Here is a 97,681-nt window from a genome sequence, read left to right on the forward strand (position 1 = left end):
GGCTTCGAGGTGGTGACCGCGGTCGACGGTGCCGAGTGCCTGGACATGGTGCACCGGGTGCGGCCGGACGTCGTGACGCTGGACGTGGTCATGCCGCGGCTCGACGGGGTGCGGACCGCGGCGCGGCTGCGGGCCGACGAGCGGACGCGGGACGTGCCGATCGTGATGGTCAGCGGGTGCGACGGGGGCGGGGTCGCCGAGGGGGCGGCCGATGCCGGGGTGGACGCGTTCCTGGCCAAGCCGTTCGACCCCCAGGAGCTGGTGCGGGTCGTCGGGCAGCTGCGGGAGCGGCGCAGGGCGCCGGAGGCCCAGGACCCCGGTGACCGGGGTGACGAGGACGAAGGGGAGTTCCCCGAAGGTGCGGGACGCGCCCAGGGCTGAGACCAGCCCGGAGCCGAGCCCACCCCCGGCCCACCATCCGGAACCAATTCGCCTCAGCGCCCCCGACCTCCCTACCCTTGTGCTGTGACCCCCGCCGACCTCTCCCTTGCCGTGCTCAGCGCGGTGCGTTCCGCTGTGGACGGGGGAGAGCTGGCGGTCGCCGTACCCGAGCGGGTGGTGGTGGAGCGCCCGGGGCCCGGTGGGGCGGGGGAGTGGGCGAGCAATGTGGCGCTGCGGCTGGCCCGGGAGGCCGGGAGGCCGCCGCGCGAGGTCGCCGACGTGCTGCGGGGCCGGCTGGTCGACGCTCCCGGTATCGCCGGGGTCGAGGTGACCGGGCCCGGGTTTCTGAACGTGACGCTGGCGGGGGATTCCGTCGGTGCTCTGGTCGCGCGGATCGGCGATGAGGGCGAGGCGTACGGCTGGGGGGACGCGCTGCGCGGGGCCGGGCCCGTCGCCGTACCGGAGGGGACCGAGCTGCGGGCGCGGGTTGTCGCCGAGGCGGCCGGGCGGCTGGTGCGGGCGCAGGGCGGGAGTGTGCGGGGCGGGGGAGCCGCGCCGGTGCCCGCCAGGCCGGGGCTGGACAGTGAGGCTGTGCTGGGGGACGACGGGTTGCGGTGGGCGCTGTTGCATCCCGCGCCGCACGATCTGCCGCACGGGGCCGAGGTGCTGGAGCAGCGGGCGCGTAATCCGCTCTTCCGGGTGCGGTACGCGTATGCCCGCAGCCGGGGGCTGGTGGCGGGCGGGGCCGCGCTCGGGATCGTGCCCGGGTCCGGGCCCGTGACCGGGGAGGCCGCGCGGGTGCTCACGGGGCTGCTCGGGGAGCAGCCGGCCGTGCTGGTGGCGGCGGCGCGCAAGGGGGCGCCCGACCGGCTCGCGCGGCAGCTGGTCACGCTCGCCGACGCCTTCTTCGACTTCCACGACAGCTGCGACGTGCTGCCCCGTGGCGGGGAGAAACCCGGGGCCGCCCACCGCGCCCGGCTCGCGCTCGCCGAAGCCGCCGGGACGGTGCTGGCCGGCGGCCTGTCCCTGCTCGGCATCAGCGCACCCGACCACCTGTGAACGTGAGAGAGACCGCATCATGAGCCGTTCCGCCCACCCCGCCGGGCCCCGCCACGCCGACGTCCTGCCCGAGGGCCACTACAGCGCCCCGGCCGAGGACCTCAACGCCCTCGACCCCAAGGTCTGGGCGCGTACCGTCCGCCGCGACGAGGACGGCGCGCTGACCGTCGGCGGCCTGCCGGTCACCCGCCTCGCCGAGGAGTTCGGCACCCCCGCCTTCTTCCTGGACGAGACCGACTTCCGGGCCCGCTGCCGCGCCTGGCGTGACGCCTTCGGGGCCGACGCCGACGTCTTCTACGCGGGCAAGGCGTTCCTCTCCCGCGCCGTCGTCCGCTGGCTGCACGAGGAGGGGCTCAACCTCGACGTCTGCTCCGGCGGCGAGCTGGCCACCGCGCTGGACGCCGGGATGCCGGCCGCCCGGATCGCCTTCCACGGCAACAACAAGACCACCGCCGAGATCCGCCGGGCCGTCGAGGCGGGCGTCGGGCGGATCGTGCTCGACTCCTTCGAGGAGATCGTCCGCGTCGCGCACGTCGCCGACGAGCTGGGCGTCCGCCAGCCGGTGCAGATCCGGGTGACGGTCGGCGTCGAGGCGCACACCCACGAGTTCATCGCCACCGCCCACGAGGACCAGAAGTTCGGCCTCGCGCTCGCCGGCGGCCAGGCCGCCGAGGCGGTCCGCCGCGCGCTGAAGCTGGACGGGCTGGAGCTGATCGGCATCCACTCGCACATCGGCTCGCAGATCTTCGACATGGCCGGCTTCGAGGTCTCCGCCCGCCGCGTCGTGCAGCTGCTCGCCGAGGTCCGCGACGAGCACGGCGTCGAGCTGCCCGAGATCGACCTCGGCGGCGGCCTCGGCATCGCGTACACCTCGGACGACGACCCGCGCGAGCCGCACGAGATCGCCAAGGCGCTCGGGGAGATCGTGACCCGCGAGTGCGAGTCCGCCGGGCTCGCCACCCCGCGCATCTCGGTCGAGCCGGGCCGTGCGATCGTCGGGCCGACGGCCTTCACGCTGTACGAGGTGGGGACCGTCAAGCCGCTGGAGGGGCTGCGGACGTACGTCTCGGTCGACGGCGGGATGTCGGACAACATCCGCACCGCGCTCTACGACGCCGAGTACACCGTCACGCTGGCCTCGCGCACCTCCGACGCCGAGCCGATGCTGGTCCGGGTGGTCGGCAAGCACTGTGAGAGTGGCGACATCGTGGTGCGCGACGCGTTCCTCCCGGCGGACCTCGCCCCGGGCGACCTGCTCGCCGTACCGGCCACCGGGGCGTACTGCCGCTCCATGGCCAGCAACTACAACCACGCGCTGCGGCCGCCGGTGGTGGCCGTGGACGAGGGTGCGGCGCGGGTTGTCGTGCGCCGGGAGACGGAGGAGGATCTCCTGCGTCTCGATGTCGGGTGATGAAATACTCGTCTCATCATCCGGACTTTCTGCGGAAAGTCCGGAGGGGTGGGCGAGACTGGACCAACTGATGGATTTCCGTGAGCTGAGGCTCTGATGAAAGGCGTAGGTCGGATGATGCGTACGCGTCCGCTGAAGGTGGCGCTCCTTGGCTGTGGGGTAGTCGGCTCAGAGGTGGCGCGCATCATGACGACGCACGCCGCCGACCTCGCCGCACGGATCGGCGCCCCGGTCGAACTGGCCGGGGTCGCCGTCCGCCGCCCGGACCGCGTCCGGGAGGGCATCGACCCCTCCCTGGTCACCACCGACGCGACCGCGCTGGTCAAACGCGGCGACATCGACGTGGTGGTCGAGGTGATCGGCGGCATCGAGCCCGCCCGCACCCTCATCACCACCGCCTTCGAGCACGGCGCCTCGGTCGTCTCCGCCAACAAGGCGCTCCTCGCCCAGGACGGCGCCGCCCTGCACGCCGCCGCCGAGGCCAACGGCCGGGACCTGTACTACGAGGCCGCCGTCGCCGGCGCCATCCCGCTGATCCGCCCGCTGCGCGAGTCCCTCGCCGGCGACAAGGTCAACCGCGTGCTCGGCATCGTCAACGGCACCACCAACTTCATCCTCGACAAGATGGACTCCACCGGCGCCGGGTACCAGGAGGCGCTGGACGAGGCCACCGCGCTGGGGTACGCCGAGGCCGACCCCACGGCCGACGTCGAGGGCTTCGACGCCGCCGCCAAGGCCGCCATCCTCGCCGGGATCGCCTTCCACACCCGGGTCCGCCTCGACGACGTCTACCGCGAGGGCATGACCGAGGTCACCGCCGCCGACATCGCCTCGGCCCGGCGGATGGGCTGCACCATCAAGCTCCTCGCCATCTGCGAGCGGGCCGCCGACGGCGAGTCGGTCACCGCCCGGGTGCACCCCGCGATGATCCCGCTCACCCATCCGCTGGCCTCCGTCCGCGAGGCGTACAACGCCGTCTTCGTCGAGTCCGAGGCCGCCGGCCAGCTCATGTTCTACGGCCCCGGGGCGGGCGGCTCGCCGACCGCCTCCGCCGTCCTCGGCGACCTGGTCGCCGTCTGCCGCAACCGCCTCGCCGCCTCGCGCGGCCCGGGCGAGTCCGCGTACACCCGGCTGCCCGTCAGCCCCATGGGCAAGGTCGTCACGCGGTACCACATCAGCCTCGACGTGGCCGACAAGCCGGGTGTCCTCGCCCAGGTCGCGACGGTCTTCGCCGAGCACGGCGTGTCCATCGACACGGTGCGCCAGACGGGCAAGGACGGCGAGGCCAGCCTCGTCGTCGTCACTCACCGCGCTCACGACGCCGCCCTCAGCGGAACCGTCGAGGCGCTGCGGAACCTCGACACCGTGCGTGGTGTCGCGAGCATCATGCGGGTTGAAGGAGAGTAACCAGCAATGACCCACCAGTGGCGCGGAATCATCGAGGAATACCGGGACCGGCTGCCCGTCTCCGACACGACGCCGGTGGTCACGCTCCGTGAGGGCGGGACGCCGCTCGTCCCCGCGCAGGTGCTCTCCGAGCGCACCGGGTGCGAGGTCCACCTGAAGGTCGAGGGGGCCAACCCCACCGGCTCCTTCAAGGACCGGGGCATGACCATGGCCATCAGCAAGGCCAAGGAGGAGGGCGCGCAGGCGGTCATCTGCGCCTCCACCGGCAACACCTCCGCCTCGGCCGCCGCCTACGCGGTCCGGGCCGGCATGGTCAGCGCCGTCCTCGTGCCGCAGGGCAAGATCGCGCTCGGCAAGATGGGCCAGGCCCTCGTGCACGGCGCCAAGATCCTCCAGGTCGACGGCAACTTCGACGACTGCCTCACGCTGGCCCGCGCGCTCTCCGAGCAGTACCCGGTGGCGCTGGTCAACTCCGTCAACCCGGTGCGCATCGAGGGCCAGAAGACCGCCGCCTTCGAGATCGTCGACTTCCTCGGCGACGCCCCCGACATCCACGTCCTGCCGGTCGGCAACGCGGGCAACATCACCGCCTACTGGCGCGGGTACCGCGAGTACGCCGCCGACGCCGTCTCGACCCGTACGCCGCGCATGTGGGGCTTCCAGGCGGCCGGCTCGGCGCCGCTGGTCCGCGGTGAGGTCGTCAAGGACCCGGCGACCATCGCCACCGCCATCCGGATCGGCAACCCCGCCTCCTGGGACTACGCGATCCAGGCGCGGGACGAGTCGGGCGGCTTCATCGACGAGGTGACCGACCGTCAGATCCTGTCGGCCTACCGCCTGTTGGCCTCCCAGGAGGGCGTCTTCGTGGAGCCCGCCTCGGCCGCCTCGGTGGCCGGGCTGCTCAAGGCGGCCGAGCAGGGCAAGGTCGACCCGGGACAGCGCATCGTCTGCACCGTCACCGGTAACGGCCTGAAGGACCCCGACTGGGCCGTCGCGGGCGCCCCGCAGCCGCTCACCGTCCCGGTCGACGCCACCGCCGCCGCCGAACGGCTCGGCCTGGCGTAACGCGCACACCGCGCCGTCCGCGGCCGGTCCCGCCCCCGGGCGCGGCCGGCCGCGGGACTGCCGGGGCCAGGCGTACGGCGTGAAACCGTGCGGAACAGGTGCACAACGGGTTCTACGACACGCATCGTGCGCCTCCCGTGCGCCCTATGTCGCCAGGCATCCTTCCTTCGATAGGCTGTACCAACCCGCGTCGCCGCCCGAGTCGGAGTGCTGCCGCCGTGTTGGCCACGGGTGATTCCGCAGCCGGGTGCGCATCCGCCCCCGCCGACGGGAAGACACCGCCGAAATCCCGCCAGAGCCCGCCAGCCACCACCACCGCCACGCCGCGCCCCCGCCCGCCGAAACCCCCGTACGTCCCGCACGTATCGCTGTCACAAGGAGAGTCATCAAAGCGATGGCCGGTCCCGCCTTCCGAGCCGCCGCCGTCCGGGTGCGCGTCCCCGCCACCAGCGCCAACCTCGGACCGGGCTACGACGCCTTCGGCCTGTCGCTGGGGCTCTACGACGACGTGGTCGTCCGCGTGGCCGACTCCGGACTGCACATCGACATCGCGGGCGAAGGCAGCGAGACCCTGCCCCGCGACGAGGACCACCTGCTCGTACGGGCGATGCGCACCGCCTTCGACCTCCTCGGCGGACAGCCGCGCGGCCTCGAGATCGTCTGCGCCAACCGCATCCCGCACGGCCGGGGCCTGGGCTCCTCCTCCGCCGCCATCTGCGCCGGCATCGTCGCCGCCCGCGCCGTGACCATAGGCGCCGAGGCCAAGCTCGACGACGCGGCCCTGCTGGAACTGGCCACTGAGATCGAGGGCCACCCCGACAACGTCGCCGCCTGTCTGCTCGGCGGATTCACCCTCGCCTGGACGGAGTCGGGGGCCGCCCGCGCCATCCGGATGGAGCCCGACTCCTCCGTCGTGCCGGTCGTCTTCGTGCCCGGCAAGCCCGTGCTCACCGAGACCGCCCGCGGCCTGCTGCCCCGGACCGTCCCGCACGTCGACGCCGCCGCCAACGCGGGCCGCGCCGCGCTGCTCGTCGAGGCCCTGACCAGGCGCCCCGAGCTGCTGCTGGCCGCCACCGAGGACCGGCTGCACCAGGAGTACCGGGCCCCCGCCATGCCCGACAGCACCGCTCTGGTGGAGCGGCTGCGGGCGGACGGCGTCCCGGCGGTCATCTCCGGCGCCGGACCGACCGTCCTGGCCTTCGCCACCGACGGCGCTGCCGAGAAGGTCGCCCGTCTGGCCGGGGACGGCTGGGCCGCGAACCGGCTGGCACTCGACCTGTCGGGTGCCGGTGTGCTGCCGCTGGCGCCGTGAGTTGCGGCGCCGCACCGTAGAGAGGGGGAATATGTGTGGAGTCCGGTAGTGTTAACCTCAAGTACGCACCCGACCTCAGCACGGCGAGGTGCTTCTTGTCCCCGTTCGGGACAGACATTCTTCCGGGAGCCTCCCAAACTGCCCTGTGCCTCGCACTGAGCAGGGCCGAGCATGCTCCGGAGCTGGCGTGAGAGAGCCGCCGCGTGCCACAGCACATCGGCGCCACGGCTCAGGCACAGCCGATCGCCAGCGAACCCAGTGAATCCCTCCGCCGCCTCAGGCGGACCATCGCCCCGGCACATCCGCACACCGAGGACCTGCCGGACAGCACAACCGGTCGCCGAGCCAGACAGGCCGACGTCCGCTCCAGGGAAGGACCCTTCGTGAGCGACACCACCGATCTGATGGGCGTGACTGCCGACAGCACGGTTGATTCCGCTGCCGCGCCCGCCACGGACGCCTCAGCGGCGCCTGCGGCCGGTTCCCGGCGGCGCCGCGGCACCGGCCTAGAGGGCATGGTGCTGGCCGAGCTTCAGCAGGTCGCCTCGGGCCTCGGGATCAGGGGCACCGCGCGGATGCGCAAGAGCCAGCTGATCGAGGTCATCAAGGAAGCGCAGGCGGGTGGCGGCGCGGCCGCCCCGGCCAAGAGCGAGCCGGAGGCCGCCAAGCCGAAGCGCCGGGCCACCTCCAAGGCCCGTACCGGCGAGGCCGAGGCCGCCGCCGAACCGGCGCAGAAGCCCGCCAAGGCCGCCGAGAAGAAGCAGGCCAAGGCCGCCGAGCCGGCGGAGTCCGAGGCGCAGCAGGGCTCCCAGCAGCAGATCGACATCCCGGGCCAGGGCGCCGGGGACGAGCAGCCGGCCGGTGAGCGCCGCCGTCGCCGCGCCACCGCCGAGGCGGGCAGCCCCGAGCAGGCCGAGGCCAAGCAGGAGCGCGCCGCCAAGCAGCAGGACCAGAAGGGCGAGGGCCGCGGCGACGACGGCTCCGGCCAGCAGCAGGACGGCGGCGAGGGCCGCCGGGACCGCCAGAACCGCCGGGACCGCGACCGCGGTGACCGTGAGCGCGGCGACCGTTCCGAGCGCGGGGAGCGCGGCGGCCGGGACCGCGACCGCCGCAAGGGCGACGACGGCGGCCAGGGCGGCCAGGGCGGCGGCAACCGCCAGCAGCAGCAGGGCGGCGGCCAGAACCGTGACCGCCACGACGACTTCGACGACGACGGCGGCGGCCGTCGCGGGCGCCGCGGCCGCTACCGCGACCGCCGGGGCCGTCGCGGCCGCGACGAGGTCGGCGAGCCGCAGGTCAACGAGGACGACGTGCTGATCCCCGTCGCGGGCATCCTCGACATCCTCGACAACTACGCGTTCATCCGGACCTCCGGCTACCTGCCCGGCCCCAACGACGTGTACGTCTCGCTCGCCCAGGTCCGCAAGAACGGCCTGCGCAAGGGCGACCACGTCACCGGCGCGGTCCGCCAGCCCAAGGACGGCGAGCGCCGCGAGAAGTTCAACGCGCTGGTCCGCCTCGACTCCGTCAACGGCATGGCCCCCGAATCGGGCCGTGGGCGGCCGGAGTTCAACAAGCTGACGCCGCTGTACCCGCAGGACCGGCTCCGCCTGGAGACCGACCCGGGCGTGCTGACCACGCGGATCATCGACCTCGTGTCGCCGATCGGCAAGGGCCAGCGCGGTCTGATCGTGGCCCCGCCGAAGACCGGCAAGACCATGATCATGCAGGCCGTGGCCAACGCGATCACGCACAACAACCCCGAGTGCCACCTCATGGTCGTCCTCGTCGACGAGCGGCCCGAAGAGGTCACCGACATGCAGCGGTCGGTCAAGGGCGAGGTCATCTCCTCGACCTTCGACCGCCCCGCCGAGGACCACACCACCGTCGCCGAACTGGCCATCGAGCGCGCCAAGCGCCTCGTGGAGCTGGGCCACGACGTGGTCGTCCTGCTGGACTCCATCACCCGCCTGGGCCGCGCCTACAACCTGGCCGCGCCCGCCTCCGGCCGCATCCTCTCCGGTGGTGTCGACTCGACCGCGCTCTACCCGCCGAAGCGCTTCTTCGGTGCGGCGCGCAACATCGAGGACGGCGGCTCGCTGACCATCCTCGCCACCGCGCTGGTCGACACCGGCTCGCGGATGGACGAGGTGATCTTCGAGGAGTTCAAGGGCACCGGCAACATGGAGCTCAAGCTCGACCGGAAGCTCGCCGACAAGCGCATCTTCCCGGCCGTCGACGTCGACGCCTCCGGCACGCGCAAGGAGGAGATCCTCCTCAGCGGTGAGGAGTTGGGCATCGTCTGGAAGCTGCGCCGGGTGCTGCACGCGCTCGACCAGCAGCAGGCGATCGAGCTGCTGCTCGACAAGATGCGCAAGACGCAGTCGAACGCGGAGTTCCTGCTCCAGATCCAGAAGACGACGCCGACCGCCGGCGGCAACGACTGACGGACCAGCTCCACGAAGCGCCCCCTCCACTCCGGTGGAGGGGGCGCTTCGCTGTGCGCCCGCGAACTCGGGGGCGCACAGCCGCCCCGCGAGACCTTGACCACACGCCCCCCGGCCGCAAAGACCCGCAAAGGTGATCTTCAGGGCCGGAGAAACCCCAGGTCGTGGCGGTCCGCGCGGGCGCCCCCGGGCCGTTTCGCGGGCCCCTCTCCTCACACGGCGCTCACAGGCCCCTGTGCAACCCTTCTTCAGGTTTCGCCGTCGGACAAGCGAACACACGTGGTACGAGGCCCCCGTGCATCCCGGTGCCTCCACGGACGGCCGGGAAGCCCCGGCCCGCTCCGTACCCCGTACTTCGCCCGCCCACCAGGGACAGACCGACGGACCCCCACCCCCCGACCCGCAGGGGAGCAGCCCGCCGACGACCTACACGAGGGACTGAGGAGCATGGCCGAGCAGACGAGTCAGGACGGCGATACGCCCGAGAACGGCGAGGAGGCCCGGCGCGCACGGCGCATACGCCCCACCGGGCAGCGCCGCCGCCCGCGCAGCCGCCGCCGCAAGATACTTCTGGCCGCCGCCTGGACCGCCGCCGGCGGCATCCTGGTCGGTGGCGCCGGACTCGGCTTCGCGTACGTGAAGCTCAACGGGAACCTCGAAGGCGTCGACATCAACGCGGCGCTCGGCAGCGACCGGCCCGAGGAGGTCGACGACGGCTCCCTCGACCTGCTGGTGCTCGGCTCCGACTCGCGCTCCGGCGACAACGGCAAGTACGGCCGCGACGAGGGCGCCGCCCGCTCCGACACCGCGATGGTCGTCCACCTCCACGAGGGCCGGAAGAAGGCCACCGTCGTCTCCATACCGCGCGACACCCTCGTCACCCGCCCCGACTGCGCCGCCGAGGACGGCAGCACGGTCTCCGGCGGGCAGCGGCAGATGTTCAACACGGCCTACGAGGCGGGCGGGCCGGCCTGCGCGGTCAAGACCGTCGAGCAGATGTCGGGCATCCGCATGGACCACTACCTGGAGGTCGACTTCAGCGGCTTCCAGGAGATCATCGACCGGCTCGGCGGGGTCGAGGTCACCACCGGCAAGGCGATAGACGACGACAAGAGCGGGCTCCACCTCGACAAGGGCACCCACACCCTCGACGGGGAGCAGTCCCTCGGGCTCGTCCGTACCCGGCACGGGGTCGGGGACGGCAGCGACCTCGGGCGCATCCAGCTCCAGCAGACCTTCCTCACCGCCCTGATGCACCGGGTGCAGGACATGGGGCTGCTGAGCAGCCCCAAGAAGCTGTACGGGGTGGCCGACGCGGCGACCAAGTCGCTGACCACCGACGCGGAGCTGGACTCCGTGCCGGCGCTGCTCGACTTCGCCCAGGGGCTCAAGGGGCTGAAGCCCGAGGGGATGGAGATGCTGACGTTGCCGGTCGAGTACGACCCGGCCGACGCCAACCGGGTGCTGCCGCAGGAGAAGGCCGGGGCTCAGGTGTGGAAGGCGTTGCGGGCCGACAAGGCCGTGCCCGCCTCCGCGACCGAGGGGTCGGCCGGGGACAAGGGGGATGTCGACGACGTGGTCAGCGCCGGCTAGCCGGCGCGGGGGGTTGGGTCGGGCGTGACTTGGGGCGGGGGCGGTGACCCCCCGAGGTCACCGATGGCCTCAAGCGCCGGCCGGGCTGAGTTGTGGCCTCAAGCGCCGGCCGGGCTGAGTTGTGGCCTCAGGCGCCGGCCGGGCTGAGTTTGGCCTCAAACGCCGGCCGGGCTGAGTTGTGGGGTTGGGGCTGGGTTTGTCGGTCGGGGGGCGGTGGGGAATACCCAGGGGTGTACCCCGGTTATACCCAGGGGTGTACCCCGGTTTTGGGAGATGCGGCGGTCCCTGGCAGACTGGACTGTCGGCCCCGGTTCACGTGTGCGCAAACCGCGTGTGCGACCCGGCGCCCTCCCGAAACTAGGAGACACCTTGAAGCGCGACATCCACCCCGAGTACGTCGAGACCCAGGTGAGCTGCACCTGTGGCGCGGCGTTCACCACGCGTAGCACCATCGCCAGCGGCACCGTCCGCGCCGATGTCTGCTCCGAGTGCCACCCGTTCTACACGGGCAAGCAGAAGATCCTCGACACCGGTGGCCGCGTGGCCCGCTTCGAGGCCCGCTTCGGCAAGGCTGCCGGCACCAAGAAGTAGCGAGCCACTGCGCCGGTCCTCAGGCCGCCCTCCACGGGCGGCCGGGACCGGCGCTTTGTCCGTTCTGAGCGGCCCGGCCCCCGGCCGCCACCCCAGCACCGCAGCCCCCGCAGTCACCAGCAGGAACCAGGAGCCCGAAGATGTTCGAGGCGGTCGAGGAACTGATCGGCGAGCACGCCGACATCGAGAAGCGGCTCGCCGACCCCGCGGTCCACGCCGACCAGGCCGGCGCCCGCAAGCTCAACAAGCGTTACGCCGAGCTGACCCCGATCGTCGGCACGTACCGCTCCTGGAAGCAGACCGGGGAAGACATCGAGACCGCCCGCGAGCTGGCCGCCGACGACCCGGACTTCGCCGCCGAGGTCAAGGAGCTGGAGGCCGCCCGCGAGGAGCTGACCGAGAAGCTGCGGCTGCTGCTGGTGCCCCGCGACCCCAGCGACGACAAGGACGTCATCCTGGAGATCAAGGCGGGAGCGGGCGGCGACGAGTCGGCCCTCTTCGCCGGCGACCTCCTGCGGATGTACCTGCGGTACGCCGAGCGCGTCGGCTGGAAGACCGAGCTGATCGACTCCACCGAGTCGGAGCTGGGCGGCTACAAGGACGTCCAGGTCGCCGTGAAGACCAAGGGCGGCCAGGGCGCCACCGAGCCCGGCCAGGGCGTCTGGGCCCGGCTGAAGTACGAGGGCGGCGTCCACCGCGTCCAGCGGGTCCCCGCGACCGAGTCGCAGGGCCGCATCCACACCTCCGCCGCCGGTGTCCTGGTGACGCCCGAGGCCGAGGAGATCGACGTCGAGATCAATCAGAACGACCTGCGGATCGACGTCTACCGCTCCTCCGGGCCCGGCGGTCAGTCCGTCAACACCACCGACTCCGCGGTGCGCATCACGCACCTGCCGACCGGGGTCGTCGCCTCCTGCCAGAACGAGAAGAGCCAGCTCCAGAACAAGGAGCAGGCCCTGCGCATCCTGCGCTCGCGGCTGCTGGCCGCCGCCCAGGAGGAGGCCGAGCGCGAGGCCGCCGACGCCCGCCGCAGCCAGGTCCGCACCGTCGACCGCTCCGAGAAGATCCGGACGTACAACTACCCGGAGAACCGCATTTCGGACCACCGCGTCGGCTTCAAGGCGTACAACCTCGACCAGGTCCTCGACGGCGAACTCGACGCCGTCATCCAGGCCTGCGTCGACGCGGACTCCGCGGCCAAGCTCGCCGCCGCCTGACCTTCCCTCTTCACCCCGTACGGACCGGCTGGAGGACCCCGTGAACCTGCTGCTCGCCGAGGTGGCCCAGGCCACCCAGCGGCTGGCCGACGCCGGCGTGCCGTCCCCGCGCAACGACGCCGAGGAACTGGCCGCCTATGTCCACCAGGTCAAGCGGGGTGCCCTGCACACCGTCAAGGACTCCGACTTCGACGCCCGCTACTGGGAGGCGATCGCCCGCCGCGAGGCCCGCGAACCGCTCCAGCACATCACCGGGCTCGCCTACTTCCGGTACCTGGAACTCCAGGTCGGCCCGGGCGTGTTCGTGCCGCGGCCGGAGACGGAGTCGGTGGTCGGCTGGGCGATAGACGCGGTCCGCGCGATGGATGTCGTCGAACCGCTCGTGGTCGACCTGTGCAGCGGCTCGGGCGCCATCGCGCTCGCCCTGGCCCAGGAGGTCCCGCGCTCCACCGTGCACGCCGTGGAGCTCTCCGAGGACGCCCTGGTCTGGACCCGGAAGAACGTCGAGGGCTCCCGCGTCCACCTCCACCAGGGCGACGCCTTCGGCGCCCTGCCCGAGCTGGACGGCCAGGTCGACCTGGTGATCTCCAACCCGCCGTACATCCCGCTCACCGAGTGGGAGTACGTCGCCCCCGAGGCCCGCGACCACGACCCGCAGATGGCGCTGTTCTCCGGCGAGGACGGCCTCGACACCATCCGCGGCATCGAGCGCACCGCCCACCGGCTGCTGCGCCCCGGCGGCATCGTCGTCGTCGAGCACGCCGACACCCAGGGCGGCCAGGTCCCGTGGATCTTCACCGAGGAGAAGGGCTGGGCCGACGCCGCCGACCACCCCGACCTCAACAACCGCCCCCGCTTCGCCACGGCCCGCAAGGCGCTGCCGTGACCAGCGGCGACATCACAGCATGGTCGCCTCCTGCTGACGCCCGGACCGTACGACCGGCGCCCACCGCGACCACCCGGGGCGAAGCCCCAGGAGAGAGTGAGCCGAAGGGGCGTCTCGACAACGACTCAGGCGCCCCGGAGGCGAACGAACGACCATCAAGAGGGAGCGCTGAGCCATGGCACGCCGATATGACACCAACGACGCCACCGACCGGGTCACCGGGCTGCGGGAGGCCGCTTCGGCGGTGCGTCGCGGGGAGCTCGTCGTCCTGCCGACGGACACGGTGTACGGCGTCGGGGCCGACGCGTTCAGCCCGGAGGCGGTCGGGGACCTGCTGACGGCGAAGGGGCGCGGGCGGAACATGCCCTCGCCGGTGCTGATCGGTTCGCCGAACACCCTGCACGGCCTGGTGACCGACTTCTCGGAGACCGCCTGGGACCTGGTCGACGCCTTCTGGCCGGGCGCCCTGACGCTGGTGGCGCGCCACCAGCCCTCGCTCCAGTGGAACCTGGGCGACACCCGGGGCACGGTGGCGGTGCGGATGCCGCTGCACCCGGTCGCCATCGAGCTGCTGACCGAGACCGGCCCGATGGCCGTCTCCAGCGCCAACCTGACCGGCCACCCGTCGCCGGAGACCTGTGAGGCGGCCCGCAACATGCTGGGCGACGCCATCTCGGTCTACCTGGACGGCGGCCCGACGCCGGGCATCGTCCCCTCGTCGATCGTGGACGTGACCGGCTCCGTGCCGGTGCTGCTGCGGGCCGGCGCGATCGACGCGGACGAGCTGCGCAAGGTGGTCCCCGATCTCGAGGTGGCCTCTTGATCGTCCCTGAGGGGCGTGGCATAGCGGCGCAGCCGCCCGGCGGGACCTTCCGCATCCTCCACGTCAGCACCGGCAACGTGTGCCGCTCGCCGATCACCGAGCGGCTGACGCGGCATGCCCTGGCGGACCGGCTGGGGCTGACGGGGCTCGCCGGGGGCACCGAGAGCGGTGTCGGCGGGGTCATCGTGGAGAGCGCGGGCACCTGGGGCCACGAGGGTGCCCCGATGGAGGCCAACGCCGAGGCGGTGCTCGCCTCGCTCGGCGCGGACGCGGCCGGTTTCCGGGGCCGGGAGCTGCTGGACGAGCACGTCATCCGGGCGGATCTGGTGCTCACCGCGACCCGGGACCACCGGGCGCAGGTCATCTCGATGGGCCACTCGGCGGGGCTGCGCACCTTCACCCTGAAGGAGTTCACGCGGCTGGTGCGGGCGATAGACCCGGCCACCCTGCCCGATCCGCTGGAGGGCGGTGTGGTGGGCCGTGCGCGGGCCCTGGTCCAGGCGGCCGCGGCGCTCCGCGGCTGGCTGCTGGCGCCCTCGGTGGAGGCCGACGAGGTGCTCGATCCGTACGGGGCGCCCATGCCGTTCTTCCAGGCGGTGGGCGAGGAGATCCAGGTGGCCCTGGAGCCGGTGCTGACGGCGCTGACCGGGGTGGGCCGGCCGACGGGCTGAGGGGCCGCGAGAGCGGCCGGGACGGGGCCTGAGGGCGCCGCCAGGGCCGGACGGGCCCCTCGTACGGGTCGCCTTCCCCGAGAACGGGGGTAGGCGGCCAGGTGGAGCCGGGCGCAGGGCGTCAACGGGCGTACCGGGGACGAGGCGCGCGGAGGCGTGGAACGGAACGACCGGGAACCGGCAGCGGGCAAACTTCGTCGCTACCCGAAAGTCTCGGCGGGCATGCACCCGAAGCTAGGGTGTGGGCCTGGATGGCCAGCGATACTTGTGGGGAAGCCCGTGCGTGAATACCTGCTGACGCTCTGCATCACGGCTGCGGTGACGTATCTGTTGACAGGGCCGGTACGGAAATTCGCGATCGTGGCCGGTGCCATGCCGGAGATCAGGGCCCGTGACGTCCACCGGGAGCCCACTCCGCGGCTCGGTGGGATCGCGATGTTCTTCGGACTGTGCGCCGGGCTGCTGGTCGCGGATCATCTGACCAACCTGGGCGAGGTGTTCGACTCCAACGAGCCGCGCGCACTGCTCTCGGGCGCCGCCCTGATCTGGCTGATCGGTGTCCTCGACGACAAGTTCGAGATCGACGCCCTGGTCAAGCTGGGCGGCCAGCTCATCGCCGCCGGGGTGATGGTGATGCAGGGCCTCACCATGCTGTGGCTGCCGGTGCCCGGAGTCGGGCAGGTGCTGCTGACCAGCTGGCAGGGGAATCTGCTGACCATCGCCCTGGTCCTCATCACCATCAACGCGGTCAACTTCGTCGACGGCCTCGACGGCCTCGCCGCCGGCATGGTCTGCATCGCCGCCACCGCGTTCTTCATGCACGCCTACCGCATCTGGTACGGCTACGGGCTGGAGGCCGCCGCCCCCGCCGCGCTCTTCGCGGCGCTGCTGATGGGTATGTGCCTGGGCTTCCTGCCGCACAACATGCACCCCGCGCGGATCTTCATGGGCGACTCGGGCTCGATGCTGATCGGCCTGGTGCTCGCGGCCGGCGCCATCTCCATCACCGGCCAGGTCGACCCGGACGCCATGGGGCTGTTCGCCGGTTCGGAGAAGGCCGCGGTGCACCAGACGGTGCCCGTCTACATGCCGCTGCTGCTGCCGCTGACCATCATCGCGGTGCCCGCGGCCGACCTGGTGCTGGCCGTGGTGCGGCGCACCTGGCGGGGCCAGTCGCCGTTCGCCGCCGACCGGGGGCACCTGCACCACCGGCTGCTGGAGATCGGCCACTCGCACAGCCGGGCCGTGCTGATCATGTACTTTTGGTCGGCGCTGATCGCCTTCGGGGCGCTCGCCTACTCGGTCAACGAGGCGTCGATGTGGGTGGCGCTGGGCGTGGCCGCGCTGAGCGCGGTGGGCCTGGTCCTGCTGCTCCTGCCGCGGTTCACGCCGCGTGCGCCGCGCTGGGCGGAGGCGTTCGTGCCGCCGCGCTACCGGCGCCGGGTCTCGGCGGGGCCGCGTCAGGAGGGCGTCGTCACCGAGGGCGAGGCCGGTGCGGAGGGCACCGAACCGCCGGCGAGGGTCACCGTGGGTGTCTCGGGGGCCAACGGAGCGACCGCCGTCGGGGAGCGCTCACGCTTCGGCGGACGGGGCGGCGGCGAGCGCGAGAAGGCCACCAGCACCCGCTCGTGACCTCCGGGGAGCCATCCCCGCCACGGGTCCCCGCGCGACCGCGTTCCGGGTACCCGGCGGCGCAAAATGCGCATTACCAGGCAATGTGCCACGCGTCGCGCACATACGCGCGGGTTACCCCTCACGTGTGACAGGTGGCACACCTGCCGAGTAAAGGACTCATCAAAAAGCTTGTGATACCGTTCACGAGAGCTCGACCTTGAGGGTGAGCGGCCCGCAAGCGACGGGTCGGGTCCGGGGTGCTCAGCGCTCCGTCTACGCTCGGTACGCCCTCAGGTCCGTCTCTCTCTGTCACCTGCTGGAGATCCACTCATGCTGTCGAACGACGCCCGAATTCTGCGCGGCGCCGCGATCCCGTCACTCGGTGCCGGCCTCATCGGTACCCTGATCGGCGGCATCACGGTGGGGTCGCAGGGTGCCATCGGAGGCGCCGTCGGAACCGCCCTCACCCTCGCCTTCTTCGGCGCGGGGCTGAAGGCCATGAGCGTGATCGGACGGCGGTGGTCGGAGCTCTTCATGGCTGCCGGGCTGCTGGTCTACACGACCCAGATCCTGGTCATGGCGATCCTGCTCGCGGTCTTCCGCGACGCGACGTTCATGGACGGACGGGTGTTCGGCCTCACGATGCTCGCCTGCGTGCTCGTGTGGATCGCCGGACAGGCGTGGATGCACACCCGCGTCAAGACCCTGTACGTCGAACCCGAATCAGAGGACGAACCGGTCGGTCCGGAGCGTCGCTGATGGGGACGTCGGAGCCGGCCCCGATAAGTAGGGGCCGGATAAAGTCCGCACCCGAAGGCTGCTATCGTCCGTCGCCGAGAGCGATTCGTGCGGAGCAGCGGGTGTTGTGCGGGACGACACCTGATTCAGCCCACGTCTTTTCGGGGCCCAGTGCCGTCACGCCGGACGCTCCGTCCTCCCGCGACACCCAGTCCAGTGCCGCCATGTGGTCCTGTCCCACGCCGACACATCGAGGAAGCCGTACCTATGCGTCATATCGAAGGAGCTCGCGGTGAGTAGTGACCAGTTGCTCGCCTTCGAGACCGACTGCCACCTCTTCAAGGATTGCGGTTTCCCGGCTCCGAGCGTGTGGTCGTTCTTGTTCGACCCGATCTTCAGCGTCGGCCCGGTCGACTTCAACAAGCCGATGCTGCTGGCCCTGATCGGCACGGTGGTCATCCTCGCCTTCTTCTGGGCCGCGTTCTCGAAGCCGAAGCTGGTGCCGGGCAAGTTCCAGATGGTCGCGGAGATCCTCTACGACTTCGTCCGGAACGGCATCGCCCGGGAGACGATCGGCAAGAAGGGCGAGCCCTTCGTCCCCTTCCTGGTCTCTCTTTTCTTCTTCGTCTGGATTCTGAACCTGTGGGCGCTGATCCCGCTGGCGCAGTTCCCGGTCAACTCCGTCATCGCCTTCCCGGTCGGCCTCGCCCTCATGGTGTGGATCGTCTACATGACGGTGACCTTCAAGACGAACGGCTTCGTCGGCGGCATCCGCAACCTGTGCGTGCCGAGCGGCCTGCCGAAGCCGATCTACGTCATCCTGACGCCGATCGAGTTCGTGTCGAACATCTTCGTGCGTCCCTTCACCCTGGCGGTCCGGCTCTTCGCGAACATGTTCGCGGGTCACATCCTGATCCTGATCTTCACGATCGCCACGTGGTACATGCTCGGTACCCTGCTCGGCACGGTCTACGCCACCGCGTCGTTCGCGCTGACCCTGGTCCTGACCGTCTTCGAGATGTTCATCCAGGCGCTTCAGGCCTACGTGTTCACCGTGCTGACCGCGACCTACCTGTCCCAGGCGCTCGAAGAAGCGCACTGAGCGACCGAAGCCACCTCCACCACCCCTAAGACGCCCGGTGGAAAAGACCTCCCACCGGCCCATTAAGAGAAGGAACCACGGACATGTCTGCTGCTTTTGAGACCCTCGCGGCCGTCACCGGCAACATCGGCACCATCGGCTACGGCCTCGCCGCGATCGGCCCGGGCGTCGGCGTCGGCATCATCTTCGGCAACGGCGTGCAGGCCATGGCCCGCCAGCCCGAGGCCGCCGGCCTGATCCGTCAGAACATGCTGCTCGGCTTCGCGGTCGTCGAGGCCCTCGCCCTCATCGGCTTCGTCGTTCCGTTCATCCTCAGCTAAGTGGCGGTTCGGTCCTAAGCCCGATCAAGACAGAAAGGTCCACACATGATGTACCTGGCTGCCGAGGAACCGCAGAACCCTCTGCTCCCGGTCTGGCCCGAGGTCGTCATCGGCCTGCTCTGCTTCGCCATCATCTTCTTCGTCTTCGCCAAGAAGCTCCTCCCGAGCATCAACAAGGTCCTGGACGAGCGTCACGACAAGATCGTCGGTGGCATCGAGGAGGCCGAGGCGGCTCAGGTCGAGGCCCAGAGTGTGCTGGAGCAGTACAAGGCCCAGCTCGCCGAGGCCCGTCACGAGGCGGCACGGCTGCGCTCCGAGGCGCAGGAGCAGGGCGCCACGCTCATCGCCGAGATGCGCGCGGAAGGCCAGCGCCAGCGCGAGGAGATCATCGCCGCCGGCCACGCCCAGATCGAGGCCGACCGCAAGGCTGCCGCGCAGTCGCTGCGGCAGGACGTGGGTCAGCTCGCCACCGAGCTCGCCAGCAAGATCGTCGGTGAGTCGCTGGAGGAGCACGCCCGCCAGAGCCGCACCATCGACCGGTTCCTCGACGGACTGGACGACGCCGCGACGAAGGCCGAGGCCACGCGATGAACGGAGCGAGCCGAGAGGCACTGGCTGCCGCACGTGAGCGTCTCGACGCGCTGACGGACCACACGTCCGTCGACGCCGGCTCGCTCGCGGCCGAGCTGGCCGACGTCACCGCGCTGCTCCACCGTGAGGTCTCGCTGCGCCGGGTTCTCACCGACCCGGCGCAGGAGGGCGAGGCCAAGGCCCAGCTCGTCGAGCGCCTCCTCGGTGGCCAGGTCAGCGGCACCACCGCCGACCTGGTGGCCGGCATGGTGCGTACCCGCTGGTCGCGTTCGCGCGACCTGGTGGACGCCCTGGAGGAGCTGGCCGCCGACGCGGACCTCACCGAGGCCCAGCGCCGGGGCGCGCTCGACAGCGTCGAGGACGAGGTGTTCCGGTTCTCCCGGATCGTCTCCTCCGACAGCGCGCTGCGCGCCGCCCTCACCGACACCGCCGCCTCGGAGGCCGCCAAGGCCGGGCTGCTGGACTCCCTTCTCGGCACCCGTGCCGACAAGGTCACCCTCCGGCTGATCACCCGGCTCGTCACCCGGCCGCGTGGCCGTAGCCTGGAAGAGGGACTGGAGTCCCTGTCCAAGCTGGCTGCCGCGCGTCGCGGGCGGATGGTCGCCACGGTGGTCTCCGCGGTGCCGCTGAGCGAGCCGCAGAAGCAGCGCCTGGGCGCGTCCCTGGCGAAGCTCTACGGCCGCCCGATGCACCTCAACCTGGAGGTGGACCCGGCCGTCATCGGCGGCATCAAGGTCCACGTCGGCGACGAGGTCATCAACGGCTCCGTCGCGGACCGCATCGACGAGGCGAGCCGGCGGATGGCCGGCTGACGCCGGACGTACCCGGTCAAGAACAGAAGCAAGATCAACGGCCCGAGTTGGGCCGTGCAGAGATGCAGAGTTTCTGGGGGAGCCCCCAGATCCCCCTAAGAACTTCGGGCCCAACAAGGAGAGCAGGGAACCCAGATGGCGGAGCTCACGATCCGGCCGGAGGAGATCCGGGACGCGCTGGAGAACTTTGTCCAGGCGTACAAGCCGGACGCGGCCTCGCGCGAGGAGGTCGGTACGGTCACCGTCGCCGGCGACGGTATCGCCAAGGTGGAGGGTCTTCCCTCGGCCATGGCCAACGAGCTGCTCAAGTTCGAGGACGGCACCCTCGGTCTCGCCCTCAACCTCGAGGAGCGCGAGATCGGTGCCATCGTCCTCGGCGAGTTCAGCGGTGTCGAGGAGGGGCAGCCGGTCACCCGTACCGGTGAGGTCCTCTCCGTGCCCGTGGGCGAGGGTTACCTCGGCCGCGTGGTCGACCCGCTCGGGCAGCCGATCGACGGCCTCGGCGAGATCGAGTCCACCGGTCGCCGCGCCCTCGAGCTGCAGGCCCCCACGGTCATGCAGCGCAAGTCGGTGCACGAGCCGATGGAGACCGGCTACAAGGCCGTCGACGCCATGACGCCGATCGGCCGTGGTCAGCGTCAGCTGATCATCGGTGACCGGCAGACCGGCAAGACCGCGCTGGCCGTCGACACGATCATCAACCAGCGCGAGAACTGGCGCTCGGGCGACGTGAACAAGCAGGTCCGCTGCATCTACGTCGCCATCGGTCAGAAGGGCTCGACCATCGCCTCCGTGCGTGGCGCCCTCGAAGAGGCCGGCGCGCTGGAGTACACGACCATCGTCGCCGCCCCGGCGTCCGACCCGGCCGGCTTCAAGTACCTCGCGCCGTACACCGGTTCGGCCATCGGCCAGCAGTGGATGTACGAGGGCAAGCACGTCCTCATCATCTTCGACGACCTCTCGAAGCAGGCCGACGCCTACCGCGCCGTCTCCCTGCTGCTGCGCCGCCCGCCGGGCCGCGAGGCGTACCCCGGTGACGTCTTCTACGTCCACTCCCGTCTGCTGGAGCGCTGCGCCAAGCTCTCCGACGACATGGGCGCGGGCTCGATGACCGGTCTGCCGATCGTCGAGACCAAGGCGAACGACGTGTCGGCGTTCATCCCGACCAACGTCATCTCCATCACCGACGGCCAGTGCTTCCTGGAGTCCGACCTGTTCAACGCCGGCCAGCGTCCGGCCCTGAACGTCGGTATCTCCGTCTCCCGTGTGGGTGGTTCCGCCCAGCACAAGGCGATGAAGCAGGTCTCCGGCCGTCTGCGTCTGGACCTCGCCCAGTTCCGCGAGATGGAGGCCTTCGCGACCTTCGGCTCGGACCTGGACGCCGCGTCCAAGCAGCAGCTCGCCCGTGGTCAGCGTCTGGTGGAACTGCTCAAGCAGGACCAGTACCAGCCGATGCCCACCGAGGACCAGGTCGTCTCCGTCTGGGCCGGTACCACCGGCAAGATGGACGAGGTGCCGGTCGGCGACGTGCGTCGCTTCGAGCGCGAGCTCCTCGACTACCTGCACCGCCAGGAGCAGGGCCTCATGACCTCCATCAAGGAGGGCGGCAAGATGTCGGACGACACCCTCGTGGCGGTCGGTGACGCCATCGCCGCGTTCAAGAAGCAGTTCGAGACCTCGGACGGCACGCTTCTTGGCGAGGACGCTCCGACGACCGCGGCCAAGTGACGACGGAAGGGACCTGACTCATGGGAGCGCAGCTCCGGGTCTACAAGCGTCGCATCCGGTCCGTCACCGCGACGAAGAAGATCACCAGGGCGATGGAGATGATCGCCGCCTCGCGCATCATCAAGGCACAGCGCAAGGTGACCGCCTCCATGCCGTACGCGACGGAACTCACCCGCGCGGTGACCGCCGTGTCGGCCGGGGCGAGCGCCGAGCACCCGCTGACCAGTGAGGTGGCGAAGCCGACCCGTGCCGCGGTGCTGCTGCTCACCAGCGACCGCGGTCTGGCCGGCGCGTTCAACTCCAGCGCCATCAAGGCGGCGGAGCTGCTCACGGACCGGCTGGAGAAGGAGGGCAAGGAGGTCGACACGTACATCGTCGGCCGCCGGGGCATGGCCCACTACGCCTTCCGCGAGCGGACCGTGGCGGACTCGTGGACGGGCTTCACGGACGAGCCCACCTACGCGGACGCGAAGGCCGTCGCCGCGCCTCTGATCGCCGCCATCGAGAAGGAGACGGCCGAGGGTGGTGTGGACGAGCTCCACATCGTCTTCACCGAGTTCGTCTCGATGATGACGCAGACGCCGATCGACGACCGCCTGCTCCCGCTCGCCCTCGAAGAGGTCGCGGAGGAGTCGGGTACGAAGGGCGACGCCAAGCCGCTCTTCGAGTTCGAGCCGTCGGCGGAGGACGTCCTCGACGCCCTGCTGCCCCGCTACGTCGAGAGCCGTATCTACAACGCGCTGCTCCAGTCGGCTGCCTCCAAGCACGCCGCCACGCGCCGCGCGATGAAGTCGGCGACCGACAACGCCGGAGAGCTGATCAACACGCTCTCCCGCCTTGCCAACGCGGCCCGCCAGGCCGAAATCACCCAGGAAATCAGCGAGATCGTCGGTGGCTCCAGTGCGCTGGCCGACGCGAACGCGGGGAGTGACAAGTAATGACCACCACTGTTGAGACGGCCGTTGCCACGGGCCGCGTCGCCCGGGTCATCGGCCCGGTCGTCGACGTGGAGTTCCCCGTCGACGCGATGCCGGAGATCTACAACGCGCTGACCGTCGAGGTCGCCGACCCGGCTCAGGAGGGCGCGCTCAAGACGCTGACCCTCGAGGTCGCCCAGCACCTGGGTGACGGCCTGGTCCGCGCCATCTCGATGCAGCCCACCGACGGCCTGGTCCGCCAGGCCCCGGTGACCGACACGGGCGAGGGCATCACCGTCCCGGTCGGCGACTTCACCAAGGGCAAGGTGTTCAACACCCTCGGCGAGGTGCTGAACAAGCCCGAGGAGAACGCCAACATCGGCGAGCGCTGGGCGATCCACCGCAAGGCGCCGGGCTTCGACCAGCTCGAGTCGAAGACCGAGATGTTCGAGACCGGCATCAAGGTCATCGACCTGCTGACCCCGTACGTCAAGGGCGGCAAGATCGGTCTGTTCGGTGGTGCCGGTGTCGGCAAGACCGTGCTGATCCAGGAAATGATCTACCGCGTCGCCAACAACCACGACGGTGTGTCGGTGTTCGCGGGCGTCGGTGAGCGTACCCGTGAGGGCAACGACCTCATCGAGGAGATGGCGGAGTCCGGCGTCATCGACAAGACCGCGCTGGTCTTCGGCCAGATGGACGAGCCCCCGGGCACCCGTCTGCGCGTCGCGCTGGCCGGCCTCACCATGGCCGAGTACTTCCGCGACGTCCAGAAGCAGGACGTGCTGTTCTTCATCGACAACATCTTCCGCTTCACGCAGGCCGGTTCCGAGGTCTCCACGCTGCTCGGCCGCATGCCTTCCGCGGTGGGTTACCAGCCGAACCTGGCCGACGAGATGGGCCTCCTCCAGGAGCGCATCACCTCGACGCGTGGTCACTCGATCACCTCGATGCAGGCGATCTACGTCCCCGCGGACGACCTGACCGACCCGGCCCCGGCCACCACCTTCGCCCACCTGGACGCGACCACCGTGCTGTCGCGCCCGATCTCGGAGAAGGGCATCTACCCGGCGGTGGACCCGCTGGACTCGACGTCCCGCATCCTGGACCCGCGGTACATCGCGAAGGACCACTACGAGGCCGCGATGCGCGTCAAGGGGATCCTCCAGAAGTACAAGGACCTCCAGGACATCATCGCCATCCTCGGTATGGACGAGCTCGGCGAGGAGGACAAGCTGGTCGTCACGCGTGCCCGTCGTGTCGAGCGCTTCCTCTCGCAGAACACCCACGTCGCCAAGCAGTTCACCGGCGTGGACGGTTCGGACGTGCCGCTCGACGAGTCGATCGCCGCGTTCAACGCGATCTGCGACGGCGAGTACGACCACTTCCCCGAGCAGGCGTTCTTCCTCTGCGGTGGCATCGAGGACCTGAAGGCCAACGCCAAGGAGCTGGGCGTCTCCTGAAGCCGGCGGGCCGGGTGACCGGCCCGACGACTCGACCGGACGGAGGGCCGCGGCCCCCCCTCGCGGGGCGGCCGCCGCCCTTCCTCCGGAGCCCATTAGAATTCGTCCCAACACCCGGCCGACCTGCCGGGTGGTGACCCGAGGAGCCCCTCTTGGCTGCTGAGCTGCATGTCGAGCTGGTCGCCGCGGACCGCAGCGTCTGGTCCGGCGAGGCCACCCTGGTCGTGGCACGTCTGACCACCGGCGACGTCGGCATCATGCCCGGTCACCAGCCGCTGCTGGGTGTGCTGGAATCGGGCCCCGTGACCATCCGCACCGCCGACGGCAAGACCGTCGCGGCGGCGGTGCACGGTGGTTTCCTGTCCTTCGCCGACGACAAGCTGTCGGTGCTGGCGGAGATCGCCGAGCTGGCCGGTGAGATCGATGTCGAGCGTGCGGAGCGGGCGCTGGAGCGCGCGAAGGCGGAGGCCGACGAGTCCGCCCATCGCCGCGCCGACGTCCGTCTGCGGGCGGTGACGTCGCGCTGACCGCGCGCTGAAGACGACGACGCGCCTCAGCCGCGGCACCCTCCGGACCCTTCCGGAGCGTGCCGCGGCTGAGGCGATGCAGGTGCTAGTGCGAGTTCCGTTACGGAAGACGAGGAGGTCGGTGCCGATGCTCCTCGCTCTGCTTGTCTGCGGACTGGTGATCGTGCTCGTCACCCTGGGGCTGTTGGTCTTCGGACTGCGCCGCCGCCTGATCCAGCGGTCGGGCGGCACGTTCGACTGCTCGCTGCGCTGGGACGCCCCCGAGAAGGGCGACACCAGCGGCAAGGGGTGGCAGTACGGGGTGGCCCGCTACAACGGGGACCGCGTCGAGTGGTACCGGGTCTTCTCCTACTCCCCGCGCCCCAAACGGATGCTGGAGCGTTCGGCGATCGAGGTGGTCGACCGGCGTTCCCCCGAGGGCGAGGAGGAGCTGGCGCTCCTCTCCGACGCGCTCGTGCTCGGCTGCCGCCATCGCGGCGTACGGCTGGAGCTGGCGATGAGCGAGGACGCCCTCACCGGTTTCCTGGCCTGGCTGGAGGCGGCGCCTCCGGGGCAGCGGGTCAACGTGGCCTGAACGTGGGGCCCTTCCCTGGCGGGGAGGGGCTTTTTTCATGCCCGGACACGTGAAGAGCCGGGAGGACGGGGGGCGTTCCCGTCCTCCCGGCGTCCGGGGGAGGTGGTGCTCAGGGGGCCGGGCGGGGTGCCGGCCCGGGGCTAGCGGAGGCCGGAGTCCATCGCGGCGACCAGTTCGCCGCCCGCTGTGTCACCGCTGAACTCCCAGAAGAAGGCGCCACCGAGACCCTGGTCCTTGGCCCAGGTCATCTTGGTCTTGATGGTGGCCGGGGTGTCGTAGCTCCACCAGTTGCTGCCGCACTTGGCGTAGGCGGTGCCGCCGACGGTGCCGGTGGCGGGGCAGGTGTTCTTGAGGACCTTGTAGTCCTCGATGCCCGCCTCGTAGGTGCCGGTGGCCGGGCCGGTGGCGGTGCCGCCCGGGGCGTCCTGGGTGACGCCGGTCCAGCCGCGGCCGTAGAAGCCGATGCCGAGCAGGAGCTTGCTCGCCGGGACGCCCTTCGCCTTGAGCTTGGCGATGGCGGCGGCCGAGTGGAAGTCGGCCTTGGGGATGCCGCTGTAGGAGTTCAGGGCCGAGTGGGGCGCGGTCGGGCCGGTCTTGTCCCAGGCGCCGAAGAAGTCGTACGTCATCACGTTGTACCAGTCGAAGTACTGGGCGGCGCCCGCGTAGTCGGCGGCGTCAAGCTTGCCGCCGGAGCTGGCGTCGGCGGTGATGGCGGCGGTGACCAGGTCGGTGCCGAACTGGGCGCGCATCGCCTGGACCATGTTCTTCAGCGCGGCCGGGCCGGAGCTGTCGCAGCTGAGGCCGCAGGCGTTGGGGTACTCCCAGTCGAGGTCGATGCCGTCGAAGACGTCGGCCCAGCGCGGGTCCTCGACCAGGTCGTGGCAGGACTTGGCGAAGGCGGCCGGGTTCTTCACGGCGTCGGTGAAGCCGCCGGACCAGGTCCAGCCGCCGAAGGACCAGAGGACCTTGATGTGCGGGTACTTGGCCTTGAGCTTGCGGAGCTGGTTGAAGTTGCCGCGCAGCGGCTGGTCCCAGGTGTCGGCGACGCCGTCGACCGACTCGGCGGCGGTGTACGCCTTGTCGTAGGCGGCGAAGCTGTCACCGATGGTGCACTTGCCGCCCTGGACGTTGCCGAAGGAGTAGTTGATGTGGGTGATCTTCTCGGCGGAGCCGGAGGTCACCAGGTTCTTGACGTGGTAGTTGCGGCCGTAGACGCCCCACTCGGTGAAGTAGCCGAGGTTGATCTTCTCGCGGGGGCCGGGGCCGGGGCCGGGGCCCGTGCCGTCGCCGGGGGTGGTGACCTTGACGGGGGCGCTGACCGGGCCCGTCTGGTCGGCGGTGTCGCGGGCCTGGACCGAGTAGGAGTAGTCGGTGCCGGGGGCGAGGTTCTGGTCGGTGAAGGTGGTGGCGGTGACGGTGGCGACCTTGGCGCCGTCGCGCAGGACGTCGTAGTTCTTGACGCCCTTGTCGTCGGTGGCCGCCTTCCAGGAGAGCTTCACCGAGTTCTTGGTGAGGTCACTGGCGGTGGGGGTGCCGGGGGCGGTGGGCGGGGTGTCGCCGGGGACGCTGCCGCCGTCGCAGGAGGCGCCGTTGAGCTTGCAGCCCGAGGGGGTGCCGGGGCCGGTGCCGTTGAAGCCGAAGCTGACCGAGGCGCCGGGGGCGAGGCTCCCCGCCCAGCTCTTGTTCTTGGCGGTCCAGTGGTCGCCGTTGTTGGTGACGTCGGCGTCCCAGGCCGAGGTCACCTTGGTGCCGGCGGGGAAGTCCCACTCCAGGGTCCAGCCGCTGAGGGGGGCGGTGCCGGTGTTCTTCACCGTCCACTTGCCCTCGAAGCCGCTGCCCCAGTCCTGCGTCCTGGTGTAGGAGGCGCTGGGGTCGGCCGCGGCCTCGGCGGCCTGGGTGGGGGCGGCGAGGCCGACCATCCCGGCGAAGGGGACCGCGAGGCCGACGAGCGCGGCCAGCGCGCGCCGGCGGAAGCGGCTGAGGGGTCTGGGACGGCTGCGGGCGCCGTCGGTGCTGGGGGAAACCGTACTCAAGGCGTACTCCTCAAGAGGTCCGGACGTATGGGGGCGGAACCCTGCGACGCCCGTGAGCACCGACGACCGATGTGCCCACCGCAGTGGGGCGAGAGTAGAAAAGGTCTGGACCAGAGGTCAAGAGGTCTGGACCAAAGGAAAGTTCGGCCGGATCGCGCCTGGTGCGCGGGGGTGGCGACATGCGGACACGGCCGCCCGTCGCGGCGACCGGAGCTCCGGTGCCACGGCGGACGGCCGTGCGGGAAGGGTCAGTTCCGGGTGGGTGCCCGGCCGGTCAGCGCAGCCCCTCGTGCATCGCCCTGAACAGATCGCCCTTGGCGCCGTCGCCGGCGAACTCCCAGAGGAAGGCACCGCCGAGCTTCTGCTTCTTCGCCCAGGCCATCTTGCCCGTCACCGTCTCGGGAGTGTCGTAACTCCACCAGTCGTCACCGCACTTGGCGTACGCGGTGCCGCCGGCGGTGCCGGTGGCCGGGCACTTCTCGGCCAGCACCCGGTACTCCTCGTTGCCCGCCTCGTAGGTGCCGGCGGCCGGGCCGGTGGCGGTGCCGCCGGGGGCGTCCTGGGTGACGCCGGTCCAGCCGCGGCCGTAGGCGCCGATGCCCAGCAGCAGTTTCTTCGCCGGGATGCCCTTGCCCCGCAGCTTGGCGATGGTGGCCGAGGAGGTGTTGTGCTCGCCCTGGATGCCCGGGTAGGCGGTGAGCGGCGAGTGGGGCGCCGTCGGGCCCTGGGCGGCCCAGGTGCCGAAGTAGTCGTAGGTCATCACGTTGTACCAGTCGACGTACTCGGCGGCGTCCGCGTAGTCGGCCCGGTCGAGCTTGCCGCCCTCGGAGGCGTCGGCCGCGATGGCCGCCGCCAGCAGGTCGGTGCCGAACTCGGCGCGCATCGCCCGCATCATGTCGGTCAGCGCCTCGGGCGGCGAGTCGTCGCAGGTGTCGCCGCAGGCGTTCGGGTACTCCCAGTCGAGGTCGATGCCGTCGAAGACGTCGGCCCAGCGCGGGTCCTCGATCAGCTCGTGGCAGGACCTGGCGAAAGCGGGCGCGTCCTTCACGGCCTCACCGAAGCCGCCGGACCAGCTCCAGCCGCCGAACGACCAGAGGACCTTGATGTGCGGGAACTCGGCCTTCAGCTTGCGCAGCTGGTTGAGGTTGCCGTGCAGCGGCTGGTCCGGGCGGTCGGCGACGCCGTCCACGGCCTCGTCGGCGGTGAAGACCTTGCCGTACGCCGCCTCGGTGTCACCGGCGACGCACTTGCCGTCCCGGACGTCCCCGAAGGCGTAGTTGATGTGCGTGATCTTCTCGGCGGAGCCGGAGGTCACCAAGTTCTTGACCTGGTAGTTCTTGTCGTAGATGCCCCACTCGGTGAAGTACCCCATGGTGATCTTCGACTTGGGCGCGGGCGCCGCCTTGCCCTTGGTGCGCGCCTTGGCGGCGCCGCTGAACGGGCCGGTCTGCTTGGCGGTGTCGCGGGCGCGGACCGTGTACGAGTAGTCGGTGCCGGGCGCGAGGCCGTGGTCGGTGAAGGTGCGGCCGGTGACCGTGGCGACCCTGGTGCCGTTGCGCAGCACCTCGTAGTCCTTGACGCCCTTGTCGTCGGTGGCCGCCGTCCAGGAGAGCGTGGCGGCGTTCCTGGTGACCTTGGAGACCGCCGGGGTGCCGGGGGCGGTGGGCGGGGTGTCCTCGGGCTGCTCGGCGCCCTCGCAGGGGACGCCGTTGAGCTTGCAGCCGGTCGGGGCGCCGTCGCCGGTGCCGTTGAAGCCGAAGGTGGTGGAGGCGCCCGGGGCGAGGGTGCCGTTCCAGGAGCGGTTCTTGGCCGTCCAGCGGTTCCCGTCGTTGCTGACCTCCGCCTCCCACGGCAGGGTCACCTTGGTGCCGGCGGGGAACTCCCACTCCAGCGTCCAGTTGCTGAGCGGCGTGTCACCGGTGTTCTGCACCGTCCACCGGGCCTGGAAGCCGGTGCCCCAGTCCTGGGTCCGGGTGTACGAGGCGCTGGGCGCGTCGGCGGCCTGGCTGGGGGCGGCGAGGCCGACCATCCCGGCGAAGGGGATCGCGAGGCCGGTGAGGGCGGCGAGGGTGCGTCTGCGGAGCCGTCGCAGGGGTCTGGGGCGGCTTCCGGAGCCGTCGTGCGCGGGGTGGGCCGATCTCAAGGCGTACTCCTCAAGGGGGGTCCGGGCATGCGGAGGGGTGGGTGCGCCGAGCGTAGAAAGGTCTGGACCAGTGGTCAAGGGGTGTGGATCAAGGGGGAGTTGTGACGCGTGCGCGGCGGTCCCGTGACAGGGGTGTGAGGGGCCTCGCCGACGGTCAGATCCCCAACTCCTGTGCCAGCAGCGCGGCCTGAGCCCGGCTCCGCAGTCCGAGCTTGCCCAGGACCCGGCTCACATGGGTCTTGGCCGTCGCCTCCGCCATCTCCAGCCGCTCGGCGATCCGGGCGTTGGACAGCCCCTCGCCCAGGCAGCCGAGCACCTCCCGCTCCCGCCGGGTCAGCGCGGCCAGCTCCGGCGGCTCGGCCCCGGCCGGACGCGGGGCCCGGCCGGTGGCGAAGGCCGCGATCAGCCGCCGCGTCACCGCCGGGGCGATCAGCCCCTCACCCGCGGCGACCGTCCGCACCGCCGCCAGCAGCCCCGGGGCGTCGGTGTTCTTCAGCAGGAAACCGGCGGCGCCCGCCCGCAGCGCCCCGAAGACGTACTCGTCCAGGTCGAAGGTGGTCAGCACCAGCACGTCGGCCCAGCCGCCCGCCACCACCGCGCGGGTCGCCGACACCCCGTCCAGCCGGGGCATCTGCACATCCATCAGCACCACGTCCGGACGCAGCTCCTCGGCGAGCCGCACCGCCGCCTCCCCGTCCGCCGCCTCCCCGGCCACCTCGATGTCCGGCGCGCTGCCCAGGATCAGCACCAGCCCCGCCCGCACCGCCGACTGGTCCTCCGCCACCACCACACGGATCACCACCGCGCCTCACCTCTCCCTCGTGTCACCCAGGCCGTCGTCGTCCGCCTGGCCGGAAACCGTCCCTCGCGGGCCGCCCTCCGCCTCCCCGAGCGGCAGCACCGCCCGGACCTCCCACCGCCGCTCCCCGCCCGTCCCGGCCCCGGCCACCGGCCCCGCCGCGAAGCTCCCGCCCAGCAGCTCCGCCCGCTCCCGCATCCCCACCAGCCCGGCCCCGGACCCGGGCACACGCGGCCCCGGTCGCGCCCGGGGCCCGAGCGGCGAGACCACCCGCACCGTCAGCGCCCCGTCCGCCCGGCCGAGCACGGCGTCGACGGGGCCCGGGGCACCGTGCTTGAGCGCGTTGGTCAGCGACTCCTGCACGATCCGGTACGCGGCGAGACCGACCGGCGCCGGAGGCGGCGGGCCGGCCGGGGGAAGGGTGAAACGCCGTACGTCCAGGCCGTTGGCGCGGGCCTGTTCCACGAGGGTGCCCAGCCCGTCCAGGGTCGGCGCCACCGAGGGGGCGTCGGTCTCCTCGGCGCGCAGCACCTCGATCAGCCGGCGCATCTCGGCCAGGCCCGCCACGCTGTTCTCCCGGATCACCCCGAGGGCGCGGCGGCTGGTGGCCTCGTCGTCCAGGGAGAGCGCGGCCGTGGAGTGGATGGCGATGGCGGAGAGGTGGCCCGCGACCAGGTCGTGCAACTCCCGGGCCATCCGCGCCCGTTCGTCGGTGACCGCCTGGACCCGGTCCATCTCGGCCAGCAGGGCCGTCTGCTCGGCGCGCAGCCGGGCCGCCGCCGCGGCCTCGCGGTGGTTGCGCAGCATCGCGCCCGTGGTCGCCGGGCCGAAGAAGATCACGCCGACCACCAGGCCGACCAAAAGGGCCTGCGGCTCCCGGAACCAGGCCAGCAGGGCCAGCGTCACCGCCACCGTGACCAGGCCGGTCACGGCGGGCAGCCGCCGGGCCCGGGCGGGCGGGCCGTAGAGCGCCGCCGCGTAGACCAGGTCGGTGTACATGAGCACGGTCGCCAGCGAGCCCACCGTGAACTGGTCGGCGACGAGGGCGACCGTGCCGACCGCGAGGCCGCACCCCGTCCAGCTGCGGCGCAGCAGCTCCGCGCCGGCGGTCGCCGCCAGCGGCAGCAGCGTCCAGGCGGCGCTGTTGTCGGTCGGGACGGTGGGCGCCGCGATCCGGGTGTGCAGGCCGAGCCCCCACAGGAGCAGCCCGCCGAGCAGCCCCAAGAGCGCGATCAGCACGTCGAACCGGGGCGGGCGGGGCGGCAGGCGGAACATGCTCCCATCCAACACGCCGCCCGGGCCGTCCGCGCGGACCCACGGGCCCCTTCCCCGCGTCCGCCGCTACATCGAAAGGCGCAGCCCCGGATCGTCTGCCGCGACGACGCCGCGCGCCCGGCCCCGCCCGAGGATGGAAGGCGGAACGGGCCACCTCGCCGTGCGGCCCGGCCGCCGGAGCCCGAGGGGGAGCACGCCGTGATCGTCACGCTCATCGTCATCTGCGAGGTGGGCTTCTGGGTCCTGCTCGCAGCCGGGCTCGGCCTGCGCTACCTGGCGAAGATGCCCCGCACCGGCGCCGCCCTGCTGCTCTGCGAGCCGCTGCTGGAGGTCGTCCTCCTCGTCGTCACCGTCCTGGACCTGCGGGCCGGGGCCGACCCCGACTGGAAGCACGGCCTGGCGGCGGTCTACATCGGCTACACCGCCGCCTTCGGCCACTACACCGTCCGCTGGCTCGACGGCCACGCCCGCCACCGCCTCGCCGGCGGCCCGCCGCCCGTCAAGCCCCCGCGCTTCGGCGCCGCCCGCGCCCGCCACGAGGTCAGGCTCTGGCTGCGTACCGTGGCGGGCGCGGGGCTCGCCGCGGCCCTCCTCCAGATCGGCGTCTGGTACGTCGACGACCCCGAGCGCACCGCCTCCCTCACCTCCTGGCAGGGGTTCGCCGGGCGCGCCGTCCTCATCCACGGCCTCATCGCCCTCTCGTACGTGCTGTGGCCGAAGAAGCCGAAGGGGGAGGGCGGGGGGAACCCGCCCGAGGCCGCCGCCGGGGCCGGGGCGGGGAAGGACGCGGTCCGTCCGGTGGAGCACCGGGCCGGGCGGTAGCGGACGCCCCCTCAGCGCTCCCCGCCGGGCACCCACAGCACGTCGCCGACCTCCTTGTTGGCCACCCGGGCCAGGATGAACAAAAGGTCGGAGAGGCGGTTGAGGTAGGTCGCGGCGAGCGGGTTCATGGTGTCGCCGAAGACCTCCGCAGCCGCCCAGGTCGAACGCTCCGCGCGCCGCACCACGGTGCACGCCTGGTGGAGCAGGGCGGCACCCGGCGTACCGCCGGGGAGGATGAACGACCGCAGCTTCTCGACCTGTTCGAGGTAGGTGTCGCAGTCGGCCTCCAGCTTGTCGATGTACGACTGCTCCACCCGCAGCGGCGGGTACTCCGGGTTCTCCACGACCGGCGTGGAGAGGTCGGCGCCCACGTCGAACAGGTCGTTCTGGACGCGGAGCAGGACCTTGGCGATGGACTCGGGCAGATTCCCGAGGGCCAGCGCGGTGCCGATGGCGGCGTTGGCCTCGTTGGCGTCGGCGTAGGCGGCGATGCGCGGATCGGTCTTGGCGGTGCGGCTCATGTCGCCGAGGGCGGTGGTGCCCTTGTCCCCGGTGCGCGTGTAGATGCGTGTCAGATTGACCATGCGGCCAGCGTAATGACGCCGCCTCGCCGCCGCGCGCCACGCCGTACCCGCGTCCGTGCCCCCGCCCGTGTGATGTCCGCCCCTTGAGACGTGATGCGCGTTACCAACCGCCCCACGCGGGCCGCCGGACCGCTACTCTCCGCCGAAGAGACAGAGGCAAACAGTGCGTTAGGGGATGTCGTGGCACGCAAGCTCGCCGTCATCGGAGCCGGACTCATGGGTTCGGGAATCGCTCAGGTCTCCGCCCAGGCGGGCTGGGACGTCGTCCTGCGCGACGTCACCGACGCCGCCCTGACGCGGGGGACGGACGGCATCAAGTCCTCCTTCGACCGGTTCGTGGCCAAGGGCAAGCTCTCCACCGAGGACGCCGAGGCGGCGCTCGGCCGGATCACCACCACGACCGACCTGGAAGGCGCCGCCGACGCCGACATCGTGGTCGAGGCCGTCTTCGAACAGCTCGACGTCAAGCACGAGATCTTCCGCACCCTCGACAAGCTGGTCCGCGAGGACACGGTGCTCGCCTCGAACACCTCCGCCATCCCGATCACCAAGATCGCCGCGGTCACCGAGCGGCCGGAGCGGGTCGTCGGCGCGCACTTCTTCTCGCCGGTCCCGATGATGCAGCTCTGCGAACTGGTCCGGGGCTACAAGACCAGCGACGAAACCCTCGCCAGGACCCGGGAGTTCGCCGAGTCCACCGGCAAGACCTGCATCGTCGTCAACCGCGACGTGGCCGGCTTCGTCACCACCCGCCTCATCTCGGCCCTGGTCGTCGAGGCCGCCAAGCTGTACGAGTCGGGCGTCGCCACCGCCGAGGACATCGACCTCGCCTGCAAGCTCGGCTTCGGCCACGCCATGGGGCCGCTCACCACCGCGGACCTGACCGGCGTCGACATCCTGCTGCACGCCACGCAGAACATCTACACCGAGTCGCAGGACGAGAAGTTCGCGCCGCCGGAGCTGATGCGCCGCATGGTCGACGCCGGCGACCTCGGCCGCAAGAGCGGCGAGGGCTTCTACTCGTACTGACCTCCGCGCCGGGTCCGCCCCCTCGGGGTGCGGGCCCGTCCGCACCCGCGTGGGAGCGCGCCCGCGCCCGGGGGAACCCTTCGCACCGCCGTCCGTACGGGCGGGCCACCGTCGCACCTCAGTTCCGCCCGGGCGGCACCGGCAGCACACCACCCTCACCCCCACGGGTGAATTCGGTATCGGTTCGCTTACAGGCGGCAACTTCTGTGTGCATGAGCCAGTCAGTTGCAGTGACATACGCAGTGACACCACACGACCCACCCGGGGCGGCACCCGGCTCCGGCGGCCCACCAGGCTCCCCGGAGTCCGCGAGATCCTCCGTCACCCCGGGCGCCACCGGCGGCCCTGACCGAGCCGCCCGCGGACGCCACCTCCGCAGCCCACGCCAGCAGACCCGGGGAGCGCATATGTACATCAGGGGCGACCATGCCGAGCTGGTCGTCGGGGGCCGCCTCGACGTCCGCAGCGCGGCGGACGCCCGGACGGTCCTGCACTCCGCCGTGGACGACGGCGCCGGGGACCTCGTCCTCGACCTGGCCGCCCTCGACTCCTGGGACGCCACCGGGCTCGGCGTCATCATGGGTGCCCACCGCCGCGCCGGCCGCTGCGGCCGCCGCCTCGTCCTGCGCTCCGTACCGCCGCAGATGCAGCGGCTCCTGGTCGCCACCCGCCTCCACCGCATCCTCGCCATCGAGGGCGGCATCGGCCTGGACTCCCTGCCCCGCGCCTGAGCGGCGGGCGGGGAGCGGCGCCGGCCGCCGGGGGACCGGAGAGGGCCAATCCGGGCGTTCCCGAGGGATCAGCGCACAATCCTCATGAGACCGTGACCTCCCGGGCCCCGGACCACCCCGGCTTGTCCTGGATACTGGCCGAAGGCTTATGGTTCGGTCCCGTCCGCTGTCCTCATGCCCGGCGCCCCACGTGTCCGGCGGCAGCGGAGACCCGACGCGCCGCACCGACGCTTTCCGGACCGGGCTGCGGCACCCGCCCCCCGGCCGGACGGGGCGGCGGCCGGGCACGCGGTACGGCACGACGCTATGGGGGCTTCAGCCATGGACCCGAACCACCGGGACCCGCACCAGCGGGGCGACGGCGACCCGCACCGCATACCCGGCGGCCCGCAGCCGGGCGCCGTCGAGCGGCGGCCCCGTCCGCCGCAGGGACCCGACCTCGGCCAGCCCGTGCCGCCCCGGGTGCGCACCGCCGAACTGGTCGCCGGCGGCCACCTCGTCACCGTCAACCCGGTCGACGGCAGCGAGATCGAGGTCTGCCCGCCCGGCCGCCACCCGAGCCCCCCGGTCCGCCGCACCCCCGACGACCGCGCCGCGCTCGCCGCCGCGGCCAGGCCGCCCGCCCCGCCCGGCGTCCCCCGCACCCACCACCGGCTGCTGGAACGCGACCGCGAGCGCGACACCCTCGTCCAGCTCCTCGCCCGGGGCCGCTCCGTCCGCCTCACCGGCTCCCGCGGCTCCGGCCGTACCGTGCTGCTGGACGCCGTCGCCGCCCGCTGCGAGGGGCTCGCCCCCGACGGCGTCGTCCGGCTCGACGGCCACCACCGCACCGCCGACGAGCTGCTGCACGCCCTGTGCGCCGCCGTCCACCTGCTCCCCGCGCACCGTCCGGGCCCAGCCCTCCTCGCCGAACTCGCCGGGGAGATCGGGGCCGTGGTCCTCATCGACGACGCCGAGATCGGCGGCGCCGCCCTCGACTCCTTCCTCGCCGCGACCCCCGAGTGCGCGGTCCTGCTCGCCTGCACCCCCGAGGTGCCGGCGCCGGGTGAGGAGGCCCGCGTCGAGGAGGTCGTCCTCGACGGCATCGGCCGCTCCGGCGGGCTGGCCCTGCTCGCCCAGGGCGCCGGCCGCGCCCTCAGCGACGACGAGGTCTCCTGGGCCGGCGACCTCTGGTTCGAGTCCGAGGGGCTGCCGCTGCGGTTCGTCCAGGCGGGCGCCCTGCTCCACCAACGCGACCTGCTGCGCGAGGAGTCGGGCTCTGCCGAGGCGCCGCTGCCCACCGTCGCCGAGGGCGCCGCCCCCGCCGCCCTGCTCGCCTCCCGGCTCAGCGAGGCGGCCCGCGCCACCCTCGGCTTCGCCTACGCGCTCGGCGGCGAGGTCCCGCACCAGGCCCACCTCCCGGCCCTGGTGGGCGACACCCACGCCGACGCCGCCCTCACCGAACTCCTCGACTGCGGCCTGGTCACCCCGGTCGGCAACCGCTACCGCCTCGCCGCGGGCGTCACCGAGCAGCTCGCCGCCGAGGGGTACGCCGACGAGGGCGAGCGCGCCCACACCGCCGCCCAGCACTACACCTGGTGGACCGGCCACCCCTCGGTCACCCCCGAGCGGGCCGCCGCCGAGTCCGACGCCGTCCTCGCCGCGCTCACCGCCCTCGTCGGCGGCCAGGACCCGGCCCGCCAGGCCACCGCCGTCCTGCTCGCCCGCACCGTCGCGCCGGTCCTCGCCGCGGGGCTCGCCTGGGGCGCCTGGGAGCGGGTGCTGCGCTCCGGCCAGGAGGCCGCCCGCCTCTCCGGCGAGGTCGCCGAGGAGGCGTACTTCCACCACGAGCTGGGCATCCTGGCGCTCTGCCAGGACCGGCTGGACCGGGCCCGCGCCGAGCTGGAGGCCGCCGTCGCGCTGCGCGGCGCCCTCGCCGACAAGCGCGGCACCGTCGCCGGCCGCCGGGCCCTCGCGCTGGTCGCCGACCGCGCGGGGGAGACCGTCCCGGTGACCCGCGCCGTCCTGCCCACGGACGGGCCCCCCGTCCTGCCGCGCCGCGACGGTCTGGGCACCCCGCCCACCGGGTTCCCCCGGACGACACCTGCGGCCGGGGTGACCCGGGTCCAGCCGGCCGCCTCGGCCACCGGGGCGACCGTCGTGGGCGGCCCCGCCGCGACGGCCGCCAAGGACGGCAGACCCGGCCGGGCCGCGGTCACCGGCGCCCGGCGCAACCTGGTCGCGGCCGGAGCGGGCGCCCTGCTCGTCGCGGTCCTCGGCACGGTCGTCACCCTCGGCGCCATCAACGGCGACGACGAGGAGCCCGCCTCCGTCGACCGGGTCACCACCGAGCAGACGACGCCCGAGGACGAGGGCGACGAGGGCACCGAGGCCGAGCGGCCCGCCGACTCCGCCGAGCCCAGCACCGACCCGGGCGAGGACGGCGTCACCGGCACCCCCGACGACCCGATGCCCGGCGACAGCGGCTCGCCCTCGGAATCGGAGTCGGACGAGCCCAGCAGCTCGCCCACCGACCGTCCGACGACCTCCCCCTCGGACCGGCCCACCACCAAGCCGCCGACGACCCCGCCCACCTCGTCGAAGCCGCCGACCACCCCGCCCCCGTCCAGCCCGGACCCGGAGCCCAGCGACACGACCCCGCCCACCGAGGACCCCGACCCCGAGGACCCGGAACCCGGCACCGACAACTCGGCCAGCGGCCCGGCCCCCGAGCCGTCCACGAGCCAGACCTTGTCGTAACCCCGCCGTACAGGAAGAACGCCCCCGGCCGCGAAGCCGGGGGCGTTCTGACTACGTTCCGCATTCGTGCAGGGCACCGAAGGACCGACCCGAGCCGCACTCACGAGGCATTCCCGCACCCCGACATGCCCGCGGTTTGAGCCAAAGGGGCGCGTCGTTGTCGAGGCACCTGTCGCGCGCAGGGAGCGAAGCGAGTGAGCACGTCAGGTGGCTCGACAACGACCTGCTGCGCCCCGGCGGCGAAAGCCGCCTTAAAACAAGCGCAGCTTGTCGTCCTCGATGCCGCGCAGGGCGTTGTAGTCCAGGACCGTGCAGCCGATGCCGCGGTCGGTGGCGAGGACGCGGGCCTGCGGCTTGATCTCCTGGGCGGCGAAGACGCCGCGGACCGGGGCGAGGTGCGGGTCGCGGTTGAGGAGTTCCAGATAGCGGGTCAGCTGCTCCACGCCGTCGATCTCGCCGCGCCGCTTGATCTCGACGGCGACGGTCGCGCCGGAGGCGTCCCGGCAGAGGATGTCGACGGGGCCGATCGCGGTCGGGTACTCGCGCCGGATCAGGGTGTATCCCTCGCCGAGCGTCTCGATCCGGTCGGCCAGCAGCTCCTGGAGGTGGGCCTCCACGCCGTCCTTGATCAGGCCCGGGTCCACGCCGAGTTCATGCGAGGAGTCGTGCAGGACCTCCTCCATGGTGATGACGAGCTTCTCCCCGCCCTTGTTCACCACGGTCCAGACGTTGTCCTCGCCCTCCTTGAGGGTGCACGGCGGCGACATCCAGTTGAGCGGTTTGTACGCCCGGTCGTCCGCGTGGATCGAGACACTCCCGTCGGCCTTCACGAGGATCAGGCGAGGGGCGGAGGGAAGGTGGGCCGTGAGCCTGCCCGCGTAGTCCACGGAGCAGCGGGCGATGACGAGACGCATGGTCGGCAACGCTACTCGACGGGCGGCCCCGGACGCGATTCGCCCGGGAAGCCCCGTTCAAGGCTGGCCGGTTGTGTGCGCATTCTCCTGGTGCGCGCCGGTCTCCTTGCATACCGTGGCAGCGGGAGGTTGCCATGCGTGCACGCTGCGTGTGCGTGAACTCCAGCCCTGTCCGTCAGCCCCCGTCAGACGGGGGTGTGAGAGGAGAACCCATGTCGCTCGACGTCTCACCGGCCCTCTTGGAACAGGCCGAGCGAGGCGAGGTCGACGAAGCCGCCTTCGTCGACTGCGTCCGGACCTCCCTGCCCTACGCATGGGACATGATCAGCAAGCTCGTCGCCCAGCTGAAGGTCGACGGCGGAGAGTTCGCCGACAACCAGACGCCACCGCCGGACGAGCAGGCCCGCGGCCAGCTGCTGCGCGCCCTGGCCAGCGACGCCATCCGGGGGGCGCTCCAGCGTCACTTCGGGGTCCGCCTGGCATTCCAGAACTGCCACCGTGTGGCGGTCTTCCCGCTCTCCTCCGACTCGGACGAGCGGCACGCCCGCTTCACCTCGATCCGGGGGCAGCTGCTCAACCAGTCCCCGGAGCTCAGGGACTGCTGACCCGGCCCCGCCGGAACCGCCTCAGGCGGCGGGTCCGGGCGTGACGCGCATCCGCCGTGCGGCGGCCCTCACCAGGGGCCGCCGCACGGCGCGTTCAGCGCAGCTGCGGCAGTACGTCCCGGCCGAGGCGGCGGATGTTCTCCTCGGTCCCGGCGAGGTCGCCCGACCCCTCCACCATCAGCGCGAACCGGGTGATCCCGGTCGCCTCGGCGGTCGCCGCCAGCCGGTCGGCACAGAGCCGCGGCGGCCCCACCGGATGGATCGAGCAGAGGAACTCGGTGTACGCCACCGGGTCGCGCATCGCCCGCGCCCGCCCGTCGACGGTGACATGGGCGCCCAGGCCCAGCTCGAACCAGCCCGGCATCGCCTTCACCAGCGTCTCGGTGGCCCGTCCCGGCCCGTCCTCGACCTGGGCGACGCCCGCCGAGACGTGCGCGGCCGCCGCGATCTCGTCGCCGTCGCGCCCCGTCTCCCGGGCATGACGCCGCCACAGCGCCACCATCTCTGCCTTCTCGGCGTCCCCGGTGTGCATCCCCAGCAGCATCGGCAGCCCCCGCTCGGCGGCCAGCCGCACGCTCGACGGCGAGGTGCAGGCCACCACCACCTCCGGGCCCGGCAGCCCGTCCAGCGACTCCACCGGGCTCGGCACCACCGCCACCTCCCGGAAGGCGTACCGCCCGCCCTCGGCCGACGCCCCCACCCGTGGCTCGCGCAGCCAGCGCAGCAGCAGGTCCAGCGCTTCCGGGAACCCCTCCTCGAAGGCCGGCAGGCCCGCGCCGAAGACCTCCAGGTCGACCCAGGGGCCACCGCGGCCGACGCCGAGGGTGAACCGGCCGCCGGCGGCGAGGTGGAGCAGGGCCGCCTGCTCGCCGAGGGCGACGGGGTGGGTGGTGGGCAGCACGCTGACCGCGGTGCCCACCCTCACCCGCCGGGTTCTGCCCAGCAGCAGCGCGGCCAGGGTGGCGGCGGAGGGACAGGTGCCGTACGGCACGAAGTGGTGTTCGCCCAGCCAGACGGTGTCGAGGCCGGCCTCCTCCGCCACCTCGGCCGAGCGCACCGCACGGTGCAGGGCCTCGCCCTGACCCTGGCCCGGGAACTGACCACCGAGTACAAAACTTCCCACGTGCATGACGCATCCTGCTTCCTTGGTGCCCGACACGGCACTCCCCCTGCCTGGCAACAACGCCTGACACGTGCCAAAGGCACGGCCTGGCAAGAGGATTGGCGGATTATGGGGATTTCCCGGGGGCACGCACGGCGTACGGAGGGGGCGGGAAGGAGCCTGAAGGGGGCGTGTGGCGCTTCGGCGGGCGCCTGCCGGCGGAGGGGCGGCGCGTAGGCTGTCCGGGAGGCCGTGACCGCCGTACAGCAGATCGTGAGGTGCCCCGTGTCCCCGCGCAAGAACCGCTCCAAGCCCTCCCGCTCCTCCGGGCGGCGAGGCGGCGGCGACGACGAACCGGGCGAGCGGTACGGCTTCCAGTCGGCCGAGAGCTGGCGCGGTGAGCAGTGGTCGGTCCGCCACATCTCCGGCTCGGGCCCCGCCTCCGCGGGCAAGCGCTACCGCTGCCCCGGCTGCGACCAGGAGATCCCCGCCGGGCTGCCGCACGTCGTCGCCTGGCCCGAGCACTCCGGCGTCGACGAGCGGCGCCACTGGCACAAGGCCTGCTGGAACGCGAAGGACCGCCGCACCACGCGGGTGCAGCGGTCCCGGAACGCGCCGCGCTTCTGACCGGCGGGGCGGGCGGCCTCAGACGTCGCGCTTCTCCAGCAGGGCGAAGGCGCCGGCCACCGCCACCAGCGTGATGCCGAGCAGCGCCAGCAGCTGCGGCACGCCGCCGGCCTGGCCGTCGTACATCGCGGTGCCGAAGAGCGCGGAGAGCGAGTTGGGGGCGTTGTACTCCAGCATCGTCTCGCCGATGCCGCGCAGGGCCGGGGAGATCATCAGGAAGGCCGGCATGATCGCCGGGACCAGCACCACGCCGAGCATGGCGGTGATCGCGCCCGCCGAGTGCCGCAGCATCGAACCGACGGCCAGCCCGAGCACGCCGAGCAGCGACACGTAGAGCGAGCCGAGCAGCACCGAGGTGCCCCAGTTCTCGCCCGGACCCGAGGGGATCTCGTTGATCGCGGCGGTGGCCAGCCCCACCACGGTGATCGACACCGCCGAGACCGTGTAGGCCAGCGCGAAGAAGACCAGGAACTTCGCCGCCAGCACCCGGTGCCGCTGCGGGGCCGCCGTGAAGGTGGTGCGGATCATGCCCGTGCCGTACTCCGAGGTGACCACCAGCACGCCCAGCGTGATCAGGCAGATCTGCCCCAGCATCAGCCCGAACAGGGCCGGGATCGTGTACGGCACGTCCGTGTAGGTCTCGCCCGAGGTCTTCCACCCCACCAGCAGGCCGATCCCCACCACCAGCGCCACGAAGACGCAGAGCGTCCACACCGTGGAGCGGACCGAGCGGATCTTCGTCCACTCCGAGGCCAGCGCGTGCCCCAGATGGGTGGGGCGGACCGGGATCGGCGAGGTGTACATCGCGCCGGGCAGCGCGCCCGGCTGCTCCGGCTGCTGGGTCGGGGTCGTCATCGCGGGTCCTCGGTGTCGCTCTTGCTCAGGTCGGGGGCGGCGGGCCGCTCCTGGCGGGGCGGCGGGGGCGCGTACCAGCCGGGCTGGTCCGCGCCCGGCTGCGGCACCGGGAACGGCTCGGGCCCCTGGGCGCCCTCCTCGTGGAGACCGGCCCGCCGGTCGTCGGTGGAGCGGTAGTCCACGGCGCCCTGCGTCAGCCGCATGTACGCCTCCTCCAGCGACGCCTGGTGCGGCGAGAGCTCCCAGAGCCGGACCCCGGCGGTGTGCGCCACGTCGCTGATCCGGGGCAGCGGCAGCCCCGCCACCCGCAGCGCGCCGTCCGGCTCCGGCAGCACCTGGCCGCCCTCCTCGGCCAGCGCCGCCGCCAGCTTCTCGCGCGAGCCCGGCTCGGTGTCCGGTACGCGGACCCGGGCGAACCCGGCGGCGTTGGCGGCGATGAACTCGCGCACGCTCATGTCCGCCATCAGCCGGCCCCGGCCGATCACGATCAGGTGTTCGGCGGTCAGCGCCATCTCGCTCATCAGGTGCGAGGAGACGAAGACCGTGCGGCCCTCGGCCGCCAGCGACTTCATCAGGGTGCGGACCCAGAGGATGCCCTCCGGGTCCAGGCCGTTGACCGGCTCGTCGAAGAGGAGAACCTGCGGGTCGCCGAGGAGCGCCGCCGCGATGCCCAGCCGCTGCCCCATGCCGAGGGAGAACCCCTTCGAGCGGTGGCGCGCCACGTCCTGGAGCCCCACCACGCCCAGCACCTCGTCCACCCGGCGGGCCGGGATGCCGGAGAGCTGCGCGAGGCAGAGCAGGTGGTTGCGGGCCGAGCGGCCGCCGTGCACCGCCTTGGCGTCGAGCAGGGCGCCGACCTGGCGCGGGGCGTTCGGGACGCGGCGGTAGGGGAGGCCGCCGATCGTGACATGGCCGCTGGTGGGCTCGTCCAGGCCGACGATCATGCGCATCGTCGTGGACTTTCCCGAGCCGTTCGGGCCCAGGAAGCCCGTCACCGTGCCGGGCCTCACCTGGAAGGAGAGGTCGTGCACGGCGGTCTTCGCGCCGTAGCGCTTCGTCAGGCCGGTGGCCTCGATCATGTGCTCCCCGCACCCGTCGACAGAGTTCCTTGCCGGGGTTGTCCCCGTCAACGTAAGGAGGATAGTCACCGGCGTTCGGTTCCGGCCAAGCGGAAGTTCCCTCCCGGGGTGGGCTGGGGGTTGGCCTCAAGCGCCGGCCGGGCTGATCGAGGGGTGCTGGTCTGTGCCGACCTCGCGGTCAAGGATGGCCTCAAACGCCGGCCGGGCTGTTGGTAGCCCGGCCGGCGTTTGAGGCCACCCGGTCGATGGCCAGGTTCCGTCTGGCTAGGCGTCGCGGTGGCGGAGTAGGGCGTACCCGAGGGCCAGGGAGGCGATCACCCAGAGGGCCATGATGCCGAGGCCGCCCCAGGGGCCGTAGGGGGTGTCGTCGTTCAGCGGCGCCACCACCTGCATGATCTTCGAGCCGGCCTGGTCGGGGAGGAAGCGGCCGATCTTCTCGGTGGCGGAGACGGCGCCGAGGATGGAGGAGACGAGGAAGAAGAAGGGGACGAGGATGCCGAGGGAGAGCATGGGGGAGCGGAGCATCGCGGCGACGCCCATGGAGAAGACGGCCATGAGGGTCATGTAGAGGGCGGCGCCGATGACGGCCCGCAGCACGCCGGGGTCGCCGATGGAGGCGGAGAGGTTCCCGAGCAGGGCCTGCCCGAGGAAGAAGGTGGCGAAGGTCGTCACCAGGCTCACCAGCAGCGCCAGCACGGTGGCCACCGCGACCTTGCTGAAGAAGAAGGTGCCCCGCTGCGGCACGGCCGCCAGCGACATCCGGATCATGCCGGTGCTGTACTCGTTGGAGACCACCAGCACCCCGAAGACGACCATCGCCAGCTGCCCGAGGCTCAGCCCGGCGAAGCTGATGAAGGTCGGGTCGAAGGTCAGCTGGTCGCGCGGGGAGAGGTTCTCGTACTCGCTCTTGGAGAGGGCGCTGATCAGGGCGCCGAGCCCGATCGTCACCACGGCGGCGAGACCGAGCGTCCACACCGTCGACTGGACCGAGCGGATCTTGGTCCACTCGGAGCGGACCACCTGCGTCACGGCCATCTCAGCCCTTCCTCCGCCGCTGCTCGGGGCCGCCCCAGCCGGCGCCCCACTGGCCCTCGCCCCCACTGGTCGCCCCGCCCCCGGGGGCCGGCCCGCCGCGCACGGCGCCGGGGTCGCCGTCGTGCGCGTGGTACTCCACCGACTCGGCGGTGAGCTGCATGAACGCCTCCTCCAGCGAGGCCTGCCGGGGGCTCAGCTCATGCAGCACCAGCCGCTCCCGGGCCGCCAGCTCGCCCAGCTCCGGGGCCGCCACCCCGTCGACCTCCACCGCCCCGTCGGGGCCGTCCGCCACCGCGATGCCGGCCGCGTGCAGGACGTCCAGCAGCCGCTCCCGTTCGGGGGAGCGCATCGTCACGTAACTGCGGGAGTTCTCCCGGATGAAGTCGGCCATGGAGGTGTCGGCCATCAGCCGGCCCTGGCCGATGACCACCAGGTGTTCGGCGGTCAGCGCCATCTCGCTCATCAGGTGGGAGGAGACGAAGACCGTGCGGCCCTGGTGGGCGAGGGACTTCATGAGGTTCCGGATCCAGTGGATGCCCTCGGGGTCGAGGCCGTTGACCGGCTCGTCGAACATCAGGATGCGCGGATCGCCGAGGAGCGCCCCCGCGATCCCCAGCCGCTGGCCCATGCCGAGCGAGAACCCCTTGGCGCGCTTGCGGGCCACCGGGGTCAGCCCCACCGTGTCCAGCACCTCGGTGACCCGGGAGGCGGGGATGCCGTTGGACTGGGCCAGGCAGAGCAGGTGGTTGTAGGCGGTCCGGCCGCCGTGCATCGCCTTGGCGTCGAGGAGCGCCCCGATCTGCCGCAGCGGATCGTGCAACTGGGCGTAGTGCCGCCCGTCGATGCGGACGTCACCCGCCGACGGTCTGTCCAGCCCGAGGATCATCCGCATCGTGGTGGACTTCCCCGCGCCGTTCGGCCCGAGGAACCCCGTCACGATGCCCGGGCGCACCGTGAACGTCAGATTGTTGACGGCCACCCTCTCGCCGTACCGCTTGGTCAGCCCCGACAGCTCGATCATGCGTCGAGGCTACGGTCCGGGCGCGCGGCCCGCCCGTGGGCTTGGACCGGTTGCCGCAACGGGCAGCGCGAAGCCCCCGCCCCGGACGGACCGGGACGGGGGCGAGGAACGCTGGGCGCTCGGGTCAGCGGGACTGCTGGGCCGGGACGCCGCGCGACGCGGAGTCGTCCTCGGCGGCCGGGGCGCCCGCGGCCGCGACAGCGGCACCCGTGAGGGTGGCCAGCATCTCGCGGACGTTGGTGAGCTGGGCGTTGATCGAGTCGCGGCGGTTGGTGAGCGCCGCCAGCTCGCGCTCGGACTCGCTGCGGATGCGGTCGGCCTTGGCGTTGGCGTCGGCGACGATGTCCTCCGCCTGGCGCTGCGCGGTCTCCACCGTCTGGCGGGCGCGGCGCTCGGCGTCGGTGCGCAGCTTCTCGGCCTCCAGGCGCAGCTGCTCCGCCCGGTGCTCGATCTCCGCGAGACGCTTCTCCGCCTTCGCCTGACGCGAGGCCAGGTCGCGCTCGGACTGCTCGCGGCGCTTGGCGAGGTTGGTCTCGAAGTCCGCGGCGGCCTGGGCGGCCTTGGCGCGGGTCTCCTCGAAGAGGGCGTCGGCCTCCTCGCGCTTCGACTGGGCGTCCTTCTGGGCCTCGGCGCGCAGCGCGCTCGCCTCGCCCTTGGCCTTCTCGACGATGCGGACGCCCTCGTCGTCCGCCTTCGCCTTCCGCTCGGTGGCGAACGCCTCGGCGTCGTTGCGCACCTGCTGGGCGGCGGACTCCGCCAGCTCGCGGTGCTGCTCGGCGGCGCGGCGGGCCTCCTCGCGCAGGTCCTTGGCCTCCTCCTCGGCGAGGCGGAGGATCTTCTCTACCCGGGCGCCCAGACCGGCGTACGACGGCTCGGCGTCGGCCACCTGGGCCTGCGCGTTCTGCGTTTCGAGGTGCAGCTCCTCGATGCGCTTTTCCAGAGCGGTGATGCGGGTGAGGGCGCTGTCACGGTCGGAGACGAGCTTGGAGATGCGTTCGTCCACCTGAGCGCGGTCGTACCCACGCCGCACGAGCTCGAAGCCATAGGGGGAAGTGTCGCTCATGGGGTTCCTGTCGAATGGGACCGGTGAGGTGATAGAGGGAATCCTAGGGGCCAAAGCGGCGTGTCATCGAGCGGATGCCCGTTTGATCTGGAGAATGACACCCCTTTTGGGTGGTCAACGGCGGCAGCTCTTGCCAGATCGGCCCAGAACAGGCCCATTACCGCACCTCCCACGCCCCCGTGTCCGACTTTTCCGCCCCCGTCACCGGGGGAGGCCCCCCGGCGTGTGCTGTGACCCGGCCGTCCGTCCCCGGCGGCCCGTCAGTTGTCGTTCTGTTTGCCACCCGAACGGGAACTCCCCGCCGAGGCCCCCGCCTTGACGCCCGTACCGGAACCGCCCGGAGCCGCCTTGCCGGCCGGCTGGGACTCGAAGCCCTCCAGCGCCTCCAGCACGTCCTGGACGCGGGAGATCTCCTGGTTGATGTCGGCCCGGCGGCGCATCAGCACCTCCAGTTCGCGCTGGCCCTCGGCGACCACCCGCTCGGCCTCCTCCTCGGCCTCGCGCTTGATCTGCTCGGCCTCGCGGATGAGTTCGGCCTTCTTCTGCTCGGCCTCCTTGAGCAGCCCCTCGGCCTTGCGCACCGCGGCGATCCGGACCTTGCCGGCCTCCGAACTGGCGTCCGCCAGCAGCTCCTTGGCGTCGGCCCTGGCCTTCGCCTCCTGCTCCTCGGCCGCCTTGACCAGCGCGTCGCACCGCTCGCCGGCGTTGCGCATCGCCTCCGAGGACTCCCGGCGCGCCCGGTCGTGCAGCTCCTCGATCTCCGCGGTGACCCGCTCGCGCAGCTCCTCGGCGCGCTCGCGGATCGCGGTGGCGTCCCGGCGGGCGCCCACCAGCAGTTCGTCGGCGTCGGCACGGGCCCGCTCCACCAGGCTGTTGCCCTCCACGGTGGCCTCGGCGACCAGCCGCTCCGCCTCCGCGCGGGCCGCGCCCACCATCGAGTCGGCCCGCGACTCGGCCTCCGTCGTCGCCTTCAGCGCCGCCTGCTGCGCCTCGGTGGTCAGCTTCTCCGCCTCGGCGGCCGTCTCGCTCAGCAGCCGGTCGACCTGCTCGGCCGCCTCCGAGCGCCGCTTGTTGGCGTCGGCCCGCGCCTCGTCCAGCGTCCGGTCGGCCTCCGCGCGTGCCTGCGAGGTCAGTTCCTCGGCCGCGGCCAGCGCCTGCGACTCGACCCGCTCGGCCTCCTCGCGGGTCCGCGCGGCCCGCTCCTCGGCCTCCGCCACGGCGCGCGCCGCCTCGGCCCGCAGCCGCTCCGCCTCCTCGGCCGCCTCGGTCACCGTCCGCTCGGCCTCGGCCCGCGCCTCGGCCCGGAGCCGCTCCGCCTCCTCGGCGGAACGCGCCCCCAGCGACTCGGCCTCCGTGGCCGCCTGCGAGACCAGCCGGTCGGCCTGCTCGGCCGCCTCGGTCCGCATCCGGTTGGCGTCCTGGCGGGCCTCCGCCCGCGCCTTCGACGCGTCCGCCTCGGCCGAGGCCAGCGCGTCGGAGGCCTCCGACCGCAGCCGCTGGGCGTAGCTCCCGGCGTCCGCGCGCAGCCGCTCCGACTCGGCCGTCGCCTCCGAGACCGCCGTCTCGGCCAGCGCACGCGCCGTCTCCAGCTCCTCGGCCGCCTCCGACCGCAGCCGCGCCGCGTCCTCGGAGGCCCGCTCCCGCTCCGCGTGCGCGTCGGAACGGACCCGGTCCGCCTCCTCCTGCGCCTCGCCACGGGTGCGCTCCGCGGCGTGCTCCGCCGCCGACCGCAGCCCCGCGATCTCCTCCTGCGCCTGCTCCTGGAGCCCCGCGACGGAGTCCCGGACCTGCTGCGCGGTCGCCTCGGCGGCCGACACCAGCTCGGTGGCGCGGGCGTCCGCCTCCTCGACCAGCCGCGCCGCCTCGGCCTCGGCCTCCTCGACCCGTTTCCGCGCCGAGGCCAGCAGCTCCTCGGACTGCTCGCGGGCCCGCTCGCGCTCCTGCCCGGCCTCGGTACGCGCCGACTCCAGCGCCTCCTCGGCCGAACGCCGCCTGCGGTCCGCCTCCTCCTGGGCGCGCTCCAGCGCCTCGGTGGCCTCCGCCTCCGTACGCTCCGCCGCGCTCGCGGCCTCGGCGCGCAGCCGGTCGGCCGCCTCCTGGGCCTCGGCCTTCAGCCGCTCGGCCTCCTCGGCGGCGTCGGCGCGCAGCCGCACCGCGACCGCCTCGCCCTCGGCCCGTGAGGCCGCCGCCTCCTCGGCCGCGGTCGCGGTGAGCGCCTCGGCCTCCTCGACCGCCTGGTCGCTGAGGGTCCGAGCGCGCTCGGCCGCCTCGGTACGGGTGCGCTCCGCCTCCTCGGCGGCCTCCTTGCGGAGCCGGCCGGCCTCGGCGCGCGCCTCGGTCAGCGCCTCCTCGGCGGCGACGACCCGCTGCTCGGCCTCCTCGCGGAGCCGCACCAGCTCGGTCTCGGCCTCCTCGCGGCGGGCCCGTACGCCTTCCTCGGTCTCCTCGCGCAGCTCCCGCGCGGCCTGCTCGGCCTCCTCGCGGGTCCGGGCGGCGGCCTCCTCGGCCTCCTCGCCCAGCTTCGCCGCCTCGGTGCGGGCCCGCTCCAGGGCGTCGTCGGCCTGCTTGCGCAGGGCCGCCGCCCGCTCCGCGGACTCCGCCCTGGTCCGCTCGCCGTCCGCCTCGCCGGCCTCGCGGGCCTCGGCGGCGTCCTCGCGGGCCTTGGTCAGCAGCTCCTCGGCGGTGGTGGCCGACTCCTCGATCTGCTGGACCGCCTCGCGGCGCGCCTCGGAGCGGATCCGCTCGCCCTCGGCGACCGCCTCGGCGCGCAGCTGCTCGGCCTCGCCGCGCAGCCGCCGGGCCTCCTCCTGGAGCTCGACGGTCTTGGCGCGGTACTCCTTGGTGTCGTCCTTCGCGGCGCCCTTCAGCTCCTCCGCGAGGTCGTGCGCCTCGGCCCGCAGCCGGTCGGCCTCGGCCTCCGCCTCCGAACGCAGCCGCTCGGCCTCCTCGGAGGCGGAGCGCCGGGTCTCCTCCGCGTCCTTCGACGCCTTCTGGAGCACCTCCTCGGCGGTCCTGGCCGCCTTCGCCAGCGCCGCAGCCGAGTCCTCGGCCGCCGCCGCGCGGGCCTTCTCGGCCGCCTCGGAGCGCGCCTTCTCGGCCTCGGCCACCGCGCGCTCGCGCAGCTCCTCCGCCTCCGCGCGGACCGCCTCGGCCTCCTTGGTGGCCTCCTCGACCAGCCGGGCCACCTGCTCCCGCGCCGTCCTGGTCCGCTGCTCGCCGGCGGCCTCGGCGGCCGCCATCCGCTTGGCGGCGGTGGCCTCCGCCTCGGCCACCAGCTTCTCGGAGCGCGAGGTCGCCTCGCGCAGCGCCGTGTCCGCCTCGGACATCCGCTGCTCGGCGGCGCGGGTCAGCTCCGCCGACCTGCGGTGCGCCTGGTCGGCCTCGGAGGCGGTCGACGTGCGCAGCTGCTCGGCGTGGTCGGTGGCCTCCTGGGCCTGCTGGGAGGCGGCGTTCAGCATCCGCTCCGCGTCGGCGCGGGCCCGGCGCAGCAGCGCCTCCGCCTCCGTGCGGGCGTTCTCGGTCTCCTCGCCGAGCCGCCGGCGGGCCTCCTCGGTGAGCCGCTGCGCCTCCGCGCGGGCCGCCGCGAGGGACTGCTCGGCCTGGGCGCGGGACTCGTCGAGGAGGCGCTGGGCCTGCGACTCGGAGCGGGCCCGGAGCTGCTCGGCCCAGGCGACGTTCTCGTTGACGTGGGACTCGACGGTGGCGCGGCGCTCGGCGAGCTCCTGGTCGAGCTGCTGGCGCCGGTTGACCGCCTCGGTGTGCAGCTCCGCCTGGAGGCGGGCCTGCTGCTCGGCGTGCTCCTGGAGGATGCGCTGGGTCTGGGCCCGCACCTCGCGCAGCTCGCGCTCGGCGTCGCTGCGCATCTGGTCGGCCTGGAGCTGGGCGTTCCGCAGCATCTGCTCGGCCTGGTAGCCGAGGTCCGCGGTGTCGTAGGAGTGGGGACGCGTCGCCAGCGCCCGTCGGGCCTCGTGCAGCTTGGCACGCAGAACCTCGACCTGGTAGCCGAGGTCCTCGGCGTGCTGAACGGCCTTCTCCCGGTCGGTCTTCAGCCGGTCCATCTCGGCTTCGAACCGAGAGAGGTGGTCGTCAGCTCGGTGGCGCTCCTGGCCTTCGTAGCCCCGCACTGCGCGGTCCCATCCGTCCCCTGGTCGCGAAAACTCCGAACAACCCCCTCCGCGGACGGACGAGGCTCCCGGGGGAAATGGTGTCAGACCGCCCGCGGGCCCGGACTGCCGCCCGGCGCTGCCGCTCTGAAACCCGGACCCCGGCCCGGCGGCCGCCCGCGTGGAAGCGACGGCCGCCCCCCAACCCTACCGGCCAATCAGGTGTCCGATCAGTGCTCCGCCGACTCCTCGGGCGCGGAGGTGACGAGTTCGGTCAGTACGCCGTGGCAGTCCTTGGGGTGCAGGAAGGTGATCCGGGACCCCATGGAGCCCTTCCGGGGCTCGTCGTAGAGGACCCGGACGCCCTTGTCGCGGATGTCCGCGGCGTCCTGGTCGACGTCGGCGGTGCCGAAGGCGATGTGGTGCACGCCCTCACCGTTCTTGGCCAGCCATTTGCCCACCGCCGAGTCCTCGCGGGTGGGCTCCAGGAGCTGGAGGTAGGAGGCGCCCCCGTCGGAGGTCTCGTTGATCTTCAGCATGGCCTCCCGCACCCCCTGTTCCTCGTTGACCTCGGTGTGGAACACCTCGAAGCCGTAGGTGGAGCGGTAGAACTCGACGGTGGCGTCGAGGTCGTGGCAGGCGATTCCGATGTGGTCGATACGCGTCAGCATGGAGCCAGTGCAGCGCGCCGGGCCCGGTTACGCAACGTGCGCGCGATCACACCGTAAGCCCGGTGACCCCGGGGCGTACCGCTCAGTACATTGACGTAAACCCTCGTTCACTTCGCACCACCGATGCAAAGGGGCCCACGGCCATGACTGGAACCCAGAGCACCACCTCCGTGATCGTCGCCGGCGCGCGTACGCCCATGGGGCGGCTCCTCGGCTCGCTCAAGTCCTTCTCCGGCGCCGACCTCGGCTCGTTCGCGATCAAGGCGGCCCTGGACCGGGCCGGGATCGGCGGCGACCAGGTCCAGTACGTGATCATGGGCCAGGTGCTGACGGCCGGCGCCGGCCAGATCCCCGCCCGCCAGGCCGCCGTCAAGGCCGGCATCCCCATGAACGTGCCCGCCCTGACCATCAACAAGGTGTGCCTCTCGGGCCTGGACGCCATCGCCCTCGCCGACCAGCTGATCCGCGCCGGCGAGTTCGACGTGGTGGTCGCGGGCGGCCAGGAGTCCATGACCAACGCCCCGCACCTGCTGCCCAAGTCCCGCGAGGGCTACAAGTACGGCGCCGTCGAGATGCTCGACGCGATGGCCCACGACGGGCTCACCGACTCCTTCGAGAACATCGCGATGGGCGAGTCGACCGAGAAGCACAACACCCGCCTCGGCATCGCCCGCCCCGAGCAGGACGAGATCGCCGCCCTCTCCCACCAGCGCGCCGCCGCCGCCCAGAAGAACGGCGTCTTCGAGGCCGAGATCACCCCGGTGGAGATCCCGCAGCGCAAGGGCGAGGCGGTCCTCTTCGCCAAGGACGAGGGCATCCGCGCCGAGACCACCGCCGAGTCCCTCGGCAAGCTGCGCCCCGCCTTCGCCAAGGACGGCACCATCACCGCCGGCTCCTCCTCGCAGATCTCCGACGGCGCCGCCGCCGTCGTGGTCATGAGCAAGGCCAAGGCGGAGGAGCTGGGTCTGGAGTGGATCGCCGAGATCGGCGCCCACGGTAATGTCTCCGGCCCCGACAACTCCCTCCAGTCGCAGCCCTCCAACGCCATCGCGCACGCCCTGAAGAAGGACGGCCTGACCGTCGGGGACCTCGACGTGATCGAGATCAACGAGGCGTTCGCCGCCGTCGCCGTCCAGTCCATGAAGGACCTCGGCGTCACCTCCGAGAAGGTCAACGTCAACGGCGGCGCCATCGCGCTCGGCCACCCCATCGGCATGTCCGGCGCCCGCCTCGTCCTCCACCTCGCCCTGGAGCTGAAGCGCCGCGGCGGCGGCATCGGCGCGGCCGCCCTCTGCGGCGGTGGCGGCCAGGGCGACGCCCTGATCGTCCGCGTCCCCAAGAGCTGAACCGCGGCGCGGCCCGGCCCCCTGTGCGAGGGGCCGGGCCGCGTCTTCGATGGGACCCCAAGTCGCCGTACGCCGTGAACGGAGCAGCCATGCAGGACGTCCCCGCCCTCGTCGCCCAGGCCAGGGAGGGCAGGCCGCGGGCTGTGGCCCGGCTGATCTCGCTGGTCGAGGGGGCCTCGCCGCAACTGCGGGACGTCATGGCCGCGCTCGCCCCGCTCACCGGCAACGCCTACGTGGTCGGGCTCACCGGCTCGCCCGGCGTCGGCAAGTCGACCACCACCTCCGCGCTGGTCAGCGCCTACCGGGCGGCCGGGAAGCGGGTCGCGGTGCTCGCCGTCGACCCGTCCTCGCCGTTCTCCGGGGGCGCGCTGCTCGGCGACCGCATCCGGATGTCCGACCACGCCTCCGACCCCGGTGTCTACATCCGCTCCATGGCCACCCGCGGCCACCTCGGCGGGCTCGCCTGGGCCGCGCCGCAGGCGATCCGCGTCCTGGACGCGGCCGGGTTCGACCTGGTCCTCGTCGAGACCGTCGGCGTCGGGCAGTCCGAGGTGGAGATCGCCGCCCAGGCCGACACCAGCGTGGTGCTGCTGGCGCCCGGCATGGGGGACGGCATCCAGGCGGCCAAGGCCGGAATCCTGGAGATCGGCGACCTGTACGTGGTCAACAAGGCCGACCGGGACGGGGCCGACGCCACCGCCCGGGAGCTGAACCACATGCTGGGGCTCGGGGAGGCGCGCTCCGCCGGGGACTGGCGGCCGCCGATCGTGAAGACCGTGGCGGCCAAGGGGGTGGGGGTCGACGACCTGGTCGACGCCCTGGAGAAGCACCGGGGGTGGATGGAGGAGCGGGGGGTGCTCGCCGAGCGGCGGGTGGCCCGTGCCGCCCGGGAGGTCGAGACGATCGCGGTCACCGCTCTGCGGTCGCGGATCGCCGATCTCTCCGGGGATGCGCGGACCGGGGCGCTGGCCGGGCGGGTCGTGGGGGGTGAGCTTTCGCCGTATGCGGCGGCGGATGTGCTGCTCGACGCGATCGCGCCCAGGGCGCTCGGGGCGCCCGAGGAGTCGGCCGGCGGCTGAGGCTCGGTTCGACCGTGCCGGTCAGAGACGGCCTCAAGCGCCGGCCGGGCTGGAACTGTGGCCTCAAGCGCCGGCCGGGCTGGATTTTGCCGGGCTGGGCTGAGAGTTCCGCGCCCTACTCGATCTCGCTCGGTGTGGGTGCCGGAGTGTGGCCCGCCTGGACCTCTTCGAGGCGTTGGGTGCCGTGTTGTACGGCGTTCTTGGTGGTGGGGGCGTCGGCGCCGTCGAGGCCGCCGTTCGTGACGGTGAAGGCGTCGGTGCCGATGCGGACGGCGGCGACGTCGAGGGTCAGGGTGAGGGGGGTGCCCTCGTTCTCGCCCTTGAGCTGGACCTTGAGGCCCTGGCGGGCGTCGCCCTCGTCGGGGAGGGAGGTCTCGGTGACCTCGACGGTGCGGCGGCCGCCCTTGCCGCCGGTGACGGTGAAGGTGTCGCAGGTCTCGGGGAGCGAGGCGAGCCACTTCATCGAGGCGTCCAGGGTCTTCTTGTCGTACCCCGCGACCTGGTAGAGGAGGCGGGAGTCGCCCTGTTCGAAGCCGGCCAGCGCGGTCGGGCCCGAGGGCTTGCCGAGCAGGGTGTCGTCGTACAGGGCGTCCACCAGGCGCTGGCACTCCTTGGCGTCGCTCCTGCCCGTGACGAACTGGGCGGCGTCGACCTCGCCGAGGAGCAGGGAGTCCCGCCAGGACTGCGGCGGGGCCTGGGACTTCTGCCACTGCTCCTCGATGTCCGCCTCGGTGATCAGGGCGTTCCGCGCGCCCTCCTCGGTGAGACGGGACGACGGGGAGGGCGACGGGCCGCGCTCCAGGTGGTGGGCGGGGGCGGCGGCGCTCTCGCGGGCGGCCGGGGCCTCCTGCCCGCCGGAGCAGGCCGCCGTGGCGAGCAGGGTCCCCGCGGCCAGGGCGGTGGCCAGGGCGCGCGAGGAGCGGTGCGGGCGGGAGGCGGGACGGGGGCGGTGCGTGGTCATGGGCGCCTTTCTGGGGCCGGGCCGGTCCACCCGGTGGCCTGCGTGCCCCGGGCGCCCCCCTGCACCCCCTCAGCGGACCACCCTCCGGCCGGGCCGACCAGCGTGGCGGGGCCGGACGGGCGAAGCGCCGCGCCGTACCCGGCCCGCCCGGCGGGTCAGCCCTCGCGGGAGGCGCGCGGGGTGTCCAGCGGCACGGTCCAGTCGGCCTCGCCGACCTCGACCTCCCAGCGCCCGTCGTCGAACTCCACCGAGGTCACCGCGCCGTCCACGGCGGCTGCCGCGTCCCGTGCGGAGACCTTGGCACCCTGGACGGCCTTCAGCTCGGCCGCCGCGTCGTCCTCGTCCCGGTCGGTCTCGGTCCGGACGACCTTGCCGGTGGTCGAGTCGACCTCGATCTCGTGGACGGTGGAGCCGCCGGTGGCGACCTCGACCTCCCAGCGGCGGTCCCCGTCGTCGTCCAGGTCGGCCGAGAGCACCGTCCCGGAGGTGTGGTTCAGCGCCGCCGCGATGGCCTGCGCCACGGTGACGTTCCCCGGGTCGGCCGCGGCGCCCTTGTCGTTCCGCTGGTCGTCCTGGTCGTCCTTGGCGTCGTCGCGGTCGTCGTCCTTTGCGTCCCGCTGGTCGTCCCGGTCGTCGTCCTTCGCGTCCTGGTCGTCGTCCCGGTCCGCCGGGGCGGTGGACTCCTGGCCGGAGACGAGGCTGACGCGGTCGGCGGGGGAGGCGGTGGCGGGGGCGTCGTCGCCGGAGCTGACGGCGACCGCGGCCGCGCCTCCGCCGATCACGGCGACGGCGGTCAGGGCGGCGATGACGGCATTGCGCTTCATGGCGGGTTCCTCCCGAAAGGCAGTGGTCTGCGGTACGGACAACACTGTGGCCGCCGGAGGCTGAAGCCTCGCTGAAGCAGCCTGAAGCGGACTTCAGGTTGGCTCTGCGAGTCTTGGCCCATGCGCCTGTTGATCGTGGAGGACGAGAAGCGGCTGGCCCTGTCCCTGGCGAAGGGACTGACCGCCGAGGGATACGCCGTGGACGTCGTCCATGACGGGCTGGAGGGACTGCACCGGGCCAGCGAGAGCCCGTACGACCTGCTGGTCCTGGACATCATGCTGCCCGGCATGAACGGCTACCGGGTCTGCGCCGCCCTGCGCGCCGCCGGGAACGACGTGCCGATCCTGATGCTGACCGCCAAGGACGGCGAGTACGACGAGGCCGAGGGGCTCGACACGGGCGCCGACGACTACCTGACCAAGCCCTTCAGCTACGTGGTGCTGGTCGCCCGGGTGCGCGCCCTGCTGCGCCGCCGCGCGGGGGCCGGTGCCTCCCCGGTGCACACCGTCGGCGGGCTGCGCGTCGACACGGCGGCCCGGCGGGTCCAGCGGGACGGCGAGGAGGTCACGCTGACCGCCAAGGAGTTCGCGGTGCTGGAGCAACTGGTGCTGCGCGCGGGCGAGGTGGTCTCCAAGGCCGACATCCTGGAACACGTCTGGGACTTCGCCTACGACGGCGACCCCAACATCGTCGAGGTCTACATCAGCGCCCTGCGCCGCAAGCTCGGCGCCCAGGCCATCCGGACCGTGCGCGGCATGGGATACCGGCTGGAGGCCGGCCGGTGAAGCGGCTCTTCGGCTCGGTACGGGCCCAGGCGACCATCGGCGCGACCCTGGTGGTGGCCGTCGCGCTGATCGCGGCCGGCACCGCGGTCCTGCTGTCGCTGCGCTCCAATCTCATCCAGGAGGCCGCCGCCCAGGCCGACGCCACCGCCCGCCAGGTCGCCTCGAAGGTGGCCGCGCGCACCGCGTACGAGGACCTGGACCTGCCCGACGACGAGGACCGGCCGGTCCAGGTGGTCGACTCCAGGGGCCGGCTGCTCGCCGTCAGCGAGGACCTGGAGCGGATCAGCGGGACCGGCACCGACGCGGTCCGCCCCGACCCCGAGGCGCTGCGCGAGCCGGGCGGCGGGAACGACGACGATGACGACGGGGAGCGGCTGGAGGCCGGGGAGATCTCCGACGAGGTCGAGCGCGGCGAGGGCACCGCCACCGTCGACGGCCACACCGCCGACTACCGCTTCTCGGCGGTCGAGGTGGAGAACGACGACGACCGCCTCACCGTCTGGGCCGGGGCCCCGCTCGCCGCCGAGCAGGGCGCGGTGAGCACCGCCCAGACCGTCATGCTGATCGGCCTGCCGCTGCTGCTCGTGGTGGTCGCCGGGGTCACCTGGGGCGTGACCGGACGGGCCCTCAAGCCGGTGGAGGGTATCCGCCGCGAGATGGCCGCCATCACCGCCTCGGAGGATCTGGGGCGCCGGGTCCCCGAACCCTCCACCCACGACGAGGTGGCCCGCCTCGCCCGCACCACCAACGCCACCCTCACCGCCCTGGAGGCCTCCGTCGAGCGCCAGCGCAGCTTCGTCGCCGACGCCTCGCACGAGCTGCGCAGCCCCATCGCCTCCCTCCGCACCCAGCTGGAGGTCGGCCTCGCCCACCCCGAACTGCTGGACGTGGCCGGCGCCGTGGAGGACACCGTACGGCTCCAGGCGCTCGCCGCCGACCTGCTGCTCCTGGCCAGGCTGGACGCGGGGGAGCGGCCCACCGGCGGGCGGCTGGACCTCGGGGCGCTGGTGCGCGAGGAGGTCTCGCAGCGGGTCGGCGACCGGCTGCCGGTGACCGTGCACGGCCGGGCCGGGCTGGAGGTGGCCGGATCGCGCGGCCAGCTCGCCCGGGTCGTCGGCAACCTGGTCGACAACGCCCAGCGGCACGCCGCCTCGCGGGTGGAGGTGCGGGTGCGCACCGACGGGCCCGAGGCGGTCGTCTCGGTCGCCGACGACGGGTCCGGGGTCCCCGAGCCGGAACGGGAGCGGATCTTCGAGCGGTTCGTCCGCCTCGACGACGCCCGCAGCCGCGACGACGGCGGCGCCGGCCTCGGCCTCGCCATCGCCCGCGACGTGGCCGCCCGGCACGGCGGCACGCTGCGCGTCCGCGAGGCCCCGGAGGGCGGCGCCCTCTTCGAACTGCGGCTGCCCCGGCCGGCGGACTAGGGCGGCTACCGGGCCGCCTGGTCGGCCCGGTCCCAGGCCAGCATCTGGTAGATGTACTCGGCGCCGAGCCCGTAGGTGCCGCCGTGCGCGCGGGCCAGGTCGCCCACGGCCGAGGCGGTCTCGGAGCGGGCCCAGTCCCGCTGGAGCTCCAGCAGGTACTGGAGCCAGGTCAGCGGCTGCGCCCCGGCCTGCACCAGGCGCTGCACCGCCCGTTCGTGCGCCTCGGCGCTGACCCCGCCGCAGGCGTCGGTGACCACGTACACCTGGTGGCCCTCGTCCAGCGCGCAGAGGGCCGGGGCGACCACGCAGACCTCGGTCCACAGGCCGGCCAGGACCAGTTTGCGGCGGCCGGTGGCGAGGTAGCGGTCGCGGACGCGGGGGTCCTCCCAGGCGTTCATGGTGGTGCGGTCGATCCACCCGGAGGTGTCCGGGAACGCCTCGCGCACGCCCCGGAAGAGGGGCCCGCTGAAGTGCCGCTCCATCACCGTGGTGACGATGGCCGGCACCCCGAAGAGCACGGCGGTCTTCGCCAGCCCCGTGACGTTGTTGAGGACCACCTCCATCGGGTGCGAGGCGACCGCGAACCCCATCTGGCTCTCGTGGTCGATCAGCATCAGGGCGTGGTCGTCGGGGGTCAGCAGCTTCGGCGAGGGGGTGACGGGGCCGGTGGACTCGTCGGCCATGGGGGCGTTCCCTTCGGTCGGGTCGGCCCGGGCGGCTCGGCGGTGGGCGGGCCGTGGCGTACCTCGTAGCTGACGGTGACGCCGTCGCCCTCGGGGGAGCGGGCCGCCGGGTCCGGGAGCCGGTCCGGGCCGGGGCGCTCCCCGGGCCCGGAGGTCACCGGGTCCCGCCGTCCGCGGCCCGGCTCTGCTCGCTGTAGAGCAGGTCCCGGTAGGCGGGGTGGCGGGAGATCCACCCGGCGTAGAAGGGGCAGACGGCGAGGACGGCGGCGCCCTGCTCGCGCGCCTCGTCCAGCGAGTGGCGCACCAGGGCGCCGCCGACGCCGTGGCCCTCGTAGGCCGGGTCGACCTCGGTGTGGACGAAGGCGATGAGCCCGGGCGTACGGATGTACTGGGCGGTGCCCGCGAGCTGCCTGCCGACGCGGGCCTCATAGCGGTTGGCCTCGGCGTCGTCCCGGACGTCGACGGTCTGCGGGTCTGCGGTGGGCGGCTCGCTCATGGGCACCAGCGTGGCCCGGCCGCGGCACGGCCGCGACCGGGACTGGGCCGTGCCGGTCAGCCCCGGGCGGGCCGCTGGCGCAGGTGCTCGGCGACGGGGCCGAGCGCGCGGCTCAGCTCGGCCAGCGCCTCGGGGGAGAGGTGGTCCATGAAGTGGCGGCGGACGGAGGCCACGTGGTGCGGGGCGACCTCCTCCATGGTGCTCGCGCCCTGCTCGGTGAGGACCGCGTACAGCCCGCGCCGGTCGGACTCGCAGTGCTCGCGGCGGACGTGGCCGGCCTTCTCCATCCGGGTGATCTGGTGCGAGAGGCGGCTCTTGGACTGGCGGGTGGCCTCGGCGAGGTCACTCATCCGCAGCCGCTGGCCCTCGGCCTCGGAGAGGTTGACGAGGATCTCGTAGTCGTTGTTGGTCAGGCCGAACGGCTGGAGGTCCTTCTCCAGCTCGTGCATCAGCAGGCGGCTGACGTCCAGGTGGGTGCGCCAGACGCACTGTTCCGTCTCGCTCAGCCAGCGCGTCGCCGTTTCGGTCTCCATACGTGGATTCTACCTAAAAAGTTGAAAAGCTAACGAATGGGGGATCGGTGAGAGGGGTGGCGAGGTCGGCCCGGGATGCGAGCAGACGTTCGAGGTCACACTCCGCAGGGTACCGCTCACCCAGTGGTGGCCCGGCCGGGTCCCGCCCCCGTCGCCCGCTCCGCCAGTACCTTCTCGGTCGACTGGAGCAGCACCGTCCCCGCCCCGCTGAACTCGTACTGGTGCTCCTCCCCGGAGGCGCCGCCCAGCCCCGTCAGCGACCGCACCCCGCCGAGCACCCCGCGCAGATAGCCGTGATCGTAGTGGTGGTACGGCGAGGGGCAGTCCGCCCAGCCCACCAGCGCCTCCGGGTCGACCCTGAGCGGCGGCTCCATGAAGACCACCGGCCCGTTGGAGGCCGCCACGAACTTCCCGGTGCCGATCAGCGTCAGGAAACCGGGGACGATCGACTGCTTGAGGGAGAGGCTCGGCTCGAAGGCGAGCAGGTTGCCCGAGCGGACCGTGAGGTTGCCGTCGTCCAGGTCGAAGGAGTTCACGTCGTACGCCCGGTCGGCCAGGAGCATCTTGCCCGTCCCCTCGGCCACCACCCAGTCCGCCGCGTGCATCGGCGAGTGGAAGGCCGAGCGCACCAGCGCGTCCAGCGGCCCGTACCCGACGCCGTTGAACGACATCCGGCCGTAGTAGGCGATCATCTTGCCCTTCTGGAGGAACCAGCGGCCGCCCGCCATTTCCACGCAGAAGGTGTACGGATTGACGTTGTCGTCACCCGGAAGGGTGGCCGGGTCGAAGATCCTCGGGCCGGTCCCGCCGGCCGTCGCGAACGCGCTCACAGCTTCTCCTCCGACGCCTGCACCAGCACCGCCCCGCTCCCCGACAGCTCCAGCTGGAACGCCTCGCCCGAACCGCGGCCGACCATCTCCCGCCAGCCGATCGCCGTCGTCAGCTTGTTCCGTACGTCCCCGTGGTGGGCCACGTACGCCTGCGGGTCGACGTGGACCGGCCGGCCGGGCGCGATCTCCACCTCCACCACGCCGCCGTGGGCCATCACCGCCACCGCGCCGTGCCCGGTCAGCGCCGTGGTGAACAGGCCCTGGCCGGAGACCTGGCCGCGCACCATGCCCATCACGCCGCCCTGCGAGCCGAGGAAGACGGTCTGCTGGCGCAGGCTCCCCTCGAAGCAGAGCAGCCGGTCCGACTCGACGTACAGCGTGTCCCCGGACAACTCCACCACCTGCACGTGGTGGCCGCCGTGGCCGAAGAGGACCGTGCCGCTGCCCTCGACCGTCATCAGCGGGGCCGCCTCGTTCGCCACCCGGCGGCCGATCATCGACATCACGCCGCCCTGGCCGCCGCCGATGTCCGGGGTGAAGGAGACCTCGCCCCGGTAGGCCAGCATCGCGCCGCGCTGGCTGTACAGCCGGGTGCCCGGCACCACCGTCGCCTCGATCATCTTGTGGTTGACCTCGCGGAACCCCATCAGAGGTCACCCCCGAACGTCGCCCGCTCGCTCGGCTGCACGTACACCACGCCCTCGCCCTCGAACCGCAGCTGGAACGCCTCGCCGCCGCCCTCCCCGAACAGCGTCCGCGCCCCCGCCCCGCTCTGGAAACTCCGCCGCACCCCGCCCTGGTGCGCGATGTACGCCCCGGGGTCGACGGTGAGCGGGTACGCCGGGCTCACCCGCAGCGCCACCACCGGGCCCCCCGACATCACCGCCGCCTGCCCGGTGCCCTCCACCGTCGTGGTGAAGAGGCCGTCGCCCTGGGCCGCGCCGCTCAGCCCCGCGAACGAGGTCCCCGTCCGCAGCCCGCCCTCCGTGCAGAGCAGGTTCTCCGCCTCCACGTGCAGCGTCTCGCCGGAGAGCCGGACCAGGCTGACGTCCCGGGCGCTGTCCGCGAACCAGACCGTCCCCTCGCCCTTCACCTCCATGACCTCCATCTGCTCCCCGGTCAGCCGGCGGGTCACCATGCCGCGCAGGCCGTTGCCGCCTCCCGTCAGCTTCTTGAACGTCATCCGCCCGTCGTAGGCGACCATCGACCCGTTCTTCGCCCGGACCGTGTCGCCGGTGAGACGGACCACCAGCATCGCGCTGCCTTGCAGTCGGAACTCAGCCACGCCCCGACCGTAACCGCCCGCCGCCCCCGCGCACAGGCCGCCCGGCGGGCCCGCGCCCCTGGGGCCGACCCCTGGTTCAAGAGCGGGCAAAGGAAGCTGCCACAATGGCACCGGAGCTTGTGCATGCGTTCACAAGATCGCCCGGCATCCGGCTCCGCCGTCCGGCCCGTTCCGTCCGTGCTCTGCCCGGCCCCCGACCTCGAAGGTTGCCCCCTCGTGGACATCAAGACCGCTTCCGCACTCCGCCGCCTGCGCCTCGTCTCGGCCCCCGAGGCCGTGTCGTTCCTGCTGCTGCTCGTCTGCTCGGTGCTCAAGCGCACCACCGACTTCAACGCGGTCCCGGCCATGGGCGCGCTGCACGGACTCCTCTTCGTCCTCTACGTCCTCTTCTGGCTGGACGCCTGGAACCGCACCAAGTGGTCCTTCGGCCGCGCCGCGATGTACTTCGCCCTCTCCGTGGTGCCCTTCGGCGGCTTCTTCGCCGAGCGCAAGCTCAAGGAGGAGGCCCAGGGCGCCGTGGACGCGGTGATCGCCGCCCGCGCCCGCCAGGAGCAGAAGCAGGAAGGCGCCTCGGCATGATCGTCGCCTTCTCCGTCACCCCGCTCGGCGTCGGTGAGGACGTCGGCGAGTACGTCGCCGACGCCGTCCGCGTCGTCCGCGAGTCGGGCCTGCCCCACCGCACCGACGCGATGTTCACCAGCGTCGAAGGCGACTGGGACGAGGTCATGGACGTCGTCAAGCGCGCCGTCGCCGCCGTCGAGGCCCGCGCCCCGCGCGTCTCGGTCGTCATGAAGGCCGACATCCGCCCGGGCGTCACCGACGGACTGGTCTCCAAGGTGGAGACGGTGGAGCGGTACCTGGGGGAGTGACCCCAGCTACACGGGCGTGGGCCCGGCCCCGGCGGTGTGCCGCCGGGGCCGGGCCCACGCGCTTTGCGGACGCCACGGGTGGCGTTCCTCTCAGTCGTCAATCGTCGAACGAGATTCCGGCCAGCGGGTCCGGTTCTCCCGTCCACGGGTCGATCCCCTCGGCGCGCATCCGGTCCTCCGACTTTTCGCTAATGAACCGAGGGTTGGGTTTGTCCCAGAGGCTGCTGTCGCTCAGTGGGTGCTTGTCCAGTTCCGCGTTGAACAGGCCCAGGAGGAAGCCGGTCATCCCGTGCGGGACGATCGTCCAGTGCTCGGGACCCTCTTGCCGCCCCCAGACTGCCACGGGCCACCGGTCCGGGTCGTCCTCCTTCGACAGCCAGCACACCAGGTCGCCCCCTGTCGTCACTGCCCACGCGATGAGGGGAGGCCGCTCGGTCAACTGCCGCTCGACCGGCCACACCCCGGCGGTTCCAGGAGCCTCGGGCGGCCAGAGGGCGCAGGCATTACGCGTCTCGCTCAGCATTGAGCCGTACTCCACGTCGTCCGCGACCGGAGGCCCGAGGACGACGAGGGTGTCCTCGATCATTCCGGCGCCGAAATGCGCCATAAATCGCTTGTAGTCGTCCGGAAACCGGAAGCCCTTCGCCTCGACCGCCTGCCAGCCGACCTCCTGATCGTCCCCCAGTTCGGGGGACATCCGGACGAGAAGCCGCGCGAAGGCGTCCTGAGCTGGTGCCGTGGGCCGGACAGCGTCGTTCACTTCATTCCTCCCGCTGTTTCAGAACGTGGGCCAGGTGTTCGCGTGCACCTCAGGGACGCGGGCGGGAAAGCCCTCCGGAAGGCCGTGGCCGGGGATCTCCCCGCGTATGAGCCCTACGAGGTAGGCGGTCGCGCTCGTCGGGAACTCGGCCCAGTCCTCGCAGTCGTCGTTCCGGTTCCCGACGACGACGGGCCAGCGGTCCGGGTCCTCACCCGCCACCCGCCAGTACCAGACGTCCCCCTCCCCCGAGCTCGCCCAGGGGATGAGCCCTCCGGTGGTACTCGCGACGTACGGGACATGGGGGTGGCAGGCGTCAGGGCAGGCGAGCCTTCTGAGGCTGCCGATGTCGTCCCAGGCCGAGGCGGTGTACGCGCTCTCCTCACCGGGGCGACGACGTGAACTGAGAGGGCCGGTCCAGGGCCAGGTACGCGTACCGCTCGCACAAGTGGCGGAAATCTCCGGGCAGGCGTCCCAAGAACCGTTCTCCACGACACCCCAGTCGATCTCCCGCCCCGGCGTCGCCTGCGACGCGAGCGCGGGCAACTCCCTCTCCAACTCCCTAAGGCCCATCCCCACCCCCTTGGCGCGGCCATCCGCCCCCATCCTCCCCACCCCCACCGACAACCGCCCCGCCCTACCCCCTCCTCCGCCCCACCCCCGGCACCCGGGTGACCCGTCACCCGAACGCCAGCCTCTGCCGCTCGCACGGCGGCGTCCGGAATGACAGGGGAGTGGGGGTGCCGTCTCGTAGGGCTTACTGGCCCGTCGTCGAACATCTGGAGGGCGTTGTGCGGCCGGACGGTTACGACTACGACACCCACAGCCGAATAGCCGGGCCCCTGACCGAGCCCGCCCCCGACTACCGCGTCGAGTACCGCAGGCTGCTGGCGGCCGAACCGCACCGGATACGGGCGGTCCTGCTGATGACGCTGGCGCCGCTGCTCACCGGGACGCTCATGGTCTACCTGGTGTGGCCCAGCCACTGGACCGAGCGGGACGGCGGGGAGACCTGGCTGGTGGTGCTCGACCGGACGATGCTGACCGCCATCGGCCTCATCGGGCTCTTCATGCTCGTCAACGTCGTCTCCATCGCGCACGCCACGCTGATGGCCCGCGACCCGGTCCCGGTCACCGCCGAACCCGGTACCCGCGTCGCCTTCCTCACCACCTACGTGCCCGGCAAGGAACCGCTCTCCATGGTGCGGGCCACCCTCCAGGGCGCGGTCCGGCTGCGGCACGAGGGCCCGCTGGACGTCTGGCTGCTCGACGAGGGCAACGACCCCGACGCCCGCGCGCTCTGCGCCGAACTGGGGGTGCGTCACTTCACCCGGTGGGGAGTCCCGGAGTGGAACCGGCCCCGGGGCGTCCACAAGGCCCGGACCAAGCACGGGAACTACAACGCCTGGATCGCCATGCACGGCGACTCCTACGACTTCTTCGCCTCGGTCGACACCGACCACGTCCCGCTGCCGGAGTTCCTGGAGCGGATGCTCGGCTACTTCCGTGACCCGGACGTCGCCTTCGTCGTCGGCCCGCAGGTCTACGGGAACTACACGGCGCCGGTCACCAAGGCCGCCGAGTCGCAGCAGTTCCTCTTCCACGCGCTGATCCAGCGGGCCGGCAACGGCTACCGGGCGCCGATGTTCGTCGGCACCAACAACGTGGTGCGGATCAGCGCCGTGAAGCAGATCGGCGGCCTCTACGACTCGATCACCGAGGACATGGCCACCGGCTTCGAGCTGCACCGCACCCGCAACCCGCTCACCGGCCACCACTGGCGCTCCGTCTACACCCCCGACGTGCTCGCCGTCGGCGAGGGCCCCGCCTCCTGGACGGACTTCTTCACCCAGCAGCTCCGCTGGTCGCGCGGGACCTACGAGACGCTCTTCAAGCAGTACCCGAAGGCGCCCTTCCGGATGCCGGTGGGCCGGCTCCTCTCGTACACGCTGATGCTCGTCTACTACCCGATGACGGCGGTCAACTGGCTTCTGGGTGTGACCAGTTGCGTGCTCTTCCTCTGGTTCGGGGCCTCCGGCACCGAGGTGGCGGCCTCGGTCTGGCTGATGCTCTACAGCGACGCCGCCGCCCTCCAGGTGGGGCTGTACCTGTGGAACCGGCGGCACAACGTCTCGCCGCACGAGCCCAGTGGCTCCGGCGGGCTCGCGGGGATGGGGATGTCCGCGCTCTCGGCGCCGATCTACCTCAAGTCGCTGGGCGCCGCGGTGCTCCGTCGCCCCTGCCGCTTCGTCATCACGCCCAAGGGCGCCGACGCCAGCGCCGACCTGCTGCGGACCTTCCGCGTCCACCTGTGCTGGGCCGGGGTGCTGGCCACCTCGCTGGCCGCCTCCTTCGTCCTCGGCCACACCCACGTGGCGATGCGGACCTGGGCCTTCTTGGGCCTGGCGATCTCGCTGGCCCCGGTCGTCGTCTGGTACGGCGCCGGGCTGCTGGAGCGGCGCCGGCTCGCCGCCCTCGCGGCCGTGCAGAACGCCCCGGTCACCGCGACCGCGTCCACCACCGGCGAGGTGGAGACCGCCACCGCCGCCCTCGTCACCAGCACCCCGACCGGAGGGAACTGAGCCATGGCCTACCGGCCGACCGGGAAGTTCAAGAAGACCGCGCTCGGCGTCGGCGGCGTCGCCGTCCTGGCCGGCCTGAACGCGCCCGCCGCGATCTCCTTCGCCCAGGACCAGTACCACCAGTACAAGATCTCCCAGCCCGCGTACCAGAAGAAGTACGGCTCCTGGAAGCAGGTGTCGATCCCCGAGGAGTACCGGACCAACGCCATCCACGCGGCGCTGCTGCACACCGGCAAGGTCCTCATCGTGGCGGGCTCCGGCAACGACGAGGCCAACTTCGACGAGGGCACCTTCGACACGGTGCTGTGGGACCCGCGCGACGACTCCTTCAAGAAGGTCGACACCCCGGAGGACCTCTTCTGCTCCGGCCACTCCCAGCTCGCCGACGGCCGGCTGCTGGTCGCGGGCGGCACCGCCCGCTACGAGGTGCTCGACGGCGCCGTGGAGCGGGCGGGCGGCGGGATGCGGGTGAAGAACGAGAACCCGGAGAAGGAGGTGACCCTGAAGAAGGGCACCCGGTTCCGGTCACCCACCGGCATCGAGTACGTCAGCCGCTTCGACGTGACGGTCCCCAAGGCGGTCAAGACGGTCGAGGGCGGCGGAGGCGGCAAGGGCGGCGGCCCCGAGAAGGTCACCGTCCAGGCGAGCGAGGCCCGCGTCTGGGTGGAGGCCACCGGCAAGGGCCGCGACTACGTGAGCGAGCGCCCCGCCCAGTACGAGATCGTCGGCCTGAAGGGCGAGGATGCCGACAACACCTACGGCCTCGCCGAGAAGATCAGCCTCGACAAGCAGGACTACCAGGGCATCCGCTCGGCCTACGAGTTCGACCCGGTCGCCGAGAAGTACATCCCGGTCGACCCGATGGACAAGGCCCGCTGGTACCCGACCCTGGTCACCCTCCAGGACGGCAAGGTGCTCGCCGTCTCCGGCCTCGACGACGTCGGCGTGATCGACCCCGGCGACAACGAGATCTACGACCCGGAGACCAAGAAGTGGTCCAAGGGCCCCTTCCGCTACTTCCCGACCTACCCGGCCCTCTTCCTCACCAAGGGCGGCAAGCTCTTCTACCCGGCCTCCAACGCCGGGTACGGCCCGGCCGAGAAGGGCCGCGAGCCGGGGATCTGGGACATCGAGAAGAACACCTTCCAGAAGGTGCCGGGCCTCACCGACCTCGACCAGACGGAGACCTCCGCCTCCCTGCTGCTGCCGCCCGCCCAGGACCAGAAGGTGATGGTGCTCGGCGGCGGGGGAGTCGGCGAGTCGGAGAAGTCGACCCGGCGCACCGCCGTGATCGACCTCAAGGAGGAGAACCCGGCCTTCAAGCCGGGCCCGGACCTCCCGCAGGGCACCCGCTACCTCAACAGCGTGATCATGCCCGACGACTCGGTCTTCACCACCGGCGGCTCCTACGACTACCGGGGCCGGGGCGCCTCCAACATCTTCAAGTCGCAGTTCTACGACCCCCGGACCAACTCCTTCACCCCGGCCGCCGAACCCACCGTCGGCCGCAACTACCACTCCGAGGCGCTGCTGCTCCCCGACGGGCGGGTGGCCACCTTCGGCTCCGACTCGCTCTACGGCAACAAGGAGAACACCAAGCTCGGCACCTTCGAGCAGCGCATGGAGGTCTTCACCCCGCCCTACCTGCACAAGGCAGGCGAGGGGGAGCGGCCGGCGCTCGGCAAGGGACCCGAGAAGGTGAGGTACGGCGCCACGGCCACCTTCGCGACCGAGGACGCCGGCACCATCACCAAGGCGCGGCTGATGCGGCCCAGCGCCGTCACCCACACCACCGACGTCGAACAGCGCTCCATCGACCTGGAGCTGAAGAAGACCGAGGACTCCGTCACCTTCACCGTCCCGGAGGACCCGACGCTGGTGCCGCCCGGCTGGTACATGGTCTTCGTCAACACCGCCGACGGCACGCCCTCCGAGGCGAAATGGATCAAGGTCGGCTGACCGGCCGGGAAGGCGGCCCGCTCACCCCTTGGTGTTGCGGGCCAGCCCCAGCGCGTACTCCGGCCACCAGGTCCCGGCCGACGGCCCGCCCCGGCAGCTGCCGTCGGACTCACCGGGCCGCTTGATCCAGAGGTACGCGTCGAGCAGCGGGTCCCCGGTCCGGGTGGTCGGAGGGGTGCCCAGCGCGCGGCCCGGCGGGTTGCACCAGGCGTCCTGCCCGGCCGCGCCGAGCGGGCCGTTGCCGTTGCGGCTGGTGTCCACCACGTAGTGGGCGCCGTCGAGCCGCTCGGAGAGGGCCTTGCCGTAGGCGCGGGTCGCGGTGTCGGTCTGGAAGTTGGAGACGTTGAGCGAGAAGCCGTCCGCCTGCGCGATCCCGGCCCGGCGCAGCGGCCCGGCGATCTTCTCCGGGTCCTCGATCCAGGCCGGGTTGCCCGCGTCCAGGTAGACCTTGACCCCCGGCTGCCGCTTCAGCCGCTCGACGGCGCCGGAGATCAGCGTGGAGCGCTCCCCGTGGTACTCGGCCGGGGTGCAGCCGTCCACCATGTGCGGCACCGCGTCCGGCTCCAGCACCACCACCGCCTTGCTCTCGCCGATCGCCGAGGCGAAGGCGTCGATCCACTCCCCGTACGCCGCGCGGTCGGCGGCCCCGCCCGCCGAGTGCTGGCCGCAGTCGCGGTGCGGCACGTTGTAGGCGACCAGGACGGCGGTGGAGCCCGCCTTCGCCGCCCCGCCGGTGGCCCGGCGCACCGCGGGCACCGGGTCGTCCCCGGCCGGCCAGACCGCCGCCGGCTGCCGGGCGATCCGCTCCAGCAGCGCCGCCTGGCTCTCCTTGCCCTCGACCCGCAGCCGGGCCGCCTCCACGGCGGCCGGGGACTCGGGGTCGACCCAGAACTCGGGGGCGGCCACCGCGGCCGCCGCCGAACGGGACGGCTCCGCCTCGCGGGCGTCGGGGGCCGAGTCGTCGCCGGTGCAGGCGGGGGTGGCGGCGAGCAGGGCGAGCAGGCCGAGAGGGAGGAACGGGCGGGTGAACCGGGCGGGGACAGGCATCAGCCGGGACATTCCCCAGCCTCCTTGGGGGACGGACGGACGTGCGAAGGGTCGGGCCGCCGACGGCCCCCGGGACCCCGGTGCACCGGGGCTGCCCGGCGGGGACGGGCACACCCGGGCGATCCTCGCACCGGGTGTGCCCAGGTCAGGGGCGCGTGGACGGCCCCGTGCGGCGAGTCCCCCCGATCGGCCCCGCCGCCGCGCCCGGGGCCACGCGCCGCACCGCCCGGGAGCCGGGCCGACCGAAGGGCGAGACAGGGCTGACCGCGATATGACCGGCCGGTAGGGTCGTGCCCGTGCCGAAGCCGCTCAGCCTCCCCTTCGACCCCATCGCCCGCGCCGACGAGAGCTGGCGGGAACGGTGGGGGCCCGTGCCCTCCATGGCCGCGATCACCTCGATCATGCGCGCCCACCAGATCCTCCTGGCCGAGGTCGACGCCGTCGTCAAGCCGTACGGCCTCACCTTCGCGCGGTACGAGGCGCTGGTGCTGCTGACCTTCTCGCGCGCCGGGGAGCTGCCGATGTCGAAGATCGGCGAGCGGCTGATGGTCCATCCGACCTCGGTCACCAACACCGTCGACCGCCTCGTCCGCTCCGGCCTGGTCGCCAAGCGCCCCAACCCGCAGGACGGCCGCGGCACGCTGGCCTCCATCACCGACCAGGGGCGCGAGGTGGTCGAGGCGGCCACCCGCGACCTGATGGCGATGGAGTTCGGTCTCGGCGCCTACGACGCGGAGGAGTGCGCGGAGATCTTCGCGATGCTGCGCCCGCTGCGGGTCGCCGCACACGATTTCGAGGACGCTCCGTAGACCTCGCCACCACGGGGTGAACAACTCCCGGGGCGCCGCAAGATCGCCCCGGGAGTGCGGTTAGGCTCGGCCCCATGAAACGCAGCGTGCTGACCCGGTACCGGGTCATGGCCTATGTCACCGCAGTCATGTTGCTCGTGCTCTGCGTGAGCATGGTGTTCAAGTACGGCTTCGACACGGGGGCCGATGTCACCTTCGTGGTCTCCCAGGTCCACGGCCTGCTGTACATCATCTACCTGATCTTCGCCTTCGACCTCGGCGCCAAGGCGAAGTGGCCGGTCGGCAAGTTGCTGTGGGTGCTGCTCTCGGGCACCATCCCGCTCGTCGCCTTCTTCGTGGAGCGCCGGATCACCCGCGAGGTCGAGCCGCTGGTCCAGGACCGCGTCCCGGCCGAGGCGAAGGCCCGCGCCTGACGCCGGTCCGCCCGACGCACCCCCACGACCCCCGGAAGCCCGCCGCTTCCGGGGGTCGTGGCGTTCCTGAGGACGGGTCCGTCACGGATGGCCGTTCCCCATCGACATTTACTAGGACGTCCTAGTAGTTTTGAGGTATGGACGCTGAAGCCATCGAGGAGGGCCGCCGACGCTGGCAGGCCCGTTACGACCGGGCCCGCAAGCGGGACGCCGACTTCACCACGCTCTCCGGGGACCCGGTCGAGCCTGTCTACGGGCCCCGGCCCGGCGACACCTACGAGGGCTTCGAGCGGATCGGCTGGCCGGGGGAGTACCCGTACACCCGCGGACTGCACCCGACCGGCTACCGGGGCCGTACCTGGACCATCCGCCAGTTCGCCGGCTTCGGCAACGCCGAGCAGACCAACGAGCGGTACAAGATGATCCTCGCCAACGGCGGCGGGGGGCTCTCGGTCGCCTTCGACATGCCGACGCTGATGGGGCGCGACTCCGACGACCCGCGCTCGCTCGGCGAGGTCGGCCACTGCGGTGTCGCCATCGACTCCGCCGCCGACATGGAGATCCTCTTCCGGGACATCCCGCTCGGCGAGGTCACCACCTCGATGACGATCTCCGGACCGGCCGTCCCGGTCTTCTGCATGTACCTGGTCGCCGCCGAGCGGCAGGGCGTCGACCCGGCGGTGCTCAACGGCACGCTCCAGACGGACATCTTCAAGGAGTACATCGCCCAGAAGGAGTGGATCTTCCCACCCGAGCCCCATCTGCGCCTCATCGGCGACCTGATGGAGCACTGCGCACGGACCATCCCGGCCTACAAGCCGCTCTCCGTCTCCGGCTACCACATCCGCGAGGCCGGGGCGACGGCCGCGCAGGAGCTGGCGTACACCCTCGCCGACGGCTTCGGCTACGTGGAGCTGGGGCTCAGCCGGGGCCTGGACATAGACGAGTTCGCCTCCGGCCTCTCGTTCTTCTTCGACGCCCACCTCGACTTCTTCGAGGAGATCGCCAAGTTCCGCGCCGCCCGCCGCATCTGGGCCCGCTGGATGAAGGAGGTCTACGGCGCGCGGACCGAGAAGGCGCAGTGGCTGCGGTTCCACACCCAGACCGCCGGTGTCTCGCTCACCGCCCAGCAGCCGTACAACAACGTCGTGCGCACGGCTGTCGAGGCGCTCTCCGCCGTCCTCGGCGGCACCAACTCGCTGCACACCAACGCCCTGGACGAGACCCTCGCCCTCCCCAGCGAGCAGGCCGCCGAGATCGCCCTGCGCACCCAGCAGGTGCTGATGGAGGAGACCGGCGTCGCCAACGTCGCCGACCCGCTCGGCGGCTCCTGGTACGTCGAGCAGCTCACCGACCGGATCGAGGCGGACGCCGAGAAGATCTTCGACCGCATCCGCGACCGGGGCGTCCTCACCCACCCCGACGGGCAGCACCCCATCGGCCCGATGACCTCCGGCATCCTGCGCGGCATCGACGACGGCTGGTTCACCGGCGAGATCGCCGAGTCGGCCTTCCAGTACCAGCGGGCGCTGGAGAAGGGCGAGAAGCGCGTCGTCGGCGTCAACGCCCACACCGGCTCCGTCACCGGCGACCTGGAGATCCTGCGGGTCAGCCACGAGGTCGAGCGCGACCAGGTCCGCGAACTGGGCGAGCGCCGCTCCCGCCGGGACGACGCCGAGGTCCGCGCCAGGCTGGCCGAGATGGTGGCGGCGGCCCGCTCGGGCGCCAACATGATCGCCCCCATACTCGACGTGGTCCGCGCCGAAGGCACCCTCGGCGAGATCTGCGACGCCCTGCGCGAGGAGTGGGGCGTCTACACGGAGCCGCCCGGCTTCTGACCCGCCGTCTCCCGGCACGGACGTGCGCGAGGCCGCCGCACCCGGAGAGGGGGGGCGGCGGCCCCGTGCGGCAGGGCCGGGTCACGCCTCGAAGTCCACCACCGTGACCTCCTCGGCCGCCTCGTAGCCGGCCAGCGCCAGGCCCAGGCCGAAGAAGGTCGGCGCCCACTCGCCGACGAAGATTCCCCAGCGGTCGGCGCGCTCCACCCCGCGGGACTCGGCCTTCAGCGAGCCGGCCCACGAACAGAAGGACAGGCCGATCGAGACGAAGGCGGCGGCGTAGGCGTGCTCGCTCTTCAGCCCTTTCTCGTGCAGCGTTTTGACGATCATGGCGCTCCCTGGGACGGGGATAGGGGGACCACTTCATCGTGGGCTCGGCGCGCGCAAGTCGCATCCGGGGCGAAGGGTCAGCCCATCGCCGCCGGCAGTCCCGCGATGAGCAGCCCGGCCAGCGCCTTCGCCCATGCCTCGTCCACCGGGCCGTCGCTGACCAGGGCCCGGTGGACCACGGTGCCGGCGATCACGTCGAAGATGAGGTCGGCGTGCTGCTCGGCGACGGCGGGCTCGGTCTCGTAGGGGAGTTCGCCGCGCCGCTGGGCGCGTGCGCGGCCCTGGAGGACGAGGCGCTTCTGGCGGTCGACGATGGCGGTGCGGATGCGCAGGCGCAGGGCCGGGTCGGAGGTGGACTCGGCGACCACCGCCATCAGCGCCGTCCGGGTCTCCGGGCGCTGGAGCAGCTCGCCGAACTGGAGGACCACCCCGACCACGTCGGCGGCGAGGCTGTCGCCGTCCGGGAGCACCAGCTCGTCGAAGAGCTCCGCGACCGCGTCCACCACCAGTTCGTTCTTGCCCGCCCACCGCCGGTACAGCGTGGTCTTGGCGACCCCGGCCCGCTGGGCGACGTCGCCCAGCGACATCCGGGACCAGCCGATCTCGACGAGGGCGTCCCGGGTCGCTGCCAGGATCGCGGCGTCCGCCGCCGCGCTGCGCGGGCGACCGGTGCGGGCGGGAGGGGTGCGGCTCTGCATGGCAGCGACTGTATCCAGAGCTACCGAACGGTCAGTATGCGCGCGCACGGTGACCCGGATCACCCGGGCCGCCCTGACACGGAGTGCCTCGGACAGTTACGCTACGACCCGTAGCGAAAGCTCGTGTTCACCCACGGGCGACAACCACAAGGCCCGGGTGGGGACCCGGTGCCGCACCAGTACGACGGACTCGCCGTCGATCGCCGTTCGACGGGTTTCCCAGCACGCGCGCCGAGGGGGGAGGATGTACGCATGCAGCCACGGAACATGTCCATGAGCGGAGTCGTCGACCTCGCCGCGGTGAAGCAGGCCCAGGAAGCGAAGGCCAAGGCCGAGCAGGCCCGCGCCGAAGCCGCCCGACAGGGCGGAACCGGTGCGGTTCCCGCGTCGAGCCTGGTCATCGACGTCACCGAGGCCGGCTTCGAACGCGACGTCCTCCAGCGCTCCACCGAGGTCCCGGTCGTCATCGACTTCTGGGCCGAGTGGTGCGAGCCGTGCAAGCAGCTCGGCCCCCTGCTGGAGCGCCTCGCGCACGAGTACAACGGCCGCTTCCTGCTGGCCAAGGTCGACGTCGACGCCAACCAGATGCTGATGCAGCAGTTCGGCATCCAGGGCATCCCGGCCGTCTTCGCCGTCGTCGCGGGCCAGGCCCTCCCGCTCTTCCAGGGAGCCGCCCCCGAGGCGCAGATCCGGGAGACCCTCGACCAGCTCATCCAGGTCGGCGAGGAGCGGTTCGGCCTCACCGGCCTCACCGTCGACCCCGGCTCCGACGCGGGCGACCCCGCCGCCGTCCCCGAGGAGCCCGCCGGGCCGTACGACGCCCTGCTGGAGGCCGCCGTCCAGGCGCTGGACGCCGGTGACCTGGACGGCGCCGTCCGCGCCTACCAGAACGTCCTCTCCGACGACCCGGCCAACACCGAGGCCAAGCTCGGCCTCGGCCAGGCCGAACTCCTGCGCCGGGTCAGCGGCCTGGACCCGCAGAAGGTCCGCCAGGACGCCGCCGAGCGCCCGGCCGACGTCGCCGCGCAGTCCGCCGCCGCCGACCTGGACCTGGTGGGCGGCCACGTCGACGACGCCTTCGGCCGGCTGGTCGACACCGTGCGGGTCACCGCGGGGGACGACCGGAACAAGGCCCGCCTCCACCTGCTCGACCTCTTCGAGGTGGTCGGCGCCGAGGACCCGCGGGTGACCGCGGCCCGTACCGCCCTGGCCCGGGTGCTGTTCTGAGCGCCTGACCCCGCGCGCCACCCCTGGGGCGTGGGAAGCGATTTGACGACAGAGAGACCCAAGCGGCCGCGCTTTACCAAAACTTGGTAATCGCGGCCGCTGTTACTCGGAGTAAGTCCGACCTCGTCATCCATCCGCATCTGTCATCCCGAGTGATGATTTGTCACCCCTCCTCGCGGCACGGTCCGTGCCCGCGCGGCACCGCTGTGACCGACTTTGGTTATCCAGCCGTTACTAGCCGGTAACGAACCCCTTGTGCCCGGGCTCCGAATGCACCACGATCGGCGACGCTCGGTCCCTTTCCCGTACCCCGGCAGCCAACCGGGTCCACGGGCTCTCTGGGTCCCCACCGAGCAGGTCGAGGCCGCGGGTCTCGGCCTGGACAGGGGGGTCTCTGCCCATCGGCAGGGCCTGTCCGAACCGGCTGCGCATCCCCGTGCGAGGCGTGGCCAGTGGTTGTCGCTCGGGGGTGATCGCCGCCGAACCGCCCCATCCCGTGCCCACGAGGCGCGGCGTGGACGGTCGAAGGCGCTCTCCTTGCCGAGGACGTAGCACTTCTCCCATCCCTGCCCGGCTGACCGCCCGATCGGGACCAGTCAGAGGCCGGAGATGTACGTCCGAGAAGGAGGAATGTCATGGAGTCCGTGGCTCGTGGCGGGACCAGATGGAAGCGGTTCGCCGTCGTCATGGTGCCCACCGTCGCCGCTACCGCGGCGATCGGCGTGGCCCTGTCGCAGGGTGCGCTCGCGGCGTCGTTCGCCGTGTCCGGCCAGTCGTTCAAGGTGTCGGCCGACAAGCTCGTCGGTAACGGGTTCGTCCAGTACGGCGGTGTGGACACCGGTTACGACCTGAAGGGCAACAAGGCTGCCCATCCGGTCGCGATCTCCGCGTTCAAGAGCGCGACGATCAACAACATGTGCCAGTCCGTCGTCACGCCGGACGTCCCGCTCATCGGCACCATCAGCCTTCAGCTGAAGGCCGGTACGGGCAAGGCGCCGGTCGAGGCCGAGAACCTCTACATCGACGTCGCCCAGCTCGACGCCGACGCCGAGTTCAAGAACATCAACATCGGTGTGGCCGCCGGCGAGAGCACCAAGGGCCCTGGCATCAAGAAGGGTGACCAGGCCAACCCTTACGGCTTCTCGCAGGAGGCCGACTCGGCCACCCTGAAGAACGTCAAGCAGACGGCGTGGGCGACCACCGCCGGAACCTTCAAGCTGAGCGGTCTCAGCATGAAGCTGCACAAGGGCGTCAAGGAGTGCTACTAAGCGCTCCCTGGGCGGGCGCGGAGCGAGCCGTGGCGCGCTCGGGGTGTGAGCCCCGGAGCGCCGCGGCGGGTTCCCCGCCCGCCACTCCATCTTCTCTCCACGCATTGCCGGTTCCAGGGAGCTGTTTTCCATGAGCGCCGAGTCCCCAGGGCTGAGCGACCGATTTCACTACTGGCGGCTTCGCTTCCGGGTGTGGCGCGGCAGCCGCCCGTTCTGGGCGGGGCTGCTGACGATGCTGGGCGGCATCCCCATCGCCTACCTGCCGTACGCACAGCTCACGCTGGGACAGCTGAGCCTGCGGATGGCGACCACGGCGGGCGCGGGATCGCTGATCATCGGCGTCCTGCTGGTCACGCTCGGACTGACGATGTGGTTCCAGTCCATCGTCCGGGTCTTCGCGGGTGTCGCGGCGATCCTTCTCGCGCTGGTCTCCATACCGGTGTCCAACCTCGGCGGGCTGCTGATCGGCTTCCTGCTGGCCATGTTCGGCGGGGCCCTCTCGATCTCCTGGGCCCCGGGCAAGACCGCTCCCGAGGGGAGCGGGCAGGGCGCGCGGCCGGCCGGGACCAGGACCCAGGCCGAGCCGGAGCCGCAGCCGGAGCCGGCCGGGCCGGTCGTCCAGGCGGGAGCGCCCAGGCCGGAGCCGCACGCCGGAGGCGAGAGCGCCCCGGCGGACGGCACGACACTTGAGACCAACGGCGGGAGGCACCGTGCGGGGTGACGAGGCGCAACTGGCTGCCGAAGAGGGCGGTAAAGCCCTCGGCAGAACCGGGCCGCGTCACGCGGCCCCCCGGAAGTCGCTGCTGACGAAGCTCCAGATACCCGCGGGCAAGGCGTTCGCGCTGGCCGCGATGCCCACGGCGGTCTTCGTGGGCATGGGCCTGACGCCCAAGCTCGCCCTGGCCGACGACAAGGCGGACATCCCGCGCGGTGGCCCGTGCGTGACCCGCTCCGACGAGCCGTCGGAGGCGGCCGAGCCGGACGCGACGCCCACCCCGGAGCCCGGCGCGTCGAAGCCGGCCTCCCCGGGCGCCACGCCCACTCCGTCCGCCTCCTCGTCGGCCCCGTCCGGCGGCGGCAGCGAGAAGCCGGAGCCCGACCCGGCGGACGAGCAGCCCACCACCGAGCCGGAGCCGGAGAAGACCAGGAACCCGCTCGACCCGCTGGGCCTCGGCGACGCGCTCAAGGACCTCTTCACCCCCGGGGACGAGAAGTCCGAGGAGCCCGAGCCGGAGCCGTCCGCCTCCGAGAAGGCCGGCGGTACGTCCGGCGGCACCACGGAGAAGGACGACAAGGCCACGGCGGACTCCGGTGCGGCGGACAAGAAGGCGTCCGACGGGAAGGCCGCCGACAAGAAGGCGGCCGACCGGAAGGAAGCCGCCGAGAAGAAGGCCGCCGACGAGGCGAAGGCCAAGGAGGAGGCCGCCGAGAAGGAGGCCGAACTCAGCCCCGCCGAGCAGCTGAAGAAGGACATCGAGGACGCCGCCCGCAAAAACGGCGTCTCGGTGAGCGAGCTGGCCGCCGGGGCACAGGGTGCCGTCGGTGCCGCGGACGACGACCCGTGCGCACCGGACCCCAAGGCCCTGGCCGACCTCGACCTGGAGCCGGGCATCCCGCTCCTGCCGGACGACCCGTGGCGGCTGGAGAGCAGCAAGCTGACGCTGGGCGGCCTGGACTACCACGGCGTGGTCAAGGTCAAGACGTACAGCGGCAAGGTGAAGCCGGTCCTGAAGTTCACGGCGAAGACCACGGACATCAAGGACCTGCACCAGCTCACCGTCGGTCCCAAGGGGCAGACCGGCCACGTGAAGGCGGCGGAGGGCTCGACCTCGACGATCAGGAACGGCGAGGTCACCATGTACACCGAGGAGCTGAAGGGGAACCTCTTCGGGCTCATCCCGATCACCTTCAACCCGGAGAGCCCGCCCCCGCTCAACGTGCCCTGGGCCTTCTTCACCAAGGTCAAGGTCGTCCAGGCGGGCCAGTTCGGCGGCACGCTCACCGTGCCGGGACTCCAGAACTACTTCACCGACGGCGACTGAGCACACCGCCGTATCCCAGACCCGTCCGGGAGCCGCACAAGACGGTGGCCCGCGTCCTCAGCCGAGGACGCGGGCCACCGTCGTGTCCGCCGGGCCCAGCGGGGCAGATGCCGGCCCGGCGGAGTCAGGAGGTCAGCCGCGGCCGCCGAGGTGGTGGACGCGGACCATGTTGGTGGTGCCGGGGACGCCGGGGGGCGAGCCGGCGGTCATGACGACGGTGTCGCCGTCGTTGAACCGCTTCAGCCCGACCAGCTCCTCGTCCACCTGGTCGACCATGGCGTCGGTGTTGTCGACGTGGTCCACCACGTGGCTCTCCACGCCCCAGCTCAGGGTGAGCTGGTTGCGGGTGGCCTCGTCGGTGGTGAAGGCGAGGATCGGCTGGGCCGCGCGGTAGCGCGAGAGGCGCCGGGCGGTGTCACCGGACTTGGTGTACGCCACCAGCGCGCGGGCGCCGAGGAAGTCGGCGATCTCGGCGGCGGCGCGGGCCACGGCACCGCCCTGGGTGCGCGGCTTCTTGCCCGGGACCAGCGGCTGGAGGCCGCGCGAGAGCAGCTCCTGCTCGGCGGCGACGACGATCTTCGACATCGTCTTGACCGTCTCGATCGGGTACGCGCCGACGCTGGACTCGGCGGAGAGCATGACCGCGTCGGCGCCGTCCAGGATGGCGTTGGCGACGTCGGAGGCCTCGGCGCGGGTCGGGCGGGAGTTGGTGATCATCGACTCCATCATCTGGGTCGCCACGATCACCGGCTTGGCGTTCCGGCGGCAGAGGCTCACCAGGCGCTTCTGCACCATCGGGACCTTCTCCAGCGGATACTCCACCGCGAGGTCGCCACGGGCCACCATCACGCCGTCGAAGGCGAGCACGACCGCCTCCATGTTGGCGACCGCCTGCGGCTTCTCGACCTTGGCGATGACCGGGACCCGGCGGCCCTCCTCGTCCATCACCTTGTGGACGTCCTTGACGTCCTCGGCGTCCCGGACGAAGGAGAGGGCGACCAGGTCGCACCCCATCCGCAGGGCGAAGCGCAGGTCCTCGATGTCCTTCTCGGAGAGGGCCGGGACGTTGACCGCCGCGCCGGGCAGGTTGATGCCCTTGTGGTCGGAGATGACCCCGCCCTCGATGACGATGGTCTTGACGCGGGGGCCCTCGACCTCGGTGACCTTCAGCTCGACGTTGCCGTCGTTGATGAGGATCGGGTCGCCCTTGGCCACGTCGCCCGGCAGCCCCTTGTAGGTGGTGCCGCAGACCGACTTGTCGCCGGCCACGTCCTCGGTGGTGATGGTGAACTCGTCACCGCGCACCAGCTCGACCGGGCCCTCGGCGAAGGTCTCCAGCCGGATCTTGGGGCCCTGGAGGTCGGCGAGGACGCCCACCGCCCGGCCGGTGTCCGCGGACGCCTGCCGGACCCGGCGGTACCGGTCCTCGTGCTCGGCGTGCGATCCGTGGCTCATGTTGAAACGGGCCACGTTCATGCCTGCCTCGATGAGCGCTTTCAGCTGCTCGTACGAGTCGACGGCGGGGCCCAGCGTGCAGACGATTTTGGAACGGCGCATGGGACGATCCTATCGGTTTGTTTCCGTGCGGAATATTCCATCTGGCGGAAGATACATATGGGCGGACGGGCGCTCAGCCGGGCGGCGTCACGGGGGAGTCGGCGCCCTCCGGAGCGGGCCGGGTGTCCGGTCCGACCAGGGCGTAGGTCTGCTCGGCGATCTCCAGTTCCTCGTCGGTCGGCACCACCGCGACCGCCACCCGCGAGGAGCCGGGCGAGATCAGCCGGGGGACGCCGGAGCGGACCGCGTTCAGCTCGCGGTCCACCGCCATCCCGAACCCTTCCAGACCGTCCACCGCCGCCTGGCGCACCGCGGCCGCGTTCTCCCCGACACCCGCCGTGAAGACCACCGCGTCCACCCGGCCGAGGACCGCCGCGTACGCGCCGATGTACTTCTTCAGCCGGTGCACGTACATGTCGAAGGCGAGCCGCGCGTCCTCGTCCCCCTCGTCCATGCGCCGGGTGATCTCACGCATGTCGTTGTCGCCGCAGATCCCGACCAGGCCGCTGCGCTTGTTGAGCAGGGCGTCGGTCTCGTCGGTCTCCATCCCGGCGACCCGCTTGAGGTGGAAGACGACGGCCGGGTCGACGTCGCCCGAACGGGTCCCCATCATCAGCCCCTCCAGCGGGGTGAGCCCCATCGAGGTGTCCACGCAGATCCCGCCGCGCACCGCCGCCGCCGAGGCCCCGTTGCCCAGGTGCAGGGTGATGAGGTTCAGCTCCGCCAGGGGCCGGTCCAGCAGTTCGGCGGTCTTCCGGGAGACGTAGCCGTGCGAGGTGCCGTGGAAGCCGTAGCGGCGGACCCGGTGGGCGTCGGCAATCTCGCGCTCGATCGGGTAGCGGGCGGCGTACTCCGGCATCGTGGTGTGGAAGGTGGTGTCGAAGACCGCCACCTGCGGCAGGTCCGGGCGCATCCGGCGGGCGGTGCGGATGCCCATCAGGTTGGCCGGGTTGTGCAGCGGCGCCACCGGGATTAGCCGCTCGATCTCGGCGAGCACCGCGTCGTCGATGACGGTCGGCCGGGTGAACAGCCGCCCGCCGTGCACCACCCGGTGCCCGATCGCCGCCAGTTCGGGGGAGTCGAGCCCCAGCCCGTCCTCGGCCAGCTCGGCGGCGACCGCCTCCAGCGCCGCCTGGTGGTCCGCCACCCGGCCGGTCACCTCGCGCTCCCCGCCGGCCCCCTCGGTCAGCGGCGTGTGGACGATCCGCGAGGTCTCCTCGCCGATCCGCTCCACCAGCCCGACGGCGAGCCGGCTGGAGTCGGCCATGTCCAGCAACTGGTACTTGACCGACGAGGAGCCGCAGTTGAGGACGAGGACGCGGTGGGGACGCGGGCCCTGCTCGGTGCTCACGTGCTGCCCTCCTTCGGTGCGGGGCCCGGTCGGCGGCGCGCTCACGCGTCGCTCTCCTGGGCCTGGACGGCGGTGATGGCGACGGTGGTGACGATGTCCTGGACGAGCGCGCCCCGGGAGAGGTCGTTGACCGGCTTGCGCAGACCCTGCAGGACCGGCCCGACCGCCACCGCGCCGGCCGACCGCTGCACCGCCTTGTACGTGTTGTTGCCCGTGTTGAGGTCCGGGAAGATCAGCACGGTGGCCTGTCCCGCCACCTCGGAGCCGGGCAGCTTGGCCGCCGCCACCGTCGGCTCGACCGCCGCGTCGTACTGGATCGGGCCCTCGATCAGCAGGTCGGGCCGGCGTTCGCGGGCCAGCGCGGTCGCCTCGCGGACCTTCTCCACATCGGCGCCCGACCCGGAGCTGCCGGTCGAGTACGAGAGCATCGCGATCTTCGGGTCGACGCCGAAGCGGGCGCCGGTCAGCGCCGACTGGACGGCGATGTCGGCCAGCTCCACCGCGTTCGGGTCGGGGTTGACCGCGCAGTCGCCGTAGACCAGCACCCGGTCGGCGAGGCACATGAAGAAGACCGAGGAGACCAGGGTGGCGTCCGGGCGGGTCCGGATGATCTCGAAGGCCGGGCGGATGGTGGCCGCCGTGGAGTGGGCGGAGCCGGAGACCATACCGTCGGCCAGCCCCTCCTCGACCATCAGCGTGCCGAAGTAGTTGACGTCGGCGACCACGTCGTACGCCAGCTCCACCGAGACGCCCTTGTGGGCACGGAGCTGGGCGTACCGCTCGGCGAACCGCTTGCGCAGCTCCGACTCCTGCGGGTCGATCAGCTCGGCGGCGCCGAGGTCCACCCCCAGGTCGGCGGCCTTCTTGCGGATCGCGTCGATGGGGCCGAGCAGGGTGAGGTCGCAGACCGAGCGGCGCAGCAGCACGTCGGCGGCGCGCAGCACCCGCTCCTCCAGCCCCTCGGGCAGCACCACCCGGCGGCGGTCGGCGCGGGCCCGCTCCAGCAGCTTGTGCTCGAACATCATCGGCGTGACCCGGTCGGTGGAGCCGACCGAGATCCGGTCCAGCAGCTCGGCGGTGTCCACCCAGTCCTCGAAGAGGCCGAGCGCCGTCTCCGCCTTGCGCGGCGTCGCCGCGTCGAGCCGCCCCTCCAGGGTGAAGAGCCGGGTCGCGGTCGGGAAGCTGTTGCCCGGTACGGAGACCACCGGCGTGCCCGGCGCCACCTTCGCGGCCAGCCGCAGCACCTCGGGGTCCGGCCGCTCGCCCAGCGTCAGCAGCACCCCGGCGATCGGCGGGGTCCCGGAGCTGTGCGCGGCCAGCGCCCCCACCACCAGGTCGGCCCGGTCGCCGGGGGCCACCACCAGGCAGCCCGGGGTGAGGGCGTGCAGGAAGGTGGGGAGGGTGGCGCCGCCGAAGACGAAGTCGAGGACGTCCCGGGCGAGGCCGGCGTCGTCGCCCAGCAGAACCGTTCCGTCCAGCGCCCGGGAGATCTGCCGGACGGTCGGCGCGGAGAGCGCGGGGTCGTCGGGGAGGACGTAGCAGGGCACGGGGAGGCGGGCCCCCAGCCGCTGGGCGACCACGTCGCGGTCCTCGGCGGCGACCCGGTTGACGCCCACGGCCAGCACGTCGCAGCCGAGCGCGTGGTAGGCGCGGTAGGCGTTGCGGGCCTCAGCGCGGACCGACTCGGCGCTCTGCGACCGGCCGCCGACCACCGGCAGCACCGAGGCGCCGAACTCGTTGGCGAGGCGGGCGTTGAGCGCCAGCTCGTCCGGGAGCTGGGTGTCGGCGTAGTCGGTACCGAGGACCAGCACCACCTCGTAGTCGCGGGCGACCGCCAGATAACGGTCGACGAGCTGAGAGACCAGGGCGTCGGTGCCCTGTTCGGCCTGGATGCCCGCCGCTCTGCGGTAGTCGATGCCGTGCGCGGTGGCCGGGTCCTGGCTGAGCCGGTAGCGGCCGCGCAGCACCTCGAAGAGGCGGTCGGGTCCGTCGTGCACCAGCGGCCGGAACACCCCCACCCGGTCGACCCGGCGGGTCAGCAGTTCCATGAGACCCAGCTCGAAGACCTGCCGGCCGTCGCCCCGGTCGGTCCCGGTGACGTAGACGCTGCGTGCCACGCGTCCGCTCCTTCCGCTGGTCCCGGCCGGCGCCGGCCGGGAGCCCGATGCGTACGTCTGTGCTCCAGGGGATCGCCTGCCCCACCTGGGCGGACGTGACCCCTGCCGCCGCCAGTTCCTTACCAGGGGTCTTCGCGGAACCCGGAGTGGAGTGGTGCCGCTTTTGCTACGGTATGCACTCCGACGATACCGGTGCGCGGGCGCCCGCTCTTGTTCGGCGGCGTCGGCGTTCCGCCGGTCAGGGGTGGGCCCGTGCCGGCGGGGCAGGCGACCGGTCGGGGCGTGGTGGAAGTGACCTGGGACACGGACGCGGCGGCGGCCGTGTCAGAATTCGCACCGGTCCGTCTCCCTCCGGCGGACCGCGACCCGGACGAACGGCCAGTATCGAGCAGGAGAGACAGCACGATGCGTATCGGAATTCTCACCGCAGGCGGCGACTGTCCCGGCCTGAACGCCGTGATCCGCTCGGTCGTGCACCGCGCCGTCACACACCACGGCGACGAGGTCATCGGCTTCGAGGACGGGTACAAGGGCCTCCTGGACCGCCGCTACCGCCCCCTCGACCTGAACGCCGTCAGCGGCATCCTCGCCCGTGGCGGCACCATCCTCGGCTCGGCCCGCCTGGAGCGCGGCCGCCTCGCCGAGGCGTGCGAGAACGCCCCGGAGCTGGCCCGCGAACTCGGCATCGACGTGCTGATCCCGATCGGCGGCGAGGGCACCCTCACCGCCGCCCGGCTCCTCTCCGACTCGGGGATGCCGGTGGTCGGCGTGCCGAAGACCATCGACAACGACATCTCCGCCACCGACCGCACCTTCGGCTTCGATACCGCCGTCGGCGTCGCCACCGAGGCCATCGACCGGCTCAAGACCACCGCCGAGTCCCACCAGCGCGTCATGGTCGTCGAGGTGATGGGCCGGCACGCCGGGTGGATCGCGCTGGAGTCCGGCATGGCCGGCGGCGCCCACGGCATCTGCCTGCCCGAGCGGCCCTTCGACCCCGCCGACCTGGTCAAGATGGTCGAGGAGCGGTTCGCCCGGGGCAAGAAGTTCGCCGTCATCTGCGTCGCCGAGGGCGCCCACCCCGCCGAGGGCACGATGGCCTACGGCAAGGGCGCCATCGACCAGTACGGCCACGAGCGGTTCCACGGCATCGGCACCGCGCTCGCCGGGGAGCTGGAGCACCGCCTCGGCAAGGAGGCACGGCCGGTCATCCTCGGCCACGTCCAGCGCGGCGGCAGCCCCACCGCCTACGACCGCGTCCTCGCCACCCGCTTCGGCTGGCACGCCGTCGAGGCCGCCCACCACGGCCGGTTCGGCCGGATGACGGCGCTGCGCGGCACCCGGATCGAGATGGTCCCGCTCGCCGAGGCGGTCACCGAGCTGAAGACCGTCCCCCAGGACCGCATGGACGAGGCCGAGTCGGTCTTCTGAACCGGCTCCGCACACACGCGGACGGCGGGCCCCAGGGAACCCTCGGGCGCCCGCCGTCTTCGCGTCCGCGAACGTTCGCGGGCGGACCGCTCACTGCCAGCGGTACCGCAGTTCCGGGCGCCCCACCGTGCCGTACTGGGGGCTGCGCACCGCCCGTCCCGAGGTGACGAGGTGCTCCAGGTAGCGGCGGGCGGTGATGCGGGAGATGCCGACCTCCTCGCCGGTGGCCGCCGCCGTCAGGCCCTCGGGGGACTCGCGCAGGGTTTGCGTCACCCGTTCCAGGGTCGGGGCGCTCAGCCCCTTGGGCAGCACCGCCGGCTGGGGCGCGCGCAGGGCGCCGAGCGCCCGGTCCACCTCGGCCTGGCCGCTGGCCTCCCCGGCGGCGGTACGGAACTGCGCGTACCGCACGAGGCGGTCCCGGAGCGTCGCGAAGGTGAACGGTTTCAGGACGTACTGGACCACCCCCAGCGACACCCCCTCACGGACCACCGCCAGGTCCCGCGCCGAGGTCACCGCGATCACGTCGGCCCGGTGGCCCGCCGCCCGCAGCGAGCGGGCCAGCTGGAGCCCGTGCCCGTCCGGCAGGTACAGGTCGAGCAGGAGCAGGTCGACCGGGAACCGCTCCAGGGCCCGCTGCGCCTCGGCCCCCGAGTGCGCCACCCCCACCACGGTGAACCCCGGGACCCGCTCCACGTACGTCCGGTGCGCGTCGGCCGCCACCGGATCGTCCTCCACCACCAGCACCCGGACCCGCCCCGGGCGGCCCCCTTCTCCGCCGCCGGGCGCCTCGGCACCGTCGGACCCGGCGGGCTGGGTGGGGTACGGGGTCATCTGGGGCTCTCCGGGGTGGCGTCGTCGGTCGGGGCGGGCGTGGGCAGCGGGCCGGTGCCGGGCGGGCCCGCGCCCGCGTGCGGGCGTGAGCGGGGTGCGGGCAGGGCGGTGGCACCGTCCGGGGTGTGCCGGCCGAAGGGGATACGGACCCGGAAGGCGGCCCCGCCGCCGGGCGCCTCGCCCACGGTGACGGTACCGCCGTGCCGCTCGGCCGTCTGCCGGACCAGCGCGAGGCCCAGCCCCCGGCCGCCGCCCTCCTTGGTGGACCAGCCGCGGTGGAACACCTCGTCGCCGTCGGGGACGCCGGGGCCGTTGTCGGCGACCCGCAGCAGCAGGCCGTCCGGCTCGGCGCGGGCGGTCACCGTGACGCGGGCGCCCGGGATGCCCGAGACGGCCTCCATCGCGTTGTCGACCAGGTTGCCGAGGACGGTGACCAGGTCGCGGGCGGGCAGCTCCGGCGGGAGCACCCCGTCGTCCAGGCGGCTGTCCTCGTGCACGGTCAGCTCGATACCGCGCTCGTTGGCCTGCGCGGTCTTGCCCAGCAGCAGCGCGGCCAGGACCGGTTCGCCGACCGCCTGCACCACCTGGTCGGTGAGGGTCTGGGCCAGTTCCAGCTCGGCGGTGGCGAACTCCACCGCCTCCTCCGCCCGGCCCAGCTCGATCAGCGAGACCACGGTGTGCAGCCGGTTGGCGGCCTCGTGCGCCTGCGAGCGCAGCGCCTCGGAGAAGCCGCGCTCGGTGTCCAGCTCGCCGGTGAGCGCCTGCAGCTCGGTGTGGTCGCGCAGGGTGACGACGGTGCCGCGCTGCTCCCCGGCGGCGACCGGCGAGGTGTTGACCACCAGCACCCGGTCGGCGCTCAGGTGGACCTCGTCGACGCGCGGCTCGGCCGCCAGCAGCGCCCCCGTCAGCGGGGCCGGCAGCCCCAGCGCGTCGGCCCGGTCGCCCACCCCGCGCTCCGGGGCGAGGCCGAGGAGCTCCCGCGCCCCGTCGTTGATCAGCGCGATCCTGCGCTGCCCGTCGAGCATCACCAGCCCCTCGCGGACCGCGTGCAGGGCCGCCTGGTGGTAGGCGTACATGTGGCTGAGCTGGGCGGCGTCCATGTCGTGGGTGTGCCGGCGCAGCCGCGCGTTGATGACGTAGGTGCCGACCCCGCCGACCGCCAGCGTCAGCCCTCCCACCGTCAGCAGGGTGAGCACCTGGTCGCGCAGCCGGGCCGCGATCTGGTCGACCGTGATCCCCGCGCTGACCAGCCCGATCACCTCGCCGTCGGCGTGGATCGGGGTGACCACCCGCACCGAGGGGCCGAGCGTGCCGGTGTACGTCTCCTGGAGCGTGCGGCCGCTCAGGGCCTCCTCGGTGTGGCCGAGGAAGCGCGCGCCTATCTGGCCCTCGTCGGGGTGGGTCCAGCGGATGCCGCGGGTGTCCATGATGGTGACGAAGTCGACGTCGGCGTCGCGGCGGACCTCCTCGGCGTACGGCTGGAGGAGGCGCGAGGGATCGCCGCCCGCCTGGATCGCCTCGCGGACCGAGGGGGAGTCGGCGACGGCGCGGGCCGTCGCGCCCGCCTGGCGGCCCGCCGCCTCCTCGGCCTGGCGGCGGTCGGAGAGGAACGCGAACAGGACACAGCCGAGGATCAGCAGGCCGACCAGGAACACCTGCATCGCGAAGAGCTGACCAGCGAGGCTGCGGGGACGGGGGAGGGGCATGCCGGACAGTCTGCCTGGCCGGATGTGTGCGAACTAAATGAACGCAAGGGTGACCGCCCTCACAGCCTGCGAAAGAGTCGCCGCACCGCCAGCACGTGAGCCGCACGCACTGAGCGTTGTGCAGGCCCCTCCCCGCTCCGCCCCCGGGTCGTGAGCGTCGCTTGCACGTCCGGCGCCGGGCGACCGCCCGCACCGGTCCGCATCCCCGACGACGACGTCCAAGGAGGCCCCCCGTGGCTGCAGCCGCCAAGCGGGACAGAACGCATTATCTGTACATCGCCGTGATCGCCGCGGTCGTGCTCGGCATCCTGGTCGGCTTCGTCGCCCCGTCGCTGGCGGTCGAGCTGAAGCCGCTCGGGACCGGCTTCGTCAACCTGATCAAGATGATGATCTCGCCGATCATCTTCTGCACGATCGTGCTGGGCGTCGGATCGGTCCGCAAGGCCGCCAAGGTCGGCGCGGTGGGCGGTCTCGCCCTCGGCTACTTCATCGTGATGTCGACCGTCGCCCTCGCCATCGGCCTGGTCGTCGGCAACTTCCTGGAGCCGGGCCACGGCATGCAGCTCACCGACGAGCTGCGCGGCGCCGGAGAGGCCCAGGCCGGTGAGGCCAGCGAGTCCACCGTCGACTTCCTGATCGGCATCATCCCGACCACCATGGTCTCCGCCTTCACCGGCGGCGAGGTCCTCCAGACCCTGCTGATCGCCCTCCTCGTCGGCTTCGCCGTGCAGGCCCTCGGCAAGTCCGGCGAGCCGATCCTCGCGGGCATCGGCCACATCCAGCGCCTGGTCTTCCGCGTCCTCGCCATGATCATGTGGGCCGCCCCGGTGGGCGCCTTCGGAGCCATCGCGGCGGTGGTCGGCGAGACCGGCGTCGACGCGCTGAAGTCGCTCGCCGTCATCATGATCGGCTTCTACGTCACCTGTCTGGTCTTCGTGGTCGTGGTGCTCGGCGCGCTGCTGCGGATCTGCACCGGGGTCAACATCCTCAAGCTGCTCAAGTACCTGGGCCGCGAGTTCCTGCTGATCCTCTCCACCTCCTCCTCGGAGTCGGCGCTGCCCCGCCTCATCGCCAAGATGGAGCACCTGGGCATCTCCAAGCCCGTCGTCGGCATCACCGTCCCGACCGGCTACTCCTTCAACCTCGACGGCACCGCCATCTACCTGACGATGGCCTCCCTCTTCGTCGCCGAGGCGATGGGCAACCCGCTCTCGCTCGGTGAGCAGGTCTCGCTACTCCTCTTCATGATCATCGCCTCGAAGGGCGCGGCGGGCGTCACCGGCGCCGGGCTCGCCACCCTCGCGGGCGGCCTCCAGTCGCACCGGCCCGAGCTGGTCGACGGCGTCGGCCTGATCGTCGGCATCGACCGCTTCATGTCCGAGGCCCGCGCCATGACCAACTTCGCGGGCAACGCCGTGGCCACCCTGCTCATCGGCACCTGGACCAAGGAGGTCGACCGCGACCGGGTCCAGAAGGTCCTGGCCGGCGAGATCCCCTTCGACGAGAAGACCCTGGTCGACGACGGTCACGGCGGCCCGGCCCCCGAGGACGTCGAGGCGCCGCCCGCCAAGGACGGCCTGGTGAAGGACGCCCCGCAGACCGACGGCGAGGTCCCCCTCCAGAAGTCCACCACCTGACCCTTTCCCCGCGCCGCGCCTCACTTCCCCCCGAGGCGCGGCGCTCCCCGGACCGGACGACCCCCCACCGCCCGGCCCCGCCAACGCCCCCGGCTCCCCCCGCCGGGGGCGTTCGCGTTTTCTCGCGCGGTACGCGGACGGGTGGTGCCCCCGGCCTCAGCCGCGCGGGCTGAGCCCCGTCACGAACAGGTCGAGCAGGCGCGCCGCCTGCGCGGCCGGGTCCCGGTGGTGCTCGGTGGCCAGGGCGATGCCCGCCACGGCGGTGACCAGGTCGTGGCAGCTCGCCTCGGGGCGGGCGGCGCCCTCGCGCTGGGCCCGGGCCAGCAGCGGGGCGAGAGCGGCCTCCAGCATCGTGCCGCAGGAGGACGGCGCCGCCTCCCCTGCCTCCCCGCCCGCCTCGGCCGGCGGCTCGTACGCCAGGACGTCGGCGAAGCCGCGTGCCGAGACCGCGTAGTCGGTGAAGTCGCGCAGCCAGGCCAGGAGCGCGGCCCGGCTGTCGCTCTCGCCGGTCAGCTCCGCGGCCCGCGCCTGAAGGGCCTGGGCGCGCTCCGCGAAGACCGCTTCGAGCAGGGCCTGCCGGGTGGGGAAGTGGCGGCGGACGGTGGCGGAGCCGAGCCCCGCCGTGCGGGCCACCCGCTCGATGGAGGCGGCGGCGCCCAGCTCGGCGATCTCCGCCTCGGCCACGGTGAGGATGCGCCGGTAGTTGCGCTCTGCGTCGGATCGCCGGCCGGTCACGGGCACTCCCTCTCGACAAAATGGCGGGGTCCGCCTCTTGCTAAGTGGCGGGGTCCGCCATATCGTAGCGGATGTGAAGTGGCGGACCCCGCCGTTTCACCCCGTGCCGAGATGAAGGATGCCCCGATCATGGTCACCACCCCTGCTCCCGTACTGGTCACCGGTGCCACAGGCACCCAGGGCGGAGCCGTCGCCCGGGCCTTGGCCGACGCCGGTGTGCCGGTCCGTGCCCTGGTGCGCGATCCCGGCGCGCCGCGAGCGAAGGCGGTCGCGGCGGCCGGCGCGGAGCTGGTGCGCGCCGACCTCACCGACCCGGACTCCCTCGTTCCGGCGGTGCGCGGGGTCCGCGCCGTCTTCTCGGTGCAGATGCCGCCGATGAGCGAGGCCGGCGTGGACTTCGCCGGTGAACTGGCCCAGGCGACCCACCTGATCGAGGCGGCACGGGAGGCCGGGGTCCCGCAGTTCGTGCAGTCCTCCACCTCCGGCGTCGGCGACCACACGCGGGCGCCCGGCTGGGCCGAGGGGCGCTGGGCCGCCATGGAGGAGTACTTCACCACCAAGCAGACGATCCTGGAGCGGGTCCGCGCGGCCGGCTTCCCCCGCTGGACGGTGGTGAAGCCCGCCTACTTCATGGAGAACCTGCCCGCCCTCGTGCCGCACGGCCCGGCCGGCGGCCTGGCGACGGTCCTGAAGCCGGACACCGAACTGGCCCTGGTCGCCCCGGCCGACATCGGCGCCGCCGTGGCTCGCGCCGTCCAGGACCCCGACCGCTTCCACCAAGTCGAACTGGAACTGGCCGGGGACCGCCTGACCGTGCGCCAGGTCGCGGCGGTCCTCTCCCAGGTGTGGGGCGTCCCCGTCGAGGCTCCGGTCATGGACCTGGAACAGGCGCTGGCGGCGGGTATGCCGAGCTGGGGCGCGGGTCACGAGTGGAACAACGCCGTCGTCCAGCCCGCCCACCCCGAGGACGCCCGCGCCCTCGGCATACCGGTCACCTCCTTCGCCGACTGGGCCCGCGAACGCCTCGGCTGAGACCGGTGCTCACTCCCGGAGCCCCGCCGCCAGCAGCCCCGCCCGCGCCGCCTCCCACTCCGCGACGGGCGCCTCCCGCGGCCCGCGCCCGGCACCCTGGTCCTTGAAACCGGCGGAGGTCGAGACGCACACCACCGGCCCGTCGAACTCCTCACGGGGCGGGGCCCGCAGCCCGGCCAGCCCCACCGCCGCGGAGAGTTCCGCCCACAACCCCGCCCGGCCCATTTCCGCCTGGGCCGCCCGCGCCTGCTCGTCGGTGACCAGCACCGAGCGGCCTCCGCTCTCCCGCACCGCCACCACGCCCCGGTAGCCACCCACCGGGCAGTTGATGCCGTACGCCTCGGTGGGGCCGACCTCCACCCAGGTGGCCGGCAGCCCCTGGCGCAGGGCCGCGGTGAGGGGGCCGCCGGTGGCGGGTTCGCAGGCGATCAGCCGGGGGACGCGGTCGGTCACCCCGAGCCGGCGCAGCTCGGCGAAGCCCTTGTGGATGCCGAAGAGCAGTTCGCCGTAGCCGGTGGGGACGAAGACGGCCGCCGGTACGCCGAGCTCCGCGTGGAGCTCGTAGGCGACGGTCTTGTACCCCTCGGCGCCGAAGGCGTGCCCGGTGTGGGCCTGCGGGGTCAGGTTGCTGACGGGGTGCAGGCCGAAGTGGTACGCGATCCGCCGGGTGAGCGGCCAGCGCGCCTCCACCGGCACCGGCAGGACCACCGCCCCGTACGCGTGCAGGAAGGCGTCCACCGCCGGGGGCAGTGCGGTGCCCGTCAGCACCACGCACCGGAGTCCGGCCCGGGCGGCGAAGGCGGCGGCGGAGGCCCCGTGGTTGCCGGAGGAGGCGACGACGACACCGGGCGCCCCGCAGCCAGGGCGGCGCTGACCGTGCACCGGTTGAGCCGGTCCTTGTGACTCCAGGTGGGGTTGCGCGACTCGTCCTTGACGAACACCCCGGGCTCCAGCTCCACCAGCGGGGTCCCTCCCTCGCCGAGCCCCGGCGCGGCGAGCGGCGGGAGAAGCGGCGCCCACCGGTCGAGGCCCCCACGCCCCGGCCGCGCCTCGAAGAGGTCCGCGGGCACCTGGTCGTACGCGTACTCCACCTCGACGGGGTAGCTCACCTCCTCCGTGCTCGTCGCCGGGCAGCCGCCGGTCAGCGGGGGCCAGAGCGGGTAGCGGCGGCCGGGGTCGCCGAGCGAGCGCTGGGCGGTGGCCAGGGAGGCGGTCGGCGGGGAGGTCATGCGCGAGAGCGTAGAGGGCGGCGGCGCGCCGGCGGACGAGCCAACGTCCCGTGGGCGCCAGACGCAGGGTCAGCTCAGGCGCGATCCGCTCCCGCGCGAGCGCGGGCAGGACCTCCGCGCGGGCGAACGGATGGACCCGGAGTACGGCCAGGTACCTCGCCAGGGCCGCCTGGCCGGGGTGCGAGGCGAGGACGACCGCGACGTTCTCCCCGGTCCGCACCGGCAGCCTCGCGAAGGTGTGGCCTGAGACCCGGACCAGGAAGTCCCGCCGCATCACCTGTCGTCGTCAGTCACCGTCGAAGACGAGATACGGGTGAGCCTTGCCCTCGACTTGGGCAGTCGGCGCAAGGATCCGTACGCCCTACTGCCGCGCAGCCCCCTCACCCCAGCCCGCCACCCTCACCCCCGACCGCGCCAGCCACCGCCCCCCGTGCCGGGAGACCTCGACCGGGCGGCCGAAGCAGGCGGTCAGGTGGTCGGTGGTGAGGACTTCGGTGATGGGCCCCTGGGTGAGGACGCGGCCCTCGCGGAGGAGGAGGGCGTGGGTGAGGGCCGGGGAGAGTTCCTCCAGGTGGTGGGTGACGGTGACCGTGGCCAGGTGCGGGCGGTTCAGGGCGAGGTGGCGCATGGTGTCGACGAGGTCCTCGCGGGAGGGCAGGTCGAGGGCGTTGAACGGCTCGTCGAGGAGGAGCAGGGCCGGGTCGGCCATGAGGGCGCGGGCGATCAGGAGCCGGGCCTGCTGGCCGCCCGAGCAGACGCCGTACGGGCGGTCGGCCAGCTCCTTGATCTGGAGTTCGGCGAGCAGCCCGCGGGCGCGTTCGCGGACCTCGTCGTCGTACTTCCTCCACAGCGGCTGGACCGTGCCGGTGTGGCCGGTGAGGACGACTCCGTGCCCGGGCAGGTCCGGCGGGACGCGCTGGGAGGTGGAGACGTGGCCGATCAGGGCGCGCAGCTCCCGTACGTCGACGCGGCCGAGCCGGTGGCCGAGAACCTCCACCGTGCCGGTGGTCGGGAAGGTGAGGGCGCCGACGAGGCGGAGGACGCTGGTCTTGCCGGCGCCGTTGGGGCCGAGGAGCGCCCAGTGCTCGCCGGCGCGGACGGTCCAGTCGACGGTGTCGAGGATGGTCTGCCCGGTCGTGTGGCGGCGCAGGCTCGCGCCGTCGAGTGCGGCGACGACGCGCCCGTTCAGGTCGCCGGTGGTTCCGTCCATCGGGGCGGCCCGTCCTTTCGCGAGGAGGCGGAGACCGCGCAGGATAGCTGTACGCCGCACCCACCGGCCGGGGTGACCGTATGGCGAACAGAGCGAGCGGGCGGGGTAAAGGGCAACAAAAAAGCCCTCCGGGGATTTGACGCCGGGGGGCTTTCGCTGCGTATATTCGGGGTTTCTGCTTTCCCTCAAATGGGCGCAGAAAAACACCTGATGAAGCCATCTTAACCGGCGAGGAGTCGCATTGTCAACCGAGTGGCAGGGGAATCGCGAAGAGTGCGGGGACGACGCGGAATTGCGGGCCGAGCAGTCCTTCGTCACCCACCTGTACACCCTCCTCGACGCTCGCCGCGCCGCCGAGGAGAACGCCGTCAGAGCATCGTTGTCGCAGGTCACCACGGGTCAGCAGGCGCGCCTTGAGCGGGATGTGGCGGTCACCGAGCACGGGATGACCGCGGCGGCGCTGGACCCCGTGGATTCCGGGCTCTGTTTCGGACGGCTGGATTTCCGGGACGGTGTCCGCCGGCACATCGGCCGTATCGGAATCCGGGAGGAGAACGCCGAGCGCACCCCCGTCCTCATCGACTGGCGGGCACCCGTCGCGCGCCCCTTCTACCTGGCCACCGGCCACACCCCGATGGGGCTGCGGCGCCGCCGCCACCTCACCACCGAGGGGCGTACCGTCACCGCCCTGCACGACGAGATCCTCGACCTCGGCGACGAGCGGCGCACCGGCCACGAGGACCCCAACGGCGACGCCGTTCTGCTCGCCGCGCTCGGCGCCGCCCGCACCGGCCGGATGGCCGACATCGTGCAGACCATCCAGGCCGAGCAGGACCGCATCATCCGCGCCCCGCACCAGGGCGTCCTCGTCGTCGAGGGCGGACCGGGCACCGGCAAGACCGCCGTCGCCCTGCACCGCGCCGCCTACCTCCTCTACGCCCACCGCGAGCAGCTGGCCCGCCGCGCCGTGCTCATCGTCGGCCCCAACCCGGTCTTCCTCGGCTACATCGGCGAGGTGCTGCCCTCCCTCGGCGAGACCGGCGTCTGGCTCGCCACCCTCGGCGAACTCTTCCCCGGCGTCGAGGCGAAGGGCACCGACACCCCCCGCGCCGCCGAGGCCAAGGGCCGCCTGGAGATGGCCGGGGCGCTGGCCCTGGCCGTCGCCGACCGGCAGGCCGTGCCGGACGAGGTGCTGGAGATCGACCACGACGACTACGGCACTCTCCACCTCGACCGCGCCATGGCCACCGAGGCGCGCGAGCGGGCCCGCGCCACCGGCCTGCCGCACAACCTGGCCCGCCCGCACTTCGCCTTCCGGATCATCGACGCCCTCACCGCCCAGCTCACCGACCGCCTCGGCGCCGACCCCTACGGCGGCCCCAACCTCCTGGACGCCTCCGACGTCGCCCAGCTCGCCAAGGAGATCGCCGCCAGCCCCGAGGTGCACGCCGCCATCGGCTCGCTCTGGCCCCAGCTGACCCCCGAGGAGTTCGTCACGGACTTCCTCGCCGATCCCACCCACCTCACCGAGGCCGAGGCCGAGGCGGTCCGCCGCGAGGGCGGAGCGTGGACCCCGGCCGACGTGCCGCTCCTGGACGAGGCCGCCGAACTCCTCGGCGAGGACGACTCGGCCGCCCAGGCCGCCGCCGAGGCCGCCCGGCAGGAACGCGTCGCCTACGCCCAGGGCGTCCTGGAACTCGCCTACGCCTCACGGACCTACGAGTTCGAGGACAAGGACGACGAGGACTCCGAGGTGCTCGGCGCCCACGACGTCATCGACGCCGAGCGGATGGCCGAACGCCACGAGGAGGCCGACCACCGCACCGCCGCCGAACGGGCCGCCGCCGACCGCACCTGGGCCTTCGGCCACATCATCGTCGACGAGGCGCAGGAACTCTCCGCGATGGCCTGGCGGCTGCTGATGCGCCGCTCGCCGACCCGCTCCATGACCCTGGTCGGCGACCCCGCCCAGACCGCCGAGGGCGGCGGCCTCGGCGACTGGCACACCATCCTCGACCCGTACGTCCCGGGGCGCTGGGAGTACACCCGGCTCGGCGTCAACTACCGCACGCCCGAGGAGATCATGGCCGTCGCCGGCGCCCTGCTCCGCGCACAGGACCCGGAGTTCACCCCGCCCTCCTCGGTCCGCTCCACCGGCCGGCGCCCCTGGTCGCGGCGGACCACCCCCGACGCCCTTCCGGCGGCCGTCGCCGAGGCCGCCCGCGCCGACGCCCCCGAGGAGGGCCGGCTCGCGGTGATCGCCCCCGCCGCCCTGCACGAGGCGCTGGCGGCAGCCCTGCCGGACACCCCCGCCGGGGGCGAGCCCGACCTGACCCGTCCGGTGGTGCTGCTCACCCCGCGCCAGGCCAAGGGGCTGGAGTTCGACGCGGTCCTCGTGGTGGAACCGGGCGCGTTCCCCACCAGCGACCTGTACGTGGCGCTGACCCGCGCCACCCGCACCCTCGGCCTCCTGCACACCGGCGACCTGCCCGCCGCCCTCGTGGACCCGCAGACCGTCGAAACCCGCTGACGCCCCGTCGCCGTGCGCGCTACCCTCTGGCCGCGCACGGCACGGGCGCGGCGGCCACGGACTCGGGGGAGCGATGGCGGGACCCAGCACAGGCAGACCGGGAGCGGCCGCCGCGATGACCGACGCGCCGTTGCTCGCCCCGTACCAGGGCCGGGGATCGCGGCCCTGGGCGGCCTGGCTGCTGCCGCCCGTCGCCGCCCGGCGGCTCTGCCGGCCCTCGCGGCCGGACCGGATCGACGACCGCGCCACCCGCGCCGTGCAACGGGCACGGGCGGCCGCCGGGTTCGTGGTGATCCTCGGGGTCGCCCTCGCCTACCAGGTCGCCGACGCCGTGGAGGCCGTCACCGAACCCTGGGTGCAGCTCATCCAGAACTGCGTGGTGCTGGTCCTGGTGGTCCCGGTGGGGCTCGTCCTCTTCGTCCGCGCCGCCCGGCCCGACCTGCGCCGCGGCTATCTGCGCCGGGCACGCGGACCGCTCTGCGCCCTGCTGGCGGTGGCCGGCTCGCTCGGCTTCATCCTCGTGGTGAGCGCCACCCGGTCGGGGAACAGCTTCAGGGGCAGTGCCTTCTGGCTGCTGTTCCTCCTGACCTGGATGATCTTCTTCGGCCTCGGCGCGCTGGTCAACGGCGTCGCCAACGTCTTCCGCACCGCCGACGTCCACGAGGTCCTCCCGCCGCTGGTCTCCGTCGCCCTGGTCTGGGGCGGCCCGCTCACCGTCACCTGCCTCGCCCTGTGGGAGCTGCGCCGCCTGCGCCGGGGCCACGGCCTGACCCTGAGGCGGGCGCTCGGCCGCTGAGCCCGGACACGCGGCGGCCCGGCCCGCCCCCGCGACGGGGGAGGACCGGGCCGGGTGTGCCCGCCGGGTCAGGCCGGCCGCAGCCAGACCGTGGCCAGCGGCGGCAGGGTCAGCCGGAGGGCGGCCGGGCGGCCGTGGGTGCCGGGCTCCCCGGGCTTGAGGGGCTCCGGGTTGCCGATGCCCCCGCCGCCGTACCGCTCCTCGTCGGTGTTGAGGACCTCCCGCCACACCGTGTGGGCGTCCGGCACGCCGAGGGCGTAGCCGTGGCGGACCACCGGGGAGAAGTTGCTGACCGCGAGCAACGGCGCGCCCTGGTGGTCGTGGCGGAGGAAGGCGAGGACGTTGTCCTCGGCCGCGTCCGAGACGATCCAGGCGAAGCCGCCCGGGTCGGTGTCGCGCTGCCACAGGGCCGGGGTGGCGCCGTAGACGGTGTTCAGCTCGCGGACCAGGTCGCGTACGCCCCGGTGGTCAGCCTCGGCGCCGTACGCCGGGTCCAGCAGCCACCAGTCCGGGCCGTGCTCCTCGGACCACTCGGCGCCCTGGGCGAACTCCTGGCCCATGAAAAGGAGTTGCTTGCCGGGGTGGGCCCACATGAAGCCGAGGTAGGCGCGGTGGTCGGCGCGCCGCTGCCACCAGTCGCCGGGCATCTTGGAGACCAGCGCCTGCTTGCCGTGGACCACCTCGTCGTGCGAGATGGGCAGGACGTAGTTCTCGCTGTAGGCGTACACCATCGAGAAGGTCATCTCGTTGTGGTGGTACCTGCGGTGCACCGGCTCCTTCGCCATGTACTCCAGCGAGTCGTGCATCCACCCCATGTTCCACTTCAGCCCGAAGCCCAGGCCGCCGAAGCCGCCCTCGCCGGTGAGATGGGTGGGGCGGGTGACGCCGTCCCAGGCCGTCGACTCCTCGGCGATGGTGACCACGCCGGGCGCCCGGCGGTAGACGGTCGCGTTCATCTCCTGGAGGAAGGCGACCGCGTCGTGGTTCTCCCGCCCGCCGTACTCGTTGGGCGACCACTGGCCGTCCTCGCGGGAGTAGTCGAGGTAGAGCATCGAGGCGACCGCGTCGACCCGCAGCCCGTCGATGTGGAACTCCTCGCACCAGTACACCGCGTTGGCCACCAGGAAGTTGCGGACCTCGGTGCGGCCGTAGTCGAACTCCAGCGTCCCCCAGTCCGGGTGCGCCGCCCGGAGCGGGTCCGGGTGCTCGTACAGCGGCCGCCCGTCGAACTCCGCCAGGGCCCAGTCGTCGCGCGGGAAGTGCGCCGGAACCCAGTCCATCAGTACGCCGATGCCCGCCTGGTGCAGGGCGTCGACCAGGTACTTGAAGTCGTCCGGGGTGCCGAGCCGCGCGGTCGGCGCGTAGAAACCGGTCACCTGGTAGCCCCAGGAGCCGCCGAAGGGATGCTCGGCGACCGGCATCAGCTCGACATGGGTGAAGCCGAGGTCCTTGACGTACGCGGGGAGCTGCTCGGCCAGCTGGCGGTAGGTGAGCCCCGGCCGCCAGGAGGCGAGGTGGACCTCGTAGACGGAGAAGGGCGCCTCGTGCACCGGGGTCTGCCCGCGCCGGGCCAGCCACGCCTGGTCGCCCCAGGTGTGGTGGGAGTCGGCGACCACGGAGGCGTTGGCGGGCGGCACCTCGGTGCGCCGGGCCATCGGGTCGGAGCGCCGGGTCAGCGAACCGTCCGGCCGGGCGATCTCGAACCGGTACAGCGCCCCCTCGCCGACCCCCGGCACGAACAGCTCCCAGATCCCGCTGGAGCCGAGCGAACGCATCGGGTACGCCGTGCCGTCCCAGTAGTTGAAGTCACCGATGATCCGCACACCGCGTGCGTTCGGCGCCCAGACGGCGAACCGGGTCCCGGTCACCCCCTCGTGCGTCATCGGCCGCGCCCCCAGCGCCCGCCACAGCTCCTCGTGCCGCCCCTCACCGATCAGGTGCAGGTCGAAGGAGCCGAGCGAGGGGAGCATGCGGTACGGGTCGGGGGTGGTGAGGGTGTGGCCGGGGCCGCCCTCCTGGCCCGGGTAGGTGATCTCCAGCCGGTAGTCGGGGACCGAGGCCACCGGCAGCAGCCCCGAGAAGAACCCGTCGCCGTCGTCGGCCAGGGCGACCCGCAGCCCCTCGGAGACCACCGCGACCCCGGTGGCGTACGGGCGCAGGGCCCGCACCACGACGCCGTCCTTCGCCGGGTGCGCGCCGAGCACGCCGTGCGGGTCGTGGTGGTGGCCGTGGAGCAGGCGGCCCCGGTCGTCCGGGTGCGGGGCGTACGGCGAGGCGGGCGGCTCGGTGGCCGCCACGGGGCGCCGGGTGCGGGCGGCGGGGGTGCGGCCGGGCTTGGCCGGGGTCTTGGCGCGGGACTTGGCGGGCGTCTTTGCGCCGGCCTTGGCGCCCGCCTTCGCGCCGGACTTGGCCGCCGCCTCGGTGCCGCTCTTCGCGGTGGACTCGGCCCCGGTGGCCGTGGCCGCCTTCGCCTTCGTCGCGGTGCCGGCCTTGGCGGTGGTCCTGGTGCGGGTCTTCGGCTTCGCCTTGGGCTTCGGCGCGCCGTCGCCGGTCACCGAGGTGGTCGGCTCGGCGGGCTCCTCCGGCCGCGCGGCCGGCTCGCGCGACGGCTTGCCGCTCGCCTTGGCGGGCTTGCCCGCGCTGCCGGACTTGGTGGAGCGGGGGCGGCCGGTGCGGGCGCGGGCCACGTCCTCGTTGTCGGTGCCGGGTGCGGTGGCCGGGGCCGGGCGGGTGCGGGTGGCGGTGGCCGCCTTCGGGTCGGTACCGGTGCCCGCGGCGCGCTCGGGGTCGGGGGAGGCGGCGGCCGGGGCCTCGGTCTCCCGGTCCTCCCCGCGGGCCGGGGCGGGGACCAGGGGAGCGGGCGGCTCGGCCGCGTCGGAGGGTTCGGGGGCGGGCGGACGGGGGGTCACGGGGAGGGCCTCCTCGGCACGGTGGGCGGGGGCCCGGCTCGGGGC

85 protein-coding genes and 1 pseudogene (1 of these 86 cut by a window edge) are annotated in these 97,681 nt (G+C 72.7%); 50 read left to right on the top strand and 36 right to left on the bottom strand.

The window, feature by feature from the left end:
* The 24 genes from IF45_RS0107345 to IF45_RS0107460 all read left to right on the top strand — a co-directional run.
* A protein-coding gene (locus IF45_RS0107345) for a response regulator (RefSeq protein ID WP_008409317.1) crosses the window boundary here: on the top strand, nucleotides 1–381 show its 3' portion. Its footprint begins 75 nt before the window's first position; the window shows 381 of its 456 coding nt (coding positions 76–456); its start codon lies beyond the left edge, outside the window; the stop codon is at nucleotides 379–381.
* An 84-nt stretch (nucleotides 382–465) separates the two neighbouring features.
* The gene (gene nrtL / locus IF45_RS0107350) at nucleotides 466–1,440 is read left to right on the top strand and encodes an ArgS-related anticodon-binding protein NrtL (RefSeq protein WP_008409318.1); all 975 of its coding nucleotides are present in this window, start codon (nucleotides 466–468) and stop codon (nucleotides 1,438–1,440) included.
* A 19-nt stretch (nucleotides 1,441–1,459) separates the two neighbouring features.
* Nucleotides 1,460–2,851, top strand: a complete 1,392-nt coding sequence (gene lysA / locus IF45_RS0107355; RefSeq protein ID WP_008409319.1) for a diaminopimelate decarboxylase — start codon at nucleotides 1,460–1,462, stop codon at nucleotides 2,849–2,851.
* 117 nt (nucleotides 2,852–2,968) lie between these two features.
* Entirely contained in the window at nucleotides 2,969–4,258 is a 1,290-nt protein-coding gene (locus IF45_RS0107360) for a homoserine dehydrogenase (protein ID WP_003950862.1), read from the top strand.
* A 6-nt stretch (nucleotides 4,259–4,264) separates the two neighbouring features.
* On the top strand, nucleotides 4,265–5,323 hold the full coding sequence (gene thrC, locus IF45_RS0107365; protein ID WP_003950863.1) for a threonine synthase: 1,059 nt from the start codon (nucleotides 4,265–4,267) through the stop codon (nucleotides 5,321–5,323).
* 394 nt (nucleotides 5,324–5,717) lie between these two features.
* A complete protein-coding gene (gene thrB, locus IF45_RS0107370; RefSeq protein ID WP_003950864.1) occupies nucleotides 5,718–6,635 on the top strand; it encodes a homoserine kinase in 918 nt (305 codons plus the stop codon).
* Between the two features lie 383 nt (nucleotides 6,636–7,018).
* Nucleotides 7,019–9,082: a transcription termination factor Rho gene (rho, locus tag IF45_RS0107375; RefSeq protein WP_015507094.1), complete on the top strand. Its 2,064-nt coding sequence runs from the start codon at nucleotides 7,019–7,021 to the stop codon at nucleotides 9,080–9,082.
* A 447-nt stretch (nucleotides 9,083–9,529) separates the two neighbouring features.
* Complete coding sequence (locus tag IF45_RS0107380; protein ID WP_030306344.1) at nucleotides 9,530–10,675, top strand: LCP family protein; 1,146 nt, start codon at nucleotides 9,530–9,532, stop codon at nucleotides 10,673–10,675.
* A gap of 369 nt (nucleotides 10,676–11,044) precedes the next feature.
* Nucleotides 11,045–11,266 (top strand): 50S ribosomal protein L31, encoded by a 222-nt coding sequence (gene rpmE / locus IF45_RS0107385; RefSeq protein ID WP_003950867.1) that lies wholly within the window; start codon nucleotides 11,045–11,047, stop codon nucleotides 11,264–11,266.
* Nucleotides 11,267–11,406: 140 nt separating this feature from the next.
* Nucleotides 11,407–12,483 carry a peptide chain release factor 1 gene (prfA, locus tag IF45_RS0107390; RefSeq protein ID WP_003950870.1) on the top strand — a complete coding sequence of 359 codons (1,077 nt, stop codon included), beginning with the start codon at nucleotides 11,407–11,409 and terminating at the stop codon, nucleotides 12,481–12,483.
* A gap of 40 nt (nucleotides 12,484–12,523) precedes the next feature.
* Nucleotides 12,524–13,369, top strand: a complete 846-nt coding sequence (prmC, locus tag IF45_RS0107395) for a peptide chain release factor N(5)-glutamine methyltransferase (RefSeq protein ID WP_008409324.1) — start codon at nucleotides 12,524–12,526, stop codon at nucleotides 13,367–13,369.
* 175 nt (nucleotides 13,370–13,544) lie between these two features.
* Entirely contained in the window at nucleotides 13,545–14,192 is a 648-nt protein-coding gene (locus tag IF45_RS0107400; RefSeq protein ID WP_003950872.1) for an L-threonylcarbamoyladenylate synthase, read from the top strand.
* Complete coding sequence (locus IF45_RS0107405; RefSeq protein WP_008409325.1) at nucleotides 14,189–14,863, top strand: arsenate reductase/protein-tyrosine-phosphatase family protein; 675 nt, start codon at nucleotides 14,189–14,191, stop codon at nucleotides 14,861–14,863. The genes IF45_RS0107400 and IF45_RS0107405 overlap by 4 nt, the downstream gene beginning before the upstream one ends.
* 279 nt (nucleotides 14,864–15,142) lie before the next feature.
* Nucleotides 15,143–16,495: an MraY family glycosyltransferase gene (locus IF45_RS0107410; protein ID WP_008409326.1), complete on the top strand. Its 1,353-nt coding sequence runs from the start codon at nucleotides 15,143–15,145 to the stop codon at nucleotides 16,493–16,495.
* A 312-nt stretch (nucleotides 16,496–16,807) separates the two neighbouring features.
* Entirely contained in the window at nucleotides 16,808–17,236 is a 429-nt protein-coding gene (locus tag IF45_RS0107415; protein ID WP_003950875.1) for a Cg1360 family ATP-synthase-associated protein, read from the top strand.
* A 253-nt stretch (nucleotides 17,237–17,489) separates the two neighbouring features.
* The gene (gene atpB, locus IF45_RS0107420) at nucleotides 17,490–18,317 is read left to right on the top strand and encodes a F0F1 ATP synthase subunit A (RefSeq protein WP_026235361.1); all 828 of its coding nucleotides are present in this window, start codon (nucleotides 17,490–17,492) and stop codon (nucleotides 18,315–18,317) included.
* An 83-nt stretch (nucleotides 18,318–18,400) separates the two neighbouring features.
* On the top strand, nucleotides 18,401–18,637 hold the full coding sequence (gene atpE / locus IF45_RS0107425; protein ID WP_003950878.1) for an ATP synthase F0 subunit C: 237 nt from the start codon (nucleotides 18,401–18,403) through the stop codon (nucleotides 18,635–18,637).
* Nucleotides 18,638–18,682: 45 nt separating this feature from the next.
* Nucleotides 18,683–19,228 (top strand): F0F1 ATP synthase subunit B, encoded by a 546-nt coding sequence (locus IF45_RS0107430; protein WP_030306347.1) that lies wholly within the window; start codon nucleotides 18,683–18,685, stop codon nucleotides 19,226–19,228.
* Entirely contained in the window at nucleotides 19,225–20,040 is an 816-nt protein-coding gene (locus tag IF45_RS0107435) for a F0F1 ATP synthase subunit delta (RefSeq protein WP_003950880.1), read from the top strand. The genes IF45_RS0107430 and IF45_RS0107435 overlap by 4 nt, the downstream gene beginning before the upstream one ends.
* Before the next feature lie 135 nt (nucleotides 20,041–20,175).
* Nucleotides 20,176–21,768: a F0F1 ATP synthase subunit alpha gene (gene atpA, locus IF45_RS0107440; RefSeq protein WP_003950881.1), complete on the top strand. Its 1,593-nt coding sequence runs from the start codon at nucleotides 20,176–20,178 to the stop codon at nucleotides 21,766–21,768.
* A 20-nt stretch (nucleotides 21,769–21,788) separates the two neighbouring features.
* Nucleotides 21,789–22,706, top strand: coding sequence for a F0F1 ATP synthase subunit gamma (locus IF45_RS0107445; RefSeq protein ID WP_003950882.1), 918 nt, complete (start codon nucleotides 21,789–21,791; stop codon nucleotides 22,704–22,706).
* Nucleotides 22,706–24,148: a F0F1 ATP synthase subunit beta gene (gene atpD, locus IF45_RS0107450; RefSeq protein WP_003950883.1), complete on the top strand. Its 1,443-nt coding sequence runs from the start codon at nucleotides 22,706–22,708 to the stop codon at nucleotides 24,146–24,148. Before IF45_RS0107445 ends, atpD begins: the two co-directional genes overlap by 1 nt.
* Nucleotides 24,149–24,300: 152 nt before the next feature.
* Nucleotides 24,301–24,675, top strand: coding sequence for a F0F1 ATP synthase subunit epsilon (locus IF45_RS0107455; protein ID WP_003950884.1), 375 nt, complete (start codon nucleotides 24,301–24,303; stop codon nucleotides 24,673–24,675).
* A 127-nt stretch (nucleotides 24,676–24,802) separates the two neighbouring features.
* The gene (locus IF45_RS0107460; RefSeq protein ID WP_003950885.1) at nucleotides 24,803–25,249 is read left to right on the top strand and encodes a DUF2550 domain-containing protein; all 447 of its coding nucleotides are present in this window, start codon (nucleotides 24,803–24,805) and stop codon (nucleotides 25,247–25,249) included.
* Nucleotides 25,250–25,389: 140 nt separating this feature from the next.
* Here IF45_RS0107460 and IF45_RS0107465 read toward each other — a convergent pair whose 3' ends face one another.
* From IF45_RS0107465 to IF45_RS0107480, 4 genes are all read right to left on the bottom strand, one after another.
* Complete coding sequence (locus IF45_RS0107465) at nucleotides 25,390–27,282, bottom strand: glycoside hydrolase family 18 chitinase (protein WP_030306350.1); 1,893 nt, start codon at nucleotides 27,280–27,282, stop codon at nucleotides 25,390–25,392.
* Nucleotides 27,283–27,556: 274 nt separating this feature from the next.
* Nucleotides 27,557–29,425 (bottom strand): glycosyl hydrolase family 18 protein, encoded by a 1,869-nt coding sequence (locus IF45_RS0107470; RefSeq protein WP_030306352.1) that lies wholly within the window; start codon nucleotides 29,423–29,425, stop codon nucleotides 27,557–27,559.
* A 154-nt stretch (nucleotides 29,426–29,579) separates the two neighbouring features.
* Nucleotides 29,580–30,227 carry a response regulator gene (locus IF45_RS0107475; protein WP_008409330.1) on the bottom strand — a complete coding sequence of 216 codons (648 nt, stop codon included), beginning with the start codon at nucleotides 30,225–30,227 and terminating at the stop codon, nucleotides 29,580–29,582.
* Between the two features lie 6 nt (nucleotides 30,228–30,233).
* Entirely contained in the window at nucleotides 30,234–31,499 is a 1,266-nt protein-coding gene (locus IF45_RS0107480; RefSeq protein WP_030306354.1) for a sensor histidine kinase, read from the bottom strand.
* A gap of 198 nt (nucleotides 31,500–31,697) precedes the next feature.
* Between IF45_RS0107480 and IF45_RS0107485 the strand changes: the two genes are divergently transcribed.
* Nucleotides 31,698–32,321 carry a hypothetical protein gene (locus IF45_RS0107485; protein WP_030306356.1) on the top strand — a complete coding sequence of 208 codons (624 nt, stop codon included), beginning with the start codon at nucleotides 31,698–31,700 and terminating at the stop codon, nucleotides 32,319–32,321.
* A gap of 11 nt (nucleotides 32,322–32,332) precedes the next feature.
* Here the strand turns inward: IF45_RS0107485 and IF45_RS0107490 are convergent, their stop codons facing one another.
* Nucleotides 32,333–32,905, bottom strand: a complete 573-nt coding sequence (locus tag IF45_RS0107490) for a cob(I)yrinic acid a,c-diamide adenosyltransferase (RefSeq protein ID WP_030306358.1) — start codon at nucleotides 32,903–32,905, stop codon at nucleotides 32,333–32,335.
* 180 nt (nucleotides 32,906–33,085) lie between these two features.
* Between IF45_RS0107490 and IF45_RS0107495 the strand changes: the two genes are divergently transcribed.
* The 3 genes from IF45_RS0107495 to IF45_RS0107505 all read left to right on the top strand — a co-directional run bounded on the left by IF45_RS0107495 (nucleotide 33,086) and on the right by IF45_RS0107505 (nucleotide 37,404).
* Entirely contained in the window at nucleotides 33,086–33,934 is an 849-nt protein-coding gene (locus tag IF45_RS0107495) for a 3-hydroxyacyl-CoA dehydrogenase family protein (protein WP_030306360.1), read from the top strand.
* A gap of 407 nt (nucleotides 33,935–34,341) precedes the next feature.
* Nucleotides 34,342–34,665, top strand: a complete 324-nt coding sequence (locus IF45_RS0107500; RefSeq protein ID WP_003950893.1) for an STAS domain-containing protein — start codon at nucleotides 34,342–34,344, stop codon at nucleotides 34,663–34,665.
* Nucleotides 34,666–34,986: 321 nt separating this feature from the next.
* Nucleotides 34,987–37,404, top strand: coding sequence for a P-loop NTPase family protein (locus tag IF45_RS0107505; protein WP_030306362.1), 2,418 nt, complete (start codon nucleotides 34,987–34,989; stop codon nucleotides 37,402–37,404).
* A gap of 251 nt (nucleotides 37,405–37,655) precedes the next feature.
* On the opposite strand, the gene nucS is transcribed toward IF45_RS0107505, so the two are convergent.
* Nucleotides 37,656–38,318 carry an endonuclease NucS gene (nucS, locus tag IF45_RS0107510; RefSeq protein ID WP_003950895.1) on the bottom strand — a complete coding sequence of 221 codons (663 nt, stop codon included), beginning with the start codon at nucleotides 38,316–38,318 and terminating at the stop codon, nucleotides 37,656–37,658.
* Between the two features lie 212 nt (nucleotides 38,319–38,530).
* Between nucS and IF45_RS0107515 the strand changes: the two genes are divergently transcribed.
* Entirely contained in the window at nucleotides 38,531–38,923 is a 393-nt protein-coding gene (locus IF45_RS0107515; RefSeq protein WP_003950896.1) for an SCO5389 family protein, read from the top strand.
* 94 nt (nucleotides 38,924–39,017) lie between these two features.
* On the opposite strand, the gene IF45_RS0107520 is transcribed toward IF45_RS0107515, so the two are convergent.
* Nucleotides 39,018–40,052, bottom strand: a complete 1,035-nt coding sequence (locus IF45_RS0107520; RefSeq protein WP_030306368.1) for an LLM class flavin-dependent oxidoreductase — start codon at nucleotides 40,050–40,052, stop codon at nucleotides 39,018–39,020.
* Nucleotides 40,053–40,310: 258 nt separating this feature from the next.
* Between IF45_RS0107520 and IF45_RS0107525 the strand changes: the two genes are divergently transcribed.
* Nucleotides 40,311–40,652 (top strand): Rv1322 family protein, encoded by a 342-nt coding sequence (locus IF45_RS0107525; RefSeq protein WP_003950899.1) that lies wholly within the window; start codon nucleotides 40,311–40,313, stop codon nucleotides 40,650–40,652.
* Nucleotides 40,653–40,670: 18 nt separating this feature from the next.
* Here IF45_RS0107525 and IF45_RS0107530 read toward each other — a convergent pair whose 3' ends face one another.
* From IF45_RS0107530 to mce, 7 genes are all read right to left on the bottom strand, one after another.
* Nucleotides 40,671–41,507 carry an ABC transporter permease gene (locus IF45_RS0107530; protein WP_008409337.1) on the bottom strand — a complete coding sequence of 279 codons (837 nt, stop codon included), beginning with the start codon at nucleotides 41,505–41,507 and terminating at the stop codon, nucleotides 40,671–40,673.
* Nucleotides 41,504–42,586 carry an ABC transporter ATP-binding protein gene (locus IF45_RS0107535; protein ID WP_008409338.1) on the bottom strand — a complete coding sequence of 361 codons (1,083 nt, stop codon included), beginning with the start codon at nucleotides 42,584–42,586 and terminating at the stop codon, nucleotides 41,504–41,506. The genes IF45_RS0107530 and IF45_RS0107535 overlap by 4 nt, the downstream gene beginning before the upstream one ends.
* Nucleotides 42,587–42,850: 264 nt before the next feature.
* Nucleotides 42,851–43,621, bottom strand: coding sequence for an ABC transporter permease (locus tag IF45_RS0107540; protein WP_030306371.1), 771 nt, complete (start codon nucleotides 43,619–43,621; stop codon nucleotides 42,851–42,853).
* Nucleotide 43,622: 1 nt separating this feature from the next.
* Complete coding sequence (locus IF45_RS0107545; RefSeq protein WP_030306372.1) at nucleotides 43,623–44,642, bottom strand: ABC transporter ATP-binding protein; 1,020 nt, start codon at nucleotides 44,640–44,642, stop codon at nucleotides 43,623–43,625.
* 124 nt (nucleotides 44,643–44,766) lie between these two features.
* Nucleotides 44,767–45,705, bottom strand: coding sequence for a coiled-coil domain-containing protein (locus tag IF45_RS0107550; protein ID WP_003950904.1), 939 nt, complete (start codon nucleotides 45,703–45,705; stop codon nucleotides 44,767–44,769).
* 260 nt (nucleotides 45,706–45,965) lie between these two features.
* Entirely contained in the window at nucleotides 45,966–49,829 is a 3,864-nt protein-coding gene (gene scy, locus IF45_RS0107555) for a polarized growth protein Scy (protein WP_030306375.1), read from the bottom strand.
* A 209-nt stretch (nucleotides 49,830–50,038) separates the two neighbouring features.
* The gene (mce, locus tag IF45_RS0107560) at nucleotides 50,039–50,479 is read right to left on the bottom strand and encodes a methylmalonyl-CoA epimerase (RefSeq protein ID WP_003950906.1); all 441 of its coding nucleotides are present in this window, start codon (nucleotides 50,477–50,479) and stop codon (nucleotides 50,039–50,041) included.
* A 143-nt stretch (nucleotides 50,480–50,622) separates the two neighbouring features.
* On the opposite strand from mce, the gene IF45_RS0107565 reads away from it, so the two are divergent.
* Nucleotides 50,623–51,825 carry an acetyl-CoA C-acetyltransferase gene (locus IF45_RS0107565; protein ID WP_030306378.1) on the top strand — a complete coding sequence of 401 codons (1,203 nt, stop codon included), beginning with the start codon at nucleotides 50,623–50,625 and terminating at the stop codon, nucleotides 51,823–51,825.
* An 89-nt stretch (nucleotides 51,826–51,914) separates the two neighbouring features.
* Nucleotides 51,915–52,904: a methylmalonyl Co-A mutase-associated GTPase MeaB gene (gene meaB, locus IF45_RS0107570; protein WP_030306380.1), complete on the top strand. Its 990-nt coding sequence runs from the start codon at nucleotides 51,915–51,917 to the stop codon at nucleotides 52,902–52,904.
* A gap of 115 nt (nucleotides 52,905–53,019) precedes the next feature.
* Here the strand turns inward: meaB and IF45_RS0107575 are convergent, their stop codons facing one another.
* Together IF45_RS0107575 and IF45_RS0107580 are read right to left on the bottom strand one after the other, a co-directional pair.
* Nucleotides 53,020–53,865 (bottom strand): hypothetical protein, encoded by an 846-nt coding sequence (locus IF45_RS0107575; protein WP_030306381.1) that lies wholly within the window; start codon nucleotides 53,863–53,865, stop codon nucleotides 53,020–53,022.
* 155 nt (nucleotides 53,866–54,020) lie between these two features.
* Complete coding sequence (locus IF45_RS0107580) at nucleotides 54,021–54,689, bottom strand: PepSY domain-containing protein (protein WP_030306383.1); 669 nt, start codon at nucleotides 54,687–54,689, stop codon at nucleotides 54,021–54,023.
* Between the two features lie 120 nt (nucleotides 54,690–54,809).
* Between IF45_RS0107580 and IF45_RS0107585 the strand changes: the two genes are divergently transcribed.
* Both IF45_RS0107585 and IF45_RS0107590 read left to right on the top strand, forming a co-directional pair.
* Nucleotides 54,810–55,475: a response regulator transcription factor gene (locus tag IF45_RS0107585; protein WP_008407901.1), complete on the top strand. Its 666-nt coding sequence runs from the start codon at nucleotides 54,810–54,812 to the stop codon at nucleotides 55,473–55,475.
* Nucleotides 55,472–56,899: a sensor histidine kinase gene (locus IF45_RS0107590; RefSeq protein ID WP_010642197.1), complete on the top strand. Its 1,428-nt coding sequence runs from the start codon at nucleotides 55,472–55,474 to the stop codon at nucleotides 56,897–56,899. The genes IF45_RS0107585 and IF45_RS0107590 overlap by 4 nt, the downstream gene beginning before the upstream one ends.
* Before the next feature lie 5 nt (nucleotides 56,900–56,904).
* Here the strand turns inward: IF45_RS0107590 and IF45_RS31270 are convergent, their stop codons facing one another.
* The 6 genes from IF45_RS31270 to IF45_RS0107620 form a co-directional block, all read right to left on the bottom strand.
* Entirely contained in the window at nucleotides 56,905–57,582 is a 678-nt protein-coding gene (locus tag IF45_RS31270; RefSeq protein ID WP_207229875.1) for a hydrolase, read from the bottom strand.
* A gap of 154 nt (nucleotides 57,583–57,736) precedes the next feature.
* Nucleotides 57,737–58,078: a GNAT family N-acetyltransferase gene (locus tag IF45_RS0107600; protein WP_030306385.1), complete on the bottom strand. Its 342-nt coding sequence runs from the start codon at nucleotides 58,076–58,078 to the stop codon at nucleotides 57,737–57,739.
* 56 nt (nucleotides 58,079–58,134) lie between these two features.
* Nucleotides 58,135–58,611 carry a MarR family winged helix-turn-helix transcriptional regulator gene (locus IF45_RS0107605; protein ID WP_003950915.1) on the bottom strand — a complete coding sequence of 159 codons (477 nt, stop codon included), beginning with the start codon at nucleotides 58,609–58,611 and terminating at the stop codon, nucleotides 58,135–58,137.
* A 116-nt stretch (nucleotides 58,612–58,727) separates the two neighbouring features.
* Complete coding sequence (locus tag IF45_RS0107610; protein WP_030306392.1) at nucleotides 58,728–59,441, bottom strand: AIM24 family protein; 714 nt, start codon at nucleotides 59,439–59,441, stop codon at nucleotides 58,728–58,730.
* Entirely contained in the window at nucleotides 59,438–60,088 is a 651-nt protein-coding gene (locus tag IF45_RS0107615) for an AIM24 family protein (RefSeq protein WP_008407910.1), read from the bottom strand. Before IF45_RS0107615 ends, IF45_RS0107610 begins: the two co-directional genes overlap by 4 nt.
* Nucleotides 60,088–60,726 (bottom strand): AIM24 family protein, encoded by a 639-nt coding sequence (locus IF45_RS0107620; protein WP_018470826.1) that lies wholly within the window; start codon nucleotides 60,724–60,726, stop codon nucleotides 60,088–60,090. The genes IF45_RS0107615 and IF45_RS0107620 overlap by 1 nt, the downstream gene beginning before the upstream one ends.
* 216 nt (nucleotides 60,727–60,942) lie before the next feature.
* Here IF45_RS0107620 and IF45_RS0107625 point away from each other — a divergent pair, with 216 nt between their 5' ends.
* Nucleotides 60,943–61,305: a DUF3817 domain-containing protein gene (locus IF45_RS0107625; RefSeq protein ID WP_018470827.1), complete on the top strand. Its 363-nt coding sequence runs from the start codon at nucleotides 60,943–60,945 to the stop codon at nucleotides 61,303–61,305.
* On the top strand, nucleotides 61,302–61,595 hold the full coding sequence (locus tag IF45_RS0107630; protein WP_018470828.1) for an MTH1187 family thiamine-binding protein: 294 nt from the start codon (nucleotides 61,302–61,304) through the stop codon (nucleotides 61,593–61,595). Before IF45_RS0107625 ends, IF45_RS0107630 begins: the two co-directional genes overlap by 4 nt.
* Before the next feature lie 97 nt (nucleotides 61,596–61,692).
* Here the strand turns inward: IF45_RS0107630 and IF45_RS0107635 are convergent, their stop codons facing one another.
* Nucleotides 61,693–62,355, bottom strand: coding sequence for an SMI1/KNR4 family protein (locus IF45_RS0107635; RefSeq protein WP_030306395.1), 663 nt, complete (start codon nucleotides 62,353–62,355; stop codon nucleotides 61,693–61,695).
* A gap of 18 nt (nucleotides 62,356–62,373) precedes the next feature.
* Nucleotides 62,374–62,925: a hypothetical protein gene (locus IF45_RS31275; protein ID WP_242536785.1), complete on the bottom strand. Its 552-nt coding sequence runs from the start codon at nucleotides 62,923–62,925 to the stop codon at nucleotides 62,374–62,376.
* 218 nt (nucleotides 62,926–63,143) lie between these two features.
* Between IF45_RS31275 and IF45_RS0107645 the strand changes: the two genes are divergently transcribed.
* Nucleotides 63,144–64,934, top strand: coding sequence for a glycosyltransferase family 2 protein (locus tag IF45_RS0107645; RefSeq protein WP_008407918.1), 1,791 nt, complete (start codon nucleotides 63,144–63,146; stop codon nucleotides 64,932–64,934).
* A gap of 3 nt (nucleotides 64,935–64,937) precedes the next feature.
* Entirely contained in the window at nucleotides 64,938–66,893 is a 1,956-nt protein-coding gene (gene glxA, locus IF45_RS0107650) for a radical copper oxidase GlxA (RefSeq protein ID WP_003950924.1), read from the top strand.
* 21 nt (nucleotides 66,894–66,914) lie between these two features.
* Here glxA and IF45_RS0107655 read toward each other — a convergent pair whose 3' ends face one another.
* A complete protein-coding gene (locus IF45_RS0107655; protein WP_008407923.1) occupies nucleotides 66,915–67,952 on the bottom strand; it encodes a glycoside hydrolase family 6 protein in 1,038 nt (345 codons plus the stop codon).
* Between the two features lie 284 nt (nucleotides 67,953–68,236).
* Between IF45_RS0107655 and IF45_RS0107660 the strand changes: the two genes are divergently transcribed.
* From IF45_RS0107660 to icmA, 3 genes are all read left to right on the top strand, one after another.
* Nucleotides 68,237–68,749 (top strand): MarR family winged helix-turn-helix transcriptional regulator, encoded by a 513-nt coding sequence (locus IF45_RS0107660; RefSeq protein ID WP_030306398.1) that lies wholly within the window; start codon nucleotides 68,237–68,239, stop codon nucleotides 68,747–68,749.
* A gap of 74 nt (nucleotides 68,750–68,823) precedes the next feature.
* Entirely contained in the window at nucleotides 68,824–69,162 is a 339-nt protein-coding gene (locus IF45_RS0107665; RefSeq protein ID WP_008407928.1) for a DUF3817 domain-containing protein, read from the top strand.
* A 137-nt stretch (nucleotides 69,163–69,299) separates the two neighbouring features.
* Nucleotides 69,300–71,000 carry a coenzyme B12-dependent isobutyryl-CoA mutase large subunit gene (gene icmA, locus IF45_RS0107670; RefSeq protein WP_008407930.1) on the top strand — a complete coding sequence of 567 codons (1,701 nt, stop codon included), beginning with the start codon at nucleotides 69,300–69,302 and terminating at the stop codon, nucleotides 70,998–71,000.
* An 81-nt stretch (nucleotides 71,001–71,081) separates the two neighbouring features.
* Here the strand turns inward: icmA and IF45_RS0107675 are convergent, their stop codons facing one another.
* Entirely contained in the window at nucleotides 71,082–71,330 is a 249-nt protein-coding gene (locus tag IF45_RS0107675; RefSeq protein WP_003950929.1) for a hypothetical protein, read from the bottom strand.
* Between the two features lie 77 nt (nucleotides 71,331–71,407).
* On the bottom strand, nucleotides 71,408–72,028 hold the full coding sequence (locus tag IF45_RS0107680) for a TetR/AcrR family transcriptional regulator (RefSeq protein WP_008407931.1): 621 nt from the start codon (nucleotides 72,026–72,028) through the stop codon (nucleotides 71,408–71,410).
* A gap of 252 nt (nucleotides 72,029–72,280) precedes the next feature.
* Between IF45_RS0107680 and IF45_RS0107685 the strand changes: the two genes are divergently transcribed.
* The 4 genes from IF45_RS0107685 (at nucleotide 72,281) to IF45_RS33235 (ending at nucleotide 76,565) form a co-directional block, all read left to right on the top strand.
* Nucleotides 72,281–73,255: a tetratricopeptide repeat protein gene (locus tag IF45_RS0107685; protein WP_003950931.1), complete on the top strand. Its 975-nt coding sequence runs from the start codon at nucleotides 72,281–72,283 to the stop codon at nucleotides 73,253–73,255.
* Between the two features lie 635 nt (nucleotides 73,256–73,890).
* Nucleotides 73,891–74,523 carry a DUF6230 family protein gene (locus IF45_RS0107690; RefSeq protein WP_003950933.1) on the top strand — a complete coding sequence of 211 codons (633 nt, stop codon included), beginning with the start codon at nucleotides 73,891–73,893 and terminating at the stop codon, nucleotides 74,521–74,523.
* Between the two features lie 130 nt (nucleotides 74,524–74,653).
* The gene (locus tag IF45_RS0107695) at nucleotides 74,654–75,244 is read left to right on the top strand and encodes a DUF6114 domain-containing protein (RefSeq protein ID WP_003950934.1); all 591 of its coding nucleotides are present in this window, start codon (nucleotides 74,654–74,656) and stop codon (nucleotides 75,242–75,244) included.
* Nucleotides 75,234–76,565, top strand: coding sequence for a hypothetical protein (locus IF45_RS33235; protein ID WP_003950935.1), 1,332 nt, complete (start codon nucleotides 75,234–75,236; stop codon nucleotides 76,563–76,565). Before IF45_RS0107695 ends, IF45_RS33235 begins: the two co-directional genes overlap by 11 nt.
* A 132-nt stretch (nucleotides 76,566–76,697) precedes the next feature.
* Here IF45_RS33235 and pyk read toward each other — a convergent pair whose 3' ends face one another.
* The 3 genes from pyk to pta all read right to left on the bottom strand — a co-directional run bounded on the left by pyk (nucleotide 76,698) and on the right by pta (nucleotide 81,590).
* Nucleotides 76,698–78,122, bottom strand: a complete 1,425-nt coding sequence (pyk, locus tag IF45_RS0107705; protein WP_003950936.1) for a pyruvate kinase — start codon at nucleotides 78,120–78,122, stop codon at nucleotides 76,698–76,700.
* A 73-nt stretch (nucleotides 78,123–78,195) separates the two neighbouring features.
* Complete coding sequence (locus IF45_RS0107710) at nucleotides 78,196–79,473, bottom strand: acetate kinase (RefSeq protein ID WP_030306402.1); 1,278 nt, start codon at nucleotides 79,471–79,473, stop codon at nucleotides 78,196–78,198.
* Nucleotides 79,474–79,514: 41 nt separating this feature from the next.
* On the bottom strand, nucleotides 79,515–81,590 hold the full coding sequence (pta, locus tag IF45_RS0107715; protein ID WP_030306405.1) for a phosphate acetyltransferase: 2,076 nt from the start codon (nucleotides 81,588–81,590) through the stop codon (nucleotides 79,515–79,517).
* A gap of 405 nt (nucleotides 81,591–81,995) precedes the next feature.
* Here pta and IF45_RS0107720 point away from each other — a divergent pair, with 405 nt between their 5' ends.
* The gene (locus IF45_RS0107720; protein ID WP_003950939.1) at nucleotides 81,996–83,021 is read left to right on the top strand and encodes an ATP-dependent 6-phosphofructokinase; all 1,026 of its coding nucleotides are present in this window, start codon (nucleotides 81,996–81,998) and stop codon (nucleotides 83,019–83,021) included.
* Nucleotides 83,022–83,111: 90 nt separating this feature from the next.
* Here the strand turns inward: IF45_RS0107720 and IF45_RS0107725 are convergent, their stop codons facing one another.
* Nucleotides 83,112–83,852, bottom strand: coding sequence for a response regulator (locus tag IF45_RS0107725; RefSeq protein WP_010642163.1), 741 nt, complete (start codon nucleotides 83,850–83,852; stop codon nucleotides 83,112–83,114).
* Nucleotides 83,849–85,513, bottom strand: a complete 1,665-nt coding sequence (locus IF45_RS0107730) for a sensor histidine kinase (RefSeq protein ID WP_018893519.1) — start codon at nucleotides 85,511–85,513, stop codon at nucleotides 83,849–83,851. The genes IF45_RS0107725 and IF45_RS0107730 overlap by 4 nt, the downstream gene beginning before the upstream one ends.
* A 278-nt stretch (nucleotides 85,514–85,791) precedes the next feature.
* On the opposite strand from IF45_RS0107730, the gene IF45_RS0107735 reads away from it, so the two are divergent.
* On the top strand, nucleotides 85,792–87,195 hold the full coding sequence (locus IF45_RS0107735; protein WP_003950942.1) for a C4-dicarboxylate transporter DctA: 1,404 nt from the start codon (nucleotides 85,792–85,794) through the stop codon (nucleotides 87,193–87,195).
* Between the two features lie 156 nt (nucleotides 87,196–87,351).
* On the opposite strand, the gene IF45_RS0107740 is transcribed toward IF45_RS0107735, so the two are convergent.
* Entirely contained in the window at nucleotides 87,352–87,930 is a 579-nt protein-coding gene (locus IF45_RS0107740) for a TetR/AcrR family transcriptional regulator (protein ID WP_030306409.1), read from the bottom strand.
* Nucleotides 87,931–88,059: 129 nt separating this feature from the next.
* Between IF45_RS0107740 and IF45_RS0107745 the strand changes: the two genes are divergently transcribed.
* A complete protein-coding gene (locus IF45_RS0107745) occupies nucleotides 88,060–88,962 on the top strand; it encodes an NmrA family NAD(P)-binding protein (RefSeq protein WP_030306411.1) in 903 nt (300 codons plus the stop codon).
* 9 nt (nucleotides 88,963–88,971) lie between these two features.
* Here the strand turns inward: IF45_RS0107745 and IF45_RS31280 are convergent.
* Nucleotides 88,972–90,191: pseudogene (locus IF45_RS31280) on the bottom strand (threonine synthase).
* Between the two features lie 361 nt (nucleotides 90,192–90,552).
* Nucleotides 90,553–91,401 (bottom strand): ABC transporter ATP-binding protein, encoded by an 849-nt coding sequence (locus tag IF45_RS0107760; protein WP_030306418.1) that lies wholly within the window; start codon nucleotides 91,399–91,401, stop codon nucleotides 90,553–90,555.
* Between the two features lie 241 nt (nucleotides 91,402–91,642).
* On the opposite strand from IF45_RS0107760, the gene IF45_RS0107765 reads away from it, so the two are divergent.
* Together IF45_RS0107765 and IF45_RS0107770 are read left to right on the top strand one after the other, a co-directional pair.
* A complete protein-coding gene (locus tag IF45_RS0107765) occupies nucleotides 91,643–93,931 on the top strand; it encodes a HelD family protein (RefSeq protein WP_051720676.1) in 2,289 nt (762 codons plus the stop codon).
* 115 nt (nucleotides 93,932–94,046) lie between these two features.
* Nucleotides 94,047–94,727, top strand: a complete 681-nt coding sequence (locus tag IF45_RS0107770; protein WP_030306420.1) for a hypothetical protein — start codon at nucleotides 94,047–94,049, stop codon at nucleotides 94,725–94,727.
* Nucleotides 94,728–94,795: 68 nt separating this feature from the next.
* Here IF45_RS0107770 and glgB read toward each other — a convergent pair whose 3' ends face one another.
* Complete coding sequence (gene glgB / locus IF45_RS0107775; protein ID WP_078842848.1) at nucleotides 94,796–97,636, bottom strand: 1,4-alpha-glucan branching enzyme; 2,841 nt, start codon at nucleotides 97,634–97,636, stop codon at nucleotides 94,796–94,798.
* Between the last annotated feature and the right edge of the window lie 45 nt (nucleotides 97,637–97,681).

The organism is Streptomyces albidoflavus (assembly GCF_000719955.1).
GTDB classification, from domain to species: Bacteria; Actinomycetota; Actinomycetes; order Streptomycetales; family Streptomycetaceae; genus Streptomyces; species Streptomyces albidoflavus.

Bases quoted from the DNA above. Each gene is read 5' to 3' on its own strand.
- IF45_RS0107665 (WP_008407928.1), top strand. From the start codon at position 68,824: ATGAAACGCAGCGTGCTGACCCGGTACCGGGTCATGGCCTATGTCACC.
- IF45_RS0107530 (WP_008409337.1), bottom strand. From the start codon at position 41,507: ATGACGACCCCGACCCAGCAGCCGGAGCAGCCGGGCGCGCTGCCCGGC.
- IF45_RS0107760 (WP_030306418.1), bottom strand. From the start codon at position 91,401: ATGGACGGAACCACCGGCGACCTGAACGGGCGCGTCGTCGCCGCACTC.
- mce (WP_003950906.1), bottom strand. From the start codon at position 50,479: ATGCTGACGCGTATCGACCACATCGGAATCGCCTGCCACGACCTCGAC.
- IF45_RS0107515 (WP_003950896.1), top strand. From the start codon at position 38,531: ATGTCGCTCGACGTCTCACCGGCCCTCTTGGAACAGGCCGAGCGAGGC.
- IF45_RS0107565 (WP_030306378.1), top strand. From the start codon at position 50,623: ATGACTGGAACCCAGAGCACCACCTCCGTGATCGTCGCCGGCGCGCGT.
- pyk (WP_003950936.1), bottom strand. From the start codon at position 78,122: ATGCGCCGTTCCAAAATCGTCTGCACGCTGGGCCCCGCCGTCGACTCG.
- IF45_RS0107680 (WP_008407931.1), bottom strand. From the start codon at position 72,028: ATGCAGAGCCGCACCCCTCCCGCCCGCACCGGTCGCCCGCGCAGCGCG.
- IF45_RS31275 (WP_242536785.1), bottom strand. From the start codon at position 62,925: ATGGGCCTTAGGGAGTTGGAGAGGGAGTTGCCCGCGCTCGCGTCGCAG.
- IF45_RS0107400 (WP_003950872.1), top strand. From the start codon at position 13,545: ATGGCACGCCGATATGACACCAACGACGCCACCGACCGGGTCACCGGG.
- IF45_RS0107580 (WP_030306383.1), bottom strand. From the start codon at position 54,689: ATGAAGCGCAATGCCGTCATCGCCGCCCTGACCGCCGTCGCCGTGATC.
- prfA (WP_003950870.1), top strand. From the start codon at position 11,407: ATGTTCGAGGCGGTCGAGGAACTGATCGGCGAGCACGCCGACATCGAG.
- IF45_RS0107585 (WP_008407901.1), top strand. From the start codon at position 54,810: ATGCGCCTGTTGATCGTGGAGGACGAGAAGCGGCTGGCCCTGTCCCTG.
- atpD (WP_003950883.1), top strand. From the start codon at position 22,706: ATGACCACCACTGTTGAGACGGCCGTTGCCACGGGCCGCGTCGCCCGG.
- IF45_RS0107415 (WP_003950875.1), top strand. From the start codon at position 16,808: ATGCTGTCGAACGACGCCCGAATTCTGCGCGGCGCCGCGATCCCGTCA.
- IF45_RS0107730 (WP_018893519.1), bottom strand. From the start codon at position 85,513: ATGCAGGTGTTCCTGGTCGGCCTGCTGATCCTCGGCTGTGTCCTGTTC.
- IF45_RS0107480 (WP_030306354.1), bottom strand. From the start codon at position 31,499: ATGTTCCGCCTGCCGCCCCGCCCGCCCCGGTTCGACGTGCTGATCGCG.
- IF45_RS0107770 (WP_030306420.1), top strand. From the start codon at position 94,047: ATGACCGACGCGCCGTTGCTCGCCCCGTACCAGGGCCGGGGATCGCGG.
- meaB (WP_030306380.1), top strand. From the start codon at position 51,915: ATGCAGGACGTCCCCGCCCTCGTCGCCCAGGCCAGGGAGGGCAGGCCG.
- thrB (WP_003950864.1), top strand. From the start codon at position 5,718: ATGGCCGGTCCCGCCTTCCGAGCCGCCGCCGTCCGGGTGCGCGTCCCC.
- IF45_RS0107430 (WP_030306347.1), top strand. From the start codon at position 18,683: ATGATGTACCTGGCTGCCGAGGAACCGCAGAACCCTCTGCTCCCGGTC.
- IF45_RS0107550 (WP_003950904.1), bottom strand. From the start codon at position 45,705: ATGAGCGACACTTCCCCCTATGGCTTCGAGCTCGTGCGGCGTGGGTAC.
- IF45_RS0107535 (WP_008409338.1), bottom strand. From the start codon at position 42,586: ATGATCGAGGCCACCGGCCTGACGAAGCGCTACGGCGCGAAGACCGCC.
- nucS (WP_003950895.1), bottom strand. From the start codon at position 38,318: ATGCGTCTCGTCATCGCCCGCTGCTCCGTGGACTACGCGGGCAGGCTC.
- IF45_RS0107380 (WP_030306344.1), top strand. From the start codon at position 9,530: ATGGCCGAGCAGACGAGTCAGGACGGCGATACGCCCGAGAACGGCGAG.
- IF45_RS0107690 (WP_003950933.1), top strand. From the start codon at position 73,891: ATGGAGTCCGTGGCTCGTGGCGGGACCAGATGGAAGCGGTTCGCCGTC.
- IF45_RS0107615 (WP_008407910.1), bottom strand. From the start codon at position 60,088: ATGGGGTTCCGCGAGGTCAACCACAAGATGATCGAGGCGACGGTGGTG.
- IF45_RS0107505 (WP_030306362.1), top strand. From the start codon at position 34,987: ATGGACCCGAACCACCGGGACCCGCACCAGCGGGGCGACGGCGACCCG.
- IF45_RS0107720 (WP_003950939.1), top strand. From the start codon at position 81,996: ATGCGTATCGGAATTCTCACCGCAGGCGGCGACTGTCCCGGCCTGAAC.
- IF45_RS0107600 (WP_030306385.1), bottom strand. From the start codon at position 58,078: ATGAGCGAGCCGCCCACCGCAGACCCGCAGACCGTCGACGTCCGGGAC.
- IF45_RS0107605 (WP_003950915.1), bottom strand. From the start codon at position 58,611: ATGGAGACCGAAACGGCGACGCGCTGGCTGAGCGAGACGGAACAGTGC.
- IF45_RS31270 (WP_207229875.1), bottom strand. From the start codon at position 57,582: ATGGCCGACGAGTCCACCGGCCCCGTCACCCCCTCGCCGAAGCTGCTG.
- IF45_RS0107675 (WP_003950929.1), bottom strand. From the start codon at position 71,330: ATGATCGTCAAAACGCTGCACGAGAAAGGGCTGAAGAGCGAGCACGCC.
- IF45_RS0107575 (WP_030306381.1), bottom strand. From the start codon at position 53,865: ATGACCACGCACCGCCCCCGTCCCGCCTCCCGCCCGCACCGCTCCTCG.
- lysA (WP_008409319.1), top strand. From the start codon at position 1,460: ATGAGCCGTTCCGCCCACCCCGCCGGGCCCCGCCACGCCGACGTCCTG.
- IF45_RS0107520 (WP_030306368.1), bottom strand. From the start codon at position 40,052: ATGCACGTGGGAAGTTTTGTACTCGGTGGTCAGTTCCCGGGCCAGGGT.
- IF45_RS0107630 (WP_018470828.1), top strand. From the start codon at position 61,302: ATGATCGTCGCCTTCTCCGTCACCCCGCTCGGCGTCGGTGAGGACGTC.
- glxA (WP_003950924.1), top strand. From the start codon at position 64,938: ATGGCCTACCGGCCGACCGGGAAGTTCAAGAAGACCGCGCTCGGCGTC.
- IF45_RS0107460 (WP_003950885.1), top strand. From the start codon at position 24,803: ATGCTCCTCGCTCTGCTTGTCTGCGGACTGGTGATCGTGCTCGTCACC.
- IF45_RS0107695 (WP_003950934.1), top strand. From the start codon at position 74,654: ATGAGCGCCGAGTCCCCAGGGCTGAGCGACCGATTTCACTACTGGCGG.
- IF45_RS0107725 (WP_010642163.1), bottom strand. From the start codon at position 83,852: ATGACCCCGTACCCCACCCAGCCCGCCGGGTCCGACGGTGCCGAGGCG.
- IF45_RS0107545 (WP_030306372.1), bottom strand. From the start codon at position 44,642: ATGATCGAGCTGTCGGGGCTGACCAAGCGGTACGGCGAGAGGGTGGCC.
- IF45_RS0107500 (WP_003950893.1), top strand. From the start codon at position 34,342: ATGTACATCAGGGGCGACCATGCCGAGCTGGTCGTCGGGGGCCGCCTC.
- IF45_RS0107360 (WP_003950862.1), top strand. From the start codon at position 2,969: ATGCGTACGCGTCCGCTGAAGGTGGCGCTCCTTGGCTGTGGGGTAGTC.
- icmA (WP_008407930.1), top strand. From the start codon at position 69,300: ATGGACGCTGAAGCCATCGAGGAGGGCCGCCGACGCTGGCAGGCCCGT.
- IF45_RS0107490 (WP_030306358.1), bottom strand. From the start codon at position 32,905: ATGGTCAATCTGACACGCATCTACACGCGCACCGGGGACAAGGGCACC.
- atpE (WP_003950878.1), top strand. From the start codon at position 18,401: ATGTCTGCTGCTTTTGAGACCCTCGCGGCCGTCACCGGCAACATCGGC.
- atpA (WP_003950881.1), top strand. From the start codon at position 20,176: ATGGCGGAGCTCACGATCCGGCCGGAGGAGATCCGGGACGCGCTGGAG.
- thrC (WP_003950863.1), top strand. From the start codon at position 4,265: ATGACCCACCAGTGGCGCGGAATCATCGAGGAATACCGGGACCGGCTG.
- IF45_RS0107685 (WP_003950931.1), top strand. From the start codon at position 72,281: ATGCAGCCACGGAACATGTCCATGAGCGGAGTCGTCGACCTCGCCGCG.
- IF45_RS0107435 (WP_003950880.1), top strand. From the start codon at position 19,225: ATGAACGGAGCGAGCCGAGAGGCACTGGCTGCCGCACGTGAGCGTCTC.
- IF45_RS0107745 (WP_030306411.1), top strand. From the start codon at position 88,060: ATGGTCACCACCCCTGCTCCCGTACTGGTCACCGGTGCCACAGGCACC.
- IF45_RS0107655 (WP_008407923.1), bottom strand. From the start codon at position 67,952: ATGTCCCGGCTGATGCCTGTCCCCGCCCGGTTCACCCGCCCGTTCCTC.
- IF45_RS0107540 (WP_030306371.1), bottom strand. From the start codon at position 43,621: ATGGCCGTGACGCAGGTGGTCCGCTCCGAGTGGACCAAGATCCGCTCG.
- IF45_RS0107445 (WP_003950882.1), top strand. From the start codon at position 21,789: ATGGGAGCGCAGCTCCGGGTCTACAAGCGTCGCATCCGGTCCGTCACC.